Genomic DNA, 115343 nt, shown 5'->3' with positions numbered 1-115343 from the left:
CTGGCCCCCGAGGCGGCCCTCGCTGCCGACCTCCCGGGCGACACGCGTCACCTCGGCTGCGAAGGACGACAGCTGGTCGACCATCGTGTTGATGGTGGTCTTGAGTTCCAGGATTTCGCCACGCGCATCGACGTCGATCTTCTTCGACAGGTCACCATTGGCGACAGCGGTGGTCACCAGGGCGATGTTGCGTACCTGGCCGGTCAGGTTGTTCGCCATTGAGTTGACGTTCTCTGTCAGGTCCTTCCAGGTCCCGGCCACGTTGGGTACGTGCGCCTGGCCCCCGAGGTTGCCTTCCGTGCCGACCTCGCGTGCGACGCGGGTCACCTCGTCGGCGAAGGCGGAGAGCTGGCCGACCATCGTGTTGATGGTGTCCTTCAGCTCGAGGATCTCGCCGCGCGCGGTCACGTTGATCTTCTGGGACAGGTCGCCCTTGGCGACCGCGGTGGCCACTTGCGCGATCGAACGCACCTGAGCGGTGAGGTTGCCGGCCATGAAGTTCACCGAGTCGGTCAGGTCCCGCCAGGTGCCGGAGACCCCCTTGACGTCCGCCTGCCCGCCGAGCCTGCCCTCGGTGCCGACCTCGCGTGCGACGCGGGTCACCTCGTCGGCGAACGCCGAGAGTTGTTCGACCATGGTGTTGATCGTGTTCTTCAGCTCGAGGATCTCGCCGCGGGCATCGACGGTGATCTTCTGGGACAGATCGCCCTTGGCGACCGCTGTGGTGACCTGGGCGATGTTGCGGACCTGATTGGTGAGGTTGCCGGCCATGAAGTTCACCGAGTCGGTCAGGTCCCGCCAGACGCCACCGACGCCGGGTACCTGCGCCTGACCACCGAGGCGGCCCTCGCTGCCGACCTCGCGTGCCATGCGCGTGACTTCGTCGGCGAACGCGGAGAGCTGGTCGACCATCGTGTTGACGGTCTCCTTCAACTCCAGGATCTCGCCGCGGGCATCGACATCGATCTTCTGGGACAGATCGCCCTTGGCCACCGCTGTGGCCACTTGCGCGATGTCACGCACCTGTGTGGTGAGGTTGCCGGCCATGGCGTTCACCGAGTGGGTGAGATCCGCCCAGGTGCCGGACACGCCTGGTACCTCGGCCTGGCCGCCCAGTGTTCCTTCGGTGCCCACCTCGCGGGCCACGCGGGTCACCTCGGATGTGAACAAGGACAGCTGGTCGACCATGCCGTTGAAGACCGTGGCGATCTCACCGAGCAAGCCGTCGGCCTCATTGGGCAGCCGGGTGCCGAAATCACCGTCGCGGACGGCGGTCAGCCCGGCAAGCAGCTGCCGCAATTCCTGCTCACCGGCCTTGGTGCCGCCGCGTGCGGCCGTGCTGCGCCCCGCAGACCGTGGTCCGGTCGTGTCAGCCATGTCAACCTCACTCGAATTCGGCCGCTACGAGAGCAGTACACAGAGATACGAAGTGCCCACCACGGACAGATCGTGAATGCCGAGCCCACGCTTCCATCCGCCGCCCCTAGAAGACGGCAAAATTCGCCAAAGACTAGCCCACGAGCTGCGATACCGACAAAGATCGGCGGAAGCGTATGTTCCGGCGGTGCGCCGCAAGGGAGCGAGGCGTCGGACGAGGCTGTAGGGGTGGGGAGTTGATCCTGCGGGGGCGCATCGAGACTCGTTGCTGCCGTGGGAGCGGCGGTCGGCGAGGAAACCGGCTGTTGGGCACGGCCGGGGGATGCGGCGGGAGAACGACTGCGCGGTTGCGGACGGCCACGGATCGATGGGGTGGCGCGGCCGTCCGGCGCCCCGCCGCCGACGGTCGGATGTGCGCTGGAACGCCTGCCGTGTCCTCGTCAGCCTTGCCGTAGGCGGCTGTCGGTTGAACAACTCGGTCCAGGGGCCGGCATTGCGCTCGTCCTGCGTGCACCGGAGCCCTGTTCGCCAGAAACAAATGCAGCGCGGTGCGGCCCCCGACAAGATGTCGGGGGCCGCACCGCGAATGTGGGAGTCGTACGGCTACCAGCGGTACCAGCGGCCGCGACTTCCACCGGTTCCGGCGGAGCGAATGACGAAACCGAGCAGCCATACGGCGAGCACGATCACCGCCACGATCCACAGTGCCTTCAATGCGAATCCGGCACCGAAGAGAATCAGGGCGAGCAGTAGAACGAGAAGCAGGGGAACCATAGTTATCAACCTCCAGAACCTCGTGTGCCCTGAGGTTGAGCCTTCATGCATTCGTTCCTATGTGTTTGGCGTGGCGCTCTCTGGGCATTCGCCGTCGCCTGCGTGCAGTGCGCGGCGAAAGGGAAGTGGCCACATGAACTTGGGGGGTGGGGCCGGCGTACCCGGCCCCACCCCCCAGCGTCCCGCGAATGTCAGGTGCGGTAGCCGCTGTAGTGGTCGCCGGTCTGCTGACGGTGTCCGAGGTCGCTGAGGTGCCTGTCCTTGTCGAACTCGGGTGCGTCCTTGATCTGGTCCTTGGTGCAGTCGACGTAGATCTTTTCCTCGGCGGCGTCGACCCGGGTGACAGTGCCGGCGGGCAGCAGGACGTGCTTGCCGAAGATCCAGACTCCGGTGTCGACGACCAGGTACGAGGATCCGACCTCGTCGGAATGCTTGTCGACCTTGCCGATGCTTCCGTCGGTCGCCTCGACCTTGAAACCGACCAGGCTGCCGCCTGCGGTGTACCCGGTCGTCGGCTGGTAGCCCCAGATGTCGCTCATGAAGTATGACTCCTCTGTCGACGGTGTTGTCGCCACGGGAACGGCCGCTGAAATGCGGCGTCCGTTCCTCTTTCATTCGGCTGCCCAGCATTTCGCTGCCAACGCACGGCACTCGAAGTTCTCTTCGCATGGAACGGGCAGTGGCCAGGAATCAAAGGCCTATGAGGGGAATCCGGGCAGAAGCGGAATCACCGTTCGCCCTCCGTCGCAAAGCTCCCTGCAACGCAGCGGTGTCGGCTCGGGGTTACCGGAATGTCAGCAGGGCGACAGCGGCACCGTAACGCGACAACTCCGGCCTTTCGCACCCGGGGGAGTCCCTCTCCCTTGATCGTGACGGCATGTCGTGAGAGGCGGGGGGTAGCCGGGGGACAACCCCACCCCCGGCGGCCGTTGCCTGTAGGAGGCTCCCTGTGCTGATGGCTCACCCTGTCGTCCTGCGCAATCTGATCGAACAGTACGACGCGCTGCGTGTGCTGAGTGCCGAGGACGGGTCACCGCAGGCCCGACAGCGAATGGACGATCTCGTTTACACGCTGTGCGTCTCGACCGGCACCGGCGACATCGACACCGCTCTCGTCGCGGCCCGCAACCGGCTCCCCGGGGCCCGCACCGAGGACGACTCTGTGCTGAGCGCCTGACCCAGCCCAGCCGAGCGGGGCCGACCGCCGCGTGGCGGATACGGAACACCCCGGACACAGGACACCAAAACCCGAGGAGAATCGGTGAGCGAGAAGAACATCTTCGTGATCGGCCTGGACGACGCCAACCTGCCCACCTTGCACAACTCGCCCGGTGCGCGGGAGTACCGCTTTCACCCCCTTTTGACCATCGAGGAACTGCAGGTCGGCGAAGTGTCCGTGCCTGCCCTGCTGGAGAAGGCGCAGGAAATACTGGACGCGTTCGATGGAAGCATCGACGCGATCGTCGGGTACTGGGACTTCCCGGTGAGCACACTCGTACCGATCTTGAGCGAGCGGTACGGCACGCGCAGCACCAGTCTGGAGTCGGTCGTCAAGTGCGAGCACAAGTACTGGAGCCGACTGGAGCAGCAGAAGGTCGTCGAGGAGCACCCACGCTTCGGCCGGGTCGATCTGGAGGCGGGGGATCCGCATCCGCCGGAAGGCGTCCGTTTCCCGATGTGGCTCAAGCCCGCATTGTCGTACTCGTCGGAGCTGGCCTTCGGGGTGAAGAACGAGGACGAGTTCCGCGCGGCGGTGGATGAGATCCGCGCGGGGGTCGGCCGCGTCGGCCGCCCGTTCGAGTACATCCTCGACCAGCTGAACCTGCCGTCGGAGATGGAGGGCGTCGGAAGCCAGGTGTGTCTGGCGGAGGAAGCGCTGTCGGGCATCCAGGTCGCGGTGGAGGGATACGTCCACCAAGGCGAGGTCACCGTCTACGGCGCGCTGGACTCCATCAACTATCCCGGCAGCTCGTGCTTTCTGCGCCATCAGTACCCCTCGACGCTCCCCGAACCCGTGGTGCGGCGCCTGCGTGACGTCTCCGAGCGGGTGATACGCCAGATCGGGATGGACTCGGCGACGTTCAGCATCGAGTACTTCTACGACCCGCGGACCGACGCGATCAACCTGCTGGAGATCAATCCCCGGCACTCACAGTCGCACGCCGAACTGTTCGAGTATGTCGACGGTGTGCCAAACCACCACTGCATGCTCAGCCTCGCCCTCGGCAAGGACCCGAGCCTGCCTGACGGCGCCGGTCCCTACAAGGCAGCCGCCAAGTGGTACTACCGGTGGTTCGCCGACGGCGTCGTGCACGACGTGCCCTCGCGAGAGGACCTGAGGCGCATCGAGCAGGAGATCCCCGGAGTGCGGATCGACATGGTGCCCGAGGAGGGGCAGCGGCTGTCGCGGATGCCCGGGCAGGACAGCTACAGCTTCGAACTGGCCCACATCTTCACCGGAGGGGACAGCGAAGAGGATCTGCGCGAGAAGTATGACCGTTGCGTCGCGGCCCTGAAGCTCACCTTCGACCGGACCACACCCGGAAGCCGGGACGAGAAGAACAGCTGAGGCAGGACGGTCGGTCCCGACCGGTGTGCCGGGCAGGACCCAGGGCAGCCGTCCAGGACGAGCCCCAGGAGAAGGAGAGAGACGGCTGTATGCGTTTTGTCAGTAATCTGCCGTACGCGACAACGGAAGAAGAGCACGTCGCCATCCCCATGTCCGACGGCATCTGCCTGTCGGCGCGGATCTGGCGTCCGGTCTCCTCGGACGCGGAACCGGTGCCGGCCGTGCTGGAGTACATCCCGTACCGCAAACGCGACCTGTCCTCGGTACGCGACTCCATGCACCACCCGTACATCGCCGGTCACGGCTACGCATGTGTCCGCGTCGACATGCGCGGCACCGGCGAGTCGGAAGGCGTCCTGGCGGACGAGTACCTGGAGCAGGAACAGACCGACGCCGAGGACGTCCTCGCCTGGCTGGCCGAGCAGCCCTGGTGCGACGGCAGTACGGGCATGATGGGCATCTCGTGGGGCGCGTTCGCCGCCCTTCAGGTCGCCGCACGCCGGCCGCCGAGCCTGCGAGCCATCGTCATCGCATCCTTCACCGACGACCGGTACGCCGACGACATGCACTACATGGGCGGCGCCCTGCTGTCGGACAACCTGGCCGAGGCGGGCACCATGTTCGCCTACGCCACCTGCCCGCCGGACCCCGCCGTCGTAGGCGAGCGCTGGCGTGAGATGTGGCACGAACGCCTGGAGAACACTCGCCCGTGGGTGCTGGAGTGGCTGCGCCACCAGCGCCGCGACGCGTACTGGCAGCACGCCTCGGTCTGCGAGAACTACCAGGACGTGCGCTGTCCCGTCCTCGCCTCCAGCGGCTGGGCGGACGGCTACTCGAACGCGGTGACCCGTCTGCTGGGCAATCTGGACGTACCGCGCAAGGGCCTGATCGGCCCGTGGTCGCACAAGTTCCCCCACCTCGGCGAACCGGGCCCCGCCATCGGCTACCTGCAAGAGGTCGTCGCCTGGTGGGATCACTGGCTCAAGGGCGTCGACAACGGAGTCATGGACGGGCCCATGCTGCAGACGTGGATGCAGGACAGTGTGCCGCCCTCCACCGCGTATGAGGACCGGCCCGGCCGCTGGGTGGGCGAACCGGCCTGGCCCTCACCGCATGTCGAGCCGACCGCTCACCCGCTCAGCAGGCACCGCATCGGCGCCCCTGGTGAGACGACGCCGAACGAGGACGTCCTGACCGTGCAGTCGCCCCTGTCCGTCGGTCAGTTCGCCGGCAAGTGGGCCTCGTACAACGCACCGCCGGACCTGCCCTACGACCAGCGGGAGGAGGACGGCGGCTCACTGGTCTTCGACACCGACGAACTCACCGAGCGTGTCGAGATCCTCGGCTCCGCCAGCGTCGAACTGGACCTGTCGGTCAGCGAACCGGTCGCCATGGTCGCCGCCCGGCTGTCCGACGTGGCCCCCGACGGCAGCGCCACCCGCGTCACTTACGGCCTGCTCAATCTCACCCACCGCGATGACACCGGAGCCCCGGAGCCCCTGGAACCCGGTACGCGCTACCGGGCCACCGTCCATCTCAACAGCGTGGCCCAGGCTTTCCCGCCCGGACACCGCATCCGGTTGTCGCTGTCCACCTCCTACTGGCCGCTCGCCTGGCCACCGCCCCGGCCAGTGCTGTTGAGCGTGTACGAGGGCGCCAGCAGCCTGACGCTGCCGCTGCGTCCCACGCGGGAGCCCGACCACCTTCCCCAGCGTCCGTTCGGCGAGCCCGAGGGCACAGCACCCCTGGCCACCACCCAGCTGACACCCCGGGAGCAACGCTGGGAGGTCAAACGGGACCTGGTCGGCTACAACTCCGAGCTCGAGATCGTCAAGGACCGCGGCATGGTGCGCTACGACGACATCGGTCTCGACGTCGGTCTGCGGGCTTACGAGAGGTATGTGGCCGTCGCCGACGACTTCACCTCGGTCGGCGGGGAAACGACTTGGACCATGCGGTTCCGCCGGGACGACTGGGACGTGCGGGTGGAGACCCGTACCGCGCTGAGGTCCAGCGAGACCGAGTTCTTCGTCGACGCCACCCTGGACGGTTTCGAAAACGACCGCCGGGTCTTCTCCCGTACCTGGAACGAGACGCTCCCTCGCGACCTCCTGTAGGAGCAGCGAGCCGCGTGGACGTAGACGCCGACGGGGGACGATCTCGGGTTGTCCGGGCACGTACACCCGGCCGACGTGCAGTTCGCCCCGGCCATCGGCCAACAGTGCTGCGTCCCGGTCAGTTCCCGAGGTGGAAGCGGATCGCGGTGCCCTCCGGGCCGGTGTGGACGCGGACCAGGTCGGTGAGGTAGTTGACCATCAGCAGGCCCCGGCCGCCGAGTTGGTCGCGCAAGGGCGGACGACGGCCCGCCAGTGGGTCACTCAGGTGCCCTGAGTCTCTCACCTCGCACAGGACCTGCCCGCCCTCGCCCCAGACCCATACGGTGCCTGATCCCCCACCGTGCACAACGCTGTTGGTGGTCAGCTCGGCGACAGCCAGGGCGAAATCCTCAACACGCTCACCCGTCAGACCCAGGTACTTGGCCCGATCGACCGCGAAGTCCCTGGCATCGGGCAGGCATTCGGCTTCAAAGGCGAACACGGCGGCCCGCGGCGGGCGGGCCAGCGGCTGGTTGTACGCAGCCACGACGCGGTCGGGGTCGTATGTGCCGCTGAGCTCCTCACGTCCTGCGTCGACGACGACGGGGTGGGTGGCGTACGCGTCAGCGAGCACCGCGGGATCGAGCCGTGCGGCGTCATAGGGGCACAGGATGGTGACTTCGCGTCCGCGGAACGCGGTGTTGATCAGTGCCTCGTGCTGGACACAGGCCGGGTATTCGGCCGGAGTACGGCCGGGCCAGATCGGCTCACCGATGATCTGCACCCGTCGGGTGGGATGGGCATCGGCAAAGGCCAACAATACCTTGGGAATGATCCGTCCCGGGTTGCGCCCGGCGGCTTTCATGTCGATGAGCTGCACGGCTTCGGCGCTTTTCCCCAGCTCCGCGCGGAGCAGTTCGAGGTTGCTCCCGGGGACTGCTACCGCCACCGGCTCGCCCGCAGCGAGACCCTTCTGGATGAACGGCACAGTCCCGGCCAGGTACTCCTGGCTATTTTGGTAGAACAGCGCCGGGTGGACGAAAGACTCAGCCGAGTGCGTCACTTCGTCGTCACCTCAATCGCCGCCAAGCCGGGCCAGAACATCTCCAAAGCGCGCAGCAGCGCGGGCGGCGGCCCCTTGAGGACCATGCGCCTGCCGCTGCCCAGATGCTGGGCAGCGACCGCCACGGCGGACGCACCCGCGACGTCGACGAACGTCACCCCAGACATATCCAGGTAAACGTCCCCACCCCCGTCGACCATTCCCTCCAGTGCCCGCTCCCACTCCGTGCGCGTGGTCAGAGTGATCTCACCTGCCGCGTGCACCCCCCGCCCATCCGTCAGCGGACAGATCTCCAACGCGGCCAACCTGCGTGGCGATGATGCTGTCGGCGGGTCCGCACCAAGTGAGGCATCCATACTCCCACCCCCACAGAGTCGGCATCGTCGCACTTCGCTGACCCTACCTCCACCGCGTTCCCCGGATCACGCGGAATGAAGGTGACAGACATGGAGCACTCACATCCGGGAAGGCGCGGTTAGGAGAAGAGCGCACGACGACGGAATGGCTGGGGACATGACAGGGACTTCTGTGCAGACGGCCGACACCGTGCAGGCTGAGGCCGGAGCGTCTTCTCCGGTCGCGATGCCGGCCCGCGTCGATGAGCTGCCCTGGATCGAGGACGCGGGGAAGGTCGCCCCGAAGGATGCCAAGGCCCTTTCGAAGCTGTTCTTCGACCGGCTCCAGGTTCTCGAGGAGGGCACGCACGAGTACCAGTACGCGCGCAACACTCTCATCGAGATGAACCTCACCCTGGTGCGGTTCGCCGCGAGCCGCTTCCGTAACCGCGGCAGCGGCGACATGGAGGACATCATCCAGGTCGGCACCATCGGTCTCATCAAAGCCATTGACCGCTTCGACCTGTCCCGCGAGGTCGAGTTCGCCTCCTTCGCCGTTCCCTGCATCGTCGGCGAGATCAAGCGGTTCTTCCGCGACACCACCTGGGCCGTCCACGTCCCCCGGCGCCTGCAGGAACTGCGCGTGGGGATCGCCCAGGCAAAGGAACAGCTCGCCGACGGCCTGGACCGCGACCCGACGGTGAAGGAACTCGCCGAGCACATGAAGCTCAGCGAGGACGAGATCATCGAAGGCCTCATCGCCTCCAACGGCTACATCGCAGGCTCCCTCGACATGCCCAACGACCTCGGCGACGACGGCCGGGCCAACAAGGCGCGAACGATCGCCGACGTGATGGGAGCGCCGGACCCCGCCCTTGAGACGATGGAAGATCTGCATACCCTGGCCCCCCTCCTGGAACGGCTCGAGGACCGGGAGCGACGCATGATCGAGATGCGCTTCGGCCAGGAGATGACCCAGTCTCAGATCGGCGCCGAACTGGGCATCTCCCAGATGCACGTCTCCCGACTCCTCACCCGCACGCTCACCACGCTTCGCACCGGCATGTTCGCCTGACCCTGGGCCGGCTGATCATGCCCGAACTCGCGCCCGCCGCCGACGAGGCGGTCGTCCACAAGACGAGCGCGGACAGCTTCCTGGACATCGGTCTCGACAAGCCCTTGAAGGTGCTGGGACGCTGAGCCGCCTCAGTACGGACGACGGGTCGCCCCCGCCCGGCGGTAAAGCAGTCGGCGCCCGAGGACGAGCAGGGCGCGGGACCACCTGGTGCAGGCCATCGGATCGGCCTGGGGTTCGCGACGGGAGTCCCGCAGCGGAAAGACCACGAGGTGCACCCTCGCTCCCGATGGCGGCGGCGATCCGCCACGACCGCCTCGATGACCCTTCGCGGCACCGCGGCCGGACCGCGCACCCTCCCGCCGGCGGTACAGCCCGAGCCCAGGCGGGGGAGCGCGTCCCCTGCCGGTCGCGCCTGGCCGGGACCGGAGCCGGGTCGAGCCCTGGCTCCGGAGCACAGGTCTTAGCGCCGATATACCGCTGCTCTCTCCGCCGCAGGCACGGTGAGCCCATAATCGCCGCCTCCGTCGGGCGATCTCGAGGGAGGGCCGAATGACCGGCGCGTCCGGTGCCGAGCTGGACACCGAGTAGCTGCTGGGGCGACCGGCCGGATCTCCGGCTACCGTCGACAAGGGGGTCGAAACCTCAGTCCATCTGACTGTTCAGGGGTTCTCATGACTTCCACCTCCAGGACGCCCACTCATTCCGCTACCGTCCGCGACGCCCCCTCCCCACATGCCTACGACGTCGGGCTTTTGCTGCTGCGCCTCGTGCTCGGCCTGACGATGGCCGTACACGGCACACAGAAGTTGTTCGGCTGGTTCGGCGGCCCAGGCATCCACCGCACCGGGCAGGGCTTCGAACTGAGCGGCTATCCACACGGCGAGGCCATGGCCCTCCTGGCCGGTCTCAGCGAGACCCTTGGCGGCCTTGGTCTTGCCCTCGGCCTGCTCACACCACTGGCCGGCGCCGCGATCGTGGGAGTCATGATCAATGCAATCGCCGTGGGGTGGGGCAGCTTCTTCGCCCCCGAGGGTATCGAGTACGAAGTACTGATTTTGGCCGCCGCCGCGACGCTCACCCTCACCGGCCCCGGCCGCTACGCCCTCGACCACTACATTCCGGTGCTGCGCGCGCACCGGCTGGTCTACGGCGTCGTCGCGCTTGTGCTGGCAGTGGTGGCGGCCGCCGTCGTCCTGCTGATCCGCGGCTGATCCGCGCCTCATCCGCGGCTGAAAGGGCGCCCCAGCCTGTCGCGGGGCTCGGGCCGTTTGCAGCCGGGACCGCCGCCGTACCAGCAGCGGCGGTACTCGACCCACGCTTCGGCGCAGCCTCGGCGTCTTTTCTCCTCAGATCCACTCGGACGCGGTGAGCGAGGGGCCCCGCCGTCCCGGGGTGAGCCGTGTCTCACCCCGGCACTGCCGCTTGTCTATGCAACGAGTTGCATAGAAGGATCGGGGTATGGCGCTCGAACACGCGATCCTCGTCTCTCTGCTGGAGAAGCCGGGCTCCGGCTATGAGCTGGCCCGGCGGTTCGAGCGGTCCATCGGTTACTTCTGGACCGCCACGCACCAGCAGATCTACCGCGTTCTCAAGCGCATGGAGAGTGACGGCCTGCTCGGCGTCCGCGAGGTGCCGCAGCAGGGCCGGCCGGACAAGAAGGAGTACTCCGTCGCCGGCCTCGGCCGGGCCGCTCTCTCTCAGTGGCTGCACGAGCCGATCGAATCCGAGAGCGTCCGGCACGACCTCGCCGTGAAGATCCGCGGCGCGGCCTTCGACGACCCTTCCGCGCTGATCCACGAAGTCGAGCGGCACCGCCAGGTGCACAGCGACCGGCTTGCGCACTATCTCGCCGGGGAACTGTGTGACTTCACCGGGCCCGAGGCCTCCGCACCGCCCGACGCCGGTCAGGAACTGCAGCATGTCGTGCTGCGCGGCGGCATCGCGTACGAGCGGATGACGATCGCCTGGCTCGACGACGTACTCGCCACCGTCCACCGGCTCGGCGCGTCACGCCCGCGCACCTGAACTGCCCCGCCTTTTCCATCAGCAATCAGCAACCAGCAACCGCAACCTTCACCTCTCAGCACCTCGGAAGGCGAACCTCATGGCCGACCCCCTGCTGTTCAACCCGCGCACGTACGACCCGGCGCACTTCGACCCCGAGACCCGCAGGCTCCTGCGCGCCACTGTCGACTGGTTCGAGGACCGCGGCAAGCGCAAGCTGATCGAGGACTACCGCTCCCGCACCTGGCTGGCGGACTTCCTCGCGTTCTCCGCCAAGGAAGGACTGTTCGCGACCTTCCTCACCCCGGCCTCGGCCGCCACCGACGGACAGGACGAAAAGCGCTGGGACACCGGCCGGATCGCCGCGCTCAACGAGATCTTCGGGTTCTACGGCCTCGACTACTGGTACGCGTGGCAGGTGACCATCCTTGGTCTCGGCCCGGTCTGGCAGAGCGACAACACCGCTGCTCGCACCCGCGCGGCTGAACTCCTCTCCCAGGGCGAGGTGTTCGCCTTCGGCCTGTCCGAGAGGACCCACGGCGCAGACATCTACTCCACCGACATGCTGCTGGAGCCCGATGGCAACGGTGGCTTCCGGGCAAGCGGCTCGAAGTACTACATCGGCAACGGCAACGCCGCCGGGCTCGTCTCCGTCTTCGGCCGCCGCACCGACATCGAGGGCCCGGACGGTTACGTCTTCTTCGCCGCCGACAGCCGCCACCCGGCGTACCACCTCGTGAAGAACGTCGTCGACTCCTCCAAGTACGTCAGCGAGTTCCGGCTCGACGACTACCCGGTCGGCCCCGACGACGTACTGCACACCGGCCGCGCCGCCTTCGACGCCGCCCTCAACACCGTCAACGTCGGCAAGTTCAACCTCTGCACCGCCTCGATAGGCATCTGCGAGCACGCGATGTACGAGGCCGTCACCCACGCGCACAACCGCATCCTCTACGGCCGCCCCGTCACCGCCTTCCCGCACGTGCGCCGCGAGCTGGCCGACGCATACGTCCGTCTCGTCGGCATGAAGCTGTTCAGCGACCGCGCCGTCGACTACTTCCGCTCAGCCGGCCCCGACGACCGCCGCTACCTGCTGTTCAACCCGATGACGAAGATGAAGGTGACCACGGAGGGCGAGAAGGTCATCGACCTGATGTGGGACGTCATCGCCGCCAAGGGCTTCGAGAAGGACACCTACTTCGCCCAGGCCGCCGTCGAGATTCGGGGGCTGCCCAAGCTCGAGGGCACGGTCCACGTCAACCTCGCGCTGATCCTCAAGTTCATGCGCAACCACCTGCTGCACCCCGCCGATTACGCGGCTGTGCCGACCCGCCTCGACGCGGCCGACGACGCGTTCCTCTTCCGGCAGGGGCCGGCCCGGGGCCTTGGCTCCGTACGCTTCCACGACTGGCGCACCGCCTACGACGCGTACGCCGAAGTGCCGAACGTCGCCCGGCTCCGGGAGCAGGCCGACGCTCTGTGCGAGTTCGTCACCACCGCCGCTCCCGACGAGGAGCAGAGCCGCGACCTGGATCTTCTTCTCTCTGTCGGCCAGCTGTTCGCGCTGGTGGTGCACGGACAGCTGATCCTGGAGCAGGCCCGCCTGACGGGCCTGGACGAGGACGTGCTCGACGAGCTGTTCTCCGTCCTCGTACGCGACTTCTCCGCGCACGCCGTCGAGCTGCACGGCAAGGACTCCGCCACCGCGGAACAGCAGCGTTGGGCGCTCGGCGCGGTCCGGCGTCCCGTTGTCGACGAAGCGCGTTCGGCGCGCGTCTGGGAGCGTGTCGAGGCACTGTCCGGGGCGTACGAGATGGCGCCGTAACAACGCGGCCACTGGGGCCGTCGACAGTCGGCGATCACGTTCCAGGGGAGCAGTACCCCGCCTGCCATGGCCCACCGCGCGGCTGCCGCGCGGTGGGCCGTGCTGCCGCCCGGCACCGCAGGGCTCGGGGTCCGCGTCCGCGCCCCGTGCGGCTGGAGGTCGCCGCCTCACCCGGAGCGCGCACCCGCGGGCTACTGCGCGGCCCAGGCCCAGTGCTCGTCAGCGGCCGGCTGTCGGCCACCGAGCCGAGGCAGATGTCCCAACCCGAAGGCGATCAGGCAACCCAGCATGGTGTCGGTCATCCGGGCGCCCGGGGCGCCGGTGGCGCCGCTGACACCGGCGAGGGCCGGCACGATGGACATGAGCGCGGCGGTCAGGAACGCGAAGTGTCGTGCCGCCACAGGTATGAGGGCCCCACCCGGCGCCGCGGCTGCCACCGGTCCCGCGGCCCCCGCGTCCGTCTATGGCTGCTGAAGCCAGTCCCTGTAGTGCGTGGGGGCAAGATCGGCGTCCGCCGGTGCGGTCAGCACGTCTCCGGTGACCACGGCGAACGTGCCCGCCTGGTCGTCGGTGACCACGCGGCGGCCGTCGGGGCGTGCGGCGCCACCGCTCGGCAGCGTTTGAGCTCGAAACGGCCGCAGCCGTTCCTGCAACTCCTAGTCCTTCGGCGACGCGCCGGCGGTCCAGTGCTGGTCGCTGTCTCCGTCGGTGGGGTCGAAGTCGAGCAGACTGCCCTCAGAGCTTCTTTGGGGTTCAACGGCGAAGTCGGGCGCGATCTGTGAGTGTATTACCCCTGACCCATCGACGGTGAAGAGCAGATTCAGGCCGTTCCTGCCGTTGACGGAGGAGCAGGACCAGATGCCCACGCCGCGATCGGTGTCGCCTCGCGAGTCCAGGCAGTAGTCGGGATCTGCGCTGCTGCGCAGAAGGCCGATGAAGTCCAGACTCCACTGCTGGGTCGGGGCGCCGTTGCAGCGCGCGGTGAAGACGTCGGTACGGTTCTCCATCACTCCGTTCACGATGTCCAGGCACAGTCCGGAACCCGCGTTGACGACCTGGGTGAAGCCGCCGCCCGGGACGATCGGCACCGGCCGGGGCGGGGCGCTCTTCGAGGGAGTGGGCGCCGGGCGCTCGGGGGCGGGAGCCGAGGTGGTGGGGCTCGGCGAGGGCGAAGGCTTCTTCGACGGCTCCGGGGTGGGGCTCGGCGACGGGGAGGGAGAAGACACGGCCGAGGTGGGCCAGGCCGGCCGGAGCGGGGGCTCCTCCGCGTGGTCGCGTACCGGACGGGAGTCCTCGGAGGCGGCCGCCAGAAGAGTGCCGGCGACGACGGCGGCCGCGACAGCGACCGCGACGAGGAGGACGGGCGGGGACAGCCGCCTTGCGCCCCCTTGCGGCATCACGTCGCTCTGCATCAGCTTCGCGGAGTCAGTGAACGGCGCCATACCGGCCGTTGACCGGTCGAGCTGGGCCGGTACGACGTCGAGCAGGCCGCGTCGTACGGGGCCGCGAGCCGCATAGGCCGCGCCGCCCCACCCGAGCAGGCCCTCGGCAAACACGGCTCGCGGGTCGTCCGCCATCCGCGTCAGCTCGTCGACCAGCGTGGTGCAGCTGGGGCATTCGACCAGATGGAGCGTCAGATCCTCGCTGCGGCGCCCGTCCCCCGGCTTCGCAGCCGCCTCGATGATGCGTCGGAACCCCAGACACTTCCGGTCCCCGCAAAGCTCCAGATACGCCCGCACATAGGCCTGGCGCATGGCGTGGCGCGCCTTGTCCCGCAGCTCGGGAACGGAATTCGCTTCGGCGCCGAGGAAGCCGGCCACCGTGGCATCCGGCTCCTCGTCCACCAGCGCGTACCAGAGGACGCCCCGCATCAGCTCAGGCAGCTGGTAGAAGCCGGTGAGCATGGCGGACGACTCCTCGAACCGAAGGCGTCGGGACTCCGGAAGACCCGGTGGCGTGAAGTCGGCAAGGTCATCGGTCCATGCGACGAAGTCGGGTTGGAGCCGGTCCCCTCGGCCGCTGTCGGCCCAGGTGAGGCCTACCCGCTGAACAAGCATCAGCAAATGGTGACGCCAGTTGCCCCGCGGCTGGATGCCCCGGCACGCCTCCTGGGCAGCGAGATCGAACGTCTGGATGGCCAGCTGGTTCCCCGCGACCTGGTTGCGTCCGCAGAGCCGGGCATAGGTGAGGACAGCGGACAGATGACGGCGCTTCAGTTCCTGGACGGCGGGATAGGCGCGCGGGGCACCGGCGCGAATGCGTTCGGTGAGCTCCGCGTCCGACAGGGCGCTGTAGACCTGTACGTTGCCCGCGGAATCCGGACCGCCGTAGTGGAGCTCTGGCACCCTCTTGACTCCTCACTACGGCGCGACCGACCCACCTGCCCAGGCGGAAACACGCCAGCGTGTTACCAGCAGGAAACAAGAGCCCATAGTGAACCAGTGGGATCTGCAGGGAAAGGTGTTTCCGCAGGTAACTCGTGGCCGAAAGCCACCCCGTGTGCGGAACAGCCTTGGCGGCCGATGATGCCCGCTTGAGGCGTCGCTGCAGAGGAACACCGCGGCCCTGCCATTTTCGAGGGGAGCGGTCAGGTGTTCAATGCCGCCGCCACGACGGACCGGGCCTCCTCCTGCACGCGCGTCAGATGGTCCGGTCCCAGAAAGGACTCGGCGTACACCTTGTAGACGTCCTCGGTACCCGAAGGGCGCGCGGCGAACCAGGCGTTGGTGGTGATCACCTTGATGCCACCGATGGCCGCCCCGTTGCCCGGAGCCTGTGTGAGCACGGCGGTGATCGGTTCCCCGGCAAGGGTGTCGGCCGTCACCTGGTCGGGAGAGAGCCGGCTCAGTACGGCCTTCTCCTCGCGGGTCGCGGGAGCGTCGACACGGGCGTAGGCCGGCTCGCCGAACCGGGCGGTGAGCGACGCGTAGTGCTCGCTCGGCGTCCGCTCCGTCACGGCCAGGATCTCGGACGCGAGCAGGGCCAGGATGATGCCGTCCTTGTCGGTGGTCCACGCCGAGCCGTCACGGCGTAGGAAGGAGGCCCCGGCGGACTCCTCACCGCCGAAGCCGAGGGTGCCGTCGGCCAGCCCGTCCACGAACCACTTGAAACCGACTGGCACTTCCATCAGCTCCCGGCCGAGGTCGGCCGCCACCCGGTCGATCATGCTCGACGACACCAGTGTCTTGCCGATGCCGATGTCGTCCGGCCACTGTTCGCGGTGGCTGTAGAGATAGGCGATGGCGGCGGCGAGATAGTGGTTGGGGTTCATCAGTCCGTCGTCCGGGGTGACGACGCCGTGCCGGTCGGCGTCGGCGTCGTTGCCGGTGGCGATCTGGAAGCGGTCGCGGCCCTCGATCAGCGACGCCATCGCATACGGCGAGGAGCAGTCCATCCGGATCTTGCCGTCCCAGTCCAGGGTCATGAACCGCCAGGTGGGATCGACGAGCGGATTGACGACGGTCAGATCGAGGCGATGCTCGTCCGCGATGCGGCCCCAGTACGCGACGGACGCGCCCCCCAGCGGATCGGCGCCGATGCGCACACCCGCGGCGCGGACCGCGTCCAGGTCGAGTACGGAAGGCAGATCTCGCACATAGGCGCCGAGGAAGTCGTACCGTCCGGTGGCCGGCGCGGCCAGCGCCTTGGCGTAGTGCAGCCGCCGTACGTCCTTCAGACCGCCCGTGATGATCTCGTTGGCGCGCTCCTGGATCCAGCCGGTCGCCTTTGAACCGGCAGGCCCGCCGTTCGGCGGGTTGTACTTGAAGCCGCCGTCGGACGGGGGATTGTGCGAGGGCGTGACGACCACGCCGTCGGCCCGGCCGGAGGTGCGCCCGCGGTTGTGGGCGAGGATGGCATGGGACACGGCCGGGGTGGGGGTGTAGCCGTCGGCGGAGTCGATGAGCACGGTGACGCCGTTCGCCGCGAAGACCTCCACAGCGGTCACCCGGGCGGGTTCGGACAGCGCATGGGTGTCGGCGCCGAGGAACAGCGGGCCGTCGGTCCCCTGCTGGGCTCGGTACTCGCAGATCGCCTGGCTGGTCGCGGCGATGTGGTCCTCGTTGAAGGCGGCGGCGAGGGAGGAACCCCGGTGTCCCGACGTGCCGAAGGCGACACGCTGGGCGGGTTCGGCCGGATCGGGGTGCAAGGCGTAGTACGCGGTCACCAGCCGAGGCGTATCGATGAGGTCTTCGGGCCGCGCCGGCTGTCCCGCGTGCTCGTTCGGCATTCGTCCAGTCCTCCGCGTCGGTCGGGCGCGATCAGTGCACGAGTCATGCTCGCTTGTCGGTCGCGTCTCCTCCGGTTGCCCCTCCGCACGGACATGCCGAGGGACGTTCCAGTCGGGCATGCCCAGCGTGGGCCCGGCCACCCGCATAGCGTGGCGACTCTCCGAAAGTTGGCCGATGCGCTGCTGGCCTCCACGTTCATCTTGGGTGGTTTTCACGTATGACGTCACCCGACGGCCGTGGCTCCGATGGCCGAGCCGATGGCCTGTCCGTCGCGGCACGTATCCCGGCCCTGCCCGAGGGCCCCAGTCCTCGTTCGGCCGACACCACGGGTTCCGCCCCACCGTGGCGACGCGCATGTCGAATGTGGCCACCCGTGCTGTGACACGCGCCCAGTGACGACACCCCTATCGATCGCGCACAGTGCGCTGTCCGACCACCTTGGCCTGGTTGGTTCACCGTTTGATGCGGCTGCGTATGGCCAGGACAGCGAGTCCGAGCAGGACCGGTTCGGTGATGCGGGAGCCCATCTCGGTGTAGGTGCCTGTGGTGGTGAGGTCCTGGCCGGAGGAGCGGAAGACAACCGAGTTGATGACGACCCTCAGGACGCCTTCTCGAACCGCTCGGTCGTCATGCGTTCAGGCAGCGGATCGCTGGGGCGAACTTTGCGCTGACAAACAAGGCGTTACCCGTGAACCTCACCCCGACGAACCCGGGTGTTGCCGGAGAATATCGTGTTGCCGAACCAGCCGTCGTCCGAGAATGTCACACCACGGAATCCGGCTCTGCGGTGGAATATGACGCCGTCGAACCCAACGCGGCTTGCGAACGTTGCGCTGCCGAACCGGGCAGGGCATCGCACGTGAATGTTGCGGCGCCGAACGAAGTGTGGTCAGCGAATTCTGTGCTGCCGAACCAAGCGTCATCGGAGAAAGTTGAACGGTCGAACAAGGCATGGGCGCAGAGGCGCCCGGCACGGCGGTCACAGTCCGCTCGCGGATCCGGAGTTCTTCAGCAACTCCGACATCCGCGGCTACTGCGAGAACGGCCGCGGCCTGTTCCTGAGCTCGGTCCGGTCCATCAGTGTGGCGCACGCTGCGAATGCGCGTTCGTCGCGCGAAACTGAAGCTGGTAAGTGGGCGACGGCGTGACGTACTCAAGCGGTGGTACGGCGTCGATGGCTATGACTGCCCCTCGAGGCGGTACCAGCGATTCTCTGACCAAGGAGGCGGTCATGACGGAGCAACGCAAGAGCAGCGACACCATCCCGGAGGAGTTTGGCGGACTGATCGTGGAATTTCGCGGTCTACTCGAGAAGTACCCCCATGCGGTCCGGCACTTCTCGCTCGCATACCACCCCGCGGGTCATGGAGAGGATTTGGGTACAACCATGACGGTGGGGATCTCTCAGCCGGTCTTCGAATGCTCAGAAATCGAACCCGGATTCGTTGTGTGCGAGCGCGTCGACGAGCAGTGACCGCGCAGGAATGAGCCGGATCCACCGAAACAGAGGGGCTCGTAACGCGCGGATGCTCTGGAACAGGGAGTGATGTGGCCAGTAGGGGCCATGTCGATCCGCAAGAAGGACGACCGCAGGGTGCAATTCTTCCGCGCCTTCCCGGATCTGCGCTTGCCGCGGTGAACCGAATTCGGTGGCGTTTACCGCGTTGACGCCGGTGCTACACGCCAGGTCCGTCACCCGGGCCGCTTCCCGCCTGAACACACCACCGCCCTCTCCATGCTCGACCGGCTCCTCTACCCGCGCCCATCTCACCGCCGACGGGCAGAGTTATGGCATCCCCAAAGCCCGAACCACCGCCACCGGCGCAGGAAGGGGCCGCCAAGCCCCGCATCGATCGACAGGAGCCATGATGTCCTATTTGCCCGACGGTCTCAGTGACGAGCATGTGCGAGCCCTCAGAGAGGCGGCGCGGCTGGTCAGTCAGGCACGAGGTACAGCTGCCGACATGCTCGCCCGGTCCGGAATCGACCCAGGTCCCGCGTCACATGGGTCCTTGGAATTCTGCACCGGGGTGGAATCGCCCGGCCCTCCGATCCGAACCTGCGGATGTCCGGGATTCCGTGGCGACTCCGACTTCTGCTTCAGCCAGTACCAGGACTTCACGGGGCCGGACATCGGCGCAGGTGCGATCATCCGCGTCTGCGGGCACTCGCGGGAGGACCACGAGGCGATCTGACGACGCCCGATCGACTTCCGGCATCGCGACGCCGCCTCGGCGGCCCCCCGCGAACGTTCCGTAGGTAACGGTACTCACGGAACTTGAGGGTCCGGGGGAATCCGCACAGTAACCGGCGCTCCAGCTCCCTGAGCGACTCCTCGGTCGACCCTCTCGAGGTGCAGTTTCGCGTCGCGTTTGTCGGTGCCGACGGGCAGAGTGAGCGTCGCGTACGAGCAGCCTTCGTCCCTCGGCTCCGGCGCGGTGCCGACGAGGCTGTGGGTGCGGTGGTTGGCCGATGCACACCGGGCTCCCAACGAGAGGAATGGGCCAGCGGTAGTTGAACCGGGGCCTAAAAGAGGGTGTCGAACGCGAACCCGCTCACCAGCCAGCGGTGGGATTCGGGCGAGGCAGGTTGGGACAAAGAGCGCGTTGTGTGCTCGTAGTCTGGCGAGCGGTTGCCCGCAGCAAGAGGGCCTCCAACCCGCGCAGTTGCAGGTCAGAGGCCCTCGATCACCGCTAGAAGAATCCCAGCTTCTTCGGCGAGTACGACACCAGCAGGTTCTTCGTCTGCTGGTGGCACAGGACTTGCACGGTGCTTACCGGCGGAAACGATGGTGCCGATGCTCCGGGGTGGATGAGGCGGTCCGGAAATGGCCCGGATCCTGGAATCCAGTGGCATCGCGAACTCACACAGGCCCTCTGCCGCTGATGGTCGCCTTCCGCCCGCACCAGCTCGTTTCACCATCGAGTCGGATTGCCTTCTGCCCGTTGTCGGAACGCAGACCCGGCGCCGGTGGGGGAGTTCAGGGGTCAGCCGCCTCTCAGCGGGAGCCCCATCAACGTGCCCGCTTCGATCGGTCGGGCGGCGCTCCTGCAGCCGGCTCGTTCTCCGGGACCGATCCGGCTCCGGCGAGGATACGAACCTCAAACTCGGTGAACTCCGCCCCGTCCGCCTCGCTCGGGTCGAGGAGCGATCCCAGCCAGCCCAGCAGGAAGCCGAGAGGGATCGAGACCACTGCGGGGTTGCCGAGTGGGAAGAATGCGAAGTCCGCGTCCGGCAACAGCGCGATCGGATCTCCCGAGAGGGCAGGGGAGAGCAGCACCAGCCCCACCGACGCGAACAGCCCCCCGTAGATGCTCCAGAGCGCCCCTCTCGTAGTGAAGCCCTTCCAGTACATGCTGTAGAGGAGCGCGGGCAGGACCGCGGACCCCGCGACGGCGAAGGCGAGACCCACCATGAACGAGATGTTCAGGCTCTGGGCGTACATGGACAGCACTGTCCCAACGAGACAGATGAGCAGCACCGAGCCCTTGGCGACCAGGAGTTCACTCTTCTCCGACGCCTTGCCGTTCCTGAACCCGACTTGGTAGAGGTCGTGCGCCAGCGCGGTCGAGGCGGCCAGGACGATCCCGGCGACCACGGCCAGGACCGTGGTGAAGGCGACACTGGAGATGAGTGTGAGGAGGAACGCGCCCCCCAGGAACTCGGCCAGGAGCAGAGTGGCCGAATTCCCCGAGGCCGCAGAACCGCCAACTGCAGGCTCAGCGAGTCGAGTTTGCTGACGCTGTCGTCGCCGTAGCGCACACCGGGCTGGAGGAAGGCATCCCCCAGGCCGCTGTTGTCCGCCGCCCGGTTCAGCAGGCCCGCGGGATTCCAGCTGAACTCCCACATGACACCTGGGCCTCGCCCAGGCCGTCAGGATCCTGCCCGATCGGATCTGGCGGACCCTGCGACCGGACCAGGTGTTCTGACCTGGGATGATTCCTCTGAACCGCTGTGCTTGGCCGGTCGGCTGATCTAGAGTCGGGCGCATGACAGAGGCATCGGCCCGTGAGCGCGGCATGCGGTCCCACGACGCGATTCTCGACACCGCAACTGAGCTGATGTCCCAGCACGGTTACGCCGCCACGTCCATATCGATGATCTCGGCCGCCTGTGGACTCCCCGCCAGTTCCCTCTACTGGCACTTCGGAAGCAAGGACGGCATCTACGTGGCGGTGCTCGAACGCGCAAGAACCGCCTTGCTGGCGGCCCTGCCTCCGGTCGACGTACCCGGTGCGGATGCAGGGCACAGGCTGGACACCTTTCTCGGATCGGTCGGGGAGAGCTTCCAACGCCACCCGCACAGCCTGAAGCTGCTGCTCGCGGTCGGCATGTTGCGGCAGGACGCCAGTACGGCCGCCCTGGCCGAGCTGCGCCACTACCGCGACGCGCTGTTGGAGTGGGCCCAGGATTCCCTGAGCGTCGTCTTCGACCTGGGCGGTCGCCCCGAGGTGTCGGACGAACTCGCCCGCTTCACCCTCAGAACGGCGAGCGGAACCGCCGTGGCCCGTTGGTTCGAGCCCGCCACTTCCCTGGAGATCGAGCCGCTGCGCGTCGCGTTGCTTGCCCTGGCGGCCCACCACGGCGTTCCCGTGGGGAGTTCCCGCTCGGCGGGACGCGCCCCGGATGTGTCCTGAAGCGCTGCCGTGCGGCGGTGGTGGGCCTGCCCGCGGAGCGCCGGGGCAGTCGTCAGGAAGTGTTGGCGGGCTGCCAGAACACGCAGCGGTGGTCGGCCGCGAAGCCGTTGGTAGGAGCGGTCCGGTCCGGAGCCAGAACCTGGATGCGGTCACGGTCGGCGCTGTATCGCGGCCAGACGGGGGTGCCGGGCCCGTTGGGATTGCCGGTGGCCGCGAATCGGGCCCAGTAGCCGGTCATCGTGGCGGAAAGCCGGCGCTGTGCCGGGGTGGTGAGCGGCAGGGCTTTCATCGGGAACAGATAGGCCAGCTCCGAGGCGTGGAACGCACCCTGCGGGGTGTACGGCGCCGGGATGAACGCAGGCGCCTGGGGATCGTTGAACTCATAGGCGTAGACGGGCACCCGGCGGCTGTACAGGCGGCCGTCGGCACGCGCCGGGCAGGCGAAGCGCTGGTCGGTGCCGACAGCGGAGTAGGCCAGGTTCGGCGAGGCGTAGGCGGACGCCGGATAGGTGCCGAGAACGGCGGCTGCCCGGGCAGGGTGCTGCAGCTTGATCAGGGCGGCATAGGTCTGCGGTGTGAGGGGCCCGCCGCCGAGCAGGTCGACGTTGAGCGCCGTGAAGTACCGGTACTCGTCATGGGTGCTGCCGCTCAGCGTCGGGACCGCGTTCACCCGCCCCTCGGCCCATGCCCTGTGCGGTGGGATCGGAAGGACCGCCGGTCCGGTGTTCGGTGTCCACAGGGACGCCGCCGCAGGGGCGCCGCGGATGAGCTCCCCGGTGGGTACGGCGCGCAGGCAGGCGGGGACGTTCGACGGGTCGGTGCAGCCGACCGAGGCCGCGAAGCTCTGCCCCCTCCTCTCGGCCGCGGCCAGGGTGAGGGGTTCGAGAGCGCCGTCGGACAGGCAGCTGCCGCTCTGCTGGACGGCCCGGTGGAACAGGCCTTGCGCGGTCGGCGAGGCGATGTGGATGCAGGTGTCGAGGGACCCGGCGGACTGACCGCCCAGGGTGACCCTGGTGCGGTCGCCGCCGAAGGCGCCGATGTTGCGCCGTACCCAGCGCAGCGCGGCCTGCTGGTCCATCAGACCGTAGTCGCCCGATGCGCGGTCGATGCTCTCGGCCGACAGCGCGGGGTGGGCGAGGAACCCCAGTGCCCCGAGGCGGTAGTTGACGGTGATGACGACCACGCCCCGGGCGGCCAGCGCCGCACCGTTGTAGTCGCTGCCGGCCCCGTAGGCGTTGCCGCCGCCGTGCAGCCACACCAGCACCGGCAGCGTCCGGCCGCCGGTGCGGGGCGGGGTCCACACATTGAGGTACAGGCAGTCCTCCGAGGTGCTGCCGGTGCGGTTGGAGTCACCCGGCAGGACCGGCCCGCCGTCCGGGAGCAGCGTCAGGGGCAGTTGGGGGCATGGACTGGCCGGTGCGGTGGCGTCCCGCACGCCGGACCATGATGCGGACGGCCGGGGCGGGCGCCAGCGTAACTCCCCCGTCGGCGCGGCGGCGAAGGGAATTCCCTTGAACACCCGGCCGCCATCGGGACCGGTCTTGCCCCGGACCGTGCCGTGCGCGGTGCGGACGACCAGCGGGTCTCGCCCGGAGTCGGGGGAGGCCGGTTGGGGCGCACTGAACGACAGCAGCAGTGCAGCGCCTACGGTCGCGGCGCGGGCAACCGTACGGCGTACGTCACGGAATCTCATCGGTCTCCTTCTGTTGGGTTCCGTCTGCTTCGGCGAAGGAATGCACGGCGGTCCACGTCCGGAGCTGCCGCGCCGTCGCGGGCGGCTCCGGGGTTCCACCGCGTCTGTTCGTACGCGCCGATGTCGACAGGCGCCGTCCTCTGGACGGTGGCGCCGCGCTGCCCGGCGCGCGGGGCATCAGTGCCAACTACGTGCTCTGTAGTGAGCGTTCCATTCAGAGGCGATGCTGTCTACACAACTGACGAGGGAAGGGGTGGCGCGACGGCTTGAAAGGCCCCGTCACCGGCCCGCGGTACCGAGCGGCTGCCTCGCGGGGCTCACATCTGGCGGGGACCGGCAGCGTGGGGCGGCGGCGAGGCCGAGGAATGCCGGGCAGCGCCCTGCGGTTGCCGGAGAGGCAGGGGATCGTCCCTTCGATGACCTGCCTGCGACGGCCCGAGTCTTGTCTGGGCTCGCAGCCCTTGAGGGCGGCACGGACGCTGATGCCGACCCCTTGGGCCATCTGCGCGGCTCAGGGATGTCGCAAGCCTTGTCTGCACGCGGGCGGGCGGTCTCGGGGCGGGACGTCTTGGCGCCCCTCGCCTGGTCGTCGTCGGTGTTGTCGCCGTCGAGGCCGGCTTGCAGCAGGCGTGATTCTGTGGCCGGGGCCCTGGCCGGCGGTCGAGAGCCGGGCGCGACTGATGAGCATGTGTCGCAATCCATCGGCCGTGCCGTCCACCGGCGTTGACTTCCGACGTGGGTTGCCGACAGTGCTCGCCTGCGGGTTTGTGGTCAACGGGATGGAGTGTCGAGCCGGTCCTTTGTCGACACTCGTCGTCCCATCCGGTCATGGCTGAACCCGCAGGCGGGTCCGGCCATGGCCCGACGCCGAGTCGTTGACGTCACTGACGTGCCCTCGGACCGTGGATCAAGGACCTGGCTACAACGACGCAGCGATTCCACCGAGACCAGCGCGTGGACGTGGCGGGCGGCGAATCCCAACCACCCTGCTCCGTACTTCCATGGACATCCGCATCTCCGTATGGAACGCTCACTACAGAATTGAGAATCCGATCCCCTCCGCAGTGTTCACCCGCCCTACGGGAGAAGCGCCGTGAGCGATCTCATCACCCATCAGCTCCCTGCCGACATCGAACAACGGCGGGATCCCTACCCCTGGTTGGACCGGCTGCGCCGATCTGGGCCGGTGCAGCGTGTCGAGTTGCGAGGCGGCGGGCACGCCTGGATGGTCACCCGCTACGACGACGTGATGGCCGCCACCGCACACCCCTCACTGAGCAGCGACCCACGCACCCCCGGCAGCGCCGCGTCGCTCTCCGCCCGACCAGGCGGAGACGGGCGGCGGCCGCCGAGCATGCTCACCACGGACCCACCCGACCATACGCGGCTCCGCCAACTGGTCTCGCGCGCCTTCACCCCTCGGCGAGTGGCGGCGTTACGGCCGCGGGTGCAGCAGATCGCCGACTCTCTCATCGACGCAGTGGCCCCACTCGGCCGGGCCGACCTGGTCGCCGACTTCGCACTCCCGCTCCCGGTCGCGGTCATATGTGAACTGCTCGGCGTACCCTTCGAGGACCGCGGGCAGTTCGGGCGATGGTCGGCCGACATGCTCAGCCCGCCCGTGGCCCCGGCGGCGGCCGCCGCAGCCGAGCAGGCCCGGGCCGACCTCGGCGGGTACCTCGCCGACCTCGTGGTGCGCAAGCGCGCCGAACCCGCCGACGACCTGCTCACCGCACTCGCCGCCGCCGGTGAAGAGAACCGGCTGTCGGACGCGGAACTGGTCGGCACTGCGGTCCTGCTGCTCGTCGCAGGCCACGAGACCACCGTCAGCCTCATCGGCACCGGCACCCTGCTGCTCCTCCTCCATCCCGACCAACTGGACCGACTTCGCCGGGAACCGGCCCTGCTACCGTCCGCGGTCGAGGAGTTCCTCCGCTACGACGGGCCGGTCATGCTCGGCGTCGTACGCTACGCCCGCGAGGATCTGCGCCTGGCGGGCACCGCCATCGCCGCCGGTGAGACGGTGGTGCTCTCCACCGGCGCGGCCAACCGGGACCCGGGGCGGTTCGACCGGCCGGACGTCCTGGACATCGCCCGCGCGCACAACCCGCACCTCGCCCTCGGGCACGGCCTCCACTATTGCCTGGGCGCGGCGCTCGCCCGCCTCGAGGGCCAGATCGCGATCGGTACGCTTCTGCGCCGCCTGCCCGCTCTGGCCCTCGCCGTGAACGAGGAGGCCGTGCGCCGGCGTCCCAGCGTCATCCGAGGATTGGCCACTCTGCCCGTCACCTTCACACCGACGGCGCTCCCGGCCGACCGTGACGACCGCCCCCACGTCGCCGGGCGGTGAGGCACGGAGGGCACGCGGCGTTTCCGCACACGGCACTTCCGCACGCCACCGCAGTCAAGACGTCAAGACCCCATCAGCCGCACCGCTCCGGTCGGCCACACCCTGGAGAGTCACTTGAGAATTCGGACCGCCTTTCCCGTACTCACCGCCTTGTCGCTGGCTTCAGCAGTGGCCGTCGTCGCCCCGGCCCCTGCGCAGGCACTGCCACCGGCCGCGCACCTCACGGTCGACTCCACGGCGGACGCAGTAGACGCAGACCCGTCCGACGGCCTCTGCCGCACCGCCACAGGAACCTGCACCCTGCGCGCGGCGGTCATGGCCGCGAACGCCCGGCCCGGCAGCACGATCGAGTTACCCGCCGCCCACTACCGGCTGACCATTCCCCCCAACCCCGACCTGCTGAACGGGCGCACCGCCGACCCGACCACAGGCGATCTGAACATCCTCGAGCCGACCACCATCCAGGGGGCCGGGGCGCGGGGGACCGTCATCGACGCAGGCGGCATCGACCGGGTCTTCCGCATGGGCGCCGACACGCAACTGTCCGACCTCACCATCACGGGAGGAGACGCCAAGCAGCGGGAAGTGCCCTTCACCGACCCCGGAGGAGGCGGCATCGCCAACAGCAAGAACATGACGCTGCGCCGGGTGACGGTAACGGGGAACTCCGCCGGCTACGGAGGAGGGATCTTCAACATCCCCGACTCCCACCTGACACTGACCGACAGCACCGTCAGCCGCAACACGGCGGGCGAGGCCGGAGGTATCCGGTTCGACGACACCGGCACCGTGGTCAACTCAACGATCGCGGACAACCACGTGACCGACGACTGGGATCGTCCGGGCAGCCTCGCGGGCTACGGCGGCGGCATCGACATACGCGGCACCGGCCGGGTGGACATCCGCAACTCCACGATCACCGGCAACACCGCCACCGACGGCGGCGGTGGGATCAACATCGCCCCCGCCTACCTGGACAGCCTGCCTCGGCCGGTCACCGACACCGTCAACCTGCCGCTGGGTCACCTCTCGCTGCAGAACACCATCATTGCCGGCAACACCATCGGCAGCACCACCAGCGACTGCAAGAACGTCTTCGCCACCATCGGCTCGCTGGGCAACAACCTCGACAGCGGCAACAGTTGCCACCTCACCGCCGAGGGTGACCTTCCACGCCGGTCTCCCGGCCTCGCTTCCCTCGGTGACCACGGCGGGCCCACGGACACCGTGGCACTGCTGCCGGGCAGCCCGGCCGTCGACGCGGCCGACGACGGATGCCCCGCCGCTGACCAGCGAGGCATCCGGCGTCCGCAGGGCCTGGCCTGTGACATGGGCGCCTTCGAGTACGCACCGTGACGCGATGCGGTCGTCTGGGGCCTACCTCAACCGCCGCGTGATGGAACGGGTCGCCATCGCCGGGAACGGCTGGTCCACGGCTGCTTGACAGGACCTGGCCGGAATGGCCGCTCCCAGGACGGGGCTCGGGACCCGAGGCCTGGAGGCATGGCGCCGGGGACGGAGGGTCCCCGGCGCCCTATGCGTGGATGTCCCGTGTCGGCCTCGGCCGCGGTCGAGGTGAGCTGTGTCAACGCGGTCAGCCGCTCAGCACCAAGGCACGCAGCTCGCGCTTGACGCCGGACCTCGGTCATTCCTGACCGCCGCGTCGTCTCAAGGGCGGTTGCGCAGGACGGGGAGCAATGCGTCGAGCACGAAGGCGTCCTCGATGGTCGCGGGGACCGGCTCGTCCCGGCCGTCCGCGATGCCGCGCATTGTCTTGCGGAGAACCTTGCCGGAGCGGGTCTTCGGCAGGGCAGGGACAACTGCGACGTCGCGGAAGGCCGCGACGGGGCCGACGTCGCGCCGGACGGCCGCCCCCTGGAGGACCCAGGGCATCCGCCCGGAGGCGGCCTGCCGCTCCGGTGAGTGCAGCCTGTGCCGCGTGCGGATCCTCAAGGGCACCGTCCACACCGCCCGGGAGGCCGAACTGCGCCTGTCCGACGAACGCTTCGGCTACACCCATTTCTGCGTTGCGTACCCGATCACCGACGTCGACCTCGACGTCTGAGCCGTTGCCTGCACAACTCGCCCGGCACGCCACGACGTCGGGCCGCACCCCGGCCTGGCCCACCCTCGCGGTGCCGCACCGTGTCACTCCAGGGGCCACCGTGCCGCAGAACCCGGTGACCCTGGCTTCGGCCGTGGTGACGGGTTCGCCGCGCCCCGGCGGTGGCGTCGGCGCTGCGGCCCGAAACAGCGGTCGGCTCGAACTCGCGGGCGCACCGCCCGGGGTCGGAGCCGTCCGCACCGGGCAAGGACCGCTTCGGCTGTGCCGGTGACGGCAAGCCTCCAGCCTCTTCTCTTCTACGTACTGGACACCGCGAACAGCAATACGGGAAGCGCGACGGGCGGGTCCTGCGGCAGCACTGCAAGATCTACCAACTGGACGCGCTGGCACAGGTGCTGGTGGAGGGCGCCTCGGTGACGGTGACGCCCACGAACTCGCTCGGTCAGACCTTTCGATGTACAGACTTATACGGTCACTGGATGAGCCGGTGGTCGGGCAAGTCGCCCGGAGGATTCGCCCGCCGGGCCACGGGTGACGGCGTGTACGAGGAGGGTGCCGACGAAGCCACCCCGAGAGGTGTGGCGCCGGTGATGCGGCCCGTCAGTGGGTCGCCGGGCGCCCGGCAGCCGGCCGCGGCGGAGCGATCGCCCGCTGCGGAACGCTGAGGTCGACGGCGATGGTCTGTTCGGCCGGGCCGCCGGTGAGGAGCCGCACGGTGCCGGCGATCCGCCCAGATCGCCCGAGCCCGTGAGCGGAGAGTCACGCGTTCTCTTGTGGGGCGCTTGCGATGCCCTCTAGGGTGAACTACCCCTGACAGCACGGGTGTTCGAGGTAGTCGAGCAAGGGAGAGGCCGTGGAGATCAAAAAGGTAGTGATCCGCGAAGAAGAGCGCACGAACCGCCGGCCCGCCGTCATGGAGAAGCGGCCGCCGAGCCGCTGACCGGGGGAGCGCAGGCAGGTGTCCACGGGACGGAGAGGGCGGTATGCGTGTTCAGTTGGTGACCATGCCCTGGCACCCGATCGATCTGCCGTCCCTCCAGGTGGGCCTGTTGCACCGACTGCTGCAACAGGTCCGCTCGGACGACGAGGTGCGTGAGTTCCACGGCTCGCTGCGCTGGGCGGAGTTCCTCCTTGAGCGGTCCGGCGGGTGGCTGCGCCCCGGTGACTACGAGGCGATCGGCAGCGATTCGATTTTCGACGGCCTTGGCGACTGGGTCTTCTCGGGTGCTCTGTACGAGGACGAGAACTGGGGTGTCGCACGCCTGAAGGAGTACGCGGCGAGTCGCGGCATCTGCACCGACACCGCCTCCGACATGCGGGTGCACGCGGCCGAGTTCATCGTCGAGTGCGCGGCGGAGGTGCTCGCTCAGGAGCCTGATGTCGTCGGGTTCACCAGCACGTTCATGCAGAACGTGCCCTCACTCGCGCTGGCCAGGGAGCTCAAGCGCTGCCGCCCCGACCTCACCGTCGTCTTCGGCGGCAGCAATTGCGACGGCCCGATGGGGCACGCCCTGCACCGTAACCACCCCTTCGTCGACCTCGTGGTGCGCGGCGAGGGCGAGTACGCCTTCCCGGCACTCCTGCGCCACCTGGACGCCGGAACGCAGCCCGCCGACGTACCGGGCCTGTGCTGGTGGGACGGCCGGACGCCCCGGGTGAACACCCAGTCCCGGCGCACCGTGGCGCCGGCCGACATCCCCGCCCCCGACTACGACCAGTGGCAGGCCGCCCTGGAGGCGTCCCCGGTCCTCGAATACGTGTACCCGAAGCTGGTCGTCGAGGGAGCGCGCGGCTGCTGGTGGGGCGAGAAGCACCACTGCACCTTCTGCGGGCTCAACGGCTCCTCCATGGCCTTCCGCGCCAAGACGGGGGCGCAGCTGTGGAGCGAGATCGACCACCTCGTACGACGGCACCGCATCCTCGACGTCGTCACCGTCGACAACATCATCGACATGGCGTACTTCAAGGACTTCCTGCCACTCGCCGTCGAGAGCGGCTGGGACCTGCGGATGCACTACGAGGTCAAGTCCAACCTCACCCGCGAACAGATCGCGCTCCTGGGCCAGGCCGGAGCGGTGCTCATCCAGCCCGGCATCGAAAGTCTGAGCAACCGGGTCCTCGACCTCATGGACAAGGGTGTCAGCGGCGCCCGCAATGTACGCACGCTTCGCGAGTGCGAGAACCACTCGTTGACCTGCACCTGGAACTACCTGTACGGCTTCCCGGGCGAGACCGTCGAGGACTACGCCCCTGTCGTCGACCAACTGCCCGCGCTCGTACACCTGCAGCCCCCGGGCGGCGCCCACCGTATCCAACTGGAGCGGTTCAGCCCGAACTTCACCGACCCGGGGTTCGGCTTCGGCAAGCGGCGTCCCGCCGAGATGTACCAGCATGTCTACGATTTACCCGAGGTCGAACTCACCGATCTCGTCTATCTGTTCGACACGGAGGATGCGGGCATCGGCGGGCAGGCCGAGAGCCGGCTCAAGCGGGCCGTCGGGGATTGGCGCGACGGACATCCCGGATCGAGTCTGGTGATGGAGGAAGCAGAGCCGCAGGAGGGCGTGGACGTACTGCTCGTACACGACCAGCGGCACGGCTGGCCCCGGCGCACCCACCGGTTGACCGGCTGGCAGGCGGTCGCACTGCGCCGGCTGGAGGACGGGCGGACCGAGCCTGCACTGCACCGGCTGCTGACCGGCGACGGACATGACGTCCCGGCCGGAGAGCTGAACGTATGGATCCAGCAAGCTCAGGCGATGGGGCTGTTGTTCCGCGATGGACGGACGTACGTGTCCCTGCCCACGTGGGAGGTGCCGGTCCGCATCGACAGCGACCCGGCGGACCACGCCGCAGACCGTCAGGCGGCGGACCGTCAGGCGGCGGACCGTCAGGCGGCGGACCGTCAGGCGGCGGCCGGATGACCGGGCTGCCCGCCACCGTCACCCACCGCGTAACTGGCCGGCAGGTCCACGTGGACGAGCCACTACGCCTGGGCGGGGCGGGGCGCGAGACGGCGTTGACGGTTCAGTTCCTGCGCGAGTGCCAGAGCCATGGGCTCCGTACGCACTGGGAGATTGCTCACGAAGAGACGCCGGGCGGCGATGCGTATGACGCACGGATGCTGCACCACCTCCCGCCGCCCGCCGAACGGCCCGGTGAATCAGGCAAGTTGAGTGAGTGGCGCACCTCGTACGCCGCGTTCCCCACCGGGATGCTCTACCACCGCCGCGGGCCGGACTTCATCACCGTCATGGACCGCAGAGAACGACCCGCCTCGGCGAGGTTCACCCTCGACCACCCGGATCTGCTCACCACCTTCGGCACAGTGCAGGAGGCCACGGCGCTCAGTGAACTGAGCGCCGTGCAGCGGGAGGCCGTCGACCTGCTCGCGGCCGAGCGACTCGCCCTGGTCGCTGACGGGTGGGCGGTAGCCCTGCCGCCGCGGCTGCATCGCTGGCCCGTTCCCTGTACGGGGATCTGACGGTTGGGCGCGGCGCCGGCCGACGGGCCGGTCCCCCTGTATCGGCACCGTCCCTTCGTGCTGCTGTGCGGCGAGCAGGTCGCCAGCTCGGTCGGGCGGCAGATCACCGCCCTTGCGCTGACGCTGCTGGCCGTGACCGGCCTCGACGCGGGACCGTTCGGGGCAGCCGCACTGCTGGCACTGACCTATCTGCCCGGCGCCGTGCTGAGTCCGCTGGCCGGAGCGCTCGTCGACCGGATCCGGCTGCGCCGCCTGCTTGTGTGGGTCACCTCCCTGCAGGCCCTGGTCGTCGGCTCGATCCCGTTCGCCGGTGCCGTGGAGCACATCACCCTGCCGCACCTGTACGTGGTCGCCGCCATCTCGGGCACCCTGACCTTCACGCTCTCGATCGCCCTCCAGGCGGCGCTGCCCCGCGTCGTCGGACCGGAGCGGCTACTGGGCGCCAACTCCGCGCTGACCGCGGCCCGTACGAGCGGACAGATCGGCGGGCCGGCGCTCGGCGGCGTCATGGTCGGGCTCCTCGGAGCCGATTCGGCGCTCCTTGCGGGCTGTGCGGCCTACGCCGTCGAGGCGCTGTTCCTACTTGCCCTGCCCGCCGCGCTGAACACCCCGGCAGGTTCGCGGGAGCCTGCGCCCGCGAAGTCCCTGGCCGGCTCGCTGCGTACGGGACTTGCGGTGGTTCGCGCCGAGCGCCAGCTGCGCCGCATGGTCCTGGCGGGAGCCGGACTCAACCTCGGCGGCGGCGCGGCGGCCGCGCTCTACGTGTTCTACGCGACCCGCGATCTGGCTCTGCCCGCCTGGCAGTTGGGAACGACATACGCCGCCTACAGCGCGGCCACCCTGGCGGGTGCGCTGCTCGCCGGACGGTTCGCCAGGACCACGGGGCTGTGGCGGGCCACGCAGATCTTCGGGCTTGCGGCGGGCGCGGCGGTGTTCCTGATCCCGGCCGCGTCGCTGGGCCTCGCCTTCCCCGTGCTGCTCGCGTACCAGGTCTGCTACGGGCTCTCCGGCACCGTGTGGATGATCTCCATGACCACCACGCAGCAACTGGTCACCCCGGACGGCATGCAGGGACGCGTCGCCGGTCTCGTGCAGGCGGTGCTCCTCACGACGGTACCGGTGGGGGCGCTGGCTGGCGGCGCACTGGCCGCCTGGCTCGGCAGCGTACCCATACTCATGGGATCGGCGGCCGTGACCTTGCTCTCCGCGGCGACCCTCTGGGCACCCACGGGGACGGGCATCACCGTGGCGGAGCGGGCCGCGGACGCGGAGAGCCGCCGCTCGTAGTGCTTCGTCAGGTCGGGGGCTGTCTTCTTCTGCTGGGTGTGGTGGGTAGGGGGCCGTCCGCAGTGGTGCAGGTTGCGGCCCGCACCGCAGGAGATCCTGGATGGCGTCGAGGACTTGGCAGAGGGGCAGGCCGGTGTACGGGTTTTTGGGCGGACCGGTGGAGGGTGAGGAAGGCCCGGGCGGCGGTGACCAGGGTGATCGGTGTGGCGGCGGGCAGGTTGGAGGTCCAGTAGCCGGTCGGGTCAGTCTCATCGGAGGGCCACTCCACCAGCACCGTCCGGACCGGCAGGACTCAGTCCCACGCGTAGTGACCGCCGCCGTTCGGTACGGTCCCGGGCGACGGGCGACGGGCGACGGGCGACGGGCGACGGGCACCTGGCTCAGACGGGACGGAGCGGTCTGTGTGGTCTCGCGCAGGACGAGATAGGTGAGCATCTGCGACCGGGCCGGCCGTTCGCGCACGGACCAGCGGTGCCTGCCGCCCGCGGAGGGCACGGTTCACTGTCTGTGATGCCCCGAATCGCGGCATTTTCGGTGCATGGGTAATTTCTTGATCAGGCGCCCTCTTGCGCGGATGCTCGTGACGGCCCTCGTGACGGCCCCCGCAAGAGCCCGAGGCAAGGAGAGCAGCATGTCCCGACCCGTCGTTGTGGGAGTGGACGACTCCGACGAGTGCCTGGCGGCAGTGGACTGGGCCGCGGACGAGGCCGCGGCGCGCGGCACCGGCCTGCGGCTGGTGAACGCCTCCCAGTGGCCGCAGCACCAGCTCCAGGCCGTGAAGCCGTCCCGCGAGACCCGGACCGATCGGGAGCAGAGTCTGCTGGGCGCGATGGAGGAGCGCGTCCGGGCGCGCCAGTCGGGGGTCCCCATGGCCACGGAGGAGGTCGAGGGCGCCCCCGCCAGGGCGCTGCTGGCCGCAGGCTCCGACGCGGACCTGCTCGTCCTGGGGTCGCCCGGGCTCGGCACCGTCGGCGGCTTCATCGTCGGCTCGGTGGGGCAGGAGGTCGTGGCGGAGGCGAAGCACCCGATGGTGCTCGTACGGCCGGATTACGGCGACCGCGAGGCAGGCGCCGGCGCCCCCGGTGGCGATGGACGCCGAAAAGTGGTCCTCGGTCTGGACGTACACGACGTGAAGGACGAACTTCTCGACTTCGCGTTCGACTTCGCGGCCCGACACGCCGTCCCGTTGCACATCGTGCACACCTGGCACTTTCCGGGCCTTCACCACCACTCCGCGGCTGCCGGCAACGGCGGCCCCGACCCGGGGACCAAGGCGGAGCGGGAGTCGGCGCTGTCGGACGCGGTGAGTCCCTACCGGGACAGGTTCCCGGGCGTGAAGGTGTCCGAGGAGACCGCTCCGGGGCGGGCGGCAGGCCACCTCGTCCAGGCCGCGTCCGATGCGGGACTTGTTGTCGTCGGCCGGCGCAGGGCGGCATCGGGCGCGCACATCGGTTCGGTCACCCACGCGGTGATCCACCACGCTCCCTGTCCCGTCGCCGTCGTTCCGCACGCCTGACGCATGTCATCCGTCGCGGATGAGACGTGGCAGCGGGCGCTCCCGGCATCCTCCGAGCAGGATCGCCAACGCTGCGCGGCCCACCCAACGCCGGACTGCCGTCGCCGGGCGCGCCGGGCGGCGGACCGACCTGAGCCCAACGAGATCGGGGAACGCTCATGACCGACCTGGACACGCTGTCGGTGAACACCGTCCGTGGTCTCTGCATGGACGCCGTCCAGAAGGCCCAGTCCGGCCACCCGGGCACGCCCATGGGGATCGCGCCCGTCGCCTACACCCTCTGGCAGCGGTTCCTGCGGTTCGATCCCCAGGACCCGATCTGGCCCAACCGCGACCGCTTCGTGCTCTCCGAGGGGCACGCCTCAACGCTGCTGTGGTCTCTGCTCCATCTGACCGGCGTCCGTGCCGTCGACCCGGATTACGAGGTGCTGGGACGGCCGGCGGTGACGCTCGACGACCTGAAGTCGTTCCGCCAACTCGGCTCCCGCTGCCCCGGACACCCCGAGTACCGCTGGACGAGCGGTGTAGAGGCCACGACCGGGCCGCTCGGCCAGGGGGTGGCGGACTCCGTCGGGATGGCGATGGCCGGCAGGTGGCTCGCCGCGCGGTACAACCGGGAGGACTTCCCCCTCTTCGACTTCGACGTGTACGCGCTCGCCGGGGACGGCTGCATGATGGAGGGCGTCGCCTCGGAGGCCGCCTCGCTCGCAGGGCATCAACAGCTGTCCAACCTGTGCTGGATCTACGACTCGAACCGGGTCACCATCGAGGGCCACACCAGCCTCACCTTCACCGAGGACGTCGCCGCCCGCTTCCTCGCGTACGGCTGGAACGTGACCACCGTCGCCGACGCCAACGACCTCGACGCCGTCGCCCGCGCCTTCCACACCTTCCGTGCCGAGACCGAGCGCCCCACCCTGGTCCTGGTGCACAGCCACATCGGCTACGGCTCACCCGTCGAGGACTCACCGAAGGCCCACGGAGCACCGTTCGGAGCGGACGGCGTCCGGGCGACCAAGCGCTTCCTCGGCCTGCCTGAGGACGAGCAGTTCTGGATTCCCGAAGAGGTACGTGACTGGTTCGGCCAGGGCATCGGTGCGCGCGGTGCACAACTGCGCACCGCCTGGGAAAAACGGTTCGACGCTTACCGCGCCGCCTGGCCCGAACTCGCCGACGAGCTGGAGCGCATGCAGCGCCGTGAACTCCCGGCCGGATGGGACAGCAAGCTTCCCGACTTCTCCGCCGATCCCAAGGGCCTGGCCACCAGGGACTCCTCGGCCCAGGTGCTCAACGCCCTCGCGCAGAGCGTTCCCTGGCTCCTCGGCGGCTCCGCCGACCTCGCGCCGTCGACCAAGACCCATCTCACCTTCGACGGCGCGGGAGACTTCCAGCCGGAGAGCCCGTCCGGGCGCAACCTCCACCTCGGCATCCGGGAGCACGCCGCGGCGGCCGTCGCCAACGGTATGGCCCTGACCAAGCTGCGGCCGTACTGGTCGGGATTCCTCATCTTCTCCGACTACGCCAAGGCAGCCATCCGGCTGTCCGCACTGATGGAGATCCCGGTCGTCCACATCTTCACGCACGACTCCATCGGCGTCGGCGAGGACGGACCCACCCACCAGCCGGTCGAACAGCTTGCGGGCCTGCGCGCGATGCCGGGACTGCTGGTATTCCGCCCCGGCGACGCGGGCGAAGTCGTCGAGACCTGGCGGCTGGTCGCCGGCCTGCGCCACGAGCCGGCGGCACTGGTCCTCTCCCGCCAGGCGCTGCCCACGCTCGACCGAACGCGGCTGGCCGCCGCTTCGGGTGTCGCACGCGGTGCCTATGTGCTGGCGGACCCGCCCTCCGGCGAGCCACAGGTGATCCTGCTCGCCACCGGATCCGAAGTGTCCCTGGCGCTGGCCGCCCGGGATGAACTCGCAGCCGACGGCATCGGGGCCCGGGTGGTCAGCATGCCGTGCTGGGAGCTGTTCGACCGTCAGCCGAGGGAGTACCGCGACCAGGTCCTGCCGCCGGCGGTGACCGCGCGGGTCGGCATCGAGCAGGCATCGACGTTCGGCTGGGACCGCTACGTGGGAGACGGCGGAGCTGTCGTCGGCATGCACACCTACGGTGCCTCGGCGCCCCTGAAACAACTGCTCACGAAGTTCGGGTTCACCCCGCAGCGGGTGGCCGAGGTCGCACGGGAGCTGGTGGAGTCCCGGCAGGAGGCGAGGACATGAGCCTGACCTCGGCCACGAGTCGTCCGTCAACGCCCACATCCGTCACTACCGCGCTCAGAAGAACGGGAAGCCGGACATGACCACTGACACACCCATGCAGCTCGGCATGATCGGGCTCGGCCGGATGGGCGCCAATCTCGTGCGCCGGCTGATGCGTGACGGCCACCGATGCGTCGTCTACGACCTCGACCGGGAGGCCCTGCAGGAGCTGGAGAAGGAGGGGGCGACGGCCGCCACCTCGCTACATGACTTCGTCGACAAGCTGGAAAAGCCCAGGAACGTCTGGCTGATGCTCCCCGCCGGGGTGGTGCAGCCGACACTGGACCAGCTGGCCGCGCTGCTGGACCCCGATGACACCGTCGTCGACGGCGGCAACTCGTACTACCGGGACGACATCGCGCGGGCGAAGCAGCTCGCTCCCCGCGGAATCCACTACGTCGACTGCGGGACCTCGGGCGGCGTCTGGGGCCTCGAAAGGGGCTACTGCCTGATGATCGGCGGCGAGGACGACGCGGTGGCACGGCTGAACCCGGTCTTCCGCACCATCGCCCCCGGCGCCGGGAGCGTCGAGCCCACCCCGGGCAGGACCCGCGCCGACGGGACCGCGCCCGAGGGCTATCTGCACTGCGGCCCGAGCGGCGCGGGCCACTTCGTGAAGATGGTGCACAACGGAGTCGAGTACGGAATGATGGCCGCCGTCGCCGAGGGGCTCAGCATCATCAAGCACGCGGACGCGGGCCTGCACCGCAGGGCCGTCGACGCCGAGACCGCCCCGCTGCGCGAGCCGGAGGCCTACCAGTACGAGATCGACGTCGCCGAGGTCGCCGAGGTGTGGCGTCGGGGCTCGGTCGTCAGTTCATGGCTTGTCGACCTGGTCGCCGACGCGCTGGCGCGCTCGCCCGAGCTCGACACGCTCACCGGCCGCGTCTCGGACTCGGGGGAGGGCCGCTGGACGGTCCTGGCGGCGGTCGACGAGAGCGTGCCCGCCCCGGTCATCATCTCTGCGCTGACGCAGCGGTACGAATCGCGCGGGCTGGGCGAGTTCACCGACAAGCTGCTGTCCGCGATGCGCGGAGAGTTCGGCGGTCACGCCGAGAAGGCGGGGTGAACCGTGGCCGGCCCTTCCCAGCCCGAAAGCCGTCCCCTGGTCCCGGAGGACCACGTCATCGTGCTCTTCGGCGCGACCGGCGACCTGGCCCGGCGCAAGCTCCTGCCGGGGCTTTTCCACCTGGCCAAGGCGGGGCTGATGCCGCCCCGCTTCCGTGTCATCGGCTCGGCGCCCTCCCAGGTAGCGCTCAGCGACGACGAATTCCGCAAGCGGGCACGGGAGGCGGTCGCCGAGTTCGGCAGGTCGAAGCCCGAGGGTAAGGCGTGGCAGGAGTTCGAGGACGCGCTGTCTTTCGGCGCGGCCGACCCCGACGCCCCAGAGCCGCTCCTGGAGGCCGTACGGGAGGCCGATCGGGTCGTCGGCGGCAACCCCCGGCGCCTGTTCCACCTCGCCGTGCCGCCCAAGGCCTTCGGCTCCGTCGTGGAGCTGCTCGGCGCGACCGGCCTCGCCGACAATGCCCGTGTCATCGTGGAGAAACCCTTCGGTACGGACCTCCCCTCGGCTCAGGCCCTCAACGCGACGATCCACGCGGTCTTCGACGAGTCCCGCGTCTTCCGCATCGACCACTTCCTCGGCAAGGAGTCCGTCGACAACATCCTCGCGCTCCGCTTCGCCAACGGCTTCCTCGAGCCCGTGTGGAACCGCGACCACATCAGCCATGTGCAGATCGACGTGCCGGAGAAGATCGGCATCGAGGGCCGCGCACAGTTCTTCGAAGGGACCGGCACCTTCCGGGACATGATCGTCACTCACCTCTTCCAGCTCATGGGATTCGTGGCGATGGAACCCCCGACCGCCCTTGCGGCGAAGCCCCTGCGGGACGAGAAGGAGAAGGTCTTCGAGAGCATGCGGCCGCTGGATCCGGCACAGGTCGTCCGCGGCCAGTACGAGGGCTATCGCGACGAGCCGGGCGTCGACCCCCGGTCGGACACCGAGACCTTCGTCGCGCTGCGTGTCGAACTCGACAACTGGCGGTGGGCCGGAGTGCCCTTCTACCTGCGCTCGGGAAAGGCGCTCGGTCAGGGGCGGCACGTCGTGACGCTCGGCTTCCGGGAGCCGGCGCTTCGCATGTTCCCCCTGGCCGCGCAGTGCGGCGCGGAATCCCGGAACAATGAACTGGTGATCGATTTTGCTGACCTCGGCCGGATCGCCGCCCGTTTCCTGGTGAAGGAGCCGGGACCCGCCATGCGCCTGAGTGAGGCCGAGATGGTCTTCAACTATGCCGACTCCGTCAACTCGATGTACGCACTGGAGGGATACGAGCGCCTCATCCTGGACGCGATGCTCGGGGACCAGTCCCTGTTCACCCGCTCCGACGGGATCGAGCGGCTCTGGGAGGCATCCGCTCCGCTCCTGGAGAACCCGCCGCCGGTCCAGCTCTACACACCGGGCTCCTGGGGCCCCGAGTCGGTCGACCGGCTCATCGCGCCCTACCGGTGGAGCCTGCCGGACGCTCACTGACACCCGCGAGCGACCCCGTGCGGCCGGGCCCGGTGCCCGGCCGCGCCCGCGGCTGCTCCGGATGACACCGGCGCATCATCCCCACGGGCTACGCGTGGCGCGGCGGGCGGCATCTGCCGCCCCCGGTGACCGCCTCACCCTTCTAGCCTCGACGGCATGCTGGGGCTTCCGGATCACGTACGCACTTGCCTGTTCGACCTCGACGGCGTCCTCACGCGCACCGCGAAGGTGCACGCGGCGGCATGGAAGGAGATGTTCGACGACTACCTCCGCCGGCGCGCCGAACGTGAGGGCGTTCCCTTCGAGTCGTTCGACGCCGTGCACGACTATGACGAGTACGTGGACGGCCGGCCGCGCGAGGACGGGGTGCGAACCTTCCTCGCCTCGCGGGGGGTCCGGCTGCCCGAGGGTGCGCCCGACGACGGGCCGGACAGGGAGACGGTGAACAGCCTGGGCACCCGTAAGAACGCGCTGGTGCTCCGTAAGATCCGTGAGCAGGGTGTGGAGGCCTACGAGGGCTCGGTGGCGTATGTGAGCGCCGCCAGGGACGCGGGTCTGCGGCGTGCTGTGGTCTCCTCGAGCGCCAACTGCCGCGATGTGCTGGCCGCGGCGGGCATCGAGGATCTCTTCGAGGAGCGCATCGACGGGATCGTCGCCAGGGAGCAGCGTTTGCGGGGCAAGCCGCAACCGGACACCTATCTGGCCGCCGCCCGTGCCCTGGGCGCCGAACCGGGTGCCGCGGCGGTCTTCGAGGACGCCCTGGCGGGCGTGGAGGCCGGCCGGGCAGGGGGGTTCGGCCTGGTCGTGGGCATTGACAGGACTGGGCAGGCCGCGGAGCTCCGGCGGCACGGCGCGGACATCGTGGTGAACGATCTCGCCGAACTGCTGGAGTCACGATGATCACCCATCCCAGCTTCGTGGTCGAACCGTGGTGCCTGCGCGAGACCGAGCTGAACCTCGACGTCCTCGCCCAGAGCGAGTCCGTGTTCGCGCTCGCCAACGGCCACATCGGATGGCGCGGCAATCTCGACGAGGGCGAACCGCACGGGCTTCCCGGCGCCTATCTCAACGGTGTCCACGAACTGCATCCGCTGCCGTACGCCGAGGCCGGCTACGGCTATCCGGAGTCCGGTCAGACGATGATCAACGTCACCGACGGGAAGATCATCCGGCTGCTGGTTGACGACCACCCCTACGACCTGCGGTATGGCGAACTCACGGCACACGAGCGGGTGCTGGACTTCCGTACAGGAGTCCTCCGCCGCACCGCGGAGTGGACCTCCCCGCGCGGCCGCGCCGTCCGCATCACCTCGTACCGGCTGGTGTCGTTCACCCAGCGCGCCATCGCGGCGATCGCGTACGAGGTGGAGCCGCTGGACGCCGGGGCCACCGTGGCTGTCCAGTCCGAGCTGGTCGCCAACGAGCAGATGCCGCACGACACCGGCGACCCGCGGGTCTCGGCCGCGGTCGAGTCCCCGCTCGAGGCGGAGGAGGACTTCGCCCAGGACACGCGGCTGCGCCTGGTGCACTGCACCAGGAAGAGCGGCCAGCGGGTGGCGGCCGCGGCCGAGCACATCGTCGAGGGCCCCGAGGGGACGGCCTGGTCGGCCGAGAGCGAGCCCGACGTCAGCAGACTCACGGTCACCGCCGCCCTGGCGCCCGGCGAGCGGCTGCGGCTGGTGAAGTTCGTGGCGTACGGGTGGTCCGCGGAGAGGTCGCTGCCCGCCGTCCACGACCAGGTCGACGGCGCGGTCGCCGCTGCCCGCAGCACCGGCTGGGACGGGCTGCTCGCCGAGCAGCGGGCCTATCTGGACAACTTCTGGTCCGGCGCGGACGTCGAGGTGGACGGGGACGCGGAGATCCAGCAGGCCGTGCGCTTCGGGCTGTTCCATGTGCTGCAGGCCGCGGCCCGCGGCGAGGAACGGGCGATCCCCGCCAAGGGGCTGACGGGGACGGGCTACGACGGGCACTCGTTCTGGGACGTGGAGTCCTTCGTCCTCCCGGTGCTCACCTACACGGCCCCCCAGTCCGTTGCCCCGGTCCTGCGCTGGCGGCACGCGAGCCTGCCCGCGGCCCGGGACCGCGCCCATCAGCTCGGGCTGGCCGGAGCGGCGTTCCCGTGGCGGACCATCACCGGCGCGGAATGCTCGGCGTACTGGCCGGCGGGCACGGCCGCGTTTCATGTCAACGCCGACATCGCAGACGCCGTGCTGCGGTACGTGATCGCCACCGGCGACGAGGCGTTCGAGCGGGGGCCGGGACTGGAACTGCTGGTGCAAACCGCGCGGCTCTGGCACTCGCTCGGCCACCACGACGCGGAGGGCGTCTTCCATATCGACGGCGTCACGGGCCCCGATGAGTACAGCGCCATCGCCCGCGACAACCTCTACACCAACCTGATGGCGCGCCGGAATCTGGTGGCCGCCGCGGAGGCGGCGGTGCGCCACGTCGAACGCGCGGAGGAACTGGGGGTCGACGACGAGGAGACCGCCGCATGGCGGCACGCCGCCGCCCGGATCGCCGTGCCGTACAACGAGACGCTCGGTGTGCACGAGCAGTCGGCCGGGTTCACGGGCTTCCAGCGGTGGGACTTCGACAACACCTCCCCGGAGCAGTACCCGCTGATGCTGCACTTCCCGTACTTCGACCTCTACCGCAAGCAGGTCGTGAAACAGGCGGACCTGGTCCTCGCCATGCTGACCTGCGGCGACGCCTTCACCGCCGAGGAGAAGGCCCGCAACTTCGCCTACTACGAGCAGCTGACCGTACGGGACTCCTCACTGTCGGCATGCTGCCAGGCCGTCATGGCCGCCGAGACGGGACACCTCCGGCTGGCCTATGCCTATCTGGGCGAGGCGGCCCTGATGGACCTGGAGAACCTGGAGCACAACACCCGCGACGGCCTGCACATCGCCTCCCTTGCCGGCACCTGGATGGCGCTGGTGCTCGGGCTCGGAGGAATGCGGCAGTACGACGGGGAGAGCGGTGCGGGCAGTCTGGGGTTCGCCCCAAGGCTGCCCGAGCGTCTCTCCGGCCTTCGGTTCACCGTGCTGGTGCAGGGGCGCAGGCTGCGTGTGGACATCAGCAGCTCCGCAGCCGCTTACACCCTGGTGGAGGGGGACCCCCTGGAGATCCTGCACCACGGCGAGCCACTCACCGTCACGGCGTCCCGGCCCATGGAGCGCCCCCTGCCGCCGATGCCCGTACAACCGGAACCGCAGCAGCCCAGGGGCCGTCACCCTGCCGACCGCATGGACGGCGCGGCGATGACCGGCGGGGAGGCGGTCGGCTGACCTGTCAGCCCGCCGTCCACTCCAGAGAAGCGGAATCTGGAGTCTCCATCGGGAACCTGCTCGCCCAGACCGCGGCGCCACTGGTTTCGGGGACAGCCGTACCCTGCGCCGTGTCGTCTCCGGTCCACCCGCCCACGTGCTCGGCCGCCAGGGCCCACAACAGCTCGATCACGAGCCGGAGTCGTAGACGTGTCGGCGGCGACCGGGAGGGGCGAGAGGACGGGACTCGGACCGGGCCCGTGAAGCGCCGGTGAAAACCCTGTGGAAGCGGTGTCAGTAGGGCCGTTTATGCTGCACCGGACGATCACGCGGGACCAGGGGAGGGCGCGGCATGTTCGGCAAGCTGTTCGGCAGGGGTGCGGAGAGACCGGTCGCGGATCCGCACGCCCTGCCCGTCCCGCGCAGGCAGAAGAACGGGATGTACACGCTGCGCGCGCTCGGGGACACGCGGGTGCTCACGCTGGTGGAGGCGGCCGACGCGGGTGACTGGGCTGCGGTCAAGGCGGCGCTGGCGCCCTTCGACCTCGGCCGCGACCACCAAGTCCTCGGTGAGCTGGCCGACTTGGACGGGGTGCAGGACTGGATCGGCCGGGCCGTCGAGGAGGACAAGGAGCACCGGGCGACGGCCCTGCTGATATCCGGGACGCGCCACATCAGCTGGGGCTGGGAGGCGCGCACCGCCGAGCGTGCCGTGAACGTCACGCAGGAGCAGTGGCGGGTTTTCCACGAGCGGCTCCACATCGCCGAGGAGCAGCTGCTCGAGGCCGCCGCGTTGCGGCCGGAATGGGTCACTCCGTGGCGCCGCCTCCTCACCTCCGGCCGCGGCATGTCGCTGGGCCCCGCCGTCAACGAGACCCGGTTCGACGCCGCCCTGCGCCGCGACCCACTCGACCTGGAGACCCACCTGGAGTGGGTGTCGCAGTTGCAGCCCCGTTGGGGCGGCGAGCCCGGCGAGGCCCTGGCGTTCGCCCGCGACGCGTTCGCCCGCGCCCCGCAGGGGCACCGGCTCGGCTGCGTGATCGCCATGGCGCACATCGAGGACTGGGTGGAGTCGGACAGCGGGGACTGCCTCAAGACCCCCGAGATCCAGCAGGAGTTGCGGGACGCCGCCGACCACGGCATTCTCCACCCCGCCTACGCGTGGCGCCCGGGCTGGCAGCACGACTTCAACATGTTCGCCATGGCCCTGTCGCTGGCCGGTGAGCGCCACACGGTCCGGCGCGTCTACCAAACGCTGGACGGCGCCTACACCAAGTGGCCATGGACCTACTTCGCGGAGCCCGAGAAGCAGTTCGCCCGCCACCACCGCCGCGCCTGAGCACCCGCCGGCCCCGGTGCCGCCTGCCAGCCACCCGTCGCCCCTCCCACTCCGGACTGCCTGATGACTCTTCCCGACACCGCCGTCGACCCGGCCGGCGCCGACCGCACCTTCCAGGTGGATCTGCGCGGCCTCGTCGACCTCCTCTCCCACCACCTCTACTCCAGCCCTCGCGTCTACCTGCGCGAACTGATGCAGAACGCGGTGGACGCGCTGACCGCCCGGCGCGGCCTCGAACCTGCCGCGCCCGTCGACGCCTTCGGCATCCGCCTGTACGCCGACGGTTCGGTGGTACGCGTCGAGGACGACGGCGTCGGTCTCACCGAGGCCGACGTGCACACCTTCCTCGCCACGATCGGCCGCAGCAGCAAGCGCGCCGAGCGGATCGCCGAGCAACGCGGGGACTTCATCGGCCAGTTCGGAATCGGCCTGCTCTCCTGCTTCCTGGTCGCGGACGAGATCCACGTCCTGAGCCGTTCCGCCAGCACTCCCGACGCCCCCGCCGTGGAGTGGCGGGGACGCGGCGACGGCAGCTACACCGTCCGCACCCTGCCCGCCTCCGCCCGCCCCCGGCCCGGCACCACCGTCACGCTGACGCCGCGCACCGACGCGGGCGAGTGGACCCGCCCGGAGCAGGTTCACGCGTTGGCCCGGCACTTCGGCTCCCTGCTGCGCCACCCGGTGACCTTCGACGACGGCACGGGCAGCCCAGGCGCGTCCGTCAACCCCGAGTCGGCACCCTGGGCGCGTACGTACCCCACGCCGGGAGCCCGATCCCGTGCGCTGGCCGCGTACGGCGAGGAGGTTTTCGGGTTCACGCCGCTGGACACCATCGAGCTGGACCTGCCGGCCGTGGGCCTGAAGGGCATCGCGTGCGTGCTGCCCGAGGCGGTGCCGGCCGGGCGCCGTCACGGCCACCGCGTGCACGTCAAGGGCATGCTGCTGTCCGAGCAGGCCGAGGAGATACTGCCCGAGTGGGCCTTCTTCGTCCGCTGCGTCGTCGACGCCGAGAGCCTGCGCCCGACGGCGTCCCGCGAGTCCTTGTACGAGGACGACACCCTCGCTGCCGTCCGCGACGCCCTGGCCGAGCGGCTGCGCGCGTGGATCGCCCGGGCCGCCGCCAGCGACCCGGACCTGCTCGCCCGCTTCCTCCAGGCCCACCATCTGGCCGTGAAGTCGCTCGCGGTGCACGACGACGAAATCCTGCGGATGCTGCTGCCCTGGCTGCCGTTCGAGACCACCGACGGGCACACCACCCTCGATGAGTTCGCGCGCACCCACCGCACCGTGCTCGTGACGTCCAGCGTGGAGGAGTTCCGGCAAGTCGCGGCGATCGCCTCGGCCGCCGGGCTCGGCGTCGTCAACGGCGGCTACACCTACGACCGTGAGCTGGTTCACCGGCTGCCCGAGATCAGGCCCGAGGTCAGCGTCGCCGACCTCGACCCGGCGACCCTCACCGCCCACCTCGACCCCGTCGACCGGGAGACGGAACTGGCCGCCGCGGCCTACCTCGCCCTGGCCCGCGACGCCCTCGCCGTCTTCGACTGCGACGTCGCGTTGCGCACCTTTCAGCCCGCCTCCGCACCCGCCCTCCTGGTGGACAGCCGCGAGGCCCGGCACGAGCGCACCCGCTCCCAGCTCGCCCGTGAGCAGGAGGGCGGCCTGTGGGGCGACATCCTCGGCGCCCTGCGGCAAGAGGCACCGCGGGCCCAGTTGATCCTCAACCAGCTCAACCCGCTGGTCCGCGCCGCCGTCGCCATCGACGCGACCGAGCTGGCCCGCACCAGCGCCGAAGCCCTCTACGGGCAGGCCGCGATGCTGTCCCGGCGCCCGCTGAGGCCCTCCGAATCGAGCCTCATCAACCGCTCCTTCCTCGACCTTCTCGCCCACGCCCTGCGCAAGGACAGCTGACGATGCCGACCGCACCCCATCCCCAGAACACAGACGAGCTGTTCCAGGCGCTCCGGGAGAACGACGGGCGTCCCTACGGCCGCACCCGCACGGTCACCGCTGAGGAACTCGTCGACGCCGCCGAGCAGTTCGCGGAATCCGTCCCGCTCGTCCACGCGCTCTTCGAACTCCAGGAGGCGTACACCTACGGCTCCGAACCCCGGAAGTCGCCCGTCGTCTTCGCCCGTCTGCTCACCCTCTTCGACGAGCAGCCCGACGTCTTCGACGAGCGCCTGCGCCACATGCTGTTCTGGCGGTTCAAGTGGGTGGCCAACGCGCTGCGCGCGCTGCCCGAGATACCGCTGGCCAGCCTGCACCAGTGGACGAAGGAGATGCGCGACCGGTACGAGAAGGCCGACCTCGGCCTCCAGCCCTACTACGGACAGGCGTACCAGCTAGCCGCCCACGTCGGCGAGGACACCACCCTCGCCTACGAGCTGTGGGCGGGCCGCAGCCGCACCAGGTTCAGCGACTGCGAGGCCTGCGAGATCTGCGAGCGCGCCCAGTACCACCTCACGGCGGGCGACGACGAGCGGGCGCTCAGCGCCTGGGAGCCCGTCCTGGCCGGGAAGGAATCCTGCCAGGAGGAGCCGGCTCGCTCTGTCTCGTACGCGCTGTTGCCCCTGCTGCGCACCGGCCGCACCGACCGGGCCCGCGAACTGCACCTCGCCGGCTACCGCAGCTGCCGCCGCAACGCCTCGATGTCCCAGGAGGTCGGCCGGCACCTGGAGTTCTGCGCGCTGACCGGCAACGAGGCACGCGGCCTGGAACTGCTCGCCGAGAACCGGAACCTGTTCGAGGAGGTCGACTCGCCGCTGGACCTGCTCGGCTTCCTCACCGGCGTGGAGGTCCTCCTCCAGCGCGTCGAGCTCCTCGGCCACGGCGAACTGCCCGCCGCCGGGTATGCGGGCCGCACCTGGACGGTGGCCGGCCTGCGCGCCGAGGTCCGCGGCCGCGCCGACGACCTCGCCGCCCGCTTCGACGCCCGCAACGGAACCACGGCCCACACTGACCGCCGCAGGGCCCGCCTCGAGAGTGCCCCGCTCCGGGAGGCGCTGGAACTGACGCTGCGCTCCCGCAGCCTCGACGACGTGGCACCGGCGGCACCGGTTGCCGCGCCCGCTGCCCGTGCAGGCGCCGCCGTCCCCGACACGCTGTCCGAACTCATCCTCCAAGCCAGGACGTTGGACGAGCAGGGGCACCCGGACGCACATGCCTGCTGGGCGCGGCTGCGCACGCTCATGGCCGCCCGCGACTACACCCACCCTGACGATCCGGCCGTGGGCCCGCTCGTGCAGCTGCGCGCGGACCTGCTGGCCGAAGAGGCGAACCGGGCGGGCGAGAAGGACGAGTTCACCGACGCCGCCGCCCTCCACGAGGAGGCCGCGGCCCTGTACGACGACGCCGGGGAGCCGGGTCATGCGGCGCTCTCCCGTGCCTGCGCCCTGCTCGCCATCGCTGAGATTCCAGCGGAGGGCGCCGACGGAGCCGAGGCGAAGGCCGCCGCGCTGATCGCCGCGCACGCGTCCCTGGTCCGCCTCCACGACGAGACGCCCGGCCTCGCTCCGTACCAGGAGGCCCGCCTGCTGCGGCTGCGGGTGACCGCGCTCGCCCTGCGCCTGCAGAACTCGGGCAGCGAGGAGCAGGTCGCGCCGGTGTTCGCCGAGGTGGACCAGTTGCACGCGTTCGCCACCCGGCACGACATCGCCGGGCAGATCTCCGGCGCCCTGCTGCTGCGGGCCAGCACCTACGCCCTCTCCGGCGACCTGCCCGCCGCGGTCACCGAGATCGACGCCCTGCTCGACCGGTTGAAGGCGCACGGCCCCGCCTGGCACTTGCCCCGTACGCTCGGACTGCGCGGCCGGTTCCAGTTCGGCCTCCGGGACGCGCAGGCCGCATACGCGGACCTCGCCGAGGGCTTGCGGCTGGCCGCCGACTGGCCGGCCGAGACCGTCGACACCACCCGCCTTCACGGTGATCTGGCCGAGGCCTGCATGCACCTGGGCCGCCCCGACGAGGCACTGCGGCACCTGACGCGCTCCGCGGAGGCGGACCTTCGCCGCGGCAGCCGGACTGATGCGTTCTGCACCTACAGCAACGCGGCCCGGCTCAGCCTCGACCTGGGCCGTGTCGAGGACTGCATCGCTCTGATCGACTCCCTTCTGGCCGAACCGGACGTCGCCGCCGGAGAGTTGGACAACCGGCTCGTCGCTCAGCTGCGCCTGACCCGCGCCCGCGCGCTGCACGCGGGGGAGGACCTCAAGGCGGCCACGGCGGAGTTCGTCACTCTGGCGGGCGAGTCGTCCGGCTGGGACGACGACATGGGGAGCCACGCCATGATCGCCGCGGAGACCGCCGTACTCCTCGGCGAGTCCGGCGAATTCGGTCGGGCCCGCGAAGTCGCGGACCAGGCACTCGCCGCCCACGCACAGGCCCCGCGTTATGAGCAGCTCAGCAACTGCCTGCGCGAACTCGCCCGTCTCCAGGCCCAGCAGCAGGGCTCCGACGGCCTGGCCGGCGCCCTCGCCTTTCTCGCCGACGCGGGCCGGATAGCCGACGAGGCCCGCGCTGCCGAATACGAGGCCCAGGGCCGTGCCCTGGAAACGGCACTGGCCTACGAACACGGGAGAGTCAACGCCTACGCAGGCGAGTACGAGGACGCACTGGCCGCCCTGGAGAAGGCCCTTGCCCTGTTCGGCGAGCCGGGACGGGAGGACGAAGGCGCCGGCGAGTGGGCCGAGTGCGTCCGCCTGGCGGGCGCCGTGGAGGGTCTCTACCTGGAACGCCCCGCCCCCGCCCTCACCCGCCTCGACGCTGCGGTCTCCCGCCTGACCGCCCTGGGCCACACCGAGGAGACCGAGCCGCTGATCTCCTTGGCGGCGCGGCTGCGCGACGAGGAGTGACGCGGCGGTGCCGGGGCGACAGTCCGCCCCGGCACCGGCGCCCACACAAGCCGGGCAGAGCATCCAGGTCCACACTGGTGGGACATCGGGAGTAAGGGCGTGTTTCGCCCGCGGGCATCGCCCTGGGCAGGCGCCCTTTTCTGTATCTAGAAGAACCCCAACTTCTTCGGGGAGTACGACACCAGCAGGTTCTTCGTCCGCTGGTGGTACGGCGGCAGCGCATCGCTGACCAGCGCAAATAGCGCCCGTCGAGACCTTGGTGGGGTCGCTGGCCCGAGAATGGTCCGGATCATGATCGATGCTGTTCCCCGGACCGGGTCCTTGCTTGAGTGGACCTTCGCCTCCTGTGCTGCTTGGTGGCCGGCTTCGAAGAACGCCACTCCTGCGTGGGCGGCTGTTGAGCTCGGCGGCGACGGCGTCGAGGTGCTCGCGGGTGTGGACGGACAGGTCGGTGTCCTTGGGGAAGTACTGCCGCAGCAGGCCGTTGGTGTTTTCGTTCGAGCCGCGCTGCCAGGGGCTGGCCGGCTCGCAGAAGTAGACCGGGATGTCCGTGGCCAGGGTGAACGCCCGGTGGGCGGCCATGCGAGGCGTCCTTCGCCGCGCTGTGCGGGGTCAGCCCCATCGAGTACTCCTCGGCCCGTCAGCAGTACCGCCGGCTAAACCGTGGTGGCGACCGGCAGGCCAATGCGGCCCTCTACCGGATCGTGCAGACCCGCCGGCGCTACGACCCGCGCACCCAGGACTACTAGGAGCGCCGCATCAAGGAGGGCAAGACCCGACGCGAGATCATCCGATGTCTCAAACGCTATGCCGCCCGAGAGATCTTCAACCTGGTCAGGCCCGCACCCGCACGACCCCCGCCATAGGGGGCATCCGGACGCCGGGCAAGGGTCCCGTCTCGCCGGAACTCCTCATTTGGGGGGTGGGAGCGGGCCGAGGACCGGCCCGTATGCGTCAGCGAGCTGAGGAACAACGCCCTGCTGCACGGCGCACCACCCAGCCGCGGCTTCCTGCTGCGCGTGCGGTACGACGGTGACGTACTGCGTGTGGAAGTGCACGACAGCGGCACCGGAGTGCCGCGTGTCGCCGACGAGCCCGACGAAGGCGGGCGCGGGTTGTTGCTCGTGGCCGCGTTGAGCGACAGGTGGGGCTCGGGGAGCGGTCACCGGGCAAAGTGGTGTGGCGCGAGTTCGGGATCAGTCGTAGCCCTGCGATTTGATGCGGATCCCGCCCGCCGCGGCCGGACCAACCCGCGCAGCGGCTGGGGGTTCCTCCGGTGCCGCCTCCGGGTCGGGGGCCGCGTCGAGTATCGCGTGGGCCTCGTTGAGAAGGGCCGCCAGGTCGCGCACCAGACCCAGTTGCAGCGCGCGCCAGGCGCCGGCGTCGTCTTCTAGCGGGGCGTAGCTGCCCGTGTGCTTTTGGATGATGCCGCCCGCGATGCGGTTCCGCTCGGCGCGCTCCGCCATGTCACGGTCGTGGTGGTAGAAGTTGCGCAGTTCGTGCAGCTGGGACATGCGGCCGTCCCAGAAGGGTGCCGCGAGCTGAGGCAGGTCCAGTACCTTCGCGGGATCCTTCTTGGGAATGCGCAGGGGGGTGTGCAGGCGCTCGTTGAAGACCTGGTACGCCACCGACAGCCAGGCCGTGAAGTCGGCCCGGTCGGCGCACTGGCGGCGCAGGCGGGCGAAGTCGTCGGGCGGTGAGGAGCGGAGGAGCTGGTAGCCGAGGCGGGCCCGCGATGCCTCGCAGACCCTGCTGTAGGCGACCAGAGCGTCCTCGGCCGCTGCTTCCCAGGTGCGGCGTTGCCGGGGGTCGGTTGCGGCGCGGCGCTGGGGCTTGGCGGCCAGCTGCTCGGGGGTGAGCTGAAGTGCGGGCAGGCGGGGGCGGGCCGGGCGGCCCACGGCTCGTACGACTCCGCTGCCCAGCTCGGCGAAGTACTTCTCCAGGACGTCCAGGCCGCCGATGCGCTGCCGGTCGCCGCCCGCGACGGTCACCAGCTCGCCCAGCATCCGGTGGTTGGGCACCATGCTCTCGTGGGCCTGCGGGGTCCAGCCGGGGCGGTGCCGCTGCGCCTGCCACCAGCGGTCGAACAGGGCCTCGTCGCTGATGCCGACCACGTGCAGGCGAATGCCCAGGCCCGCGTGCAGGTCCTCCATGAGCGACACCGGGTCCTGGGTGCCGGAGACGGACTCGCCGCTGCGTTCGTCGGGGATCGGCGCGTAGTGCGCGCCGTCGCTGACCAGGACGACGAGGCGCTCGTTGCCGGGGACGCCGTAGCGGTGGAGGAGTTCACCGGCCTTGTGCAGCGCCTTGCCGATGTCCGTGCCCGACTGGCGGTAGTTGAGGAGGGACACGGCCTCGCGCAGGCGTTGGACGGAGTGGGCGTCCGAGACCTCCTCCATGCCCCATCGGCTGGGGAACATCGGTTCGTGGTCGTGGTCGAAGCGGACCAGGGCGAAACGGGTACCCACGCCGTCGTAACGCATCCGGGCATCGATCATGGCGCCGAGTGCGTCCTTGAGGGCGTTCATGCGGGAGATGGTGGCGCTCGTGCGCAGACGGCTGAGCCATTTGTCCCCGTCGCTGGGCACCGCGGGGATGTCCTCGATGCTCATGGAGCCGCTGCAGTCCGCCAGCACGACGATGTCCACACCGCTGCGCTCGCCCGGCGCGAAGAGGGTCAGCCGGGTCTCCGGGCCGATACGGAAAAGGCCGCGCAGGGGCCGGCCGCCGTGGTCCAGGGCCTGGCGTACCCGGAAGAGGGTGCTGGAGGCGTCGATCCAGACGTCGGGGGACGTCTCGAAGCCGTGGGCGAAAACGTGGCCGCAGAGGAGCGGGGCGCCGTGCAGCACCGTCGTGGCTTCGTCGAGGGACGGGCCCGGAGGTAGTTCGAGTTCCAGTACACCGGGGGTGATCGCGTCCGCCGACACCAGCTCCCAGCCCTCCTCGGGCGTGACGCGGTGCTCATGGACCAAGGCGGCGGGGACCACCACCACGTCGGCGGGGACGCCGGGTGCGGGCAGCAGTCGTACCGCCACCGAACGGGTGCCGCCGGTGTCGTGCACCTTCAGGACGCCCGCCGACTCGTCCGTCAGCCGGGACGGGGAGACGGCGAACCGGTTGTCGGCGACCAGGCCCGGGCCGGTCGCCGTGACGAGCCGGGTGTCGGCCGCCGAGAGCTTGAAGGCAGTCATCCGCGCTCCACTTGAATCTTCACGCCTACGCGTTGCTCCAGTTGCCTGACGGACGAACCGCCCTTCCCCCGGAAGACGCCCTGGAGGTGTTCCGGTACCCGGACGAACAGGATCCGGCTGCGCGGCCGGAAGTCGGAGAACTCCACGGCGCTGGCGAGTTCGTGCCGGCCGCCGCGGCGCAGCTCCTGCAACAGGCGGTCGTAGTGACCGCGCCCTTCGACGTGCTGCTCCCGGAACCGCTCGATGTCCTCGTGTCGTGATGCGCGGTGCCCGGCGAGCAGGTCCAGGGCGGTCGAGAGGTTCGTGTCCCGCGGAGTGCGGCCGCTCAGGCCCTGTTCGAGGGTGGTGAAGAGGCGGTCGATGGCCTCCATGTCGAGCACGGTCCTGCGAGTGTTGATCAGGATGTGTCGCACGATGCTGATGCGCGGCAGCTGCACCCGGCGGCGGGTCGCCGACCTGCCCCGGCCGCTGCGGGCCACCGTGCCGGCCAGGATCATGTCGATCAGACCCTCGGGCGAGGTCGAGGACAGCTGCTGGTGGTGCGGGGTGCACAGGGCCAGGCCCCGGTTGTAGGAGCCGTATACCTGCCAGCGCCGGGCGTGCTCGGTGCAGATGCGGCGACCGCACGGCTTCATCGCCGAGAGCGTGCGGTGCTCGCAGCGGATGTAGCCGCTGCCGGTGCAGCGCTCGTGCTCGCACGCCGGGAAGCGCTCGGCGTAGCAGTCCTCGCAGTAGGCGACGGTTGGATCGCCGGGATGACGGCGCAAATGCGTCTCGCACCATGCCTTGCGGGTACGGCAGTTCGGGCCGCCGCACCAGGCGACCGCCTTCGTGCCGCACCGGCACGCGGGAGTGTGGCTGGGGCAGGATGCGCGCAGGCTGCCGTCCAGGAAGACGGCGTGCGCCTCGCAGACGCGGCCCATGCGCTGGCCCTCGTCGCAGCCCGGGCACTTGTACGGCGCGTAGGTGGTGGTGCGTGCCGCCCGGCAGGTGGTGCAGGCATGCCGGATCTCGGGGGGCTCCAGGACACCCCGGATCGCGAATCGCGTGGCGGCGCCGAGCGGCCGTGGCGCCGTGGCCGGGTCGAGGAACCAGACCCCGACCTCGCCCTCGTCGCCCAGATCGAACCGGACCCGGGGCCCGGCCAGCGGGTCCAGCGTCAGCACGGCCGGTTCCAGGCGCTCCCACAGCGCCAGGCACTCGTCCGTGGAGCGGGGGGCGCGCCGGAACTCCCGCAGATCAAGGGTCACCGGTACGACCGGAGCGTGCTGGGTCATCGGTCGGCCTCCTCACGCGGAGCCACGAGCAGCACCTCGACCGTGCCGCGCTTCTCGTCCTCGCGGGCGGTGTAAGTCGCGTCGGTCAGCAGGACGGCCCGTACGCCGCCGGGCGCCCGGCCCATCCTGCGCAGCGCCTCGCGCACCCGGGCGCGGTCCTGCGCGGGCAGGTCCCAGTGCATCAGCGCCACCCCCTGCTCGCCCGCGGCGCGGAGGGCACGGGTTGCTGTGGCGTCCTCCCACGACGCCGGCGGCTCCTCGTACCGCACCCGCTGCCCGGCGCGCGGCCGCAGCACCCGGCGCAATGCCCGCGCCTCGTCCCGGCCGCGGGAACGCAGTGGGCGGGTGAGGTCGAGGGCGCCGCCGGTGCGGCAGTAGGAGCGGAGGGCGTCCAGGATCTCGGGCGCGGGAATGTCCGGCTTGGCGAGACGGTCGAGGAGTTGGTCGGCGGTGAGGGGCGCCGGACGGTCGGGCTTCCGGCGGGGCTCCGGCTTCCGCTTCTGCTGCGCCTCATGGTTCCGGTCCGGCTGCGGCGCGGGCCCCGTGACGCGGTCCGTGAGCCAGATACGGGCCGCCGCCCAACTACCGGGGGCGAGGGACCTGTTGGTCGCACTGAGGTGGTCCGCTGTCAGCCAGTCCGGGGTGGCCAGGCCCTGGGCGAGGCGTTCGGGCGCCAGGGCGGTCCGGTCGTCGGTGTGCCAGTGGGCCAGCAGGTCGTTCTCGTTGCGTACAAAGCCGGAGGTGGCCGCCGACTCGGCCAGCTCCACGCCGAGGAACAGGGGGGCCAGTTCGTCGGCCGTCGCGTCCAGCTGACGTAAGTGCGGCATCAGTTCGGACACCAGCGCGCGCACCGCACGGCCGGCGGGCTGCGTTTTGGGCGGCCCTTCGACGCGCCTGCCCTGGTCGACTGGGAGTTCGGCGGCCAGGCCGTGGGCGATGGCCCGGGCGCGGTTCTGCTCGACCAGGGGCTGCGGCATCTGACGCACCCGCCGTCCCGTGCGCTCCAGGTCACGCGACCACATGGACAGGGCCTGCACGAGCAGTGCGTGAGCCAGAGCGCTGGCGACGGTGACCTGGGCGTCGAACAGCCGCACCGTGACATCCCCGCCGGCGTCCACCTCCGGCACCCCGAGCGGGCTGACGTCCATGACCTCCAGACGGCCGACCCGCTCCTCCTGGCGCAGTCTGGTGCGCACCCGCTCCAGGTGCTCCGGCGCGCACGAGTCCAGATAGCGGGCGCTGACTTGGTCGAACGAGCGTGACAGGCGAGCCGAGCCACCGGGTGCGACGCCGCTGGGGCCGTACAGCTGGCGGCCGGTCAGGGCGATGAGAGGTGCGGTGTGCTCCCGTACAAGATTGGTGAACACCTCGCGCTGGACCGGGTTCAGCACCTCGGCGGAGTGCAGGTCGGCGCAGAGCCCGGCGACCGGGTCGGGCTGCTGCTGCCAGCCCGTGGGGAGCAGCAGGCCGCCGCGGTGGCGGACGTCGGCGGCCACCTGGGCCACGGACGCGGCCAGGGCTTCGGCCGCGTGTGCGCGGGCCGCCGGGTCGTGCAGCGAGACGCGGCCGGTGTCGATCCACAGCGCACCGCGGGTGCGCGCGCTGCCCCGCAGGGCGTACGGCTGCTCGGACGGGCCGGCGGGGAGCAGCGGCGGGTTGGCCAGCAGTGCGGTGACCAGGTCCGCGGCGCCCCGGCCGGGGCCGGGATCGGGGACGTACACGCTATATCCCTTGGCGATCCGCTGCCTGAGCGGAGCGGAACGGTAGAGCGCCACCAGGGCCATCGTTCAGTCCTCCGCCCTGTCCCACACCGTGTCGGACACGAGCCCTCGCAGCGGCGGGAGCAGTACGAACGCCGCGACCGTGAGCAGCAGCGCCACGATGGTGGTGACCAGCAGCGTCCAGGGTCCCGGCGTGCCCCACAGCGCCCCGGCCGCGTACGCCATGCCGAACGGCAGTCCCACCGCCGACAGCAGCCCCAGCGCGACGGAGATCCGGCGGGAGCGGGCCGCCTCCACATAGCGGGCCGTCTCGGCGAGGCCGGTTCCGGTGTGTGCCAGCAGCTGGTCCAGGCGGTGCTGTTCCTGGAAGCGTTCGAGCAGTTCGTTGGCCTTGCCCCGGGAGGTGATGTGGGACGACCATAAGGCCCGGCGCAGCTCGATCAGGCGGCCTTCGAGCTGGAGCAGCCGCTGCGCGTCGGACTCGCGCGCGGTCAGCGCGGAGACCGTGTTGGCGAGGGAGTTGGCGCCCAGGTGCTGGAGCCGGCCCAGCAGGAACACGTCGAGATAAAGGGTGTGGACGTGGTGCGCGGCGGTGGCGTGGAACGTCCGGTCGCCGCCCGGGTCCGGGGAGAGACCGACGAACGCGGCCCCGTCCCGCAGGACCAGCGCCTGCCAGTCGGCGGAGAACCGCACCCGCCCGGCGAACAGCCCGGTGTCCTGGGGGTCGGGGGCGAAGCGGTCCAGGGGGCTGCGGGAGGCCAGCAGCCACAGCCACTGGTCGTGCGTCCCCCAGGACGCGTACGCGGCGGGCATCACCGCAGGCGGCGGACCCTGCGGGAACGTCACATGCGCCAGGGTCCAGGCGCGGCTCGCCTCGTCGGCTACCCGTACGCCCCTCGGTAGGAGCTTCGCCAGACGGGCGTGGTCGGTGGGGAGGGCGGCGAGGGCAGCCAGCTCGGTCGGCGGGTCGTCGCCCAGGTGGACGTGCAGGACGCAGAGGCCCGCGTCATGTTCCCGCAGACCGGCGACGGCGGGCACGCGGAGTAACTCCATGGCCTCCACGGCGGGTTCGTCCGCGTCGGCCGGGCGGCGCAGGTGCCAGCGGGACGGGTGGGCCGGGGTGCCGAACAGGGACTCGCCGACGCGGGGTTCAAAGTACGTCAGACGCCGGTCACGGTCGGCGGCCGACCCGTCGGTGAGTAACGCGGGCAGCGGACCTTCGGCCCATTCCGCGGGCAGGTGCTCCGGCGCCAACCCCACATCGAACACGACGCATGACGAACTTCGCCGCGTCGTCCGTCCCCCGGACATCCGCAGTCCCCCTCGATGACCATTGGGTCTCAAAAGGTAACAGGGTGAGCGCCGTTGCATGGTCGAGTGGGAAAACCGGCGGCAACGAGCGTGAAGTGAGCTGCCCGCCCGGGGAGCTTGCCGCCGCGCGGTCGTCAGAGACGCTCGGGTGTCCTGATACCCAGTAGGACCATGCCCTGGTGGAGGGTGCGGGCCGTGATGTCGCAGAGGAACAGGCGGTTCTCGGCGATGTCCTGGCGGCTCCGGCTTGATCACTGGGCACTTGATGGCGGCGTACCTGTACCAGCTGGCGTAGGCGCTCTCACTTGAGTCTTTGACTTGCCGTGGCTGTCGTCCGATGGACGTAGGGGGTGAAACTCGCGGGAGTGTGGTCGATGGGCAGGTCGGGGCGCCATGCGGTGAGGATCTTGACGCAGCACACGAACAGGCCGTCGGGCAGCTGGTCGAGCGGGTACCAGGCCCAGTCGCCGACGCTCTCGTCCGGCTGGGTGGCCGGCTGGCACTGTCAGACGTTGACGACGGCACCGACGGTGAGACGGACGACGTCGTCGACGAGTGACAGCCGTGCTTCCTGCAGAACCCGACGGTGCGCCGCCACGGCAGGATCCAACGGCTGGCGCCCCCGCACCGATGATCAGTGTGGCGACCAGCTGGACCGGGCCGTTTTCTGATCGGGTCGTTTCTGCCGGACGGCTGGCCGAGAGCACTGTCAGACGAGGCGGATCGAGCGCCAGCTCCGGCCAGTGCGTCTGATCTCACCCATCCCTCCAGTCATCCAAAATGTTCAGAGTCGGGCGTGAAGGGCTGTGCGCGGGCGATGAGCAGGGCGACGTCATCGGGGTCGTCGGGACGCCGGAGTTCGTGAAGGAGCCGGTCGCAGGTTTCCTCCAGAGAGCGGTCGGGCCTGTCGAGCAGGTGGAGGAGGTTATCGAGACGTTCGTCGATGGGGTGGTCGCGGGTTTCGACCAGGCCGTCGGTGTACAGAACCAGCTGGTCGCCGGGGGCGAGGCTGAAGTTGGTGGTTTCGAAGGGGACGCCTCCGACGCCGAGCGGAGTGCCCGTGGGCAGGTCGAGCAGTTCGGGATGCTGGCCAGTGCGCACGAGGGCGGGAGGCAAGTGGCCGGCGTTGGCAATGTGGCATTCGGCGCGGTGTGGGTCGTAGGCGGCGTAGAGGCAGGTGGCGATGTAGTTCTCCAGCCCTGAGGTGATCTTGTCGAGGTGCTGGAGGACTTGGGCGGGGTCGAGGTCGAGGTCGGCGAAGGCGCTGGTGGCGGTGCGCAGGCGGCCCATGGTGGCGGCCGCGTCGATGCCGCTGCCCATGACGTCGCCCACGACGAGTGCGGTTTTGTCGCCGTCGAGCGGGAGAACGTCGTACCAGTCGCCGCCGACCTCGTAGGTGGCCTGTGCAGGCCGGTACCGGGAGGCGATCTGCAGACCGGGAAGGTGGCGCGGGTGGTCCGGAAGCAGGCTGCGCTGCAGGATCTCCGCGGCGTTGCGCATGCTCTGGTGCGAGAGGGCGTTGTCGATGCACACGGCGGCGCGGGAGCCCAGCTCAGCGGCGAGGGCGAGGTCGTCCTCGTCGAACGGCAGCGGGTCGCGGGCACGGGTGAGCCCCAGGAAGCCGAGGATGTGGCCGCGGGCAGTGAGCGGGACCAGCATGTAGGAGTGCATGCCGGCGCGGGCCAGCAGAGTGGCAGCGTGGTCGTCGCGGGCGATGCGCGTCAGATCGTCGTCATCCACATGGGAGATCAGGATCGGGCGGCCGGTGCGTACGCATTGGGTGGCCAGACGGTCGGCGTCGTAGGCGGCGGTCTGGCCGGGTGGATCGACGGCCTGGACGGCTACGGTGGAGTAGGCCGCCTTTACCGCGAGGGCGCGAAAGACCGCGGGGCCGTCGCGGGGGGCAGGGCGGTACTCGTCCAGGGCGGAGTCGAGCACGTCGACCGTGACCACGTCAGCGAGCTCGGGCACGGTGACCTCGGCCAGCTCCCGGGCGGTCTGTCCCACCTCCAGGGTGGTGCCGATGCGCGCGGAGCCGTTGGCGATCAGGGCCAGGCGCCGCCGGGCCTCAGCAGCCTCCATGGCTGCCTGATACCGGTCGGTGACATCCACCACCAGGTCGGCCACCCCGAGCACACGCCCCTGGGGGTCCTCCAGCCGGTACAGCGAGATCGACCAGGCGTGCTTGTCCGGGTCGGCAGGGGTATGACCGACGACAGTGGACTGGTCGACCATGGGGATCCCGGTCGTCAGGACCTGCCGCATCGCCGACTCGGGCACCTCGAACTTCGCGGAAGTCATGATCTCGCGGTAGTGCCGGCCGAGGTGATCCTTCGCGGGGATGCCGTGCATCCGCTCCAGGGCGGGATTGACGGCCACGTACCGCAGATCGGTGTCGAGGATGGCCAGCCCAATGGGGGACTGGGAGACCAGCCGGGTGGACAGCGCGACATCCCGCTCCAGCTCACGCAACGTCGGCTCGTCGGTGGCGAGCCCGAGTGCATAGAAGTCGCCGCGGTCGTCCAGCAGCCGCATGTTGCGGAACTCCACCAGGCGAGTACTGCCGTCCTTGTGCCGGATGGGGAACGCTCCGGCCCAGCTCTCACCGGTCCCCATGACGTGGGCGAACAGCTTGATCATCAGTTCCCAGTGCTGTTCGTGGACGAGCAGTGACGCCGCGTACTGCCCGAGCGCCTCTTCGGCGGTGTAGCCGTACAGCTCCTCAGCCTGCGGACTCCACAAGACGATGCGCCCATCGGCATCCAGCAGCACCGCGGCGACACCGAGGATGTCCATCAGCCCGCTCGGCTGCGACGACCGTCCCTCCGGCTGACCGGCGTCGGCCGGTCTCCCATCGGCTGCGCTCACGCGGGCGCTCCTTCCCCTTGCCGGACCTGGGCTGTCACCCCGCTGCGGTCCGTGGCCCGTCCACTTATCTGTGGGCTGCCCCCTTATCTGGTGAGTGCTTCGGCTTCCATGGTCCCCCCGGATTAGCCAACCGCACACCGCGTCCGTAGGGGCCCGGCGGTCCTGGGTGAGCGCAACTCATTGCGTAAGGGACAACAAGTGGCGAAGGAGTGGACTCAAGGTTCAATGACGAGGCGTTCGATGAGGTCGTCGCGGAGTGTGAACTGATAGCGCAGGTCGATGGTGCCGCCGGGGAAGTTGCCTTCGAGGTGGTGGGTGGCGAGGTAGTGGGTCGTGTCGGTCTGCTGGGCGTCGGTGAGGCGGATGGTGTAGGTGAATTCGGTGGCGGCTCGGTCCAGCCACCCCTCGATCGCCGCGGTGCCCTCGTAGGTGCCGCCGTCGTCGATCACCATGGCGTCTCCGGTGAACGCCGTGACCGCTGTGGGGGTGTCGTGGGCGTGGTGCGCCTTCAAGTAAGCGGGTGATCACCTCGGGCAGGGCGTCCGGGGTGATGGTCTGGGGCTGGTTGTCGTGCATGACGGTCCTCATGGTGGTGACGGGTTCAGACGGTGGGGGTGGTGCCGCCGTCGATGACGTGCTCGGCGCCGACGATGGACGAGGCGCGGTCGGAGACGAGGAAGGCGACGAGTTCGGCGACTTCCTCGGGCCGGTTGGGGCGGCCGAGGGGGATGCCTCCCAGCGAGTCCATGAGCTGAGCCAGCGCCGCTTCCCGGGTGATGCCTGAGTCGTGGGCGATCCGGGCGACGAGGTTGTCGGCGGCTGACGTCTGGACGAAGCCGGGGGAGACGGTGTTGACGCGGACACCGTGCGGGGCGACCTCGTTGGCCAGGCCCTTGCTGTAGGTGGTCAGGGCGGCCTTGGCGGCGGCGTAGGCCAGGGTCCCGTTCCACAGCGGCATGCGGCGCTGGATCGAGGTGACATGCACGATCACCCCCTTGCCCATGGTGATCATGTCCGGCAGGAGGGCGCGGTCCAGGCGGACGGCGGCCAGCAGGTTCGTGTTCAGTTCCCTGGCCCAGTCATCCTCGCCGAGCGCCGCGAACCCTCCGGCCGGTGCCTCGGAGCCGCCGAGGGTGTTGACCAGGATGTCGACGCCTCCCATGCGGGCGTCCACCTCGGCGACGACGTGGGCGGCGCCCTGGGCGGTGGACAGGTCGGCGGCGATGAACGTCTTCTCCTCAACGTCGTGGGGGCGACTGCGGGCGGGGAGCACCCCACCCGCCGGCCCGGCCCGGCGCCCGTGGGCACGTGGCTATGTGCAGAGGATCGACCCGTTGACGCGGCCTCCCATGATGCTGGTTCCGCATGATCCGACGCCGGACGAGCTGAAGCCGTATCTGAAGATGTGGAGCCCTTACGCCACAGGGCGGAACGCTCGGGCTCTGTCATGGTCCGGTAGGGAGAGCGGGCGGGTTCGGGCGGACGACGGTCGTCCGGGAGGTCCGCGGCCAGGAGAGCGGTACGCGGAGCACACGCGAGGGGCTGCTCGGAGGACTCGGGCCCGTCGCTCATGGGGGACTCCTTCGGCGGGAAGTGAGACGGACCGCTGTGGTCGCGTCAGTGGGACAACGCTAGGCAGCGCGGTGACCCGCCCAGAAGCCCCGAAGGGCGACGGCACCGGCGACCAACGGTGAGCGCGACTGCTCCGAAGGTCGTCCGTCGGGGACCACATGCTGGACAGGCACCTGCCGGGGGCGCCGTGTCGCGCGCCGGGTAGCCAACTGTCCCGTCCGCCGCATCGGTAGCCGGGCATGCATGGGGCGGGCACCCGCCCAGGGGTGCCCGCCCAACGCCGGTGCTCTCAGCCCGCCAGCCCGTGGCGGTGTGCGTACAGCGCGGCCGCAGCCGGTCGGACTGGCCGATCTTGCGCATCGCCTGCGTGAGGTGCTTCTTCACGGTCGCCTCGGCGAGCGCCAGTTCACGCTCTATCTCGGCGTTGCTCAGACCCCGGCCGAGCTGCACCAGCACCTCGCGCTCCCGTTCCGTGAGATCGCAGTGCTGCGGCGACGGCTCGGCGGCGTGACCCGCCAGGCTGGCCGGGTGGATCCGGGCCGGCGGGGGAGCGGGCAGAAACACCGAGCCGCCCGCCGCGGCCAGCGAGACGGCGCGGATGATCCGGTCCTCGGGCAGGTCGAGCGGGAAGCAGCCGCTCGCCCCTGCCAGCAGGATCCGGCTGGCCTCCGCTGTGCTCTCGGCCCGGCGCAGCAGCAACACCCGTGCGTGCGGGGTGCCTTGTGGGCCCCGGAGCCGTACGACCGTCGCCAGATCGTCGCTGAGCGTTGCCCCCGGCCCGAGCAGGATCACATGGCGTCACATCACGGTCGTACTCGACGCGAGCGACGAAGAGGCCGAGGCGCGGGCCCGCCGGATCACGCGGGACGCTCTGCGTCTGACCTCCGGCGCCGACAGCGCTCGCTGGACCGAAGCCGTCCAGCTCGATCGAGACAGGGAGCGCGGCCGGGCCGACCCCGACCAGGGTCGGGCGCAGGTCGCCGCCTACGTACGCCGCTCGATCGCCGGGGCCTACGTCGGCTCTCCAGAGACCGTCGCCGAACGGATCGGCCTCCTCCGGACGGCCGGAGTGGACACCGTCCAGCTCGACACGGCCGTGGAGACCGACCAGGACCGGCAGTTGCGCCGCGATCTGGTGACCCTGCTCAAGCGCCCCGAACTCGCGAGCCGCCGTGGCTGGTAGAAGCCCGGGCGGGAAGTGCGAATCAGGTGGCGTTTGCGGGACTGACGCAGGCTCCCGTGGACTGACCGGAGTGCGCGCCGTTGACGGGGCGCCTGCTCGCTGACGCTTGGACAGGGAGCTACTCCTGTCCTGGGACCGCCATCTCCCCAAGGAGCGACCAGTCATCCTGCGGAATGGTCGCGTTCACGATGCGCGGCGTCTCGACCAGATGCGGCGGCAGCGTCTGCTGCGCAGCCTTGAAGTGCGCGGACTGCACATGCGCGACCCCGGCCTCGCCATCGCGGAAGGCCTCGACCAGGACGTACTCCGTCGGCTCGTCCACGCTGCGCGACCAGTCGAACCACAGGCAGCCGGTCTCGGCGCGCGTCGCCCGGGTGAAGTCAGAGGTGATCTCGGGCCAGCGGTCGGCGTGCTCGGGACGGACTCGGAACTTGGCGGTAATGAAGATCATGGGATCCTTCGCTGATGTCTGTGCGCCCTGCATCAAAACAGGCATTGTGTACGGCACCGGCAGGACGACGAACCGATCCAAGGGCAGGCGGGCTCTGCTCGCGTTCCGGTCGCGCCATCAGGACTCATGGGGTCGAGGCGGCGCGGCACGATCGTACGAGCTCGGCTTGCCGGTGCCGGCTTGCGGACTTCACGACGCCGAACGCGTCGCGGTAATGGCGGACGGATCGTTACGACCGGAGTACCAACTTACCGTCCGCGTACGGAAGGACCTTGGCGCGCGGCAGGTGCACGACCTCCTCGCCGACCGGAACTCCCTCCTCCCGCGGCGTCTTGACATGACGTCGTACGCCGGCTGGCCCGCCTGGAGGGGCGTAAGAATCTTCTGGTGCGGCTCGCCGAAGGGGACCCTCGGCGGTGCTCGACGACCGGGGAACCGTGGTCGGCTGGAGCCGGCGGGCCCAGGAGGTGCTCGGCTACCCGGAGTCTGCGGTGATCGGCCGTCCGGCCTTCGATGTCCTGATCGACCCAGGCGACCTGCCGGCTGCCAAGGAAGCCGCGGCGACGTGCAGGAGAGAGGGAGGCTGGTTCGGCGTACTGGCGGTGCGGCATCGCAGCGGCCGGCTCGTGGAGATGGGTTTCCGGGCAGGTGAGCTGCTGCGCGGTGACCATGTGCGCGATTGGTTGCTCGTCGGGGCGCCCGCGGCGGAGGTCCTCGAGTGGCAGAGGGACGGCGCGGTCCTCGACGGGTTGTTCCGCCGGTGCCCGATCGGTCTGGTCGTCCACAGCCCTGAGATGACGATTCTGCGGGTCAACAGGGCGATCGGGCGGTTCACCGGAATCCCGGCCGCCTCCTTCCAGGGAATGCCCACGGGCGCCCTGCTGGTCGCCGAGGACGCGCGGAAGTCCGTGGAGCGGGTGCGCCAGGTGATGGACAGCGGAAGATCACTGGTCTCCACCGAGCAGTACGCCCGTCTGGAGCGCGATCCGGCAACCGGCCGGCAGGCACACGTCGGCCCGCCGCAGACGGTCTTCGACGTTGGTGTGGCCCATCACCCGGGCCACGTCCGCGAATCCCCCGTAGGGGCGGGCGCGCCGCACCCGCGAACAGCCGCAGCGGCCGGTGGGTTCGCGGCCCGTGTTCCGGCCGCCCAGCACCGCCCGTTGGGTGCGGGAAGTGAACGCAGCCGGCACGGAAGGCCGTTGGCTGTCGCTCCGGGTGCCGGGCGGGGGCACTCGCGTGAACAGGTGTGACCGCCGCAGGAGTTACGTATCCCACGTTTCGGCCGCCGGATGAACAGTGACTCGCCGGGCCCCGTTGACCTCGATAACCGGTGACCCATCCCCAGACCGGTGAGTGAGCGAGGTTCGCATATGCCAAGGATCCTTCTGCACGACGCCCGGCGCCGCGCGACCGCGGGCTGCTGCCCGGCCCGGTCGGCGCACCACGGTTCCTGCCCGCGACTCACGCACTGAACGGTCGAACCCATGGACTACTGCGTCCCCTGCCGCCGCACTCTCAACGGCACCGTGACGTGCCCGGAATGCGGGGCGTACGACTCCGGCTTGCAGCCGCCGAGCGATTGGACCGCTGAGGCTCCTGCCGTCGGCACGGCGGCGATGGAGGTCCTCCTCAACGAAGGACCGGGCCCGGTCGAGCCCCCTGGCGTTCCCCGGCACGCCACTCCCCAGGCCGCCGTACCCGCAACACCGCCTCCCCCGGCCGCCGTACCCGCGGCCCAGGCGCGGTCAGCGACCGTAGCCGTGCCCGAGCCTCGGGCCGCCACCGTAGCCGTACCGCAGCCTCGGGCAGCCGCCGTGCCTCAGGTTCACCGCCACCGTCCGCCTCGCTGGAAGAAGTACGGTGGCCGGACTCTTGCCGCGGCCACCTTCGCGATACTGGGTGGCCTGGCCACCGCATCGCTGCTGCCCGACCACTCCGCCGGTGCCCCTCAGGCGGCGCCGAGCCCGGAGCAGGCATCCCCCGACGAGCCCCAGGGGCAGGCGACCGAGCCGTCGAAAGCCTCACGTTCCCCGGAACGTCCGGCCACACGCCCGGCCAGAGGCACCGCCCGGGACCGGAACAAGGGGGTGACTCGCCGTCCTCGTGCGACGCCCACTCTGCCGGAGCCGCCGGCTTCCAAGGCCCCCACCGCCGACCCCGCTCCACCGCCCGCGAACGCCACTCCGACTCCCAGCCCCTCCAGTGGCCGCCCCAGCCAGTCGCCCCCGGCGACCACCACCCCTTCCCCGAGTCCTACCGGCAGTGTCAGCGCATCCCCCACGGGCAGCCCCGCGCCGAGCACGCCAGGTGCGCAGGTGACCGACGAGCTTGGGGAACGTACAGAGCCGCGGCTGGGGGACCTGCTCCCCATCGGGACGGGCGGTGGTCGGTAGGAGCGTCCCCGGAAGCGACTGCCCGGCGGCGCCTGGCATGGTGGCAGGCGGGGGCGGCAGCGGGAGAAGTCGTTTCCGCGGAGGGTGGGCCGGGACGGCGCGGACGCTTTCGCCGTCAAGGTCGAGAACGATAAGAAAGCGGGCACCTGCTTCGACCCTGCGCGCGGAGCCTTGCCTTTGTGGGTCTGGGCTCGGGAGTGGCTGGATCGGCGCGTCATCGGTGAGTCGACACGTCGCAACTATGAGGGGTTTGTTCGCAACCATCTCGTGCCGCGCCTGGGGCGGAAGACGCTGGCTGGGCTGGCGCGGCGTGACTGTGAGAAGTTCGCCAAGGATGTGCATGGCTGCGGTGCGGGGTCCGACAGTCGGCGGGCCTTTCCGACCCGCCGCGGTGTCAGGTGGACCAGATGACTCCGCCGTTGTGAAGAATGACGACCTTGCCGTCCGCCCGCAGGACCAGCTGGGCGTTCTCGTGGCCGTGGCTCTTGGAGGCCCAGATGGGGCGGTCGTCGGCGTTGTGGATGACGAGGTTGCCGTCCTGCTGGAAGATTGCCCGGTGGTTGGCGCCGAACGTCATGGCCGCCCAGATGGGCTTGCCCTTCTCGTTGTAGACGACGAGGTTGCCGTCGCTCTGCATGACCATGCGGATGCGGTTGGTGGACCAGGCCTGTCCGACCTGCAGGACACTGGTCGCGTAGACGGTCTTGGTGCCCCAGTTCGGCTTCGGGGTCGCCTTGGGCTTGGGCTTCGCCTTGGCCTTCTTCTCGGGGGAGCTGCTCGCCTTGGGGCTCGGCGAGGGCGCGGCAGGCTGGACGACGGCGACCTTCGGAGCCTCGCTCTTCTTCGGCTTCGCCTTGCTCGGGGACGAACTGGGCTTCTCGGCCACGTAGTCGTCGAGCACGGCGGGGGCGGAGCTCGCGTTCAGGACGGTGTCGGAGTCCGCGGCCGGCCCCTTGGCGGAGTGGGGTCGCTCGTCGTTCGCGCTCCCCGCCAGCAGCAGGGGTATGGCGACCAGGACGGCGCCGGCGATCGCGGCCCCCGCCAGGATCGGCTTGCGGGGGCGTCCTGTGTCGGTACCGGTGGCGGCCTTGACGTCCCGCGGCGCCGTTCCGACGGCCGCCGCCACGGCGACGCCCTCCTCGGGCTCCTCGGCGGGCTTGGCGGCGGCCGGGGGCGGGGCGGCGGCGGTGGCGGTCGCGGCAGCGGTCTCCCCGCTCGGGGCAGTGCCTGACTCCGCCTTGGGGGCCGCGGCGGGGCTCGGGGCCTGCTCGTCCGGTGCCGAGGACGGGGGTGGCGACCCGGCCTCCTCTGCGCGGGCGGCGGCCGCCTCCGCGTTCGCGCCGGGGGTGTGGTGCTGGGGGGACATGCGGTACTCCTCCTCGGTGGCGGAGCTGTCGGTGGTGGGCACGGGCCCGCACAGCGGCCGGGCCGGACGAACGCCGGTCGGCGCGGCGGGCTTTGGGCAAGTGCCGCGTCGAGTGAGCCGGTTCGGCTCTCGGTCCTGGTCGTCGAGTTCCGCGTGACCCTCCGCGGCGGCGGCCGCGGACCGGTCCGAGCCTTTCCGGGCTGCGAACCGTTCCGAGCCGCGAAGTCCTCCCGTACAGCCCTGGCTTGGACGTCCGGGCGGAAGACATGTGTACGTCGACGGGTCCGATGGCACACCCAACTTAGCCCGTCACAGGGGCGACAGCAGCACCCCTCAGCCCCAACCGCCCCACCGCTTTGTCCACCCACGCCTCACTGGTCCCCAAAAGTTCACCACCCGGGCAGCAAACGGGCACGCGGGCCCCTGATACGGACATGACCCGGTCGCCCACGGGCGGGGCGCGTGTGGCATCCTGTTGGCTCCCCGATCTGATCAACGTCGAGGTGCGCGCATGGCGCGCGGCACCCAAGAATTCGTACGGACCGAAGAGTTCAGGTGAAAATGCGGCCCGGAGAACGGCAAGAGGGCAGGCATGATGCCTTGTCCGTGGTGCCTGACGGCTCCGGCCCGACCGCCGCTTCCGAGCGAGTCGTTGCCGACGTCACCGAGACCACCGAATTCGCGGACACGCCCGAGATACCCGAGGCCGTACGGGCCGCCGCCCGCCGGGCGCCGGGGCACTGGATCGGCGTGGTCGACCCGGAGTGGACCGAGGAGCGGACGCCGCCGGAGTGGGCGGTGCTGGGGGAGTGGCAGTCGGACGAGGACGGGGGCGTGGGGGACTACCGCGCCAACCCGGCGTACCGGCCCTCGGCCCGGGTGCTCGGCTGGCCGGAGCCCAGCGACCCGGTGGACGCGGCGGCGCAGCGTGCCGCCACCGGTTACGGCTCGGTGGACGAGGCGCTCGCGGCGCTCGCGGAGGCGGAGATCACAGTGGTGCGCGGGCCGGACGGCGGGCCGCTCACGGCCACCGGCCTGGACGGGGCACCGGTGGTGCTGTTGTTCACCTCGCCGGTACACGAGTTCATGTCCGCGGCACTTCGACATGACACGCTTCCCGCACGCGAGTTGGCCCGTTCACTGAGTGATTCGGGCACCCGGTTGCTGGCGAACGCCGGAGCCGCGGCCCCCTTGCTCGTCCCGGCGGACAGTCTTCTCGATCCCGTACGTGTGCCGGGTGCCGAGGGGGCGCCCGCAGCAGAGGCCGTGACGGTGGAGAGCTCCGGCGGCCTCGCCGGCTCGGCGGACCGTACAGGCTCGGCGGACGGTACCGGCCCTGCGGCCGCGGCCCGGACCGACAGCTCTCCTGAACCCTGGCCCCACACCACAGGGAGGACCACGTGACACGTTCGGCCCCACAACCCCCCATCTCCCCGCGTGCCGAGCCCGGTTCCGACGGCGAGGAGACGGCCGCGACCGCAGCCGTCGCCGAGCCCGCACCCGCACCCAAGACCGAGCCCAACTCTGAGCCCGCGGAGGCGAAGAGCGGAGCCGAGGCCGGTACGAAACTTGCCGCGGCCGAGGAGACGGCCGCACAGGGCAGCACCACAGAGCCCGAAGGCGGCGCCAGCTCCGAGACCGGCACCAACTCCGATACCGGCACCAACTCCGATACCGGCACCAACTCCGAGACCGGCACCAACTCCGATACCGGCACCAACTCCGAGACCGGCACCAACTCCGATACCGGCACCAACTCCGATACCGGCACCAGCTCCGAGAGCCGGGCCAGCTCCGAGACCGGCACCAGCTCCGAGAGCGGGGCGGCCTCCGGCAGTCAGTCCGAAGCCGAAGGCGACCCCGGTGCCGCCGCGGCCGCCAAGAGCCGGCTGCCGGCGTTCGTACGGACCATGACCGTGACCGCGATCGACCGGCCGCAGCAGCAGGCCGGACCGGTGGGGCGGCCGGGTAAGGCGGTGCTGGCCGGGGCCGCGGTCGCGGGGGCGCTGCTCGTGTCGGTGCCGTTCATGATGCTCGGCGGGAACGACGACAAGGACCGCAGGGGGCCGGCGTCGGAGGGAACAGTGCTCGGCGGGAACGCGCAGGACGCACCGGGCGAGTTCGCTGCGACCACGCCCGACACCGGTTCCTCCGGCGACGGCAAGAAGGACCCCGACCAGCAGGGCAAGCAGAAGGAGCCGGTGAAAGAGGCTTCCGCGTCCGCCCCGGTGAAGGGCGGGGACAAGGGCGAGGGCCGGCCGAAGGACGCCGGTGAGAAGGTCCAGCCGGAGAGCGGCGGGAAGGAGTCCGACGGCCGCAAGGACCAGCCCGCGAAGGACGGTTCGGGTGTGACTCTCAGTGCCCCCGTCTCCCTGCGTAGTCACCTCTCGGGCCGTTGCATCGACGTACCGGGCGGCGACTTCAGCGACGGCAAGCAGCTGTTCGTGTGGGACTGCAACAACGGCCCCGCGCAGAAGTGGCAGTTCGCCTCCGACGGCACCGTCCGCATCAAGGGCATGTGCCTGGACGTGGCCAACGCGAACTACAACGACGGCACCCCCATCCAGATCGCCTGGTGCAGTGGCAACGCCGCCCAGAAGTTCGTCCTGAACGCCAGCCACGACCTGGTCAACACCGTTGTCGGCAAGTGCGTCGACATCAAGGACAACAACCGGGGCAGCGGGGCCTTGCTGCAGCTGTGGAGCTGCGCGGGGACCGACAACCAGAAGTGGAGCGTCTGACAGGACGCCCGCAGACCGAGAACACCGCTCTCGGCACTCGCCCGCCCCCAGGGCGAGGCATGATGGCACCGTCGGCTCGCCGACACGCGCCCCCGCACGAGGGGGCGCCCACTGCAGACGCCCCCGTGGCAAGGAGGTTGGTGCGTGTCGCGCCAGGTACTGACCGTCGGTCCGGGGGACCGGGACCGCTACCGGACGATCGGTGAGGCACTCGCGGCCGCCCGTGCCGGCGCACTCATCAGCGTCCGGCCCGGGACATACGCGGAGAACCTGGTGATCAATACCAGGGTCACTCTCACCGCCGCCGAAGGGCGGGGGACGGTGGAGATCCGCCCTCGCTCGGGCAGCGTGATCGCGCTGCGCGCCGACGCCGTGATGCTCTCCGAACTGACTCTGCGTGGCGGCGACGCCGAACTGCCGGCCGTGGACGTGCGGCGCGGGCAGGCCGCCCTCGACGGCTGTGAGGTCGTCGGCGCCGCCTGGACCGCGATGCTGGCCGGCGGAACGGGTTCACTCGCGCTGCGGGAGTGCCGGGTGAGCAACCCGCAGGGCGCGGGCATCGTGGTCACCTCGACCACGCCAACCACCGTGGAGTCCTGCACCTTCGAACACCTGGGCACCAGCGGCCTGGTCATCGCGGAGCAGGGCGAGGCACGCATCCGCGGTTGCACGGTCCGCGACGCCCGCGGCAACGGCCTGCTCGCCAACGGCGAGGCCCGCGGCACCGTCGAGGACTGCGACATCTCCTCCACCGACAAACCCTCCATCGCCCTGGAGCAGAACTGCTCCCTCTCGGTGGTCCGCACCGTGGTGCACGACACCAGCACCGGCGTGCACCTGAGCAGCGGGGGCCGTACGACGCTGGAGGACGTCCGCGTCACCGGAGCGTCCGGGAACGGCATCACACTGGCCCAGGGCACCGACCCGGTACTGCGCCGCTGCCGCGTCTCGCGTACGCGCGGCCACGGCGTGCTCGTCACCGACCGGGCGCGCGGCACCTTCGAGGACTGCTGGGTGGACGGCGCGCAGGGCGCGGCGCTGCGGGTCGCGGGAGCCGCCTCCCCGGCCCTGACCGGCCTGACGGTCCGCGACTGCGACCAGACCGGGCTGCTCCTGGAGGAGGACTCGGCGCCGGAGCTGGACCACCTCGAGGTGATCGGCGGCTCGCCCGCGATCGCGGTGCGCGACGGTGCCAACCCGCTGCTGCGACGGGCCCGGCTGGTGGAACCCTCCGGTGACGGCATCTCAACCGCCAAGGACGCCCGCGGCCGCGTAGAGGACTGCGAGATCGTCCGGCCGAAGGGCGCGGGTGTACGCGTCGCCTCCGGCAGCACCCTCTACCTGGCCGGTGGCGGAGTCTCCGACACGGCCACCAGCGGTCTGGTCGTGGAGGACGGCGGCAACGTCACCGTCCGCGACTTCCGCGTCGAGATATCCGGCGAGGAGGGTGTGGTCGTCGCCACGGGCGGCGAGCTGACCGCCAACCGCACCGCGGTGCACGCCCCCAAGGGCCACGGTTTCCTCCTCCGCGAGGGCGCGCTCGCCTCGCTCAGCGGCTGCGAGGTCTCCGGCGGCGCCCAGGACGGCTTCCGGGTGGAGTCCACCGCGCCGGTGTCCCTGGTGAACTGCCTCGCCCGGGAGAACGAGGGCGGCGGCCTGGTGCAGACCGAGCCCGGCGACCGGCTGGCCGTTGAGGGCCTGAACAGCACCGGCAACGGCAAGCGGGATGCGTGGGGCAGCGGCAGCGCCGAGAACACCGACCCGGCCGGCTCCGGCGCCGCGGACGCGCCCCCGCCGGACCGCGCGGACGGCCCGCTCGGCGCCCTGAACGCGCTGATCGGCCTGGAGAACGTCAAGCAGCAGGTGCGCACCCTGGTCAACCTGACGCAGCTCGCCCAGCGCCGCGAACAACTCGGCATGTCGGCCCCGCCGATGAGCCGGCACCTGATCTTCGCCGGTCCGCCCGGCACCGGTAAGACCACCGTCGCCCGCCTGTACGGGGCGATCCTCGCCGAACTGGGTTCGCTGCGCAGCGGGCACCTGGTGGAGGTCTCCCGAGCCGACCTGGTCGCGCAGGTCGTCGGCGGTACCGCGATCAAGACCACCGAGACCTTCCAACGGGCGCTCGGCGGTGTGCTGTTCATCGACGAGGCGTACACGCTCGCCTCGGACAGCGGCAACGGCGGCGCCGACTTCGGCCGTGAGGCGGTGGACACCCTGCTGAAGCTGATGGAGGACCACCGCGACGACGTGGTGGTGGTCGCGGCCGGCTACTCCCGCGAGATGGAGTCCTTCCTCGGCTCCAACCCCGGCTTGGCTTCCCGCTTTTCGCGGACCGTCGAGTTCGAGAACTACTCGGTGCCCGAACTGGTCGCGATCATGGAGAACATGTGCGCCCAGCACCAGTACGAGCTGGGCGAGGGCACCGCGGCGGCGCTGGCCGCGCACTTCGAGGCGATGCCTCGGGACAGCGGCTTCGGCAACGGCCGTGCCGCACGCGGGGTGTTCGAGGAGATGGTGGACAGACAGGCGGTCAGGCTCGCCACCCTGCAGCAGGTCGGTGAGCACGACCTGCGGCTGCTGCTGCCGGAGGACGTCTCCGCCACCGCCGGCGCGTTGGCCGCCGAGACCGCGGCCCCGGCCGACGACCCGCTGACCCGCCTCGGCGACATGATCGGCCTGGCCGAGGTGAAGCGCGAGGTCGCGGACTTGGTCAACCTCATCACCACCGCCCGCCACCGTGCCGCCGCCGGGCTGCCGGTGCCCTCCCTCAGCAACCACCTGGTCTTCACCGGCCCGCCCGGTACGGGCAAGACCACCGTCGCCCGCCTCTACGGGGAGATCCTGACCCAGCTCGGCATCCTCGACCGGGGCCAGCTGATCGAGGCGGCCCGCGCCGACCTGGTCGGCCGCTACATCGGCCACACCGCCCAGCTGACCCGCGAGGTCTTCGAACGGGCCCGCGGCGGCGTGCTGTTCATCGACGAGGCGTACACCCTCACCCCGCGCGGCGGCGGCGCCGACTTCGGCCAGGAGGCCGTGGACACCCTGCTGAAGCTGATGGAGGACCACCGCGACGAGGTGGTCGTCATCGTCGCCGGCTACACGGACGAGATGGAGCGCTTCCTCGCCTCCAACCCGGGCCTGTCCTCCCGCTTCCCGCGCCGGATCTCCTTCGCGGACTACTCCTCCGAGGAACTGGTCACCATCGTGCGGGCCCAGGCCTCGAGCATGGGCTACGAGTGCGGAGCCGGCACCGGCCCGCTGCTCAAGGAGTACTTCGACTCGCTGCCCCGGGACCGCTCCTTCGGCAACGCCCGCCTGGCCCGTCAGGTGGTCGAGTCGATGGTCACCCGCCAGGCGGGGCGGCTCAGTTCACTGGCCACACCCACTCTGGACGACCTGCGCATCCTGCTCCCCGAGGACGTCGTGTCCGAGGCACCGAAGGCGGCTCCCCGATGACGATGCCCGCCCGCGGGGTGGCCCGCCTGCTGTCCGGCACCGGACTCGCCGCCGCGCTGCTGCTGCCCACGGCCGTCCCGGCCCAGGCGGCACCCCCGTCGCGCCTGCCGGCGGCCGACGGGAAAAAGGGCCAGGAACTGCCCGGCATGCCCTCCGCGCTCGATCCGGACGCGGATGCGGTCACCTGCACCCCCGCGTCCCGCGAGAAGGCGAAGAAGCAGGACTGGTCGCGCCAGCGCCTCGACCTGGACCGGCTGCACCAGTACAGCACCGGCGCGGGCGTGACCGTCGCGCTGATCGACACCGGTGTCGTCCCGGGCGCCGCCGGGCTCAGCGGCAAGGTCACCGCCGAGGGCACGGCCGGCGACGACTGCGTCGGCCACGGAACCTTCATGGCCGGGCTGATCGCCGGGACCGGCGACGGCGGCTCGCGTCTGACCGGTGTCGCCCCGGGCGCGAAGATCCTGGCCCTGCGCGGTACCGACCAGCGCGGTCAGGCGAGCGCCGACCTCGTCACGCAGGCGCTGCGCGAGGCGACCGAGGCCGGAGCCGACGTCATCGCCGTCGCGGCGGCCCTGCCGCGTCGTGACGCGGAACTGACCCGTGCGGTCGCCGACGCCCGCCGTGAGGGCGCGCTGGTGGTCGCCGCGGCCACCCCGGACCCGCCCCGGGGCGGCACCGACGAAATCCCGTCGCGCACCTACTGGCCGGCCGCTGAACCCGGGGTCCTCTCGGTCGCCGACATGCTTCCCGGCGGTGTCCGCCCAAACAACTCCCTGGCCACCAGCGGCATCGACCTGGCCGCCCCCGGCGCCGGGGTGGTCTCCGGCGGCCCGCGCGGCGACGGCCACTACCTCGGTGCCGGCGCCTCGGTGGCCACCGCCTACGCCGCAGGGGCCGCCGCGGCAGTCCGCGCCGTCCGGCCCGACGACTCGCCCGACGCCGTCGCGCGCCGTCTCACCGCCACCGCCTACCCCGCCGACATCCCCCAGCTGGACCCGTACGCCGCCGTGACCACGGTCCTCGGCAACTCGGGTACGGCTGCCGGCGCCGAGCGCGCCGCGGACCCCGTGGCCGTCCGCGACACCTCGGCCGCCGACCGCGCCACCGACCGAGCCACGCTTTTCGTCCTCCTCGGCACCGCAGGCGTCCTCGCCATCCTGTGGGGGGCCTTCGCCCTCCCCAGGGCCCGCGCCCGGGGCTGGCGTCCGGCGGGAGCGGGCGGCACGGACAAGGACTGAACGGAGCTGCGGGTGGGGTGCCCCTTGGCGCCCCACCCGCAGGCCCGTACGGCCGGCCCCGGCAACTCGCCGGTGCCGGCCGTACGTTGTTCCCGACCAGTTCCCGACCAGTTGCCGACGCCGAAACGCCGGCTCGAGAACTCGCCGGTCACCCATCGGTCGCGGCCGTCCACCAGCGCCGTACAACCGGCCCGGAACCGGCAGCGGGGGCCGCCTCAAGTGGCCCCCGCTACCGGTTCCGTACGTACCCTTCGCGCTCGTGGTCCCTCAGTCCGCCTGGCCCTGGGGCTCCTCCGCCAGTGCCGTCTGCATCAGCTTCGCCCGGCGACGGGCGATGTGCAGCGCTCGGCCCGGAGGGAGGTTCCGGGGCTTCGCGTTGCCGAAGAGACGGCCCTCCGTGGGCGGGCAGGAGAGGAGGACGGCGGGGTTGTTGGCCTCGTCGAGGCGGCGGATGAGCCCGTCGCTGAGGCCGCGGCCGGCGCCCATGGCACTGCGGGCGACCACCAGGTGCAGGCCCATCTCGAAGCCGAGCGTCAGGTACTCGAAGAGCGGCTCCATGGGGCTCTGGAACGAGCTGCCGGAGACCATGTCGTAGTCGTCGATCAGGATGAACAGACGCGGGCCGGTCCACCAGTCGCACTTGCGCATGCGGCTGGGGGCGATGTCGGCGCCGGGGACGCGGGTCTTCATCGCCCTGGCCGCGCCCTCGATGGTCTCCTTGAGGTTGTCCAGGGAGATCACGTGCCCGATGCGGTACTCCTCGGGGACGGTGTCCACCAGGGTGCGGCGGTAGTCCACCACGATGATCTTCGCCTCGGCGGGGGAGTAGCGGGCGGTGATGCCCGCGGTGATGCCGCGCAGCAGGTTGGTCTTGCCGCTCTCGGTGTCGCCGACCACGATCAGGTGCGGGGTGCGGCTGAAGTCGTGCCAGACCGGTTCCAGGGCGTCCTGGTCGATACCGAGAGGCAGGCGCATGCCGCCGCCCTCGGTGGACTCGGGCGCGGGGAGTTCGGCGAGCGGGAGCCGGTGCGGCAGCATCCGCACCTGCGGGGCCGGTGCGCCGGACCAGTGCCGGGCGACCTCGGTGACCAGGTGGGCGACGCCCTCGCCGAGGTCCTCGAGGGAACCGCTGCCGTCCAGCCGGGGCAGGCCGGCGAGGAAGTGCATCTTGCTGTCGGCGGTGATGCCGCGACCGCCGCTGCGCGGCACCGAGCGGGCCTTGCGGGTGTCGATCTCGGAGTCCATCGGGTCACCCATCCGCAGTTCCAGGCGGGTGGCGGACTGGTCGCGCACCTGCGCGGACATCTCCACCCAGCGGGTCGTGGTGATGAGCAGGTGGATGCCGTAGTTGAGGCCGCGGGCGGCCAGTTCGTTGAACTTCGGGATCAGGTCGTCGTAGTCCTGGCGGACCGTCGACCAGCCGTCGACCACCATGAACACATCACCGAACGGCTCGTCGGGGAACTCCCCGGCTGCCCTGCGGCGGCGGTAGGAGTGCATGGAGTCGATGGTGTGGTCCACGAAGAACTGCTCGCGCCGGGCGAGCAGCGTCATCACCTCGGCGACCGCCCGGTGCACCCGCTCCGGGTTGAGCCGCGCCGCGACGCCGCCCACGTGCGGCAGCGCGGCGAGCTGCGAGAGGCCGCCGCCGCCGAAGTCCAGGCAGTAGAACTGGATCTCGGCGGGGGTGTGGGTGAGGGCGAGGGCGCCGATCAGGGTGCGGGTGAGCGTGGACTTGCCGCTCTGCGAACCGCCCGCGATGGCGACGTGGCCGCCTGCCCCGGACAGGTCCACGATCAGCGGGTCGCGGCGCTGCTCGAAGGGCTTGTCCACCAGGCCGACCGGAACCCGCAACTTGCCGGTGCCGGACCAGCCGGTAGCGGTGAGGCCGCGCTCGGGGTCCGGAGCGATGCCGGGCAGCAGGGCGTCCAGCGGGGACGGTTCGTCCAGCGGAGGCAGCCACACCTGGTGGGCGGCGGGGCCCGAGTCGCGCAGCCGGTCGAGGGCCACGGCGAGCAGCGTCTCCTCGTCCTCCTCGCTCTCCTCGGTCTCCGGCTCCGGTTCGGGCGCCGGCTCCAGCGTGCGCGGCACCACCCAGCCGCTGGTCCACGGCACCACCTGGCTGGCCACCCGTGCCTGCACCACCGCGCCGGTGCGACGCCGGTAGGTGCCGGAGGAGTAGGCCGCCCGGAAGCGGGTCAGTGACTCCACACCGGACTTCAGATAGCCGCTGCCGGGCTGGGCCGGGAGCTCATAGGCGTCCGGCACACCGAGCACGCCGCGGCTCTCCATGGCGGAGAAGGTGCGCAGGCCGACCCGGTACGACAGGTGGCTCTCCAACTGGTGCATGCGGCCCTCGTCCAGGCGCTGCGAGGCGAGCAGCAGGTGCACCCCGAGGGAGCGGCCGAGGCGGCCGATCATCACGAACAGGTCCATGAACTCCCGGTGCGTGGAGAGGAGCTCGCTGAACTCGTCGACCACCACGAACAGGCTCGGCAGCGGGGTGAGGTCGGCCCCCGCGGCGCGGGCCCGCTCGTACTCCAGGGCGGAGGTGTAGTTGCCGGCCGAGCGCAACAGCTCCTGGCGGCGCATGAGCTCGCCGTGCAGGGCATCCTGCATGCGTTCCACCAGCGCCACTTCGTCGGCCAGGTTGGTGATGACGGCGGAGGTGTGCGGGAGTTCCTCCAGGCCCAGGAAGGTGGCGCCGCCCTTGAAGTCGACCAGGACGAAGTTGAGGGTCTCGGAGGAGTTGGTCAGCGCGAGGCCGAGGACGAGGGTGCGCAGGAGCTCGCTCTTGCCGGAACCGGTGGCGCCGATGAGCATGCCGTGGGGGCCCATGCCGCCCTGCGCGGACTCCTTGATGTCGAGTTCCACCGGGCGGCCGTCCACACCGACCGCGACCGGAACCCGCAGCCGCGCGGCGCCGGTGTGCCGGGCGAAGAGCGTGGCCGGGTCGTGCCGGTGCAGGTCGGGGATGCCGAGCAGGGTGGTCAGTTCGACGTCGCTGTCCAGCGGCTGCGCGATGTCGGTGCCCAGACTGATCCGGCGGGAGGTGAGCAGCCGGGCCAGCGACTCCGCGGCGAGCAGGCCGAGCCGGTCCGGGCGGCCGAGCGGCACGGAACGCTCCTTGCGGCTGCGGTCGGTGCGCACCAGGCTCACCCGGTCGGGACCGACGGTCAGCCGCAGCGTGTTGCGGCCGGGCCGCCAGCGCAGCGCCCCGGAGACGTCGAGGACCACGGCGTTGCGGTAGCCGTGCCCCTCCCAGCGATGGCCCTCGGGGACGGTGACGCCGTCCAGGACGACGACGGTGTAGGGCTCGTCACGAGCGGGGCGGGCATCCGCGTCGAAGCCGGGACGCTCGGCGAACTCGGCGCCGAGCAGGTCGTCCAGCTCGGTGAGGTCGGCGGTGATCCGGCGGACCTGACCCGCGCCGTCCTCCTCGTGCGGGTGCAGCGCGTGCGGCAGCCACTTGACCCACTCCCAGTCGGGCCGCCGCTCGTCACTGACACAGACCGCGATCCACAGCTCCTCGGGCGCGTGGAACACCGCGAGCTGGCCGAGCGCGGCGCGCACGAGAGCGCGTACGGCGTCGGTCGGGTCCTCCACCGGGGCGCCGCCCTCGGCCCGGGCCCCGCCGGTCTCCCCGGTCGGCGGGACGACCGGCTCGGCGGTCGCCCGGCCCGGAGTCTCCTCGGGGCGCAGCAGGATCCGGGCCGAGGAGCGCAGATAGAGGCCGAGGGGCTGTTCCGGGACGGTGGAGTAGGCGCGGATGAAGCGGCGCAGGGCGTGGGCGCAGAGCGGTTCGAGGTCCTCCACCGGTCGGGTGGAGACCGGTTGCAGGGTGAGCGCGAGCTGCTGCTCGCCGACCGCGAGTCGGGCCTCGCCGAAGTCCTCGTCGGTCGGACGGCGCTCCCACAGCCGCGAGGTGCGGGCCAGCGAGCGCAGCGCGGCGGGGTCCGGGTGGCGCCAGGCGAGCGCACGCTGCTGCTCCACGATCGTGGCACGGACCCGCTTGCGGGTCTGCGCCAGATAGCGGAGGTAGTCGCGGCGTTCGCCCTTCAGGCGCTGCTTGCGCTCGCTGGAGCGGCGCATCAGCTGCCCCAGCAGCATGGCACCGGCGGAGAGCGCCATGACGCCCATCGCCAGATACATGAAGACGCCGTTCCCGCCGCCGGGGCGCAGGAACATCAGCATCATGGACACCGACATCAGCGCCATCGGCAAATAGGTCCATATCGCCGAGGTGTCGGGCGCGGTCTCGGCGAGGACCGGTGGCTCCTGAAGGGTCAATTGACCCTCGGGCATCTCCGGTCCGCGTCTGCGGGCCGGCCGGCGAAACAGCACCACACTCAAGGAACAGAACCTCCGGTTTCACTGCCTTTTTGGCCCGCACCGAATACCGGCACGCCCGGTAGCGGGAAAGACCGCACCGAGCTGATTCTCCGGGTGCCGCATGACGCGGTGAACGCCGGGGTGAATGTTTCGAGCGGATAGCGGGGACGGTCAACTCCCGTGAAGGACAACTCCATACCGGACAATGAGTCCGGTCCGCAGCACGATCCGGCGGGCGTAGGCAGTAGTCTGCATTCACGGAACGCGACCTGTCCACGTGGGAGAGGCGGTCGCTGGCCGCGCGGACACAATTCCCCAGCCCGGTACCCCCCGTTCCTGGCCGCGCCGGCCTTCCGTACTCTTCGCAGGTCCCCTCTCCCGGGGAAGTCCTCCTGTCAAAGCCCCCACGGAAGACGAGAGTTCAGCTGATGACCGACAGTGCGGTGGCCGAGCTGTGCCGCCTGACCGTACGTGCGCCGAGCGTCTCCGTCGATCTGGCCGTGCCCGCCGATGTGCCGGTCGCCGATCTCCTGCCGACGCTGCTCCGTTATGTGGGCGAGGAAGCCGAGGAGGCCGGTCTCGACCATGCCGGCTGGGTGCTCCAGCAACTCGGCGGCGCCCCGCTCGACGAGGAGACCACCCTCGCCCACGCCGGGTTCGCCGACGGCGCCGTGCTCTACCTGCGCCCGCACACCGAGGCGCTGCCCGAGGCCCGGCTCGACGACCTGGTGGACGGGATAGCCGACACCGCGGGCCGGAAGCTGCACACCTGGCACCCCGAAGCGGCCCGCGGACTCCTGGTGGGCACCGTGGTGGCGACCGTGGCGGCCGCCCTCGCGCTGGTGCTCTGGCCCGGGGCGACCGGCTCCGAATCCACCCAGGTCGCCTTCGCGGCCGTGACCGGGCTGCTGCTGCTCGCGGGGGCGGGCTCGGCCAGCCGCGCGGTCGGCGACCGCCTCTCCGCAACCGCGCTCGCCCTGCTCGTCGCGCCCTGCCTGGCGCTGGCCGGCTGGCTGCTGCCGGGCGGAGACCTGACCGGCCCCGACGCGGCACAGGTCGCGGGCGCACGGCTCCTCGCGGCAGGCGCGGCCGGAGCGGGCGGCGCGGTCCTCGCGCTCGCCGCCACCGCGGTCGGCGCCCCGGCCCTCTTCGCCACCGCGCTGGTCTCGGTGGCGACCGCGATCGCCGGGGCCCTGATGGGCTACACCGGCCTGGACGTACCGGCCTCGGTGGCGCTGGTGGCGACCGTGGTCGCCCTCGCCGCCGGAGCGGTGGCACCGTTCGCCTTCAAACTGGCCGGGATGCGCCTGCCCGCGCTGCCGTCCTCCGCAAGCCAGCTCCAGGAGGGCATCGAGCCCTACGCGGGCGACGAGGTCGCCGAGCGCACCGAACTGGCCGGGCGCTGGGTCACCGCGCTCTTCGCCGCCACCGGCATCATCGCCGCGGCCGCCCTGGTCGTCCTCACCGACCACCCGAACCTGCCCGAGGTGCTGACCTCCGTCGGGCTGAGCCTGCTGCTGCTCCTGCACTGCCGCGGCCTGGTGCACATCGGGCAGCGGCTGACCCTGGCCGTACCCGGCGTCTGGGGGCTGCTGCTGCTCGCCCGCTCCTGGGCGGTGGACGACCACGGCGACGGACGCGTACTGGTCTTCGCGGTGCTGCTCGCCGCCGCGGCCGCACTCGTGATCGCCGCCTGGACGGTGCCCGGCCGCCGGGTGCTGCCGTACTGGGGCCGCGCGGCGGAACTGGCGCACACCGGCTTCGCGGTGGCGCTGCTGCCGCTCGCCCTCTGGGCGGCGGGGCTCTTCGGCTGGCTGCGCGGCCTGTTCGGCTGAGCACACCCCTATGCCGCGGCATGGAGAAGGAGTTGAGGAGAGGCCGTGCAGTCCAAACGAGACCAGGTACACGCCCACACGTTCATGATGGGCAGGCTCAGCTCGAGCCTGCTGATGGCCGACCCGGACGCCCCGGAGAGCCCGCTCGGGCGCACCACCCGGGGCGTGGTCTTCGGCGTACTGGTCACCGTCCTGATCGGCGCGGGCGCCACCGTCTACGGCCTGCTGCGCCCCGGCGGGAACGACGGCTGGCGCGACGGCAAGCACCTGGTGGTCAACCGTGACACCGGCGCCCGATATCTGTGGACCGGCACCGACGGCGTACTGCACCCCGTGCGCAACTACGCCTCGGCGAAGCTGATCGGCGGCTCCGACCTGGCGACCGCGGACGTCCGTACGCCCTCGCTGCAGGGCGTCCCGGTGGGCGCCCCGGTCGGTATCCCCGGCGCCCCGGACGTCGTGCCCGGGGCCGGCCAACTCGACGACGGCGCCTGGCACATGTGCGTCACCGGTCCTGACGGGGCGCTGCCCACCACCTCCGGCGTCGTGACGGCCAGCGGGGTGGACAAGCCGGGCGCCACCACCGTGGCGGCCGGGATGCCCCTGGACTCCCGCGGCATCGGCCGCGACCGCGGTGTGCTGGTACGCGGCCCGGACGACACCGAGTACCTCGTGTGGCGGGGCAGTAGGCTGCCGCTGGACCGTGCCTCCGACGCCCGCAACGCCCTCGGTTACGGCTCCCAGCAGCCGATGCGGGTCTCGGCGGCCTTCCTCGACGCGCTGGCACCCGGCCCCGCCCTGAAGCCGCCCGCGGTGGCGGGGCGCGGCGAGGAGGGCCCCGAACTCGGTGGTGAGGCCAGCCGGATCGGCCAGCTTTTCAAGGTCAGCGTGCCCGGCGGCGGCAGTACCTACCACCTGCTGCGCAAGGACGGCCTGGTGCCGCTGACCCGGCTCGGCGCCGCCCTGGTGCTGGGCGACCCGGCCACCCAGAAGGACGCCTACCAGGGGCAGTCGCCCGAGGTGCGCACGGTCGGCGCGGACGCGCTGCGCGAGCACCGGGCGAAGGATGCGGGCTCCGCCGGATCCGCGGAGCTGCCGGACGCGCCGCCGCTCCCGCAGTCCGCGGAGCGCGGCACCGCGCTCTGCGCGCAGGTGGACGGCGACAACGGCGGCGTGCGGATCAGGTCGGTGCTGGTCCCGCTGACCCAGCTCGCCCCGGTCGCGGTGTCGGAGGGCACGGCCCAGCCGCTGAAGCCGGCCTGTGTCCCGACGGACGCCACGGTGGTACGGCCGGGGCACGGCGCTCTGGTCCGGGCCCTGCACGCGAGCGGTGCCGCGCACGCCGGAACCACCTATCTGGTGGCGGAGAACGGCGTGAAGTACCGCGTCTCCGCCAAGGAATCGCTGGCAGCACTCGGGTACGAGGCCGCGGACATCGGCTCGGTCCCGGCACCGCTGCTGGCGGCCTTCCCCACCGGCGCGGACCTCGACGCGACCGCCGCGGCCGGCGCCACCGAACCCAAGGTGACGGCTCCCGAGTGCGGCGCCGCCGATCGGTCGGAGCAGCCCGGGAAGACCGAAGAAGCGGACAAGGCGGGCGAGGCGGACGAGGTGGATGAGGCGGACGAGGCAGGCAAGGTGGGCGCAGCGGGCGCCGCTTCACAGAGCTGACACCACGCACCGATTGCGGCAAGGAACACCTACGGCGCCGAGGGAAAAGAAAAGAAAAGGACGCGCGGAGGGAAACGTCAGGCCGAACTCGGCGCAGATGGCGCGAAGTCGCCGAGTCGGAGGGTTGTCGAGTTGTCGCGGTGCCGCATACAAAGGCGAAACCTCAGGAGAAGCTCAAGTAATTCGGCCCGGCGGTACCCGGGGAACTCCGCGGGTGCGCGCGCATTGCCGGGTGCGGTCCTTCCCGATGACCGTTCGGTCTCTTCGTGTGCCCGTTTTTCGCCCGTTCGGGGGTCGACCTGCGGACGGTCACGTCCTGCGTGCCCGTCGTTCGGGCGTACCTGTTCATCCTGCTGCAACGTTCGCACAACTCCGTTGCCATACAGGCGAGTTCTTCCGAACCGGCCGTTTCTCACATTCTCCCTGCACGCGTTGCGCGGAACCCTGTTTTCTCTTTAGCCTCAGCGGGCAACGGTGCGACGAGACGCGCCTGAACGAAGGGAGCGTGACATGGCGGACAGTGCCGCGAGGAAAGCGGATTATGCCAAGGGCTTGGGGGGCGTCTCCTCTCTGGAGTCGGCCCGGAACCAGGTCGAGAAGATCCAGGACAACGTTGCCCAGATCGCCGCGCGTTCGGGCGTCGGTGGCGACGAGGGCCAGGCCCTGCTGAAGCTCTTCCGTAGCTGGAACACCGAGGCACAGAAGGTCGTCGTCCAGATCAGCACGATGATCGACGCGCTCCAGGAGAACGTGACCTCCGCCAACCGCCTGGCGAAGGAGAACCAGGACCTGACCGAGGTCCTCAACAGCAAGACCAGCCAGGGCGTCTTCGAAGCACTGCGCTGAACCACCCGCGGTACCGGCCCTCTTAGACAGGGCCGGACTTCGTGAGCTTCCCGGGCCCGGCGCCCGGCCTTCGAGAGGAGACGTCATGGCCGACGGCATCATCGACGTGCAATACCCCAAGGTTCAGCAGGCCATCGAGGAGTTGATGGAACAGACCCAGGGGATCATCACGACCCTCAACAACCTGGAGGACGAGCTGAAGCCGCTCGTCACCTCCTGGGAGGGTGCGGACCAGGAGAAGTACCGTGAGGTCCAGGCGGAGTGGGACAATGCCACCAAGAACATGGCGCGACTGCTCGGCGACAACGGCGAGCTGATCCGGTCCATCCACGACAACCACTCCCGTGACGAGCGCAAGAGCGCCGACAACTGGGGCAATGTGCGGGCCCGTTAGGGCCTGGGCCCCCGGGCCCGGCCGGGGCTTTCCCCTCGTCCGTCCCGAGGGGCGGGACCCGGCGTCGCGTGCGTGAGGTCGAAGGCGCCGAACCGTCCGCATGGCAGCCCCATGCGGACGGTTGCGGCAAGTTGAGGCAACAGGCCGCGCCCCTGCTCCAGGACTCCGGGAACAACGTGTCGGACGCCGCCGAGCAGGCGAGAGTTTCCCGACAGAGACCCGGTAGGCCGACCCCGCACGCAGGCCCGCCGATCCGTCCCTCGTCCGTACGCCACATGCCCACCGGGTCATCCCGTATCCCCGTCCGGCAACCAAGCAGCAGGAGATCGTCCCATGGCCGGTGAGAAGGCCGACGTCAAGCATTTCGACCTCAAGCAGATGGAGAACTTCCGGGACAACGAGGTACAGCCGGTCTACACCGCCGCGAAGAAGCACCGCGAGGACGGCGACGGGTCCACCATCCGCCCGCTCGGCCAACTCGTCGACGGGCACACCACCGCGGAGAACCTCGACCAGGACAAACAGCTCCTGCGCATCGGCAAGATGGTCACCGAGCCCCTGGTCTCGGGACCGAAGCTGATCGAGGGCGTGCGCGCCGCGGCCGAGTCCATCGACAAGCTGCTCGGTGACCAGATGGAGCTCTTCAAGGAACTGAAGGAGGCGCTCACGGACACCATCGAGGAGGCGAACAAGACCAAGGACAAGAACCTCGGGGCGATCGACGCGCAGACGCTGCTGCAGACCTTCGAAGAGGTCGACACGCTCACCGCCGGCACCACCGGCGAACCGGAAGACGACTGAGTCAGAGCCTCGCGCGCCGGCAGAGGCCACGGCCGCTCGGCGCGCCCCTGTGAGAGACACACGCCTGCCCATCCGTACGAAGACGCGGTGCGCCGGCACGGACGACAACCGACCAGAAAGGGCGCCCGGTGGCCGATCGGTACGATCCCAACTCCGTCGCCAATCTCGACAAGTTCGACAACGCCGGCGACCCGTCGAGCGACACCTGGGCCACCCTGGTCACCCACATCACCGGCTATCCGGTGCCGGACAGGAACACCGTCTTCGACACGCTCCGATCCGATCACGGCGGCAAGCTCTTCCGGATGGACATCAAGGAGCGCAGCCTCAGCGTGCTCGTCAAGGACTCCGGCTTCCTGACGAACAAGGGCGAGGACTACGACATCTGGTTCTTCGACAGCGGCAAGAAGCGGTCGATCATGCAGGCCCGGATCGTCTTCGAGGGCCGCGTGAAGGCCGGCGAGGAGATCATCTTCGCCGGCCCGGGTTCCGACAACGTCCACGACGCCCAGGTCCGTGAGGGCAACGAGTTCACGGACTACAACAAGGACAAGATGAGCACCATCCCGCTCGCACGGTACATGAACGGGCCGCGGGCGGCGCTCCTCGCCCTGCTGCGAGGCAGCAGCCACGACGCCCGGTTCAGCAACCTGGGCGTGGCCGGGGGCGACTCGGTGGACCTGAACTCCTTCAACACCACCGGGGACTCCTTCGACTTCGCCGCCAAGTTCTTCAGGGACCACGCGACGGTGCTGAAGGACTGGGAGGACCGTTTCGGCCGGGACGACGCGAGCTGGAAGGGCGAAGCGGCGGAGGTCTTCCGCAGCCTGATCAAGAAGATCCGCGAGAACTACGACAATTACGTCGAGACCTTCGACTCCTCGGTCGGCACCGGCGACGAGACGGGCACCGGCAACACGGTGTACTCACGCGCCCTCTCGCTGGGCCGCAAGTACCTGGAGGACTCCGCCACGAAGCTGCTCGACGCGTGGCTGACCTGGGCGAAGTCCTCGTACTACGACCCGCACCAGGTGCTGCGCTACGTTCTGGACGACCTCGCCCAGTGGGTGGACTCGAACAACGTCGCCAAGACGGACATCACGTCGACCACCAACCGCTACACCACGACCGTCAGGCACAGCCCGCAGGGCGGCTTCTCGCAGGTGCACCCGGAGTACGGCGACCTGACCGACATCGCCAACTGGGCGAAGGTCGGCGACAAGGCCGTCAAGATCTGGAGCCAGGGCGTCGACGAGTACCTGGGCAAGCCCGCCGCCCAGGTGCAGTCGGACCTGAACAACCACTTCATCGACCTCGGCAAGGACTTCTCGGAGAACGTACCCAAGCCGAAGTCCACCAGCACGGCCTCGGAGGAGTACGAGGAGAAGAAGCTGAAGGAGGAGCAGGAGGAGATCAACAGGCAGAACGAGGAGAACCGCAAGTACCAGGATGAACTCCGCGCGGAGCAGGAGCGGCAGCGCGAGGAGGACCGCAAGTACCAGGAGGAACTCCGCGAGGAGCAGAACCGGCAGCGGGAGGAGGACAAGAAGTATCAGGACGAGTTGCGCGAGGAGCAGAACCGGCAGCGCGAGGAGGACAAGAAGTACCAGGACGAACTGCGCGAGGAGCAGAAGCGCGAGCAGGAGGAGGCCAAGCGCGAGGCCGAGGTGCAGGCCAAGGCCATGCAGGAGAGCCTCGGCGGCCTCAACGATCCCAACGCGGTCACCACACAGAACCTCGATGGCCTCGACGACCTGCTGAACCAGAACACCCCGGTCACCGAGAGCCCGGGCGACATCGGCGACCTGAACAGCCGGCTCGGTGACGGCCAGGGGGTCCAGACCGACACGCCGATCACCACGCCCCTTGGCAACCTCGGCGGGTTGAACGCCGGGGGCGGCGCCCCGCTCAAGACTCCGACCGGCGGGACCACCCAGGCCGACGGCGGCAAGCTCACCACCGACTTCCCGGACGGCAGCAGCACCTCCTTCGATCCGGACAGCGGGCTGCTCACCACGACCTCCCCGGACGGCACCGTCACCACGCAGGACCTGGGCGACGGCCTCAAGGTGACGAACTCGGACGGCTCGGTGACGTCCCTCGGTGACGACGGCAAGCTGACCACCACCTTCCCGGACGGCACCACCCAGACTGTCGACCCCTCGACCGGCCAGGCGATCACCACCGATCCGGACGGCACCACCACCACCGAGAACCTCGGCGACCTGGGCAATCTCAACGGCCAGAACAGGCTCGGTGACCTGAACGATCTGGGTGATCTGGGCGACATCAACTCCGACATCACCACCGAGACGATCGGCGACCTGGGCGACCTCAACAGCGACCGTTCCGGCCTGGAGACCCCAACCGGCGGGAGCACCGAGCTCGACGACAGCGGCGACTTCACCACCACGTTCGCGGACGGCAGCAAATCCACGTTCGACCCGGACAGCGGGTTGCTCACCACCACCGACGCGGACGGCACGACCACGACCACCGACCTCACCCACGGGGCGAAGGTGACCAACTCGGACGGCTCCAGCACCATCCTGGACAACGGCCAGTTGACTACCACCTTCCCGGACGGCAGCACCCAGGTCATCGACCCGGACACCGGTATCGCCACCATCACCGACGCGCAGGGCAACACCGAGACGGTCGACCTGCACGACCTCAACTCGTCGGGCCGCAACGACAGTTCGAGCATCCTCGACGGCCTCGGGGACCTCAACGGGATCGGCGGCGGCGACGGCACCACCTCCCGCGACGTGCCCCTTTCCGAACTGGGCCTCAGCGGCGGCGTGAGTACCGGGGGCTCCGGCGGCGGCCTCTCCGGGGCGGACTCCCCGTCGTCCTCGGACGGTTTCAGCGCGGCGGGAGTCGCACCCCTCTCGGACAGCACGGCCACCCCGCTCAGTCCGGCCGCCACCGCGGCCGCCGCGGCCGGCACCCCTGGCGCCCCCGGAACGCCCGGCAGCCCCGGCATGCCGATGGGCGGCGGCATGGGCGGCATGGGCGCGGGCGGCGACAAGGGCAACGGCGAGCGGGTGCGTGCCGTCCTGGTCGACGCGGCGGAGGAGAGTGAGCGCCGCAACCGCCGTCGGCGCAGTCCGTGGAACCGTCAGGAGGACAGTGACACCTTCCTGACCCCGGCCGCCCGGGTGACGACCACCGGTGGCGGCGACTCCCCCGAGGAGGAGGCGCAGCCGGGCCGCAGGTCCACCAGTTCCGCCGACTATCTGGAGGAGGACGAGGACGTGTGGGGCACCGAGGAGGGCGGCACCCCGGCCGTCATCGGGCGGTGACCAGGGTGCTGGTCCGGCGTGACCACCGGGGAGAGACCAATCCCACCCGGCCCCGGCTTCCCCAACCGAGCCCTCACCAGGCAAGATCAGCGGGGAAGTTGACGGACCTACGGAGAGACCGACGGAGAAGGGCGGAGCGGGCGTGACGGAACCGCTGGAGAAGCGTCTGGAGAAGGCGATGGCCGAACTCCAGGCGGCCCAGGAGGCGGTCGCGCGCACCGAGCGCGAGCTGCGTCAGGCGTCGTTCGCGGTGCTCTCCTCCGACCGCGCGGTCCGCGCCAGCGTGGGCCCGCAGGGTGAGCTGACCGGGATCGAGTTCCTGGAGAACAAGTACCGCGACATGTCCCCCCAGGAGCTGGCCGCCAGCGTCCTGGAGGCGGCGAACGCGGCACGCGTGAAGATGAACCGGCATGTGATGAAGGCGATGGCGCCCTTCGCCGAGCCCAGCAGCAATGTGCCGGAGCTGAAGGGCTTCGAGCTGGACTGGGAGCGGATCTTCGGCCCCGAGGTCCTGCGCGACGACCACGAGGACAAGGAGCGCGGCGGCCAGGCCGCCCCCGCCTGGCGGGACGCGCTCGGCGAGGACGGGGAGGACTGACGATGGGGCAGCGGTACTACGTCGACCCGCAGCGCATCGAGGCTCTGGCGGGACAGCTGGAAGAGATCGGCACCCTGGCCAGAAGCATGACCGAGGAGTTCCTCGACGAGCTGGCTCCGACGGTCAGATGGCCCGGTACGGAGGGCGAGTTCGCCGAGAAGGCCAAGCCGCAGGAGCAGAAGGAGCGGCAGACCACCAAGGACACCATGATGTCCATCCGTGACGCGCTGGTGGGGATCACCGACGCCACGGTCAGCCAGGTCCGGCTGATGAAGAACACCCGTGACGCCAACATCGAGGACATCGAGCAGAACAACAGAGAGATCGACACCCATGGGCTCGACGGCGGCCCGGGCGGGCATGGCCGCCGCTGACCTCCGCGCCGTCGGCCGCTCCCGCACCATGCCGGGAGCGGCCGCTCCGTCCTGCCCGAGCGGCCTGCGGGGCGGCCCTCGATGAGCATGATGGCATCGCCCGAGGTCAACGCGATGATCTTCATCCTCACCGGGGAGAAGCTCATCGACGCGGACGAGGATCTCGCCTACGAGAGCCGCCGGCCGTACTCCGGTCTGGGCCGCAAGCTCGACAGGATGTCGTCGCTGATCGAGAAGTCCATCCACGACATCGCCGAGGTCATGCCCGACGACCTCTCCAAGTCGTACGCCAAGGCGATGGGCATGCTCATCGACGACGGCGGCAAGAACTACCTGCGCGATTTCGCCGAGCAACTCGACAAGATCGCCGAAGGCCGGCGCAAGACCTCCATGGACATCATGGAGTCCAAGTGGCAGGTCATCGCCGAGGTCATCCGGCTGCTCATCGAGATCGCCATCTACCTGGCGATGTCCTTCTTCACCGGTGGCGCCTCGGCCAGCCAGATCATGATGGCCAAGCTGCGCAGCCGGTTCATGATCCTCACCACCCTCAGCCACCTGCTCCAGCGGCTGCACATCGCGCCCTCGCTGACCGAGGCGTTCGCCGAGGCGTTCACCACCTTCGCGGTGAGGCTGGCGATGATGAACTTCGCCCCCAACGGCCGCCGCCCCGACGGCTTCGACTGGAACGACATCCTCAAGTCGGCCGCGTTCGGCGCCGCCGCAGGCTTCCTCACCAGCATTTTCGACGACTTCGCGAAGAACATCGTCAAGAGCTACGACAACAACTTCCTCAAGAACGGCCCGGACCTCAACTTCAAGAACAACCCCAACCTCAAGAACCCCCCGAACCTCGACTTCAAGAACAACGGCCCGAACCCCAAGCCGAACCCCGACCCCACCCCGAACCCCCGCGACAACACCCCGAAGGACCGCCCGGACCCCAGCCCGTACGGGAACGGCCCCAACCTCACGAACAACACGCCGACCACCTTCCGGAACAACCCGCTCTCCTTCCGGAACAACACCAACCTGTGGCGCAACAACCAGATCCTGCGCAACAACGCCGACCGGCCGGGCGCGCTGGCCGGGCACTACGGGCTCAAGGGGACGGCCGACTTCCTCGCCGCCGGCTCCGGCGAGGCGCTCGCCGAAATCCTGATCAAGGGTGCCTTCGACGGCGACTGGTCCACCAACTGGTCCACCTTCGTCGGCGCGGGCATCAGCAGCCAGGTGGAGGCCACGCTCACCGACACCGCCCTGAACAGCGGCGCCGAACTGCGCCACGCCATTGACAAGTTGCGCATGCAGCAGCCGCCCACCGTCTCCGGAGGCAACAGCGACTCCGACACGCGGGACTCCGACGGGTCCACGCGTTCTCGCGACGGCGACGGCTCCGACCGTACCGGCGGTACCGACGGTCCCCCGCGTACGGACTCCTCGGGCGGCGCCGGCTCCACGCGCAACTCGCCTCCGCGCGTCACGCAACAGAACACCGGCCAGGGGGACTTCACCGGCAGCCAGTCGCCTCCGCCCTACTCCACCGAGGCACCGCCGCCGTACACCACCCTGGACCCGCCGCCGTACTCCACGGGCCCGCTGCCCGTGACCGCCGCCGAGAACGAGCTGTGGCAGGAGGTCCACAACGGTCCCGCCGAGGTCCGCGAGCAGGCGCTGCGCGACCTCGCCGCCCTGCGCGGCTCCCAGCCTCCCGGCAGCACCGAGATCGGCGTCCGCGACAGCCTGCACAGCAACCTGTCACAGGTGCCCGAGGTCCGGGTCGTGCCCGCCGGGAACAGCCCCGCCGCGCAGGTCGACACTGACGAGATCCGCCGCGCCCTCGACAGCTTCGGCACGCCGGTCACGGTGGACTCCCCGATCACCATGGGCACGTTCGGCAACGGCTCCACGGGCAACTCCGCTCCCGGTCCCGCCGGGAACAACGCCGACCCGGTGGTGGACCTCGACACGGACGTGCAGGTCGACAACACCAACAGCCCCGACAACACCGTCGTCACCGGCGACCGGGTCGGTGTCGCGTCCGAGGCATCGCCGGACAACTCGGTCGTGGGTTCCCCGGAGAGCACCGTCCAGAACTCTCCGGACGAGGTGGTCTCGCAGGACGACCGTACGGCTCCGGTGCCGGGGCAGGGGGGCGGTCCCGTCGCCTCCAACAGCCCCACCACCTCCGCCGCGCCGGGCACGGGCACGAGCACCGGCTCAGGCACGGGCTCGAACACCGGCTCAGGCACGGGCGCCCGACCGGGTGGCGTACCCGCCGCCGGAGGCACCCAGACCCCCTCCGCCGCGCAGCCCCAGGGCACGCAGGGCACCCGTGACCCGGACGGCATGGCCCCGGCGGACGGCTCCCGGACCACGACCGACGACGCTTCGCAGATCTCGCAGTCGCCGGAGTCTGGTACTTCTTCGGAGACCTCCTCCTCGGAGACCTCCTCTCCTTCGGAGATCAGCCCGCCGCCGGAGATCAGCACGCCACCGGCGACCACATCCTCGCCGGAGGCCGTCAACTCGGGTGAGAGCAACAGCACTTCGGGCTCCACCGAAAGCGACCCCACCCCGGCCCCCGACATCACCACCGCCCCGCCGAAGGTGGGCACCACCGGCTCGTACGCCGACACGGGCGATGTACGCGATGTCGGCGATGCACGTGACGTCGGCGGCCTGAGCGAGGTGAAGGCCGGTCCTGCCCCGGCCGGGGGCCTCTCGCCCAGCCAGTCACCGCCGTTGACGATCGTCGTCTCGGAGGTGCCGCCGCCGGGGGAGGGGACGCCGGAAGCGGCCGAGCTGTTGGACGGGGCCGGGGTCGACCGGGCCGTCGTGCTCGGGCCGTCGGTCACGCCGGACGGAGCGGGGCGTCCGGTACGCGCCGCCGTCGAGCTGACCCGCGAGGGCCCGGGTGCCCCGGTCCGGGTCCGCCCGCTCACCGGCCCCCCGACTGCCGTGATGCCGGACGGCACTCCCGACACCTCGGACGCCGCGTTCCCCGGCGCGGACGTGCTGCTGCCGCTCGCCGACGCCCTCGGACCGGCCCCTGCCGCCACATCCGGCCCCGCCACGCAGAGCACCGCGACCACCGACAGTGACCCGGTCATCGCCCCGGCTACGCGCCCGAAGGTGGTCTCGGGCGCGACGTCTTTCGTGGATGGCAATGGAGCCGGCCCGGACTCCACGGCCACCAGCCTGCCCGCCGCGGCCAAGCTGGCCACCCTGTCCCGGCCTTGGACCGACACGGCCACCGACCTGTACCTGGAGTCGGGCAACAGCAACAGCAACAGCAACAGCAACAGCAACAGCAACAGCAACAGCAACAGCAACAGCAACAGCAACGGCGACAGCAACAACAACGGAGTCGGCGGACACAGCCCCGGCGCCGGTCGCGGGCCCGGGAACGGCGGCACCCCGCCCCCGCCGCCGCCCACCACGTCGGACAACTCCCCGGCGCCACCGCCTGTGGCGCTCCCCGTGGCGCCCCCGCCCACGGGGCGGATCGTCGTGCGGCCCGCGAACAGCGGCGCTACCGCCGACAACGGAAACGGTCCTGCACGGCCCTCGGGCGAGCCGCTCGTCACCACCCTGGACGGCCACACGGTGCCCGTCGCGCAGCTGCGGCGCTGGGTGCCGAACGCGACCGCCAAGCCTGAACCGGGGCGCGCCGTACAGACGTTGACCATCTCGCAGGGCCCGGCCGAGGACGGTACGGCGCACAGCGCGGGGCGTCGCGCGCTGCTGGGCCAGGACACCTTCCGCGGCGTGCGCACCACTTCCGCTCAACCGGCCCCGGGGACCGTCGCGGACCCGCCCGCCCGCCGTACCGTGTTCACCGGCCCGCCGACCGCGCTCCCCGGGTCGGGCACCGAGCGCGGCGCCGACTACTTCGCGGGGCACGGCACCTCCCGTACCGTCACTCTCGGTACCGAGGACGCGGCGCGACCCACCGTGAAAGTCAGCGGCGTACAGCTCGGCGAGGTGCTCAAGTCCTGGGCGCAGGACGGCGATCAGGACCGGCCACTGGTGCTGTTCTCCTGCGAGACCGGGCGGCAGCCGCAGGTGGCGGGCCTGCCGGTGGCACAGCACGTGGCGAACCGGACCGGGCGGCAGGTGTACGCGCCGACCACCGAGGTGGGCACCGCCCGGGACAGGGACGGCACCGTACGCGCGGTGCTCACCGAGGGCTCGGACGGGCCGGGAGGGTGGCGGCTCTTCACCCCTGAGCCCAGCGGTGTCGACCTGGACGATCTGGCGCGCGACGCCGGCCTGCACGCGGGCCCCGAACCGGCCGACGCCTTCGCCCGGGCCCGTACCCTCCAGCAGATCCGCACGCTGCGCGAGGCCCTCGGCCCGGATGCCGAACAGCGGTCGGAGAACAGGGAGTTGCTCGCAGGACTCGCCTTCGTGGACAACCTGCGCTGGCTCAGCCCGGACACCGCGGCCCGCTACGGCGACGGCCGGATGACCCCGGACCTGCTGCGCCGGATGGTCGTCGACCGTGGCGGTGCGAAGAGCGGCACCACCACCGATCCGGGCGCCGATGCCACGGTCGAGCAGTACACCGAATTCCTGTGCGCCGCGGCCGAGTTGCGTTCCACCGCAAGGCCCGACACCACGCTCGACGCCCTGCTGCCCCCGCCGCCGCCCGCGCTCCCGCCCACCACCCTCGTGTCGCCGGAGGACGTGCGCGGTCTCTCCTACGCGCCCTCCGCGCAGATCACCTGGTCGCTCTCCAGCACCCCGCTGCCACTGTCCGAACTGGGCCTGAGCTCCGAGGACACCGCCGAACTCGCCCGCCGCAGGCCCGACCTGGCGCCCGCGTCGAGCCGCCCGGAGAGCCTCGCCGAGGACATGACCCTCCTCAGCAAGGCCACGCCCGGCACGGCGGGCACCGTGAACGCGGACGGCCTCTCCTTCCGGCGCCTGGACACCCCGGGCGGCGGAAACTGCCTCTTCCGTGCGGCGCTCGACAGTGCGCGCAGCCAGGCCGCACCACCCGCGTGGGCCGCGCGGAACGTCGCCGGCCTGCGCCGTCTGCTGAGCGACCGGATCACCGAGTCCGAACTGGGCGACGCCGTGGCCCTGGCGATCCCGGACCCGGTGTTCTCCGTGGTGGACGACCTGCGGATGCGTGCCGTCGCCGGGGCGCAGGACCCGGCCGAGCGGAGCCGGATCACCCAGCTCTGGAACCGGATCGCGCAGGATGTCGTCACCGACGGCGACGCCGGCGAATGGCAGCGGATCCTCGGGGAGAGCGACTACCCGCACCTCGCAGACGTGGCGCCCACCCCCGCCGACGCGTGGCGGCTCGGCGCCAAGGAACTCGTCGGCGCGGCGGCCGAGCTCCCGGCACTGTGGGCTTCTCCCTTCGCCGACCAGCTCCCGGAAGCACTGGCACACACCCTCGACCTCGATCTGCGGCTCGTCCAGCCCGACCCGCGGTCGCCGGGGAGCACCTTCGTCAACACCCTCAACCCGGGCGGCCAGGGCGGCGCCCTGCACCTGGCGTACAACGGCACCGACCACTACGACGCCCTGGTCCCGGCCTCGGCGCCGCTCACCCCCGTACCGGACCCGAACACCACCCCGGACCCGAACACGACCACCACACAGGATCCGGCCACCACTCAGGACCCGGCCATTCCTGACCCGGCCACCCCGGACCCGGACGGCTCCGACCCCTTCGGGGAGTGGCTGCGCAGCATGGGCGGGGTCACCGACCTCGACGGGCCCGACACCGAGGCCCCCGACCGGGGTGACCCGGTACCGCTGGAGACCCAGCTCGAACGGCATCGCCCGGCCCGGCTGCTGACCGGCCAGGACGCCCGGCCGCCGGGCCCGGTACCGACCACCGTCACCTTCGAGGACGGCAGCCGGCTGCCCACGATTCTGATCCATCCGGACGCCGACCCGGGTGACGGCACCCCGGCCGGTCGGCCGGACGGCACCCCGCGCGGTCGCCCCACCGGACTCTTCACCGGCCCCGGCAAGACGACCCTGCGCTCGCCCGAGCAGGTGGCCGAGGAGATCCTGAGCAAGCTGCCGAAGAAGCTGCGCGCCCAGTTCGACGAGGCGGAGCTGCTGCGCCTGCTGACCGAGCAGCCCGGCGCCTTCACCGCCCCGCGCGGCGCGCGCTTCGTGGGCCGGGAGAAGTCCGGCGTCGGCCACGAGATGACGGTCGAGGCCATCCCGTACCACCGCTGGGAGCGCTTCTCCGACGTGAACGGCGGCACCGTCCGGCTGGACACCATGCGACGCGGCCAGGCCGGTACGGGCGGCGGGCGCAGCGTCGGCTTCGGGCGCCGGATCGCCGGAGGGCTGAGCATGGGCCCGCCGCTCAACTGGCTGCTGAAGATCGGTGTTTCGCTGGGCTGGACCCGCAGGACCGACTACGCCCAGGGCACCCAGGCGTACAACCAGTCCGAGTGGCGCGCCCACGAGGGCTCGCACCTGCACCTGGACGACGTCCACTACCGGGTGCGGGTGGACCGCGTCACCGAGGCACCGAAGACCACCGGCCCCGACAATTCGTCCGGCCGGGGCAGTACCCCGGGCAACCAGCCCAACTCGCCGCTGCCGAAACCCCATTGGCAGCGTACGCAAGTGCACTCCGCGGAGTTCGCGATGCGCGACGGGCTGAGCTGGCGGCTGCCGGACGACCTCACCGTGCCCTACAAGGGACCGCAGCGGGCACCGAAGACGCTCACTTTCCCGGACGGGGTCGAGCCGCGGATCACCGACACCACCGGGCTGCACCTGACGGATCCGCCGGAGGACATGGCGCTGGCCATCTCCGGGGCACGGCCAGGGAGTTCGGCGCACCGCACCCTGGTCTCGTACGTTCGTCCGGGGCGGCTGCTCGCCCTGTTCGGCCGGTTCTCCGGGCCGGTCACCGGGCCCGAGCTGACCCGGGGCAGCGGACAGCACCCGCTGGGGCACCTGATCGTGGAGCGCTCGGTGCCGCACCGGGCCACGCTGGTCACCGAGTCGGTCAAGGCGGAGTTGCGCGACCTCACCCAGACCACCTACCAGAACGAGCGCGGCCACGTCCGTGACACCCGCCTGGGCATCCAGGTCACCGCCGGGCCGAACTACACCCTCGTCGGCGGGGAGACCGATGTGCGCCTCCAGGGAGGCCCGTTGGTCCGCGCGGACCTCAGCGCCGGGCGCGGCCACTACCTCGGCGTCGACGCGGCCCGGAAGACCACCGGCCGGGTCCGCAACCACCCGATCGCCCTGTACCGGGTGGAGCGCACCCTGATGGTGCGCAAGCCCGGCGAACCGCCGTCGGCCGCCCGCCCGGTCCGGGTGGTCAGCCTGGACTGGATCTCCACCCAGGACGCCCGACGCCTCGCGGGCTGGGACAGCCGCACGCCCGGCCAGGCGGGCCCCAACCCGGACGCCGAGCCGCCGGTGCCGTGGTACCTCACCCGAGAGGACCCGGTCCACCTGAGCGGTCAGGTCCGCGCCGAGGGCTTCCGCCCCGTCCGCCCGCAGACCCAGCCCCAGACCCAATCTCAGGTACAGACCCAGCCCCAGACCCAGCCCCAGACTCAGAGCCGGCCGCAGGGGCAAAGCCAGAGTCAGCAGCAGCCGCCGGCTCAGCAGCCCGTCCCCCAGGACCCCATGCGGGCCTTCGCGGACGCCGTCCTGGACACGCTGCACCGCTCCTACCCGTCGCTGTTCGTCCCGCCGCTGATGCTGCGGCACCCGCGGCTCGCCAAGTTCTGGTACGGCGACGGGCGGATGCGGACCGCGCTGCACAACGACCGCCAGGTGCGCGAGGCGCTGAACCGGCCCAGCCTGGCGCAGAGCCTGGACGACCTGACCACCACCGGGGTGCCGGTCACCCTCACCGAGGACGGCAAGGTGCGCCGCGGCCACCACACGCTCATCCTCCGGGCACGCCTCACCGACCGGCAGTTCGAGACCACCATGAGCGAGCGCTCGCTGCGCAACGCGGTGATCGGCACCGAGGTCTCGGGCCAGGGGCAGCAGGCGTCCCTCACCCTCTCCGGAGGTGTCGAGCTGGGCGTCTCGCCCCGCGACCACAACAAGGTGCCCGACGTCGGGCTGCCCCGTCAGGCCGGCAACGTGACAGTCGGGGTCCGTCACGCCAAGACCGACCAGAAGGCCACCAGGAACACGGTCGCGGTGGCCCACGACCAGCTGACGTTCCAGACCGGCGCCGACCTCTACAGCTACCAGGTGGAGCTGGGTGCCTCCTTCGAGGGCCACCGCCGCCCGCGCGGCTGGGCCCGGCTCGCCTCGGTCGGCCTGCTCGGCGCGGGCGTCTTCGTCAGCAAGGTCGAGGAACGGCCACTGTTCACCCGGGGCAACGAGACCGTGGGCCGGGTGGAGATGGCCGTGCCCGCCGCGCACGGCTCCGACCGCCACGCCCCCGCCGACCCGCCGCCCACCGGGCCTGCACCGGCGACCGCGGCCGTACCGCAGCAGCTCTCCTCCACCGAGGCGGACCAACTCCTCGACGGCACCCGCCCGCTGCCCAGGACGGACTCGCCCGACCGGCAGCTCACCAAGAAACTGCTGAGCGTTCCGCACGTGGTGCTGAGCGCCGAGGGCGGCCCGCAGCGCCAGCAGCTCATGCAGGACACCGCCGACCGTGCCTCGGGCACCTCCTGGCACGTCAGCGCACCCGGCGCCCCGGTGCGCACCGCGCTGCGCCGGGCGATGGCCAACCTCAGCGTGGCCGGGCAACTCGGCCAGTATCTGGGCCCGTTCGGTTCCCGCGTCGCCGGACTCAACGGCGCCGGACCGTTCCGTACCCATTACCTCAAGGCGGCGGTCCGCGGCGAACTGGGCAACTTCCGGGTCAAGAGCGACCCGAAGCCGGCCAGCCTCGAGGCCACCATCGGCAACGAGCACCGCGTCGCCGGCAGCACGAGCACCGTCTCCCGTACCACCGTCGGCCTCCAGGGTGCCGACATGCCGCTGCAGCAGGCCCCGGGCCAGTCGGCGGTGGTCGGCTCCTACTCGACCGCCCTGCAGTACGCCTGGGGCAAGGGCCGCAGCGTCTCGCAGACCCTCACCCGGGGACGCAACACCACCCTCACCTTCGCCGGGCGCATGTACCTGGTGGTCGCCGACGCCGCCGAGACCGTCGCGGTACGGGACCGCTGGACGGCCGCGATGGGCACGGTGGGCACCCGCACAGGCGCCCGTATCAGCTCCGCGGCCGGTCGGCTCTCCGAGCGCCTCGGCGACAGTCTCGCCCCACGCCGGGCCGCCGCCGCGCTCCAGCGTATCCGTGACGCGGTGATGTTCCACCTCCCGATGCAGGACGTCATCGAGGCCGGGCTCGCCCGGGACGGCCTGGGCATCACCACCCCGCACAACCTCGGCGGCGGCTACCGGGTGCCCCCCTACCTGCGCAACCGCCGCTTCCCCACCCACCCCAGCGGCCAACTCGACGCCGGCCCTGCGGCACAGCAGCTGATGGGGCAGCTGGAGAAGATCGGGGTGCCCTCGCACGACCGGGAGCAGGTCCTCCAGCGGCTCTCCCCGGACTTCCTCCGCGGCCACCTGCACGAGCTGACGACCGACGGGATGAACCTGCCGGTCCGCTACCGCGCCTGGTCCAGCCCGCACCACCTGCCGGTCGGCGGCAGCCCCGGACAGGTCCAATTCAAGCTGACTCCGGTCACCACCACCGTGGACAGGCTGCGTACCGGCTACGAGCTGGAGGACTACCGCACCATCGCCCGCGACGACGCCGACGGCACCTCCCAGGACCGCGGCGCCGACTTGACGCTCAGCGCCGGTCAGCGCGCGGCGGAGAGCGGCATTCTCGTCGCCAACCCCTCGCTCCAGGGCACCGCGGCCAAGCAGCGGTCGAGCACCCGGACCCGGACCGCCGGCACCACCGCGATGCCGAACATCGCCACCACCCAGGCGCACGCCGAGATCGTCACCAGCTACGTCCTGACCGTCACCATGACGGACGCGACCGGCGATCCGCTCACCCCGGGCGTCAACACCCCGGTCGGAAGCCTCAATGAGATCCTCCCGGCGAACCTGCTGACCCCGGACGGCGACGGCGCCGACGGCGCGCTCACCGAGCAGGACGTGCCGGAACCCGAACGCGCGGTGAAGATGCTGACCGCCGCCCAGGCCCGCCCGGAGGGCATCGCCGCCTGGCGCACCTTCGCCGCCGGGGACGGCACCGGTGGCGCCGACCCGGACATCCTGCCCTTCGACGACCGGATCGGCTCCGGCATCCTCGCCGTGGACATCCGCGGCGCCGCCAACGTGCAGGACGCCCTGACCCTCGCCACCGCGCGCGCCGACGGCCTCGGCGACAGCGACCTCGGCAAACGGCACACAGGCAAGGTCCTCGACTCACGCGTGCGCATGGCCCGCCAGACCCCGCTCACCGGCCTCGGCACCGCCCCCGCCCAGGCCCAGCAGGAGGCCACCGCGCAGGGCGGTCTGACCGCCGGTTTCCGCGAGGCGCTCGGCGCGAACGGCTCACCGCTGCCCGCCCAGGCCTCCGCGCGCCTCTTCGGGCAGTACCACACCGCGGACTCCCGCCTCTACGCGAAGATGCACCGCCGCGGCGCCCGCCTGCTCGCTGTGGAGAACAAGCCGCGCATGGAGGCCATGCAACGGGCGAAGACCTCCGACGCGCTGGAGGCCGGCATCACCGACAACGTCGAGGGCGCCGTGGGCACCGCGCCGATGGCGGGCAACAGCAACGCGGGTGTGACCAACCCGGGCGCCACGGTCCCGATCGGTGGCTCGAACGACGGCACTGTGCTCAAGGGCACCGCGGACACCACCCTCGGCACCCACCTCAAGGTCGTCACCGACCGGAGCATGCTCTTCGCGCTGCCGGTGAGCTGGCTGTCCCTGGCCGAGGCGGACCACCGCATCACCGACAGCCGCCCGCTGCACGCGCTCGGCAAGGCCAAGCGCGGGCCGCGCGCCGCCGAGGCCGAGACCACCGCCCTGGTCTGGCTGCGCGAGGACATCGCCCGCGACTACGGCCTCCTGGACGACACCACGTTCCCCGACGAGGTCCTCGCGGCCTGGGACGACCTGTCCAAGGCGGCGGGCGACCTCGCCGCGGCCGAGAAGGGTTACTACGACGCACGGGCGCGGGCCCGTGAGACGTGGCTCGACCTGAGCCCGGCGGAACAGGCCGCGCTCGGCGACGACAACTCCGGTCCGCCGACCGATCTGCCGCAGGACATGGTCTGGTCCCCAGCCGTCGTCGCCTGGCAGGCCGCCCGCCAGGAGGTCCACCGGTGGGAGCAGCACACCGACGCCGCCGCCCGGGACCACCACCGGCTGCACCTGGCCGCCTCCCGCCTCACCGCGCACCACCAGGGTTCGGCCTCCGTCCCGGTGCCGGACCGGCCGCAGGAGTACGCCGAGCCGGGCTGGCGCTCCGAGGCGCCCGAGCCGTACGTCATCACCGACGGGACGGACTCCGCCCCACGCACCCTCACCTCGCCGGACGGCGCCACGGTGCGCGAGGTGCACGACATGCCGCACGACGGGGCCTCGTTCTTCCACGCGCTGCTCGCTGCCGCCGAGGCCCGAGGCCGCCTGCCCCACCTGCTCGGCACCGACGTCGCCGCCCGGTTCACGGGCGCCTCCGGCGACCCGGCGGTCACCGCGGAAGCCATCGGCACCGCCCGCGACCGCCTCGCCTGGGAGCTGGGCGAGGACGGCAACGAGGACCTGCTCGACGCCCTCGCCCTGGACGCCGAGGACACCTTCACGCAGGACGAACTCGACGCCGCGGGTGTGCAGTTGACCCCGGCGCAGCAGACCGAGTTCGATGCCTTCGGCCGACTCCCGCAGACCTACTGGCCGACCCCCGCGCAGCGGGTGGCGCTGGCCACCGCGGCCCTGTCCCGCCCGTTCGCGAGCGAGCCGCTGCAGGACGGCGGCACGGAGCGCCCGGACGGCGAACAGGCCCGGCCCGAGCGCCGCGCCGGGGATCACGGCGGAGCCGACCTGCTGCCCGCCCTCGCCGCCCGCGTCCTGGGCACCCCGCTCACCGTGGTGACCGGTGAGGGCCGCGACCAGCTCTTCCTCCCGCACGGCACCGATCCGGCCGCCGTCGACCCGGCCACCGATCCGGTCCTCTTCACCACCGACGGCTTCTTCCACGCCGCGCTTCCGCCCGGGACCTCGCCGCCGGTCGCCACCCCGTTGCCGGCCCCGGCGACGGTGACGACCGGTACGACCGCGGCAACTGCGACGACCGCGACGACCGCGACCGGTACCGGTGCGAACACCGGGACATCGGCCCTGGGGACCTCGGGTACCGACACCACGACGAGCCCCGGGTCGGAGCAGCGGTCCGCGCAGCCGCCCGCGCACCGCAGCCACGCCACCCCGCCCTGGCTGCCGCCCGCCGACAGCAGCGGCCCGCGCTACCGCCTCGACCGCGACGGCGTCCTCACCGCACCCGACGGCGCCACCTACACCCAGGTCGCCCCCGCCGGCCGCGGCAACGGCTTTTTCGGCGCGCTCTCCACGGCCTTGCGACAGGCAGCGGAGCAGCCCGGACCGGACCGCCAGGAGGCGGCCCGGCTGCGCATGCGCGCCGGGGCGTCGCCCGCCCAGCTGATGCGTCTGAACGGTCTGCCCGCCGACTCGGCGGAACGCGACTCGCTCTTCACACCCCCACCCCTGCGGACCCACCCCGGCGAGCCCGCGCCGAGCCAGGACGCCCGCGAGGGGCATCTGCGCCGCCACCTCGCCGAGGCTCCGTGGGGTCCCGGGGCCGACCGTGCGGTGGCCCGGTGGGCCGCCGCCGCGACCGGCACCACCGTCACCCTGATCGAGGAGAACGGAACCGCCCACACCTACCCCGGCCCGTCCGGCGACAGCGGTCCGCACCTTCGGCTCCGCCGCCGGGGCGGGGACTTCGTCCCCTTGAGCCTGCACACGCCTGCACCCACGCCGAAGGCTCCCGCGCCCAAGGACACGGAGTCGAAGGCACCGGAACCGAAAGGCTTGAAGGCGCCGGAGCCGAAGGGCCCGGAGCAGAAGGCCCCGGTGCTGGAGGGTTCCGAGCTGAAGGGGCCCGAGCTGAAGGGGCCCGAGCTGAAGGGGCCCGAGGCACAGGTCACGACGTCCGTCGACACTGCTACGCCGGTCCCGCCCGTGCCGGATCCGGTCTCGCAGGACTCGACCCTGCAAGACCCGACCCCGCAGGACGCGCTCCTCCAGGACGCGGCCACCCTTCCGCTGCCCCCGTCACCGACGGGCAGCGACCTCCCGGGTCTCCTGGAGGAGGAGGCGTACGAGCTGAGCACGCTGTCCGGCACCGACGCGGGCTCCGACGCCCCCACGGACTCGGACACGGCGCCCGCCGCACCGGATCCGGTCCTGCCTCGCTTCAAGTTGGGGAACTTCGAGTTCACCAACCTGAACCAGACGGAGAGGTACGTCGACAAGGCGGTCCGGATCGTCGAGCTGCTCGACGAGCACAGCACCATCAAGAACTACGTCGGCGGCCGCCCTGTCCGGATCACCCTGCATGTGCGCACGACCGAGACCCCGGCCGACGTGCGTGACCTGGGCGACGACGGCGTCCAGATCAACCTCGCCAGCTATTACTTCGAGAAGTACGACATCGGCTACATCATGGGGATGCTGGCCCACGAGATCGGCCTGCACCCCCTCGCCTCGCGCAACACGGAGATTCCGGAGGAGGAGGAGGCGTACCGGGGTATGCCCCTGCCGGTGCCGGGACTGACGGACCTGGGGACGCCGCGCACCATGAACACCGAGGGGGCGGGCCAGGCCGACCACATCATGGCCGCCTACCCCCGTACAATCCGGCACGGCATCTACCGCGACATCGTCATAGAGATGGCCAAGGTGTTCGCGCAGCACGCGCGGGTCGGCGTGACGGGCGCCAAGTCCCAGGACGTGACCGACCTCTTCGACACCTACCTGATGGACCTCGCCTCCATCGCGGTCACCAGCGACTACCGGATGAACGCGGTCAAGGAGCCCAACTACACGGCAAGGGTCTACAACGCCTACAAGGAGATGCTCCGCGCCCAGTTGGCGGAGAACACCGCTCTTCGGGACCTCCTGCCGTCGAACAAGAGCCTGTTCGGCGTCGCACGGTCCTTCACCCAGCTCGCCACCAGCATCGCGACCAACAACCGCGGCGACAGCATCCAACAGCCCGTTGCTCCGGACCAGGCCGGAGGCAACACCGGCGAGGCACGCCCCAGACTTCCCGAGGCGGGCACCGGCCCCGCGCCGCAGACCGCGCCGTCCGCCACCTCGCCGACGCGCGGCCCGCGCGACAGCCGACCCCGGTTTGTGGTGCGTTCAGGCTTCGACGCCCGGCGGTTCTCGTACCAGGGCAAGCCGGTCACCGACCTCACCGTCCGCATTGCGATACGGGGCACGGACGGCCAGGCCTCGCGCGTGTTCGACCAGCTCAACGCGGGCGTGAGCGAGTTCCTGAACGACCCGGACCACCGCCTGCCCAACGGCGACCGGCTGCACGTGACCGTCGAGCACGTCGATCCCACCGATGCGCCGCACCTGACCGTGAACCTGGCGGGCCGGGACCATGCGATGAACCAGACCACCTGGTGGTCCGACGCCGCCCCGGTGCAGATGGTGCACGAGCTCACCCACCAGCTCGGCATGCGCGACGAGTACCGGGACGCCGACTCCCCGCACCGCCCGCACATCCTCGGCAGCCTGCTGGGCGACCTCGACGGAGCTACCGAAGACGCCTCCCTCACCCCCGCCGGCCTGCGCGACCGGCACATGGCCCTGCTCGGAGTGCTCATCGGCGACGTGACCCCAGCGCCTCAGCAGAACGGCGACCAGGCCGACCAGAGCTGGGCGGCGGCCCGGAGCGCCGCCGCTGCGGAAACCCGCGAGTCCATCTGGGTCGACCCGGTCTCCCTGCCCCGACCCGCCGACGGCCCGGCAGTCACCGAGGTTCCGGCTCACATGCAGCAGGACTCGGACACGGCGCCCGCCGCACCGGATCCGGTCCTCCGTCCCTTCAAGTTGGGGAACTTCGAATTCACCAACCTGAACCAGGCGGAGAAGTACGTCGACAAGGCGGTCCGGATCGTCGAGCTGCTCGACGAGCACAGCACCATCAAGAACTACGTCGGCGGCCGCCCTGTCCGGATCACCCTGCATGTGCGCACGACCGAGACCCCGGCCGACGTGCGTGACCTGGGCGACGGCGTCCAGATCAACCTCGCCAGCTATTACTTCGAGAAGTACGACATCGGCTACATCATGGGCATGCTGGCCCACGAGATCGGCCTGCACCCCCTCGCCTCCCGCAACACGAAGATCCCCGAGGAGGAGGAGTTGTACCGGGGCATGCCCCTGCTGGTACCGGGACTGGAGACCCTGAAGACGCCGCGCTTCATGAACACCGAAGGCGCCGGCCAGGAAGACCACGTCATGGCCGCCTTCCCCCACACCATCCGGCACGGCATCTACCGCGACATCGTCCTGGAAATGGCCGGGGTGCTCGCGCAGCACGCACGGGTCGGCGTGACGGGCGCCAAGGCAAAGGACGTCACCGACCTGATCGACACCTACCTGATGGACCTCGCCTCCATCGCGGTCACCAACGACCACCGGGCGAGGGCGATCAGGGACCCCAACTACACGGCAAGGGTCTACAACACCTACAAAGCCCAGCTGGCCGAGCACATCGCCCAGGACAGTCCCGTCCGCCCCTTGCTGCCCGCCGACAAGGGAAGGTTCGGCGTCCTCGGAGACTTCGCCCAGCTCGCCACCAGCGTCGGAACCAACAACCGCGGGGACAGCATCCAGCAACCCGTTGCTCCGGACCAGGCCGGAGGCAACACCGGCGAGGCACGCCCCAGACTGCCCCAGACCGACACCGACACCGGTACCGACCGCACGGCAACCACCGGCGTCCCGGCCCGTATGCCGCAGAACCCGAACACGACGCCCGCAGCACCGGAGCCGGTCCTCATCCCCTTCAAGTCGGGGAACTTCGAGTTCACCAACCTGAAGCACACGAACGAGGGGTACCGCGACAAGGCGGTCCGCATCATCGAGCTGCTCCGGAAGCACGACACGATCCGTGACTACGTCGGCGACCGCCCTGTCCGGATCACCCTGCACCTCCGTACGACGGAGACTCCGGCCGATGTGACGGACCGTGGTGATGCCGGTGTGGACATCAACCTCGCCAGTTACTACTTCGAGAAGTACGACATCGGTTACATCATGGGGATGCTGGCCCATGAGATCGGCCTGCACCCCTTGGCCTCGCGGGACACGAACATCCCTGACGAGGAAGGGATGTTCGCGGGGGTTCCGCTGACGGTTCCGGGGCTGACGGACCTGAAGACGCCACGGACCATGAACACCGAGGGTGCCGGTCAGGCCGACCACATCATGGCCGCCTTCCCCAGCAGCACCAGGCACCGGATCTACCGCGACATCGTGCTGAAAATGGCCGGTGTCCTGGCGGAGGATGCGCGAACGGGGGAGGAGGGCGCCAAGGCCAAGGACGTCACGGACCTGATCGACACCTACCTCATGGACCTGGCCACGATCGCGCTCACCAACGACCGGCGTAAGGACGCGGCGTGGGAACCGCGGTACACGGCGAAGGTCTACAACGCCTACAAGGCGCAGTTCGCAGCGCAGTTGGCGCAGGACAGCCCGGTGCGGGGTCTGCTGCCGGCCGACAAGAGCTGGTACAACGTCACGAGCAACTTCCTGGGCCTGGGCAGCAGCGTCGCGTTCAACAACCAGGGCGACAGCATCCAGACCAGCACGCCGACGCCGAGCGGCAGCGACACGGGCGAGGCCCGCCCGCGGCTTCCGCGGGGCAGCACCGACACCGGGCTTCAGAGCGGGCCGTCCGGCACATCGCAGCCAAGGGGGCCGCGTGACAGCCGGCCGCGGTTCGTTGTCCGGTCGGGCTTCGATGCGCGGCGGTTCACGTACGACGGTGATCCGGTCACCGACCTGACCGTCCGCATCGCGATACGGGGCACGGACGGGCAGGCCTCACGCGTGTTCGACCAGCTCAAGTCAGGTGTCAGCGAGTTCCTCAACGTTCCTGGTTACCGGCTGCCGAACGGTGACCTGCTGCACGTGTCCGTCGAGCTGGTTACGCCTTCGGGCTCGCCGCACCTGACCGTGGACCTGGCCAACCGGGACCGAACCATGGACCAGAACACCTGGTGGGCGGATGCCGATCCGGTGCAGATGGTGCATGAGCTGACGCACCAGCTCGGCCTGCGGGACGAGTACCGCGACGCCGACTCCCCGCACCGACCCCACGTCCCGGGCAGTCTCCTCGGCGACCTCAACGCGGACCCCGAGGACTCCTCACTCGCCGTCGCCGGACTGAGGGGTCGGCACCTGGCTCTGCTGGGTGCGCTGATCGGGGACGTGACCCCGCAGCCGGAGGGAAGCGCGGAGGAGGACACCGAGCAGACCTGGGACGCGGTGCGTAATGGCACCGACCCGGTCCTCCGCGAATCTGTCTGGGTCGACCCGGTCTCCCTGCCCCGACCGTCCACCGACGGCACGGCGGTCACCGAGGTCCCGGTCCGTATGCCGCTGGACCCGAACGCGACCCCAACCGCTGCCGCCGAACCGACCCTCGTTCCCTTCAAGTCGGGGAACTTCGAGTTCGCAAATCTGAAGCACACGAACGAGAGGTACCGGGACAAGGCCGTCCGCATCATCGAACTGCTGCGGGATCACCCGACGATCAACGAGTACATCGGCACCCGCCCCTGCCGCATCACCCTGCACCTGCGGACGACGGAGCCCCCGGCCGACGTGAGGGACCGTGACGATGACGGCGTGGACATCAACCTCGCCAGCTACTACTTCGAGAAGTACGACATCGGCTACATCATGGGCATGCTGGCCCACGAGATCGGCCTGCACCCGCTCGCCTCCCGCAACACGAACATCCCCGACGAGGAGGAGATGTTCCAGGGAGTCCCGCTGACCGTGCCGGGGCTGGCCGACCTCAGCACACCGCGCACCATGAACACCGAGGGCGCTGGTCAGGCCGACCACATCATGGCCGCCTTCCCCAGCAGCACAAGGCACCGGATCTACCGCGACATCGTCCTGGGAATGGCCAAGATCCTGGCGGAGGAGGCCCAGGCCGGCGAGGAGGGTGCCAAGGCCCAGGACGTCACCGACCTGATCGACTGCTATCTGATGGACCTGGCCTCAATCGCCCTCACCAACGACCACCGGACGAACGCGGCGAAGGAGCCCAACTACACGGCGCGGGTCTACAACGCCTACAAAGACTTGTTCCAGGCCCAGTTGGCGGGAGCCACTGCGCTCCAGGCCCTTCAGGCCCTCCTGCCGTCCAACAAGAGCATGTTCGGCGTGATGAACGACTTCCGGCGCATCGCCACCCACGTCGCCATCGGCAACAGCGGCGACAGCATCCAGCAGGCCGGTACGACCTGAGGCGCGTGCGTCTCTGACGCACGCGCCTCCTGGCGCACGTTCGGGGGGCGCACCGACACACAGTCCGCCCCGCACCACCCGCCAGTCACGGGCAGCGTGATCCACTGGGGGACGTCGGACGGGTGCTTCTCGTGCAGCCACGCCTCCAGTGCCGGGAGACTCCGTCGTAGTCATGGAGAGATCCGCCACTCCTGCGCCGTCTCGGCCTCCCCCTTCCACCAGTAGAAGGCAGCGGAAGGCGCCTGACGGGTAAAAGCCCAGGTCAGGCACCTTCCTTCGTGGCCCTAGAAGAAGCCGAGCTTCTTCGGGGAGTACGACACCAGGAGGTTCTTCGTCTGCTGGTAGTGCTCAAGCATCATCTTGTGGTTCTCCCGGCCGATCCCGGACTGCTTGTAACCGCCGAACGCCGCATGCGCCGGATACGCGTGGTAGCAGTTCGTCCAGACGCGCCCCGCCTGGATGGCGCGCCCCGCCCGGTAGGCCGTGTTGATGTCCCGCGTCCACACGCCCGCGCCAAGCCCGTACAGCGTGTCGTTCGCCGTCTTGATCGCGTCGTCGAAGTCCGCGAAGGACGTGACAGCGACGACCGGGCCGAAGATCTCCTCCTGGAAGACCCGCATCCGGTTGTCGCCCTCGAAGACCGTGGGCTGGACGTAGTAGCCGCCCGCCAGTTCGCCGTCGTACTCGATTCGCTGACCGCCCGTCAGGATCTTCGCGCCCTCCTGCTGGCCGATGTCCAGATACGAAAGGATCTTCTGGAGCTGGTCGTTGGAGGCCTGTGCGCCGATCATCGTGTCGGTGTCCAGGGGGTGTCCGGGCACGATCTGTTCGGTGCGGGCGATGCCCGCCTCCAGGAACTCGCTGTAGTGGCCGCGCTGGATCAGTGCGCGCGAGGGGCAGGTGCACACCTCGCCCTGGTTGAGGGCGAACATCGTGAAGCCTTCGAGTGCCTTGTCGCGGAAGTCGTCGTCGGCCGCCCAGACGTCGTCGAAGAAGATGTTCGGGGACTTGCCGCCGAGTTCCAGGGTGACCGGTTTGATGTTCTCGGAGGCGTACTGCATGATCAGGCGCCCCGTGGTGGTCTCCCCGGTGAACGCGATCTTCGCGACGCGCGCGCTGGACGCGAGCGGCTTGCCGGCCTCCACGCCGAAGCCGTTGACGATGTTGACGACTCCCGGTGGCAGCAGGTCCGCGACCAGGCTCAGCCAGAAGTGGATTGAGGCCGGGGTCTGTTCGGCAGGCTTGAGCACCACCGCGTTGCCCGCGGCCAGCGCGGGTGCCAGCTTCCAAGTGGCCATCAGGATCGGGAAGTTCCAGGGGATGATCTGTCCCACGACGCCGAGCGGCTCATGGAAGTGGTACGCGATGGTGTCGTCGTCGACCTCGCTGAGCGAGCCCTCCTGGGCGCGCAGGGCCCCCGCGAAGTAGCGGAAGTGGTCGATGGCAAGCGGGATGTCGGCGGCCAGCGTCTCGCGGACCGGCTTGCCGTTCTCCCAGCTCTCGGCGACCGCCAGCTCCTCCAGATGGGCCTCCATCCGGTCGGCGATCCGCAGCAGGATGGTGGCGCGGTCGCCGGCCGAGGTGCGGCCCCAGCCGGGCGCTGCCGCGTGCGCCGCGTCCAGGGCCCGCTCGACGTCCTCGGCGGTGCCGCGGGCGATCTCGGTGAAGGGGCGGCCGTTGACCGGGCTCGGGTTCTCGAAGTACTGGCCGCCGGCCGGGGGTACGTACTCGCCGCCGATCCAGTGGTCGTATCGGGACTGGTACGAGACGATCGCGCCGTCGCTGCCCGGCGCTGCGTATCGGGTCATCTCCAAGGCCTCCCGGTGAGGGTGCCGTCCGCCTTTGGACGGCGCTCGCCGCGAGGTTAGGAGCCCGGACGTTGCAGCCAGGTTGCACGGCGCATTGCACGACGGCCGGACGACGTGCCACGGCGACCCGTCAACTGATCGCAACTCAGGCCGACTTGATCAGTTCCGAGCACTTCTCGCCGATCATCATCGTCGTGATGCACGGGTTGAACGTCGTCAGCAGCGGCATGATGGACGCGTCGGCCACCCGCAACCCGCTGACCCCCTTGACCCGCAGCTGCGGATCGAGCGGCGAATCCGCGTCGTCCGCCGCGCCCATCCGAACCGTGCCCGCCGGGTGGTAGACGGTGTTGTGGGTCTCGCGAACGTACGAGGACAGCTCCTCGTCGGACTGCAGCGCCGGCCCGGGAGCGAGCTCCCTGGCGGCCCATTCCGTCATCGGGGCCCGGGCGATGATCTCCCGCGCGAGCCGCAGGCCGTACGTCATCACCCGCATGTCGTGCTCGTGCGTGAAGTAGCGCGGGTCGATCCTCGGCTTGTCCCGGAAGTCACGCGTGCGCAGCCGCACCGTGCCCCTCGATCGGGCGCGGGTGACGTTCGGGGTGAGACAGAAGGCGTTGTCGGACGTCGGGAAGCCGCGCCGGTAAGTGTTCATGTCGAACGGCACCGAGCCGTAGTGGAACATCAGGTCGGGCCGGTCCAGGCCCGGTTCCGTGTCGGCGAAGATGCCGATCTCCCACCACTGCGTGGACGAGGTGACCATGGGCTGCTTCGCCTCCCACATGATCACGCCCTCCGGGTGGTCCTGGAGACGGGAGCCGACCCCGGGGGAGTCGACCCGCACATCGACACCGCACTCCCGCAGATGCTCGGCAGGCCCGATGCCCGACAGCATGAGCAGCTTCGGCGAGTCGATGGCCCCGCAGGAGACGATCACCTCGCGGCGCGCCGAGACCGACCCGCTGTGAATGGTGTCGGGCTGAAGGTACTCGACACCCGTGCAGCGCCGGTCGCCGTCGAACAGCAGCCGCTTGGCGCGCAGTTCGGTGCGCACTTCCAGGTTCGGCCGTTTGCCAAAAATAGGGTGCAGACAGGACACCGACGCGGACGAACGCGTGCCGTCCGGACGGGCGTTGATCTGGAACCAGTTCGCACCGCGCACCACCGTGGTGCCGGAGTTGAACGGCGTCCTGGGGATGCCGGCCGCCACGCAGGCGTCGAGCAGCGCCCTGCCGCACGGATCGCTCGGCGGTACGGTGCGGATGACGACAGGGCCCGAGCGGCCATGATGGTCCCCGGGCGCGTCATTGTTCTCCAGGCGCTGGAAGAGCGGGAAGCAGTCCTTGGCGCTCCAGCCCGTGCAGCCCATCGCGGCCCACTCGTCGAGGTCCTCGGCCGGGGCCCAGAAGGCGATGCAGGAGTTGTGCGACGAGCAGCCGCCGAGCACCTTGGCCCGGGCCTGCCGCAGGAAGCTGTTGCCGTTCTCCTGCGGCTCCACCGGATAGTCCCAGTCGTAGCCGGACTCCAGCAGGGTCATCCAGCGGTCGAGCCGCAGGACGTTCTCGTCCCCGACGTCCGAGGGCCCCGCCTCCAGGACGCAGACGCTGACGTCCGGGTTCTCGGTCAGACGCGCGGCGATGACGGCCCCGGCCGTGCCGCCGCCGACCACCACATAGTCGAACTCGTCGACGGGGCTCTGTGCGGACATCGCATCTCCAGGATCGGGGGCCTCGGGGGCGGTCGAGGGAGGTCAGGGAGTGGCGGCAGGCGGCGCGTCCGGGGCGAGAGCGCGGTGCTCGGGGAGCACGCCAGTGCGTTGTCGCTGCACGAACCAGTAGTAGGCGAAGCCGCCGAGGGCGACCACGCCGACGAACAGGAACGCGCCCCAGCGCAGGTACCAGTGCTCCGGACCGGTCGCGTTGTAGACCTCGGCGCGCGGCCAGGCAAGGTTGATGGACATGGCCACGCCCCACAGCACGGCGAGGATGTTGACGGGCAGTCCGAACCTGCCGAGCGAGAACTTTCCCTCGGCGGGCTGCCATGTGCCGCGCAGACGCCGGATCAGCATGGGGGTGGTGACCAGCAGATACGCCACGTAGATCATGATGATCGCGATGCTGGTGATGACCGAGAAGATCTGCGGCTGGTTGATGTTGATGACCAGGATGACGACACCCACGACGCCGATCACCACCGCGGGCACCACGGGTGTCTTGAAGCGAGGGCTGACCCGCGCGAGCATCGAGCCCGCGGGCAGGTTGTTGTCCCGTGCCATGGCGAACATCAGCCGGATTCCGGCGGCCTGCACCGCCAGTGCGCAGACCGTGATCGCGACGACCACGCACCACAGGAAGATCTCGCCGATCGTCGAACCGAGCGTCGCCAGGACCACGTACTGCAGGCCCTCCGTCGACAGCTGCTTGGCGAACAGATTCGGCACCGCCATGAGGGCGAAGAGCAGGATCAGACCGCCGATGATGAAGGACGCGACCAGGGCCCGCAGGATGGCGCGGGGCGCGTTGCGGCTCGGGTCGTGCGACTCTTCGCCGAGCGATGACGCCGTGTCGAAGCCGTACATCACATACGCGGAGGCCAGTGACGCGGTCAGGAACGCGCCGAAGTAGCCGAGGGGCTCGCCGGCGCCGAGCCCGTAGGTCTGGGTCAGGACGGTGCTGGGACCGCGGGTGATGTGCGCCCCCAGGAAGACGATGAGAGCGACGGCGGCGAGCAACTCGATGAACACACCCGCGGAGTTGATGCGCGCCATGAGTTTGACGCCGAAGGCGTTGATCACGGTGGAGAAGAGGATGAGCACCGAGCCGAGGAGGACGGCGTTGGCGGCCGCGTCGTTCTTGCCGGTGCCGTCACCCACGAACTGGAACCACTCATCGATCCGCGGCAGCGTGATCTGGTAGGCGAGCGCCACGGCCGACAGCGTGACCATGGTGGCTGTCATCATCATCCAGCCGCCGAGCCAGCCGATGTGCGGGCCGCCCATGCTCTTGGCCCAGTTGTAGACGGACCCGGCAACCGGGTAGCGGGCGGCGAGTTCGCAGAAGCACAGCGCCACCATCAGCTGGCCGACGAAGACCATCGGCCAGGACCACCAGTAGGCCGGCCCGCCGAAGCTGACGCCGAAGTAGAACAGCTGGAAGGTGCCGGTCAGGATCGAGATGTAGCTGATTCCGGCGGCGAAGGTGTGGAAGTTGCCGAGGGTGCGCTTCAGTTCGGGACGGTAGCCGAGTACGCCGAGCGCATCGTCGTCGTGCTGGCTCTGGGTCCGGGCGTCGGCGGGTCTTGTGGGGTCCGGCCCTGCGCCGGCGTCCGAACTCATGCGAACCACCTCTGGGGGCGGGGGGCGAGGTTGCGCCAGATGTGCTTGGTCTCCTGGTACTCCGCGAGACCCGCGGGGCCCAGTTCGCGGCCGAAGCCGGACTGCTTCATCCCGCCCCACTCAGCCTGCGGGACGTACGGATGGAAGTCGTTGATCCATACGGTTCCGGCGCGCAGTTGGGAGGCGACCCGCTGCGCCTTGCCGGCGTCCTGCGACCAGACCGCCCCGGCCAGCCCGTAGGCGGTGTCGTTGGCGAGCGCGACCGCTTCCTTCTCGTCGCGGAACCGCTCGACGGTGAGGACCGGACCGAACGACTCCTCGGTCACCACCGACATGCCGGGTGTGCACTCGTCCAGCACGGTCGGCAGGTAGTAGAAGCCGTCCTGCAGAGCGGGGTCGTCGGGCCGTGCGCCGCCGCAGCGCAGCACCGCGCCCTCGGCGATGCCCGCCGCGACATGGGCCTCGATCTTCTCTCGGTGGGCGGCGGAGATCAGCGTCCCCGCGCGGGCGTTCGAGTCGAACGGGCCGCCGAGTTGGATCTCCCGCGCCTGCGCCACCACCGCGTCGACGAACCTGTCGTGCAGCTCCTCCTGTACCAGCAGCCGCGCCCCGGCCGAGCAGACCTGGCCGGAGTGCAGGAACACCGCCAGCAGCGCGTAGTCGACCGCGGTGTCGAAGTCGGCGTCGGCGAAGACGATGTTGGGGTTCTTGCCGCCCAGCTCGAGGGCGACCTTCTTCACGCTGGGCGCGGCGGCGGCCATGATGCCGCTCCCGGTGAGGATCCCGCCGGTGAACGACACCAGATCGACCCGCGGGTCGACGGTGAGCGGCGCGCCAACCGTGGGACCAGCGCCCAGCACCAGATTGGCCACCCCGTCCGGCAGCCCCGCCTCGGCCAGCAGACGCATCAGCATGATCGCGGTGCTCGGGGTCAGCTCGCTGGGCTTGAGGACGAAGGTGTTGCCCGCGCCGAGCGCCGGGGCCACCTTCCAGGCGGTCTGGAGCAGCGGATAGTTCCATGGAGTGATCAGCACGCATACGCCGACCGGCTCGTGAACCACCCGGCTGTCCACGTCCGGATTGCCGGCGTCGACGACCCGGCCGGCGGCGCCGGACGCTGTCAGATTGCCGTAGTAGCGGAAGCAGCGGGCGATGTCGTCCATGTCGTACTCGCTCTCCACCAGCCGCTTCCCGGTGTCGAGGGATTCGGCGCGGGCGAGTGCGTCCTTGTCGCGTTCCAGCAGGTCGGCGACGTGCAGCAGCAGCCGGCCCCGCTCGGCGGCCGCCGCGGCGGACCACAGCCCGCTGTCGAAGGCGTCACGGGCCGCGTTGACTGCCGCCGCGGCGTCCTTCGGCCCGGCCTCGTCGACGGTCGCGACAAGGGCGCCGTCCGCGGGGCACCGGATCTCACGAACACGCCCGTCGATCGCGGCGGTCCACTTACCGCCGATGAACAGCTCCGGCATGGGGACTCCTCCGGCTTCGGATGGGCGAGCACCCGACACGGGCCCGGCCGGGCCACGCCCTGTGGTGCCCACCATTTGACAGTAAGGAGATCGGGCCCCTTTCGCAGTGCGGGATCCGTCATAGGGCGGGAAAAGTCGGCGGGCAGGGAGATCGCCGTACACGCGTTCGAGTGAGGTGGTGCGTGCGCCGGGCGGCAGCCGTCACGACCTCTGCCAGGCATCCAGTTCGTGTACGCGCGCGAGCGCGGACGGACGCTGCTGTACGGGGAGTGCGGCGGCCAGGGCCCGCCACACCGGGAGGTCGTTCTCGCCCCACGGGCTGTACGCCCAGTCGGCCAGCAACCCCGGATCGCCGCGCGCGATCAGCGCCGCCCGCAGCTGGTCCTCCAGACGGCGCCGCAATCGCCCCACCGCGGGCGCCTGCGAGGCGGGCAGCAGCGGACCTGCGTACCCGCTCAGCGCCCCGGTCACCGCCCCCGACGCCAGCCGCCGCACCACCGTGTCGAAGTCCGTGTCGACCGGCGCCCCGATCCGATACGGGCGCGAGCGCAGCAGCTCAGGACCCAGCAGCCCGCGCAGCCGGGACAGCTCCGCCCGCAGCGTCACCGGGGTGACGGACTCGTCCTCGTACAGCTCCACCAGCAGCTCGTCGCCGCCGACGCCCCCGGGGCGGTGGGCCAGCACCACAAGGATCTCGCTGTGCCGGCGGCTCAGGCGCACCTTGCGGCCGCCCGCCACCAGCAGCGCCTCCTCCCGCCCGAGCGCCGACAACTGCACCCGGTCGGCGGCGGGCGGCGGGGCGAGCAGCGCCAACTGCGACTCGGCGGCGCGTGCCACCGCCCCCACGAACGCGAGGCTGTGCGGATGCGCAAGCCGGTTCCCGCCGGTGATGTCCACCGCGCCGAGCACCCGCCCGGTGGCCGGATCGTGGATCGGGGCCGCCGCACACGTCCAGGCATGCACAGGTTGCCGGAAGTGCTCGGCGGCGAAGACCTGCACGGGGCGGTCCACGGTGATCGCCGTGCCCGGCGCGTTCGTACCGGCGACCGCTTCGGCCCAGCGGGCACCCGGCACGAAGTTCATCCGGTCCGCCTTCCGGCGTGTGGCGTCAGGCCCTTCGACCCACAGCAGCCGACCGTGCGCGTCGCACACCGCGACCAGATGTTCGCCGTCCATGGCGTACGAACCCATCAGCTCCCGCACCAGCGGCATCACCCGCGCCAGCGGATGGCTCCCGCGGTACGCCGCCAGCGCGTCGGCGTCCAGCTCGACGCCCGCCGTGCCCTCCGGGCTGACGTGCGCGCGTGCCGAGCGCCGCCACGAGTCGGCCACCACGGAACGGACCGGCCGTTCGACCCGTCCCACTGTCAGATACGCGTCGTACGCCCTGCGCAGCGCGGCGATCCGCTCCGTCGGATCCGCGCCGGACTCAAGGGCCACCCATGCGTCGCTCACCTCGGCCTCCTGAGCCCATCGTGACCCCATCGGCGGATGGCGACAAGCGTCCCCGCGTTACGCGAAGTTGACCAGGCGGATAAAGCGCGTCCAGTCCCACAGCGGCCCAGGGTCGGTGTGATCGGCGCCGGGCACCTCGTTGTGGCCGATGATGTGCGCCCGGTCCTTGGGGATGCCGTACCGGTCGCACACGAAGGCGGTGAGCGCCGCCGACTGCTCGTACAGTGCGTGCGTGAAGTACTCCGGCTGGTCCACCCAGCCCTCGTGCTCGATGCCGATGCTGCGCGTGTTGAAGTCCCAATTGCCCGCGTGCCAGGCGACGTTACGCTCCTGTACGCACTGTGCAACAGTGCCGTCCGACGAGCGCACCACATAGTGGGCGGAGACCTTCTTCGCCGGGTTCTGGAAGATCCGCAGCGTGTCTGCGAAGGTCACTTGAGTGACATGGATGATCACATACTGCACCGGATACTCCAAAGGACGGCTGGAGACGGTGTAGTTGGATGTCGAGGCCGGTGCCCAGTGCGCTGACGGATAGTCGATGGCGGCACGGGGGGACGCATACGCGCGGGTGGCGGGCAGCAGCACACCGGCGGTGGCCGCGGCGGCGGCACCCTGAAGCAGTCGTCTACGGTCCATGGGGCCTCTCCTGGTGGGGGGCAGGGGCGGGATCATTACGGCGGCGACCTCCCGCGGATGGCGGTGGAGGCCCGTCATGAGGATCCCCTGCCGAAGGCCGTTCCTTGCGGATGTCGGCGAGGCATGTGCAGTTGGTGTCGCGGACCGGCTGGAATGCGTCCACAGTGGGCATCTCATAGTCGCGGCGGCACGGCCGACGGGGAGAGCGCGGCGGATGACGGCGAGTTCAACCGCCATGGTCGCGGCGGCAGTTGGGTGACCATGAGGTGCCGCCCAGCATTCGAACGCGCAGCGGCGTCGGCGGTCGCGCGTACGTCACCGCCGTCTCCAGGCCGATGTCCATCAGGCGGCCAGGCCGAGTGGCTGTCCTCGGTGAGCGCGAGTGTGTCTCGGCCGGCTGATGTACACGACATGCTCCCCGGCGCCGGACCCACGATCTTCATGTGACAGCGGCCAGGCTGGGCGCTCGCCCCGCAGGCCATGAGACCTCGGAGCAAGCGCCGCCTGACGCACCGCCATCATGCGGGCACGACACGGCCGTTCAGCCGGTCTCGCCCCGGCACACGCCAGCACCGCCGAGCGCGCACCGCC

The 115343-nt window shown here is 70.4% G+C and carries 69 protein-coding genes and 7 pseudogenes (1 of these 76 running past the window's edge); 44 read left to right on the top strand and 32 right to left on the bottom strand.

What is annotated here, in order from left to right:
* The 3 genes from J7E87_RS02530 to J7E87_RS02520 all read right to left on the bottom strand — a co-directional run.
* Positions 1–1377: the start of a HAMP domain-containing protein gene (locus J7E87_RS02530; protein WP_215089356.1), read on the bottom strand. Its footprint begins 2646 nt before the window's first position; 1377 of the gene's 4023 nt are visible here — the first part of the coding sequence; its start codon is at positions 1375–1377; the stop codon falls past the left edge of the window.
* Positions 1378–1980: 603 nt separating this feature from the next.
* A complete protein-coding gene (locus J7E87_RS02525; protein WP_215089354.1) occupies positions 1981–2151 on the bottom strand; it encodes a hydrophobic protein in 171 nt (56 codons plus the stop codon).
* 191 nt (positions 2152–2342) lie between these two features.
* Positions 2343–2690 carry a PRC-barrel domain-containing protein gene (locus tag J7E87_RS02520; RefSeq protein WP_215089352.1) on the bottom strand — a complete coding sequence of 116 codons (348 nt, stop codon included), beginning with the start codon at positions 2688–2690 and terminating at the stop codon, positions 2343–2345.
* Positions 2691–3100: 410 nt separating this feature from the next.
* On the opposite strand from J7E87_RS02520, the gene J7E87_RS02515 reads away from it, so the two are divergent.
* From J7E87_RS02515 to J7E87_RS02505, 3 genes are all read left to right on the top strand, one after another.
* A complete protein-coding gene (locus J7E87_RS02515; RefSeq protein WP_215089349.1) occupies positions 3101–3328 on the top strand; it encodes a DUF5133 domain-containing protein in 228 nt (75 codons plus the stop codon).
* 84 nt (positions 3329–3412) lie between these two features.
* Complete coding sequence (locus J7E87_RS02510; RefSeq protein ID WP_215089347.1) at positions 3413–4720, top strand: ATP-grasp domain-containing protein; 1308 nt, start codon at positions 3413–3415, stop codon at positions 4718–4720.
* A gap of 89 nt (positions 4721–4809) precedes the next feature.
* A complete protein-coding gene (locus tag J7E87_RS02505) occupies positions 4810–6837 on the top strand; it encodes a CocE/NonD family hydrolase (RefSeq protein WP_215089345.1) in 2028 nt (675 codons plus the stop codon).
* A 118-nt stretch (positions 6838–6955) separates the two neighbouring features.
* Here J7E87_RS02505 and J7E87_RS02500 read toward each other — a convergent pair whose 3' ends face one another.
* Both J7E87_RS02500 and J7E87_RS02495 read right to left on the bottom strand, forming a co-directional pair.
* Positions 6956–7879, bottom strand: a complete 924-nt coding sequence (locus tag J7E87_RS02500) for an anti-sigma factor RsbA family regulatory protein (RefSeq protein WP_215089342.1) — start codon at positions 7877–7879, stop codon at positions 6956–6958.
* Entirely contained in the window at positions 7876–8142 is a 267-nt protein-coding gene (locus tag J7E87_RS02495) for an STAS domain-containing protein (RefSeq protein ID WP_308312821.1), read from the bottom strand. The genes J7E87_RS02500 and J7E87_RS02495 overlap by 4 nt, the downstream gene beginning before the upstream one ends.
* Positions 8143–8392: 250 nt before the next feature.
* Here J7E87_RS02495 and J7E87_RS02490 point away from each other — a divergent pair, with 250 nt between their 5' ends.
* The 4 genes from J7E87_RS02490 (at position 8393) to J7E87_RS02475 (ending at position 13121) form a co-directional block, all read left to right on the top strand.
* Positions 8393–9289, top strand: coding sequence for a SigB/SigF/SigG family RNA polymerase sigma factor (locus tag J7E87_RS02490; protein WP_215089339.1), 897 nt, complete (start codon positions 8393–8395; stop codon positions 9287–9289).
* A gap of 674 nt (positions 9290–9963) precedes the next feature.
* Positions 9964–10503, top strand: a complete 540-nt coding sequence (locus tag J7E87_RS02485) for a DoxX family protein (RefSeq protein ID WP_215089337.1) — start codon at positions 9964–9966, stop codon at positions 10501–10503.
* 247 nt (positions 10504–10750) lie between these two features.
* Positions 10751–11317: a PadR family transcriptional regulator gene (locus J7E87_RS02480; protein ID WP_215089335.1), complete on the top strand. Its 567-nt coding sequence runs from the start codon at positions 10751–10753 to the stop codon at positions 11315–11317.
* A gap of 79 nt (positions 11318–11396) precedes the next feature.
* Complete coding sequence (locus tag J7E87_RS02475; protein WP_215089333.1) at positions 11397–13121, top strand: acyl-CoA dehydrogenase family protein; 1725 nt, start codon at positions 11397–11399, stop codon at positions 13119–13121.
* Positions 13122–13312: 191 nt separating this feature from the next.
* On the opposite strand, the gene J7E87_RS02470 is transcribed toward J7E87_RS02475, so the two are convergent.
* From J7E87_RS02470 to J7E87_RS34760, 4 genes and pseudogenes are all read right to left on the bottom strand, one after another.
* Entirely contained in the window at positions 13313–13522 is a 210-nt protein-coding gene (locus tag J7E87_RS02470; protein ID WP_215089331.1) for a hypothetical protein, read from the bottom strand.
* Between the two features lie 255 nt (positions 13523–13777).
* A complete protein-coding gene (locus J7E87_RS36070) occupies positions 13778–15466 on the bottom strand; it encodes an RICIN domain-containing protein (RefSeq protein WP_215089330.1) in 1689 nt (562 codons plus the stop codon).
* A 242-nt stretch (positions 15467–15708) separates the two neighbouring features.
* Entirely contained in the window at positions 15709–17349 is a 1641-nt protein-coding gene (gene pgm / locus J7E87_RS02455; protein ID WP_215089328.1) for a phosphoglucomutase (alpha-D-glucose-1,6-bisphosphate-dependent), read from the bottom strand.
* Between the two features lie 453 nt (positions 17350–17802).
* Positions 17803–17984, bottom strand: a pseudogene (locus J7E87_RS34760) (pentapeptide repeat-containing protein); the annotation flags it as partial.
* Between the two features lie 597 nt (positions 17985–18581).
* On the opposite strand from J7E87_RS34760, the gene J7E87_RS02450 reads away from it, so the two are divergent.
* Together J7E87_RS02450 and J7E87_RS36370 are read left to right on the top strand one after the other, a co-directional pair.
* Positions 18582–18824, top strand: coding sequence for a hypothetical protein (locus J7E87_RS02450; protein WP_215089325.1), 243 nt, complete (start codon positions 18582–18584; stop codon positions 18822–18824).
* A gap of 391 nt (positions 18825–19215) precedes the next feature.
* Positions 19216–19545: a DUF6422 family protein gene (locus J7E87_RS36370; protein ID WP_374195124.1), complete on the top strand. Its 330-nt coding sequence runs from the start codon at positions 19216–19218 to the stop codon at positions 19543–19545.
* Between the two features lie 818 nt (positions 19546–20363).
* Here J7E87_RS36370 and J7E87_RS02445 read toward each other — a convergent pair.
* Positions 20364–21341, bottom strand: coding sequence for a cation acetate symporter (locus tag J7E87_RS02445; RefSeq protein ID WP_251016863.1), 978 nt, complete (start codon positions 21339–21341; stop codon positions 20364–20366).
* Between J7E87_RS02445 and J7E87_RS02440 the strand changes: the two genes are divergently transcribed.
* Complete coding sequence (locus tag J7E87_RS02440; protein ID WP_215089321.1) at positions 21340–21987, top strand: TetR/AcrR family transcriptional regulator; 648 nt, start codon at positions 21340–21342, stop codon at positions 21985–21987. The two genes, J7E87_RS02445 and J7E87_RS02440, sit on opposite strands and share 2 nt — an antisense overlap.
* Positions 21988–22039: 52 nt before the next feature.
* Here the strand turns inward: J7E87_RS02440 and J7E87_RS02435 are convergent, their stop codons facing one another.
* Positions 22040–23680, bottom strand: coding sequence for a carboxylesterase/lipase family protein (locus tag J7E87_RS02435; protein WP_215089319.1), 1641 nt, complete (start codon positions 23678–23680; stop codon positions 22040–22042).
* Positions 23681–24773: 1093 nt separating this feature from the next.
* On the opposite strand from J7E87_RS02435, the gene J7E87_RS36065 reads away from it, so the two are divergent.
* Both J7E87_RS36065 and J7E87_RS02425 read left to right on the top strand, forming a co-directional pair.
* Positions 24774–26030 carry a cytochrome P450 gene (locus J7E87_RS36065; RefSeq protein WP_308312820.1) on the top strand — a complete coding sequence of 419 codons (1257 nt, stop codon included), beginning with the start codon at positions 24774–24776 and terminating at the stop codon, positions 26028–26030.
* A gap of 114 nt (positions 26031–26144) precedes the next feature.
* Positions 26145–27386, top strand: coding sequence for a right-handed parallel beta-helix repeat-containing protein (locus tag J7E87_RS02425; RefSeq protein WP_215089316.1), 1242 nt, complete (start codon positions 26145–26147; stop codon positions 27384–27386).
* Positions 27387–27698: 312 nt separating this feature from the next.
* Here J7E87_RS02425 and prpE read toward each other — a convergent pair.
* Positions 27699–27902: pseudogene (gene prpE / locus J7E87_RS02420) on the bottom strand (propionyl-CoA synthetase); the annotation flags it as partial.
* Positions 27903–27969: 67 nt separating this feature from the next.
* Here prpE and J7E87_RS02415 point away from each other — a divergent pair.
* The 14 genes from J7E87_RS02415 to J7E87_RS02350 all read left to right on the top strand — a co-directional run bounded on the left by J7E87_RS02415 (position 27970) and on the right by J7E87_RS02350 (position 48637).
* On the top strand, positions 27970–28095 hold the full coding sequence (locus J7E87_RS02415) for a hypothetical protein (RefSeq protein WP_308312819.1): 126 nt from the start codon (positions 27970–27972) through the stop codon (positions 28093–28095).
* 479 nt (positions 28096–28574) lie between these two features.
* A complete protein-coding gene (locus J7E87_RS02410; RefSeq protein ID WP_215089313.1) occupies positions 28575–28760 on the top strand; it encodes a hypothetical protein in 186 nt (61 codons plus the stop codon).
* A 318-nt stretch (positions 28761–29078) separates the two neighbouring features.
* On the top strand, positions 29079–31019 hold the full coding sequence (locus tag J7E87_RS02405) for a RiPP maturation radical SAM C-methyltransferase (RefSeq protein ID WP_215089311.1): 1941 nt from the start codon (positions 29079–29081) through the stop codon (positions 31017–31019).
* Positions 31016–31579 (top strand): DUF5825 family protein, encoded by a 564-nt coding sequence (locus J7E87_RS02400; protein WP_215089309.1) that lies wholly within the window; start codon positions 31016–31018, stop codon positions 31577–31579. Before J7E87_RS02405 ends, J7E87_RS02400 begins: the two co-directional genes overlap by 4 nt.
* Positions 31580–31582: 3 nt before the next feature.
* A complete protein-coding gene (locus tag J7E87_RS02395; RefSeq protein WP_215089308.1) occupies positions 31583–32866 on the top strand; it encodes an MFS transporter in 1284 nt (427 codons plus the stop codon).
* Between the two features lie 631 nt (positions 32867–33497).
* Positions 33498–34382, top strand: a complete 885-nt coding sequence (locus tag J7E87_RS02390) for a universal stress protein (RefSeq protein ID WP_215089306.1) — start codon at positions 33498–33500, stop codon at positions 34380–34382.
* A gap of 158 nt (positions 34383–34540) precedes the next feature.
* On the top strand, positions 34541–36604 hold the full coding sequence (gene tkt, locus J7E87_RS02385) for a transketolase (RefSeq protein ID WP_215089304.1): 2064 nt from the start codon (positions 34541–34543) through the stop codon (positions 36602–36604).
* 76 nt (positions 36605–36680) lie between these two features.
* On the top strand, positions 36681–37712 hold the full coding sequence (gene gnd, locus J7E87_RS02380; RefSeq protein WP_374195123.1) for a phosphogluconate dehydrogenase (NAD(+)-dependent, decarboxylating): 1032 nt from the start codon (positions 36681–36683) through the stop codon (positions 37710–37712).
* Positions 37713–37715: 3 nt separating this feature from the next.
* The gene (zwf, locus tag J7E87_RS02375; protein WP_308312818.1) at positions 37716–39173 is read left to right on the top strand and encodes a glucose-6-phosphate dehydrogenase; all 1458 of its coding nucleotides are present in this window, start codon (positions 37716–37718) and stop codon (positions 39171–39173) included.
* 156 nt (positions 39174–39329) lie between these two features.
* The gene (locus J7E87_RS02370) at positions 39330–40073 is read left to right on the top strand and encodes an HAD family phosphatase (RefSeq protein WP_215089302.1); all 744 of its coding nucleotides are present in this window, start codon (positions 39330–39332) and stop codon (positions 40071–40073) included.
* Entirely contained in the window at positions 40070–42466 is a 2397-nt protein-coding gene (locus J7E87_RS02365; protein ID WP_215089299.1) for a glycoside hydrolase family 65 protein, read from the top strand. The genes J7E87_RS02370 and J7E87_RS02365 overlap by 4 nt, the downstream gene beginning before the upstream one ends.
* A 331-nt stretch (positions 42467–42797) precedes the next feature.
* Positions 42798–43784: a hypothetical protein gene (locus tag J7E87_RS02360; protein WP_215089297.1), complete on the top strand. Its 987-nt coding sequence runs from the start codon at positions 42798–42800 to the stop codon at positions 43782–43784.
* A gap of 63 nt (positions 43785–43847) precedes the next feature.
* Positions 43848–45695 carry an HSP90 family protein gene (locus J7E87_RS02355; protein ID WP_215089295.1) on the top strand — a complete coding sequence of 616 codons (1848 nt, stop codon included), beginning with the start codon at positions 43848–43850 and terminating at the stop codon, positions 45693–45695.
* A 2-nt stretch (positions 45696–45697) separates the two neighbouring features.
* Complete coding sequence (locus J7E87_RS02350; protein WP_215089293.1) at positions 45698–48637, top strand: hypothetical protein; 2940 nt, start codon at positions 45698–45700, stop codon at positions 48635–48637.
* A gap of 378 nt (positions 48638–49015) precedes the next feature.
* Here the strand turns inward: J7E87_RS02350 and J7E87_RS02345 are convergent.
* Positions 49016–49219, bottom strand: a pseudogene (locus J7E87_RS02345) (IS30 family transposase); the annotation flags it as partial.
* 2 nt (positions 49220–49221) lie between these two features.
* Here J7E87_RS02345 and J7E87_RS02340 point away from each other — a divergent pair.
* Both J7E87_RS02340 and J7E87_RS02335 read left to right on the top strand, forming a co-directional pair.
* Positions 49222–49503 (top strand): annotated as a pseudogene (locus tag J7E87_RS02340) (transposase); the annotation flags it as partial.
* 51 nt (positions 49504–49554) lie between these two features.
* Positions 49555–49856, top strand: a pseudogene (locus J7E87_RS02335) (ATP-binding protein); the annotation flags it as partial.
* On the opposite strand, the gene J7E87_RS02330 reads toward J7E87_RS02335, so the two are convergent.
* The 9 genes and pseudogenes from J7E87_RS02330 to J7E87_RS02285 all read right to left on the bottom strand — a co-directional run bounded on the left by J7E87_RS02330 (position 49834) and on the right by J7E87_RS02285 (position 61279).
* Complete coding sequence (locus J7E87_RS02330) at positions 49834–51828, bottom strand: vWA domain-containing protein (protein WP_215089291.1); 1995 nt, start codon at positions 51826–51828, stop codon at positions 49834–49836. The pseudogene J7E87_RS02335 and the gene J7E87_RS02330 sit on opposite strands and share 23 nt — an antisense overlap.
* Positions 51825–53105 carry a KH domain-containing protein gene (locus J7E87_RS02325; protein ID WP_215089289.1) on the bottom strand — a complete coding sequence of 427 codons (1281 nt, stop codon included), beginning with the start codon at positions 53103–53105 and terminating at the stop codon, positions 51825–51827. The genes J7E87_RS02330 and J7E87_RS02325 overlap by 4 nt, the downstream gene beginning before the upstream one ends.
* Complete coding sequence (locus tag J7E87_RS02320; RefSeq protein ID WP_215089287.1) at positions 53102–54889, bottom strand: hypothetical protein; 1788 nt, start codon at positions 54887–54889, stop codon at positions 53102–53104. Before J7E87_RS02320 ends, J7E87_RS02325 begins: the two co-directional genes overlap by 4 nt.
* Before the next feature lie 3 nt (positions 54890–54892).
* Positions 54893–56086, bottom strand: coding sequence for a hypothetical protein (locus J7E87_RS02315; RefSeq protein ID WP_308312834.1), 1194 nt, complete (start codon positions 56084–56086; stop codon positions 54893–54895).
* A gap of 185 nt (positions 56087–56271) precedes the next feature.
* Positions 56272–56370, bottom strand: a pseudogene (locus tag J7E87_RS02310) (DALR anticodon-binding domain-containing protein); the annotation flags it as partial.
* Positions 56371–56908: 538 nt separating this feature from the next.
* The gene (locus tag J7E87_RS02300) at positions 56909–59005 is read right to left on the bottom strand and encodes a SpoIIE family protein phosphatase (RefSeq protein ID WP_308312817.1); all 2097 of its coding nucleotides are present in this window, start codon (positions 59003–59005) and stop codon (positions 56909–56911) included.
* A gap of 215 nt (positions 59006–59220) precedes the next feature.
* Positions 59221–59517, bottom strand: coding sequence for a nuclear transport factor 2 family protein (locus J7E87_RS02295; RefSeq protein ID WP_251016860.1), 297 nt, complete (start codon positions 59515–59517; stop codon positions 59221–59223).
* A gap of 89 nt (positions 59518–59606) precedes the next feature.
* A complete protein-coding gene (locus tag J7E87_RS02290; protein WP_308312816.1) occupies positions 59607–60278 on the bottom strand; it encodes an SDR family oxidoreductase in 672 nt (223 codons plus the stop codon).
* 344 nt (positions 60279–60622) lie between these two features.
* Complete coding sequence (locus tag J7E87_RS02285) at positions 60623–61279, bottom strand: response regulator transcription factor (RefSeq protein ID WP_308312815.1); 657 nt, start codon at positions 61277–61279, stop codon at positions 60623–60625.
* A gap of 13 nt (positions 61280–61292) precedes the next feature.
* On the opposite strand from J7E87_RS02285, the gene J7E87_RS02280 reads away from it, so the two are divergent.
* Entirely contained in the window at positions 61293–61760 is a 468-nt protein-coding gene (locus tag J7E87_RS02280; protein WP_215089282.1) for an LLM class flavin-dependent oxidoreductase, read from the top strand.
* Positions 61761–61878: 118 nt separating this feature from the next.
* On the opposite strand, the gene J7E87_RS02275 is transcribed toward J7E87_RS02280, so the two are convergent.
* The gene (locus J7E87_RS02275; protein ID WP_215089280.1) at positions 61879–62211 is read right to left on the bottom strand and encodes a putative quinol monooxygenase; all 333 of its coding nucleotides are present in this window, start codon (positions 62209–62211) and stop codon (positions 61879–61881) included.
* Positions 62212–62627: 416 nt separating this feature from the next.
* Between J7E87_RS02275 and J7E87_RS36060 the strand changes: the two genes are divergently transcribed.
* Together J7E87_RS36060 and J7E87_RS34745 are read left to right on the top strand one after the other, a co-directional pair.
* Positions 62628–63464, top strand: a complete 837-nt coding sequence (locus J7E87_RS36060) for a PAS domain S-box protein (protein WP_308312814.1) — start codon at positions 62628–62630, stop codon at positions 63462–63464.
* A 1227-nt stretch (positions 63465–64691) separates the two neighbouring features.
* On the top strand, positions 64692–65018 hold the full coding sequence (locus J7E87_RS34745) for a hypothetical protein (RefSeq protein ID WP_308312813.1): 327 nt from the start codon (positions 64692–64694) through the stop codon (positions 65016–65018).
* On the opposite strand, the gene J7E87_RS02260 is transcribed toward J7E87_RS34745, so the two are convergent.
* Positions 65002–65973 (bottom strand): mannose-binding protein, encoded by a 972-nt coding sequence (locus J7E87_RS02260; protein ID WP_215089799.1) that lies wholly within the window; start codon positions 65971–65973, stop codon positions 65002–65004. The two genes, J7E87_RS34745 and J7E87_RS02260, sit on opposite strands and share 17 nt — an antisense overlap.
* A gap of 696 nt (positions 65974–66669) precedes the next feature.
* On the opposite strand from J7E87_RS02260, the gene J7E87_RS02255 reads away from it, so the two are divergent.
* The 4 genes from J7E87_RS02255 to J7E87_RS02240 all read left to right on the top strand — a co-directional run bounded on the left by J7E87_RS02255 (position 66670) and on the right by J7E87_RS02240 (position 73417).
* The gene (locus J7E87_RS02255) at positions 66670–67377 is read left to right on the top strand and encodes a type VII secretion system-associated protein (protein ID WP_374195128.1); all 708 of its coding nucleotides are present in this window, start codon (positions 66670–66672) and stop codon (positions 67375–67377) included.
* A complete protein-coding gene (locus tag J7E87_RS36055) occupies positions 67374–68714 on the top strand; it encodes a ricin-type beta-trefoil lectin domain protein (protein WP_215089277.1) in 1341 nt (446 codons plus the stop codon). Before J7E87_RS02255 ends, J7E87_RS36055 begins: the two co-directional genes overlap by 4 nt.
* 144 nt (positions 68715–68858) lie before the next feature.
* Positions 68859–72176 carry a right-handed parallel beta-helix repeat-containing protein gene (locus J7E87_RS02245; protein WP_215089275.1) on the top strand — a complete coding sequence of 1106 codons (3318 nt, stop codon included), beginning with the start codon at positions 68859–68861 and terminating at the stop codon, positions 72174–72176.
* A complete protein-coding gene (locus J7E87_RS02240) occupies positions 72173–73417 on the top strand; it encodes a S8 family serine peptidase (RefSeq protein WP_215089273.1) in 1245 nt (414 codons plus the stop codon). Before J7E87_RS02245 ends, J7E87_RS02240 begins: the two co-directional genes overlap by 4 nt.
* 267 nt (positions 73418–73684) lie before the next feature.
* On the opposite strand, the gene eccCa is transcribed toward J7E87_RS02240, so the two are convergent.
* On the bottom strand, positions 73685–77722 hold the full coding sequence (gene eccCa, locus J7E87_RS02235; protein ID WP_215089272.1) for a type VII secretion protein EccCa: 4038 nt from the start codon (positions 77720–77722) through the stop codon (positions 73685–73687).
* A 455-nt stretch (positions 77723–78177) separates the two neighbouring features.
* Between eccCa and eccD the strand changes: the two genes are divergently transcribed.
* The 9 genes from eccD to J7E87_RS02190 all read left to right on the top strand — a co-directional run bounded on the left by eccD (position 78178) and on the right by J7E87_RS02190 (position 106050).
* A complete protein-coding gene (gene eccD / locus J7E87_RS02230) occupies positions 78178–79584 on the top strand; it encodes a type VII secretion integral membrane protein EccD (RefSeq protein WP_215089270.1) in 1407 nt (468 codons plus the stop codon).
* A gap of 45 nt (positions 79585–79629) precedes the next feature.
* Entirely contained in the window at positions 79630–81255 is a 1626-nt protein-coding gene (gene eccB, locus J7E87_RS02225; protein WP_215089268.1) for a type VII secretion protein EccB, read from the top strand.
* Between the two features lie 510 nt (positions 81256–81765).
* Positions 81766–82101 carry a hypothetical protein gene (locus J7E87_RS02220; protein WP_215089266.1) on the top strand — a complete coding sequence of 112 codons (336 nt, stop codon included), beginning with the start codon at positions 81766–81768 and terminating at the stop codon, positions 82099–82101.
* An 85-nt stretch (positions 82102–82186) separates the two neighbouring features.
* The gene (locus tag J7E87_RS02215) at positions 82187–82495 is read left to right on the top strand and encodes a WXG100 family type VII secretion target (RefSeq protein WP_215089264.1); all 309 of its coding nucleotides are present in this window, start codon (positions 82187–82189) and stop codon (positions 82493–82495) included.
* Between the two features lie 333 nt (positions 82496–82828).
* Positions 82829–83296 (top strand): type VII secretion system-associated protein, encoded by a 468-nt coding sequence (locus J7E87_RS02210; protein ID WP_215089262.1) that lies wholly within the window; start codon positions 82829–82831, stop codon positions 83294–83296.
* A gap of 128 nt (positions 83297–83424) precedes the next feature.
* The gene (locus J7E87_RS02205) at positions 83425–86601 is read left to right on the top strand and encodes an AAWKG family protein (protein ID WP_215089260.1); all 3177 of its coding nucleotides are present in this window, start codon (positions 83425–83427) and stop codon (positions 86599–86601) included.
* 142 nt (positions 86602–86743) lie between these two features.
* Positions 86744–87199: a YbaB/EbfC family nucleoid-associated protein gene (locus tag J7E87_RS02200; RefSeq protein WP_215089258.1), complete on the top strand. Its 456-nt coding sequence runs from the start codon at positions 86744–86746 to the stop codon at positions 87197–87199.
* 2 nt (positions 87200–87201) lie between these two features.
* Positions 87202–87573, top strand: coding sequence for a hypothetical protein (locus J7E87_RS02195; RefSeq protein WP_108153179.1), 372 nt, complete (start codon positions 87202–87204; stop codon positions 87571–87573).
* Between the two features lie 81 nt (positions 87574–87654).
* Complete coding sequence (locus J7E87_RS02190; protein WP_215089839.1) at positions 87655–106050, top strand: hypothetical protein; 18396 nt, start codon at positions 87655–87657, stop codon at positions 106048–106050.
* 77 nt (positions 106051–106127) lie between these two features.
* Here the strand turns inward: J7E87_RS02190 and cutA are convergent.
* The 7 genes and pseudogenes from cutA to J7E87_RS02160 form a co-directional block, all read right to left on the bottom strand.
* Positions 106128–106292: pseudogene (cutA, locus tag J7E87_RS34735) on the bottom strand (divalent cation tolerance protein CutA); the annotation flags it as partial.
* Positions 106293–106334: 42 nt separating this feature from the next.
* Positions 106335–107858 carry an aldehyde dehydrogenase family protein gene (locus J7E87_RS02185; RefSeq protein ID WP_215089255.1) on the bottom strand — a complete coding sequence of 508 codons (1524 nt, stop codon included), beginning with the start codon at positions 107856–107858 and terminating at the stop codon, positions 106335–106337.
* A gap of 145 nt (positions 107859–108003) precedes the next feature.
* Entirely contained in the window at positions 108004–109566 is a 1563-nt protein-coding gene (locus tag J7E87_RS02180) for a GMC family oxidoreductase (protein ID WP_215089254.1), read from the bottom strand.
* Positions 109567–109608: 42 nt separating this feature from the next.
* Positions 109609–111192 carry an APC family permease gene (locus J7E87_RS02175; protein ID WP_215089251.1) on the bottom strand — a complete coding sequence of 528 codons (1584 nt, stop codon included), beginning with the start codon at positions 111190–111192 and terminating at the stop codon, positions 109609–109611.
* Positions 111189–112658, bottom strand: coding sequence for an aldehyde dehydrogenase family protein (locus J7E87_RS02170; RefSeq protein ID WP_215089249.1), 1470 nt, complete (start codon positions 112656–112658; stop codon positions 111189–111191). The genes J7E87_RS02175 and J7E87_RS02170 overlap by 4 nt, the downstream gene beginning before the upstream one ends.
* A 201-nt stretch (positions 112659–112859) precedes the next feature.
* Positions 112860–114113 (bottom strand): GAF domain-containing protein, encoded by a 1254-nt coding sequence (locus J7E87_RS02165; RefSeq protein ID WP_308312811.1) that lies wholly within the window; start codon positions 114111–114113, stop codon positions 112860–112862.
* A gap of 57 nt (positions 114114–114170) precedes the next feature.
* Positions 114171–114752 (bottom strand): N-acetylmuramoyl-L-alanine amidase, encoded by a 582-nt coding sequence (locus J7E87_RS02160; RefSeq protein ID WP_215089245.1) that lies wholly within the window; start codon positions 114750–114752, stop codon positions 114171–114173.
* Positions 114753–115343: the final 591 nt, after the last annotated feature.

Source organism: Streptomyces sp. ISL-1, from assembly GCF_018614585.1.
Lineage (GTDB): Bacteria > Actinomycetota > Actinomycetes > Streptomycetales > Streptomycetaceae > Streptomyces > Streptomyces maoxianensis.
This window is presented reverse-complemented; position numbering and strand designations above follow the sequence as displayed.

Excerpts from the sequence above, each read along its gene's own strand:
- eccCa (WP_215089272.1), bottom strand. The coding sequence starts at position 77,722 with ATGCCCGAGGGTCAATTGACCCTTCAGGAGCCACCGGTCCTCGCCGAG.
- J7E87_RS02275 (WP_215089280.1), bottom strand. The coding sequence starts at position 62,211 with ATGATCTTCATTACCGCCAAGTTCCGAGTCCGTCCCGAGCACGCCGAC.
- J7E87_RS02210 (WP_215089262.1), top strand. The coding sequence starts at position 82,829 with ATGGCCGGTGAGAAGGCCGACGTCAAGCATTTCGACCTCAAGCAGATG.
- J7E87_RS02505 (WP_215089345.1), top strand. The coding sequence starts at position 4,810 with ATGCGTTTTGTCAGTAATCTGCCGTACGCGACAACGGAAGAAGAGCAC.
- J7E87_RS02215 (WP_215089264.1), top strand. The coding sequence starts at position 82,187 with ATGGCCGACGGCATCATCGACGTGCAATACCCCAAGGTTCAGCAGGCC.
- J7E87_RS02240 (WP_215089273.1), top strand. The coding sequence starts at position 72,173 with ATGACGATGCCCGCCCGCGGGGTGGCCCGCCTGCTGTCCGGCACCGGA.
- eccD (WP_215089270.1), top strand. The coding sequence starts at position 78,178 with ATGACCGACAGTGCGGTGGCCGAGCTGTGCCGCCTGACCGTACGTGCG.
- J7E87_RS02220 (WP_215089266.1), top strand. The coding sequence starts at position 81,766 with ATGGCGGACAGTGCCGCGAGGAAAGCGGATTATGCCAAGGGCTTGGGG.
- J7E87_RS02370 (WP_215089302.1), top strand. The coding sequence starts at position 39,330 with ATGCTGGGGCTTCCGGATCACGTACGCACTTGCCTGTTCGACCTCGAC.
- J7E87_RS02260 (WP_215089799.1), bottom strand. The coding sequence starts at position 65,973 with ATGTCCCCCCAGCACCACACCCCCGGCGCGAACGCGGAGGCGGCCGCC.
- J7E87_RS02195 (WP_108153179.1), top strand. The coding sequence starts at position 87,202 with ATGGGGCAGCGGTACTACGTCGACCCGCAGCGCATCGAGGCTCTGGCG.
- J7E87_RS36370 (WP_374195124.1), top strand. The coding sequence starts at position 19,216 with ATGATGTCCTATTTGCCCGACGGTCTCAGTGACGAGCATGTGCGAGCC.
- gnd (WP_374195123.1), top strand. The coding sequence starts at position 36,681 with ATGACCACTGACACACCCATGCAGCTCGGCATGATCGGGCTCGGCCGG.
- J7E87_RS02185 (WP_215089255.1), bottom strand. The coding sequence starts at position 107,858 with ATGACCCGATACGCAGCGCCGGGCAGCGACGGCGCGATCGTCTCGTAC.
- pgm (WP_215089328.1), bottom strand. The coding sequence starts at position 17,349 with ATGCCGAACGAGCACGCGGGACAGCCGGCGCGGCCCGAAGACCTCATC.
- J7E87_RS02170 (WP_215089249.1), bottom strand. The coding sequence starts at position 112,658 with ATGCCGGAGCTGTTCATCGGCGGTAAGTGGACCGCCGCGATCGACGGG.
- J7E87_RS02365 (WP_215089299.1), top strand. The coding sequence starts at position 40,070 with ATGATCACCCATCCCAGCTTCGTGGTCGAACCGTGGTGCCTGCGCGAG.
- J7E87_RS02160 (WP_215089245.1), bottom strand. The coding sequence starts at position 114,752 with ATGGACCGTAGACGACTGCTTCAGGGTGCCGCCGCCGCGGCCACCGCC.
- J7E87_RS02485 (WP_215089337.1), top strand. The coding sequence starts at position 9,964 with ATGACTTCCACCTCCAGGACGCCCACTCATTCCGCTACCGTCCGCGAC.
- J7E87_RS02400 (WP_215089309.1), top strand. The coding sequence starts at position 31,016 with ATGACCGGGCTGCCCGCCACCGTCACCCACCGCGTAACTGGCCGGCAG.
- J7E87_RS02480 (WP_215089335.1), top strand. The coding sequence starts at position 10,751 with ATGGCGCTCGAACACGCGATCCTCGTCTCTCTGCTGGAGAAGCCGGGC.
- J7E87_RS02440 (WP_215089321.1), top strand. The coding sequence starts at position 21,340 with ATGACAGAGGCATCGGCCCGTGAGCGCGGCATGCGGTCCCACGACGCG.
- J7E87_RS02190 (WP_215089839.1), top strand. The coding sequence starts at position 87,655 with ATGAGCATGATGGCATCGCCCGAGGTCAACGCGATGATCTTCATCCTC.
- J7E87_RS02445 (WP_251016863.1), bottom strand. The coding sequence starts at position 21,341 with ATGCGCCCGACTCTAGATCAGCCGACCGGCCAAGCACAGCGGTTCAGA.
- J7E87_RS02325 (WP_215089289.1), bottom strand. The coding sequence starts at position 53,105 with ATGACCCAGCACGCTCCGGTCGTACCGGTGACCCTTGATCTGCGGGAG.
- J7E87_RS02350 (WP_215089293.1), top strand. The coding sequence starts at position 45,698 with ATGCCGACCGCACCCCATCCCCAGAACACAGACGAGCTGTTCCAGGCG.
- J7E87_RS02520 (WP_215089352.1), bottom strand. The coding sequence starts at position 2,690 with ATGAGCGACATCTGGGGCTACCAGCCGACGACCGGGTACACCGCAGGC.
- J7E87_RS02180 (WP_215089254.1), bottom strand. The coding sequence starts at position 109,566 with ATGTCCGCACAGAGCCCCGTCGACGAGTTCGACTATGTGGTGGTCGGC.
- J7E87_RS02355 (WP_215089295.1), top strand. The coding sequence starts at position 43,848 with ATGACTCTTCCCGACACCGCCGTCGACCCGGCCGGCGCCGACCGCACC.
- J7E87_RS02405 (WP_215089311.1), top strand. The coding sequence starts at position 29,079 with ATGCGTGTTCAGTTGGTGACCATGCCCTGGCACCCGATCGATCTGCCG.
- J7E87_RS02390 (WP_215089306.1), top strand. The coding sequence starts at position 33,498 with ATGTCCCGACCCGTCGTTGTGGGAGTGGACGACTCCGACGAGTGCCTG.
- J7E87_RS02435 (WP_215089319.1), bottom strand. The coding sequence starts at position 23,680 with ATGAGATTCCGTGACGTACGCCGTACGGTTGCCCGCGCCGCGACCGTA.
- J7E87_RS02410 (WP_215089313.1), top strand. The coding sequence starts at position 28,575 with ATGAGCCGGTGGTCGGGCAAGTCGCCCGGAGGATTCGCCCGCCGGGCC.
- J7E87_RS02450 (WP_215089325.1), top strand. The coding sequence starts at position 18,582 with ATGACGGAGCAACGCAAGAGCAGCGACACCATCCCGGAGGAGTTTGGC.
- J7E87_RS02490 (WP_215089339.1), top strand. The coding sequence starts at position 8,393 with ATGACAGGGACTTCTGTGCAGACGGCCGACACCGTGCAGGCTGAGGCC.
- J7E87_RS02525 (WP_215089354.1), bottom strand. The coding sequence starts at position 2,151 with ATGGTTCCCCTGCTTCTCGTTCTACTGCTCGCCCTGATTCTCTTCGGT.
- J7E87_RS02360 (WP_215089297.1), top strand. The coding sequence starts at position 42,798 with ATGTTCGGCAAGCTGTTCGGCAGGGGTGCGGAGAGACCGGTCGCGGAT.
- J7E87_RS02320 (WP_215089287.1), bottom strand. The coding sequence starts at position 54,889 with ATGGCCCTGGTGGCGCTCTACCGTTCCGCTCCGCTCAGGCAGCGGATC.
- tkt (WP_215089304.1), top strand. The coding sequence starts at position 34,541 with ATGACCGACCTGGACACGCTGTCGGTGAACACCGTCCGTGGTCTCTGC.
- J7E87_RS02175 (WP_215089251.1), bottom strand. The coding sequence starts at position 111,192 with ATGAGTTCGGACGCCGGCGCAGGGCCGGACCCCACAAGACCCGCCGAC.
- J7E87_RS02475 (WP_215089333.1), top strand. The coding sequence starts at position 11,397 with ATGGCCGACCCCCTGCTGTTCAACCCGCGCACGTACGACCCGGCGCAC.
- J7E87_RS02330 (WP_215089291.1), bottom strand. The coding sequence starts at position 51,828 with ATGACTGCCTTCAAGCTCTCGGCGGCCGACACCCGGCTCGTCACGGCG.